Source organism: Bacillus pumilus (genome assembly GCF_009937765.1).
GTDB lineage: Bacteria > Bacillota > Bacilli > Bacillales > Bacillaceae > Bacillus > Bacillus pumilus_O.
The window spans coordinates 57,672-173,014 of sequence record NZ_CP047089.1; the positions used below are offsets into that span (position 1 = coordinate 57,672).

Sequence of the window (115,343 nt, forward strand, 5' to 3'; positions counted from 1 at the left end):
AGATATGAAAGAGTTTGATGAGGAAGCTTTAAATTTTGATACTGGAGAAACGATTGATTATTGGATTGAGCAGTACTGGAAAAGTATGGTCCCGCTCAAAGATTATTTGAAAAAAAGACCTTATCCAAAGCCAGAGGTATTAATATTTGAACCTGTACCGAAGGAAATCATTAGTTTTTGTGAAGAGTGATAAGCACTTTCTAATTTAAGTGTAGTTCTAGAGATCTTCTAACATAAAATAATTTTAGAACCTTGGTAGAGGTTAGTCTCCACCAAGGTTTTTTAATAACCTCATTTAAAGGCATTACGGTGAGCCTTATCATAAGTAGATGAGGTTTTCCAATTGAGTGTTTATTTAATAAAAGTATAAGTACCTCTGGGGATGCTGTAGGGAGGATTACTTTTGACTTAAGTAAGTTAATTAATTAAGGTTTCGGTTGCTTTCCGCAGAGCAACAGTCCGCCTTCTCGGAGAAACAAGGTGCATGTATGATTCTCCTACTCTCGGTTGTTCTTTAGGATTCTCAAGGCATCACCCCTCATTCTGCGACAGAGCAGTGTTACTATAAACCAGCACTTACGGTAAAGAACCAAAAAATTTTAAATGGAAAGTAATGTATAATAAACTATAATTAAAGATTATAATATTGTTATATCTAAACTTCGGAGGACAAGAAATGAGGCTTATACCATCTGATCCAGATATTCGAACGATAGTAAATAGAATTAAAGATAGAGATATTAATTTGCAACCAAACTTTCAAAGAGGGGAAGTTTGGGGAGAATTAAAGAAGATAAAATTAATTGACAGTATTTTAAGGGATTGGCATGTTCCACCAATACATGTTGTTGAAATAAAAGAAAGTGGTGAACAGGATGTATTGGATGGTCAACAACGTTTAGTTGCCATAAGAGACTTTGTGAATGGAAAGTTTTCAATAGATGGGAAAATTGAACCTATCAATAATGAAATACTGAAACTTGATGGTCTTACTTATGAAGAATTACCAGATGTTTGGAAAAGAAAGTTTGATAAATTTACAATTAGAGTTTACAGCATAACTGATTATTTACCAAGTGAACCTGGAGAGCTTTTCTATAGACTTAATCAACCTACTAATTTAACCTCAGCAGAACAACGAAATGCTTTTTATGGACCTGCAAGGGAGCAAGTCAAATTAATAGTTGAGCAATTTAATGAGTTGGGGTTAACTAAAAAGGAAATAGGATTTTCTAATTCAAGAATGGCATATGATGACGTTATAGCAAGATTATGTATTTATTTAGAATTTGGAAATTTGAGGGGAAAGGTAACTGCAAATATACTAGCTGATAAATTTAGAGATGAAAAAGGATTTTCAGAATCAGCTATAGATCGTGCTAAAAGCTCGGTTATTATTTTTTCTAAGGCAGTGAATTTTTTTAATAAAAATATAAAATTTAATAAAGCAACTTTATTAAGTTGGCTATTATTTTTAACCAAATTTAACGATGTTGAAAATGTACAAATAAAAACTATCGGTAATTTTATATATGATTTTGAAGCTTCTAGGAGTACCTATAAGGATGGAAATACTAATTTTAATCTATCTCCAAATACTTCTATCAGATTATTAAGCATTTTTTCGGATAGATCAAGTTCTAGGGTTGCAGATGTTTCATCTGTACTTATTCGGGATTTAATAATTTTCATACATTTTTATTCTTATAGTAAAAATACGAACTATGAACTTTATAATATAGAAAATCCGGAAATGCTAAAAGATCTTTTAATTTACTTAAATACAGGTAACAATCAAGAAATTGAGGAAGACCTTTATCAGTTCATTGATATTTCTAAGTGGGGAACAGTAATATGAGAACAGCTAGAGCAAGTGATCATTGGAGAAATTTATATGAAAAGCCTTTTAAGTTTAAAATTTCAAAAGTGACATATGATAGATTAAAAGGTCTTGGTAGTGGCGGTATTGAGTTTATGGGAGGCATTACTGCTATATGTGGTGGGAATGGGGTTGGTAAGAGCACCTTACTCAATGCTATTTCTAGTGTCTTGACTTCCGAAAGGTTGTTAAACCAAAAATCAATTAACCTTAAATTGGAAGGGTCAGAACTTCTTGGAGAGTTTATAGATTCAGGTCAGCCTATTACAAGAAAGGTAAATATTAGCTCAAATACAATTGAGGCAGATCCAGAAATTATTGATGTGGAATCTGTTTGGATTGATAGTGCCATTCATGCTCCAAAATTAATTGATATATTTTCAGATATGCCAAATTTAAATGAATTACTAGAGCCTGAAGATCCTAAAATACTTAATGAAAGTGAAAACTCTCTTATTTCTTATATTGTAGGTAAGGAATATTTAAAATGTGAAATTTATGAATTGGATTTAGAGCATTATGGAATTGTTCCTTATTTTAAAGTTTTATGTAATGGAGTGGAATATGGATCTGAGGCAATGGGTTTTGGAGAAATTTCCGTGCATTACCTATTATGGAACTTACAGAGGATATCCAAAAACTCAGTTGTACTTATGGAAGAGCCTGAAACATATTTAGCCCCACGTTCTCAAGAGGCTTTGTTGGATGTAATAGCAAAGATTGCAGTGGAAAAAAAGCTTTGGGTTATCCTAACCACTCATTCTCCCAACATTATTAAAAATATCCCATTTGAACACATAAGAATTCTAAATAGGATTGATGAAACGGTTGAAATTTCTATCCCAACTACTAGTTTAGAGCCATTGTATTCTCTTGGGCTAAACCCTCAAAAATTAGGAGTGATACTCGTAGAAGATAGATGTGCGAGGGAATTTACAAAATGTTGGTTAGGGAGATTCGATCCTAATATAGTCCAACAATATGATGTTGTTGATATAGGTTCAAAAGAGAAGATATTACAAGAAGTTAGAATTTTTCCGAAAATCGGTTCTTGGTTTAAATTATTTGGAATCTTTGATGGTAATGAGCGTGGACGGATTGAAGCAGGCGAATATAAATGGAATTTTTCTTACCTCCCAGGGGAGGTAGCACCGGAATTACTGTTAAAAAGAATCGCAAAGACAATGAGAAATGAACTTGCCCAAATATCTGGTAGAGATTTAACTAGAATAAATGCCGCACTTCATAGCTTAGATGGCAGGGATCATCATGATTGGATTGAAGAATTTCCTCGCCAAATTGGAGTAGGATATGAACAATTAATTGCATTTTTATTTGAAATTAGCATGGCAAAGGAAGATTACCTTGGTATACATCAAGATGCCTATTATGAGTTTTTAACTGAATTTGAACGTATGATCGAAAGGTAGTTAATTAATTTAAATGTCTATTCTCTTGATATTAGAAAAGACCTTATTTATGAAAAACAGTGAACTTTACCATAAGTAAATGAGGTTTTTACCTGAGGAAATAGTAAGCACCTTCTTCAATAAGGAAGGTGCTATTTTTGTTTTTTAGTGAGTTTCAGTTTTTGTATAGAGGTTTGTTTTTTATTTTACGTCCTTTCTCCTCGATTTTTTTGTTTCACAAGTAGCAAGGGCGGATTTTCACACTCGCTCAGCGTTAAACAGAGAACTGGATAAAGGCACTGCAATCGGAAGTGAGAATGAAAAAACTATTAGTATAGTAAAGAATATAAGATTGGAAGAGAAGAGGCATACTAAGATGAAAAAATAAAAGAGATTTTGGCATATAATGCAGAAAAAAGTAACAGATACAAAAAGCTCTTAAATTATTAATTTAAGAGCTTTTTGATTTTTCATCATCTATCTTTCTAACAAACATCTTAACGTTCATTTCTTAAATAATCCTATTAATGTAATATGCGAAGTTAAAACAATCCAGATTATTCCGATATATGGATTATAAGGATAATAGAGGGGTGTTAGTATAAATGGCAATTACATTACCAGAAAGTATTAAAAGTACTGCTACTGCAGGAGAGCGAATTTTATTTCGAACATTAAAGGAATATCTACCCGAAGAGTATATTGTACATTTTGAGCCTAATATCGATGGATTTAGACCAGACTTTGTGATAATTGGTCCTGATTTAGGAGTTTTAGTTTTGGAAGTAAAAGATTACACCAAAAATACAATAAGAGAGCTAAACGATAATACCTGGGGCATTTTAAATTCTTCTGGTGATTTACATAGAGTGAAGAGTCCCCTAGTTCAATCAAGAGAGTATGCTTTTAAAATAAAAGATATGCTTGAGAAAGACATTGATTTAATCAATACAGAAGGGAAATATCAGTTTAAATTAAAGTTTCCTTATGGTTATGGTGTCGTCTTCACTCGGCTTCATGAAGAACAACTTTTAAAAAATAAAGTATATGAGGTTATTGATCCACATTTTATTTTATCGCGTGATCAGATTGATCCAGATAATGACCATTTTGATCCTGAGATCTTAATAGAAAAATTGTTTGATATGTTTCATGTGCCTTTCAAGTTAAATACTCCACTATCATCTGACGAATTAGAAAGGATTCGTTATCATCTATACAAAGAAATACGCGTTGGAGCAGATGTTGAACCAGTCCCTTACCAAGACAAACTGTTATTATCTTTTCGGAACATCAAAACGATGGATCTACATCAAGAAAACTTGGCTAAACAGATTGGTGATAAACATCGGCTAATTAGAGGAGTAGCAGGAAGCGGTAAAACCTTAATCTTAGCGACTCGAGCAAAAATGTTAGCAGAACAACATCCGAATTGGAAGATATTAATACTCTGTTACAATGTAGCTTTGAAACAAAATATTAAACAAATGATTCATTCTAAATTTACAGAACCAGATGATTTTCTGACATCCGATCATAGAAAAACACCAAATTTAAATAATATACAAATTTTAAATTTTCATCACTGGATTAAAAAAGAGCATGGTATTTCAGAACTTGAGATAGATGACTACATTGAAAAAATAGAAAATGATGCTTTAACTCCTGTAAAGTATGATGCCATTTTAATTGATGAAGGACAGGACTTTGAAGGGAGCTGGCTGCATCTCATCAGCTTATGCTTAGATCCAGAGACGCATTCTTTACTTTTAGTAGAAGATAGAGCGCAAGATATCTATCGGAAAAGTAGAAGCTATGTGAAAGATACGGGGCTTGATTTTAGAGGTAGATCTAGAATCTTAAACATAAATTATCGTAATACGTCACAAATTGTGGATTTTGGATGGAAATTTTACGATAGCCATAGAGCTTTAGATCTTAAATTAAAACAAGAACAGACAGAGACAATCGAAATCATCCCTCCAAAAAAGACGAAACGTAAAGGGCCAGAGGTAGAGCTTTTAAGATGTAATACCTTTAAAGAAGAAATAGAGGAGATTACTAAACAAATAGTGGATCAACATAATGAAAAGAACATACCTTACTCTGAAATGGCCATTTTATATCGTATAAAGGGATATAATAACCATTATATATCAGCGATTCAATCTGAATTTCAAACAAAGAATATTCCTTACAATTGGATAACTGAAAATGGTGCAACCAAACATAAGTTCAATCCAGAGGAAGAGACAGTCAAAATTTGTTCTCTCGATAGTAGTAAAGGTCTTGACTTCCACTCAGTTTTTATTGTGAAAGCTGATCTAATGCCATTAAAGTATGAAGAGGATCAAGAAAAAGAAGTGTCTTTAATGTATATAGGAATGACTCGTGCTAAAGAGTACTTATCAATATCCTATTCAGGCGTCTCTTCGTTTACTCAGTATTTTGAGGATGCAAAGCAAAAAGAGCCGACATTTAATCAATAATTTTAAATAGTAAAAGGTATGGGAATTCATTCATTTCCCATACCTTTTTTCATGTAAGAAGAAAAGAAGACTCTTTTTAATAAATATCGTATTATATATAATGAAAACTTAGTTAAAAAAACGATTACAGCAGGTATTGGGAACGATCACATATTCAATCTACAATTACTTAAAGGAGACTTCCATGAGTTTTAAAGCTGACTTTAAACGTGAAATGAGTAACGTAATAAAAGACGTAGAAAAAGAAATAAATAAAACATGGAAAATTGAATATAAAGGACATTCTATAGAAATTACAAACCAAATAAAAGAAGAGCAACTAATCATTGATGGTGTGACAGTTGATAAAAAGCAACGAAAAACTGTATTGTCTCATATAATTCCATATTCAAAATTGTCAGGGATATTGGAACTTCAAGATGGTACTAAACACAAGGTGTCCGTTAAACTTGGCGGTTATGTACGATTTCGTTGTATGGTGAAGGTAGATCATGAAACGGTTTTAGATGATTCAATGAAGATAGAATTTCTACCATGGGATCATAAAGAGAAAATCGTTCCCTTTATTCAACAACAAATTCAAACACATCTTAAAATAGTAGATGATCGTTTACCCGATGAAGATTATTTATTTGGCGAAAATGAACCACGATTGGTTCCCGGTCTATCTGATTATTATGTAGATGAAAGACCTGCCCCTTTTTATGTGAAGAAACTATTGAAGCTTTTTGAAAAACAACTGAATCATCCTACAAATGAAACAAGAAAGAAAACATATGAAAAAATTATTTCTAACAATATGGCGAGCTGTAGTAGTGAATTAGTTGAACGATTTCAGCAAACACAATGGGATGAGTCTCTTGTACAGCAAGAAGCGTTATGGCTTCTTGAGCATGCAGCGCATCGGGAGGTTGTCAAATTTGCAGTCATGATACTGGGATGTACGAACTGCGAAAAATACAAAGAGCTCTTATTCACATTAGGAATGCATGAAGAATTTACTTCTTATGTCGTATTTGCATTGAAGAATGGCACAAGTCAAGGAAACGAACATGTTTGGCGTCTTGCAAAGTCCGTTGATGGATGGGGGAAGATTTCGGCTGTTGAGCAATTGGAAGCATCGACGCCAGAAATAAAACGATGGCTACTAACAAAGGGCTGCAAAAATACAATCATGAATGAATACTTAGGCTATACTTGTGCTCTTCATGGTGATCTGGAATCAGCTTTATCAGAAGATGAAATTTCCAAAGAATTATATGATGGAGCGAGCCTCATCATTCAAGCATTATTAGAAGATGAGGTTTCTATCTACGGTATCGAAGAGTATCCAAATGCAAGCTCAGTTCTCTGCCGTTTTATTCATCATGCTCGTAAGCACTGCCAAACAATTGAGGACTTTTATCCAATTTTGAAAATAAATGAGTTTTTAAATGATGAACAAGAGGTTTGGGAAGAACGATTGAATGATTCAGGGACACAGGGCGATTATAAGGCTGTCCAGGAAGTGGTTCAACCGTTTATCAATGACAGTAGATGGCCAAAGCTTGCAATCGATTCGTTACAACAGGGTTTTAGCTCCCAAGCACTTAAAATTGCTCTCTTTTATCGTTTAGATGTGATTGAACATCTATTTGCTTTACTTGAGAAAGATCCGGCAAATAGTGAAATATACTTTGCTGTGATGGACACAAATCATCACCAGCATATTAGAGAGCTTTGTACATTTGCAGAAACACATTTATCGTTATCAAACCCCTCAGATGATGAATTGGCTTGTCTACAATATATTGTGCAAGATTTATATGAACACGACGGTGTAGGATTGCCATTGATTCAAGCTGCACTTAGATCAGATGATGGGAATTTACAGTATCATGCTTTAAGTGTATTAAGAGAATGGTCTCCTTCGTATGCGCAGCAAGGGGTCACAAGGGAATTGATTGAACATATTTCTGTGAAGACGAAGGATAAAGAAGATCGAAAGTTAGCCAAATACTTATTAAAGAAATAGGATTCGGTTTACCTTCGCACTACGAGAATAAAATCTAAATATTAGAAAGCAGGCACACCATGCACACAATCAAAAAAATAGGCAAAACCTTCTCCTACATCACACCAATATCACTCACCGACCGGCCCATCCTAGGCATGGTCGTAGGCAATAACAAAACATTAATGATCGATGCTGGAAACTCAGAAGATCATGCGAACTATTTCATCCAAAAGACCTTAAAACAAGAGAACGCCAAGCCTGATCTCGTTGTCCTCACTCACTGGCATTGGGATCATATTTTTGGTTTGCCGGCGCTGCCTGATACGGTTTCGATTGCTTCTGCAAAAACCAGAAAGGAAATGGAGGAGCTTGTTCCGTTTTCTTGGTCAGATGAGGCGATTGATGAGCGGGTGAGGGAAGGAACGGAGATTGAGTTTTGCGCGAAGGCGATAAAAGAAGAATATCATAATCATCGAGACATTCAGGTGGTTTTACCGGATGTCACGTTTGACCGTCGGATGGAGATTGATCTTGGCGGGGTTACTTGTGTCGTGCAACATGTTGGGGGCGATCATGCTGCTGATTCAGTGATTGTGTATGTGAAAGAAGAGAAAATCCTTTTTCTTGGTGATTGCATTTATCCAAAAATGTATGCCGAAAAAGTACATTATACGGTGAAAGAAATCTTGCGTCTTTTAGATGAGTTAGATGCTTTTGATGCCGATACGTATATTCCTTCACACCAAAGACCGTGGTCAAAAGAGGAGTTTCGTCAGGAAACAGATAAGCTTCGGATGATGGCGAAATACACAGATCTTTGTGGTGGAGATCAACAGAGAATCACGATAGAATATCAAAATTACGTGAACAGAGAATTGAAAGAAGATGAACTAGAAACCATTGCTTACTTTGTAAATGGTTATTAAATAATTGTGGTGACTAAACAGAAAAAGTCTCGTTTGAGGGAAATCACTCAAATGAGACTTTTTTATTTCTAAGGCAAACCTATAACGTCTTCTGCATCACGAACTGTGACAGACATATTTTTAGCATTAATAATAATGACACAATCCCAAGTCGGCTTAATTTGCAGTCCATCATTCTCATCAATACGGATAATTCCTTTAAATTCAACAGTCTGTTCTAGAAAAACCATTTTCTTTTCAGTATCATCTTTGACTGCTGTGACATGTTCAGGATAGTGAACTGTCCAATCATAAAAAGTAATTTTCTTCATAGTTCCTCCTGCTTTTTTCATTCGTACACTTCTCCGAATACTTCTTCTGTTTGCCGGATTGTTAGAGATTTGTTGGTTGGATCAATTGAAATGACACAATCCCAAGTCGGTTTGATTTGTAGCTCGTTGTTGTCATCCATCCAAATGATGCTATTTAGTTCAATGGATGGCTCTAAAATGACCATCTTCTTTTCATGATGATCTGTTATTGCCGTTAAGTCTGCTTGTAATTGAATGGTCCAATCAAAAAAAGTGATCATTTTCATTTGTATCTCCTCTCATCATCGCTTATATTTCCATTATAACTTGAGTGTCTTCTGATACAATTTTTTATCAAATCTTCTAATACTAGAGAGGTAACTTACAGATGGACAAAATACCTGAACCATACGCCACCTTCAAAACCAAAATATCCAACTATCCAATCGAACAAAATCATTGGCAAGCCTTCAAAGATGGAACAACGATTAAACAATTAAAAGCGGGTACATGCATGATCAAGGCTGGCGATCCAGTGAAGCATGAAAAAGAATCTCTGAAAATGGATCAGTAATCGAAAACCACCTGCTATCAGGTGGTTTTTTGTACATTATATTTTTTGGTATAATCAGGGGTAAAGGAAGAACGGATAAATTTTGAACTGAATCGGAGGTATTTATGAAGCAGCTTTATATGAAGCAAAAGGTATTTAGTCTGAGCGGCAGGTTTACGGTAAAGGATCAGCAGGAGAACGATGTGTATGTGGTCGAAGGCAGCTTTATGAAGATGCCGAAGACGTTTACCATTTTGAATACAGAACGACATGAAATCGCTGTGATTACGAAGAAAATGTTTACCTTTTTACCGAAGTTTTTAGTAGAAGTTGGTGGTCAAGAGGTATTGACGATCAAAAAAGAGTTTACGTTCTTTAAAGCAAAATATTCAATTGATGCCGCGGGTGTAGAAGTACAAGGTAACTGGTGGGACATGAATTTCCAAGTGCTGCAAAACGGCGAAGTGATCGGTCAGGTGAAGAAGGAATGGTTTACTTGGGGTGACAGCTATAAGGTTGATATTTTGAAAGATGAGATGGAGCCTGTGATGATTGCGCTCGTTGTTGCGATTGATTGTGTGAAAGCTGATGAAGCAGCGTCTAGGTCTTCGTCGTCAGCAACGACGAATTAATAAGTGAGGTGAGCACACTGATCACATTCCAATACAAAGTATTTCTAACAGTCGTCGAGTGCGGCAGTTTTACAAAAGCCGGGGAAAAGCTTGGTTTGACGCAGTCTGGAGTTAGTCACAATATTGCGAAGCTTGAGTCAGAGTTAGGGGTTGTGCTGCTTGGGCGGAATCGAAACGGGTTGTCGTTAACGGATGCAGGTGAGCGGGTGATGCCGCATATTCGGCAAATCATTCATCATGCGTCATTGCTTGAGCAGGAGGCGGCGCTAATTCAAGGGATGGAAGTGGGGAGTATCAAGATCGGAACGTTCTCTAGTTTTTCTTCAAAAATGCTTCCGCAGCTGATCCACCTTTTTACCAAAAAGTATCCCAATATCCAAGTAGAATTATATGAAGGTGGTTATGAGGAGATTGAGGAATGGATTGCATCTGGCACGATTGATGTTGGTTTTTTAACGCAGCCATCGAGAGAATTCGAAACCATTCCACTTTTCCAAGATGAATTGGTGGTGCTTATGCAAGAGGACCATCGCTTCAATACGAAGAAAGTGATAGAAGTTGACTCGTTACATGATGAATCATTCATTATGCCCAAGGCGGGTTGTGATCTGCTTATTAAGAAATTATTAAAAGAAAGAGGCGTGAAGCCTCATGTTTTATTTGAAATTGGAGACAACAATACGCTCATTTCGATGGTTCAAGAAGGGCTCGGAGTGACCATCATTCCGACATTAATTTTGCCGCCGCAGATGTCTCATACGAAAGTGATTCCACTTGAGACAAGCGTATATCGTGAAATCAACTTGGCGTTCAAGTCATTTAAAGTAGCATCGCCATCGGCCAAAAGATGGATCGAAGTCGTCAAAGATCATTTTAAGTAAATTCAGCTTGAACGAGATGTCTCCCATTCAAGCTGATGATTTATTATATGGTCAACACGCCGCGAATAGTGATAACCGCTGCGCCTGCCACTTTGATCACAGGTTTTGATTCGTTCGGAATAACCGTAATGCGAAGGATGCCGGGTCTGCCGATGGCATCCCCTTGAGCAATGTTCAGACGAGTGGTTTCTTGTTGAGAAATGATACCCTCTATATAAAGATAACCAGCCAATGCCCCGTTTGCTGCCCCCGTCACCGGATCTTCGGGTATCCCAATCCCAGGTGCAAAATCCCTCGTGTAAAGATCAACTTCTTTTGCGGTATGAAATGTATAAAGGTGAGTCGTTGTGATATTCTGCTCTTTATTCATTTTCCCTAAAGCCGCTAAGTTCGGTGCCGCTTGGTCAATGTCCTGTTGGTGCTTCATCGGAACAAGAAGATGCCAGTTTCCGGTGTTTGCTAATTTGATAGGGTAAGATGGATCAATGCGATCACTGCTGACACCAATCATGTCACTAAGCTCTTCTAAATCGATCATAAAATCTCGCGTTTTCGGCGTCACTTGCGTCATTTCCACATCGATGACTTTGCCATTTTCTTCGTGCCATACAACAGGAACATGGCCAATCTTCGTTTCTAACACGACCCCTGTTTTCTCTTTTGCCAGCCCAAGCTCCGTCGCTAAAAGCCAAGTCAATCCAACAGTCGCATGCCCGCAGAAATTGACCTCCTCTGTCGGTGTGAAGTATTTGACCCGATAATCAGCTTCTTTATCATGTGCAGGCAGCAAGAAGACAGATTCAGGTAAGTTCAACTCTTTGGCGATATTCTGCATCTCATCCTCCGTTAAAAGATCACCATCCAACACGACCCCAGCAACATTCCCTCCAAATTTCTCAGTTGTAAACGCATCGACATGATACACCCTAATGTCTCTCATATAATGAATCCTCCTATAGAATCTTGTTACGTTTATCATAAGTTTGATCATTCCATTCGTAAAATGAATCTTTTTGATACTTTAAATCGGAAGTGTTCATGTAAGGGAGCGAAATTCACAGTATCTATTAAAATAGTAATTAGATAAGCCTTTAGTCACATTATTAACTCTTGTGCCTACATTGGATGAAATGTATAATATTTGTATATTAAAACATTAATAGGAAAAGAGAGGATATCTTTATGAAAATAGTCCTGAAAATAGTAGTTTCTATTCTTTGTATGATGATGTTAACTTTCAATATACAAGAAAATGTGAGTGCCGCAGAGGGTGGAACGAAAACAACAGTTGATCGTTATCAATATGGTGATAATTATCTGACAGGTAAAACAGCGCCAAACGCAATCGTTGCATTCGTAGATTGGGGTGTTCCGAGTAACTGGAAATCTAAATATATGCACTATGCAAAAGCAGATAGTAACGGAAACTTTAAGTTGTTTTCTTGGAACATTAGTTCAGGCCAAACGGTGGGGTTAGATACGTACGACCAAAATGGGACAAAGCTTTCTTCAAACAAAGTGTATGTATTCAAGGAATCGTTTACCTCATTAGATCCGATATATGATACTTCTCAGGAGCTAACTGGGAAAACTGTGAAGAACACAAAAGTAGAGGTCATGAAAGATGGCAAAGTGATTGCATCAGGCACATTCAATGATGCCATTCAATTAAAGCTGCCTGCCCTAAATGCAGGCACATTCCTAACAGTGAAAATGACGACTGGCAGCAATATCGACGTTTACAAAAAAATTGTGAATCCTAAGAAAATCTCACTTATTCCTACGACGAAATGGTCGAAATCAGTGAAAGGCCAAACGGGAATTCCTTATGCAAAGATCGTCTTTAAAAATCAAAAATCAGGTGACATCATTCAATCGATGACTGCAGATGGTGATGGCAATTTTGAATTGAGTGTGGACAATAACACAATAAAAGCATTGGATCAAAGTGAATTTCAAGTGATGGAACCCTCTTATGATAATGCTTTGTATGAGACCACTTTCCGACTTAGATCAACCGCTCCGACGATTGATCCATTTACTCAGCTTTCTACTTCAGTAGCTGGGACCGCAACTCCTAAAAGTATGATCAATATTTTAGATGGAGAGGGGAGAGTCATTGGGGAAGGTCAGACAGACGCTAATGGCGTCTATGATGTTCCTGTTTCAAAGTTAATCGGTGGTGACTTAATTACAGTCAAGTCGTTCATGGCAGATAACCCGAATGAAACGAATCAATCTCAGGAAGATGTACAGAAAGTTTTTGTGGAGGAAATCGATGACTCAAGTGATACCATTAACGGCATCAGTACGTTTGGTGATCAAGCTGTTGTAGAGGTACAAACTGATTCAGCGAATAACACAATAAGAGCAATGTCGAATCTCAGTTCAAGTATAACGAAAAAGAAATATGGACCGTTTGCCATTACTCCGGGGAAAAACTTCAAATTAAAAACAGGGAAATTAATGAAAGGGTCTAAAGTAACCATCACGTTGCAAAGTGGAAAGAGAAAGGTTGCCCTGCCAGCTGTTACCGTTAAAAAAGTTGTCACATCCCCACTTCTATCATCTCAAGTGAAGGTGACAAACAACAAAGGCAAAAACGATACAGTGACGATAAAAGGAATCAAAAAACAATCCGTCATTAAAATCTTTAAACAAGCTTCTGGTGGAAAAGCAATTGCTCAACAGACTGTATCTAGCTCGAACGTGACGATTTCCTTGAAGCAATTAGGCCAAACAAATGGAACACTTTATATCAGTATCAAAGAGCCTAGTTTAAAAGAGAGCAATCGAGTATCGATTCGTTATCAGGGTGAAAAATCAGATGTTTTGAAAGCCAACCAAGTCAAAATCAATAATCTTAAAAATAAAAAAGACGTCATTACAGTGAGTAAGATCAAGAAAAAAGATGTCATCAAAGTTTATTCAACAAATGGAAAACTACTTGCCACATCAAAACCAGCGAACAGTTCATCTATCAAGCTGTACGTTAAACAAGTAGGGGCTAAGAGCGGTAAAGTGTATGTGACTCGGAGCGGAGATAAGATGCTGGAAAGCGGAAAGCAAGCCATTTCTTTTAAGGGTGAACCATCTGCTGCGCTAAAAAGCAATCAAATCAAAATCGTGAACAACAAGAAGAAAAAAGACGTTGTCACGATCAGTCAATTAGCGAAACAAGATGTGGTCAAAATCTATCATTCATCAGGGAAGCTGATTGGAAAATCAACGGTTTCTAAAGGCAAGGCTGTGAAAGTCACTTTTAAACAACTTGGTGCCAAGGGTGGAAAGCTTTACTTCACCGTCACTGGGAAAGGCATGTCAGAAAGTAATAAGACAGTAAAGAAGTTTCAGGCTGAAAAGTAGTGTGCTCAATCGCCATTCATTTAGGGTGGCGATTTTTAAATAGCTAAATGATACAAATTTCATTGATAGGAGCGTGTTTTTTTTGAAAAAAATAAAGATTATCATTTCAATGGCTGTCATCTTTTTGTGCAGTATATGGTCTACTACTGTTCAGGCTCAATCAGGATATTTCAATACGTATACAACGTATTCTGCAATGTCTGGTTCTGGGTTTTACACTTCTATGCAAGGGATGGCTGTAGATCGTAATAATAATACGATTTATTCTGCAAAAATAAATACGTCAAATCATATGACGCAATTGTATTCGACAAAAATGAACGGCTCGTCCAGCAAAAGAATAGTTAAGCTTCTTAAAAACTCTGACACCAACAGTACTATCAATGATTTAGGACATGCGAATGACCTAGCTGTGAAAGCTCAAAAAGGTGATGAACAAGTTAGCTTGTATGTAGCGCCTATGACCGATGGTGTAAAGTATGTAAAAAAAATAGTGAAGTTAAGTGTGAACACGAAGAAAAATACGTACAAAGTGGCTAAATCTTATGTCCTACAGTACCAAGGGGCGGATCTATCAATTAGTGGCATCACATATTCTGTTGGAACTGATAAGTTTATTGTAAGGTCTGGCAATCGCTTTTTTATTGGGAATTTTAATGACAAAAAAGGGCAGTTTGAATATGAGGCAACGTTTACATTAAATTATACAAAAGCTGTCGTAAACCAATCAGTGGTCGATGTGTCCAAATACATTCTTCAAGGAATCTCATTCTACCAAGGAACATTATATGTGCCTTTATCTAAACCGGATACTAACGGAGGAGCTTCTAATGTGAGTGTTATTCTCACATATCCGCTAAATATTAATCAAATGATCAAAGAGCAAAAGGAGACACCTACAAAGGATTTTTCAAAAGAATTGTTTACGAGAAAAGATCTTTCATTCCGAATTACGAGCAGTGCATTTACTCTTTTTGAAATAGAAGCTGTCGATTTTGATGACGGAACATTATATTTTAATACGAATCGTGGTAAAAAAGGAACACAAGAAGATATGATAGCCACGTTTAATGACTATAACTATTACAAATAAATTGACTACTTTAAAAGACCCCTCAGCCATGAGGGGTCTTTTCCATCCATCACCCATAATAATTATTCGCCTGAATAAAAAATTGGGATTGCATGTAGTTATATGTGATTTTCGAGAAGTCGAAAGGCTGGCCGTTTGTGAGATGAAAGACGGTTTCGACGCGGAGAGCGGGATCGTCTTGTTTAAGGCCGAGGTGTTTTGCTTCGGTTTCATTCAGTTTTCCTACTTGCAAGTACATATCGGAAAAGCCGACTTTGAGCCCAAGGCCTTCACTTATAAATTTAAAAACAGAATCGGCGGCAATTTCTGTGTTGAGATAGGGAATGATGGTTTTTCGGTAATAGGATTCTTCTAGACATAAGGTTTGTCCATTGATATAACGGATGCGTTTGAGGTAAAAAACATCCTCTTCTTCTTCAATATTCAAATTAAGCGCTGCTTCTTCGGGCGGTTTGATGGTGTCCAGCATTAAAACCTCTGATGTCAGTTGAAACTCCTCTAAATCTTTTTTAAACCCTTGGTTGGATAAAAGGCTGATGTAGCCCTTGCGTCTGTGTCTTCGAACAAAGATGCCGCTGCCCCTCACTTGATAGATAATTCCTTTTCTTTCGAGTAAGTCTAATGATTTGATAATGGTGCTTTTGCTCACAGCAAATTGGCTCATGAGGGTTTCGAGTACAGGAAGCTTGTCTCCTTGCTGTAGCTCATGGGTGACAATATATTTTTCAATATCGCTCGCAATTTGTTGATACTTTAACATAGCTATTCCTCTTTGTTTTCACGATTTATTGTCTTTGATTATAGCACATACCGATTTTTCTTTGATATGCTAAATGAAATTATATATGCATTGATAAATTGTGCCGGTATAATTATAATGTACATATACTAGTAGTGATACAGCCAATGGACGTCATGATAACAATTGTGAAATAGGAGGAATAGATAATGACATTACCAAAAGATTTCCTATGGGGCGGCGCATTAGCTGCACATCAATTTGAAGGTGGATGGAATGAAGCAGGAAAAGGTCCAAGTGTTGTGGATGTAATGACAGCCGGAGCCCATGGAGTGCCGAGACAAATTACGGAGACGATAGAAGAAAGCAAATTTTATCCGAACCATGAAGCAATCGATTTCTACCATCGTTACAAGGAAGATATCGCGATGTTTGCCGAAATGGGCTTAAAATGCCTTCGTACATCCATTGGCTGGAGCCGGATTTTCCCAAAGGGAGATGAAGCGGAACCGAATGAAGCTGGTTTACAATTCTATGATGATGTATTCGATGAACTGCTCAAGCATGGCATCGAGCCTGTAATTACACTGTCTCACTTTGAGATGCCGCTTCATTTGGCAAGAGAATACGGCGGATTCAGAAGTCGAAAAGTGGCGGAATACTTCGCGAAATTCGCTGAAGTGTGCTTCAATCGTTACAAGGACAAGGTCACGTACTGGATGACATTTAATGAAATCAATAACAAAATGGATGTCAACAACCCGCTGTTCCTATGGACAAACTCAGGAGTATCTATCAAAGAAGGCGAAAATGCCAAAGAAATTATGTATCAAGCAGGACATCATGAATTACTAGCAAGTGCATGGGCAGTAGCAAAAGGCAAAGAAATCAATCCTGCTTTTCAAATTGGTGCAATGGTATCTCACGTACCAATCTATCCGTATTCCTCAAATCCAGAGGACGTCATGCTTGCTGAAGAATATATGAGACAACGCTATTTCTTCCCAGACGTACAAGTTCGGGGCTACTATCCAAGCTATGCACTCAAAGAATTCGAACGCGAAGGCTATCAAATTCCGTTTGAAGAAGGCGATGAAGAAAGCTTAAGAAAAGGGAAAGTAGATTATCTTGGCTTTAGCTACTACATGTCGACGACGGTTAAAAGTGATGCAGTGTCTGATAACGACGGAGACATTGTCAACGGAGCCCTTCCGCATGGAGTAGACAATCCTTATATCAAATCAAGTGACTGGGGCTGGTCCATTGACCCGACAGGCTTAAGATATACGCTGAATCGTTTTTACGATCGCTATCAAATCCCGCTCTTTATTGTTGAAAATGGATTTGGTGCCATTGATCAAGTGGAGGATGACGGTTCCATTCATGACCCAGAACGAATTCAATATCTCGCTTCTCATATCGAAGCACTGAAAAAAGCCATCGAATACGACGGTGTTGACCTGATTGGCTACACACCTTGGGGTATCATTGACATCGTGTCTTTCACAACAGGTGAAATGAAAAAACGCTACGGCATGATCTACGTTGACCGCGACAACGAAGGCAACGGCTCAATGGAGAGACTCAAAAAAGATTCGTTTACTTGGTATCAAAACGTCATTGCCACGAATGGTGAAGAAGTGTAATAAAGGAAAAAATAGAAACCCGAATGAGCGTGGTATATGCTTGTTCGGGTTTTCATCGTTTATGTTTTGATAGACTCTGAATACAAAGAAAAAAGAGAGTAATGGCGACAAAATAGTTTATTGGATTGTGAAAGATCTCCATGTTCAAGGATATTTGAAGAAGAATCCAAAGGACGAATATGACCATAACAACAGGAATGATTTTTTTATACATATTGATTCTCCTTTTGAGAGTGGTTTGTTTTTAGTTAGCATTGTCTCATATTGTTGTAGAGATTGAAAAGAGATAAAGAAATGAATAGGTTTCATTACATGATTTGGTATAATTGATCTATAAAAACGTTAAATGGTAGATAAAGAATAGGAGTTGTTGTAATGAATCACACTCTGCAAATGGGAGCCAATACCGTACTAAACTCTCCAAAGGGGCAGGTATCCATCAGCTATGAAGGATCATCTGACATTGATATTTCTTTAACAGCATTTCTTTTAACAGATTCGGATCAGGTTGAAGGAGATCATGGCATTATTTTTTACAATCAACCAGAGAGTGCTTCGGGTGCAGCGGCACTTTTACCAGCAGATGTATCAGGTCAGTTGAAAAGGCATCAATTGAATTTTGATATGAGCAAAGTGCCAGCTGGAATCACAAAGATGGCTATTACATTAACAGAAGATCAAGGAACGGGCTTTTCTCAAGTGAAGCATTTGCAAGCAGAAATTCGAACAGGCGATGAGGTGTTTTATCTAACACCAGTAAACTTTACGAATGAAAAGGGCATTGTCGTAGTAGAGCTGTATATAAGAAATGGTGATACGAAGGCACGATCAATCTGGCGGGGATTCGATTCTGGGCTGGAAGGGCTATGCAAGCTTTATGGTGTGGAGGTTGAACCAGATGAACAAGAGATGTCTACACCACTAATGGCTCCTGAAAAACAACCAATTGATGATCCTGCTCAAACGAAGGCAACAGCTATAGAGAAAGTCGCTGCACCTATCAGTTTAGAAAAAGTTCAAGGTAAAATTAGTCTAGACAAAGGTCATAAACCGATCATCATTGAGAAAACGCCTGAGATCACAGCGACAGTATCTTGGGAGTCTGGCACCGATTATGATATTTATGCATTGGTCTACACAAAGTCAGGAAAGCAAGTAGATGTGGCTATGTTTGGTGCGAAAGGAATTCCTGCTCTCAAAAGTTACGGAAACGGAGCTGTTGAGCATATGGGAGATGTCGGTAGAGACCATGAATCAATGAAAACAGAAGTGATTAAACTTCGGTTAAATGATGATATCCTTGCTGTCGTTCCAGTCGTTTATTCTGCTCAATCAAACGGGACAGGTTCTTTTTATAGATATAGAGTATCTATGAGTATCGATAATCATCAAGGAACGTCTGTGACGATTCATTCCAAACATGCCAATGACAATGATCGTATTTATTCTTGTGTGCCAGGTATGCTTCAAAATACAAATGATGGTGTAATCATCCGCCCACTTGAGCTATACAGCAAACCAAACTCTGAGCGCAGACCGAAATTAAAATTGAAGTCTTCTAATGAAATTGAGGTATTGATGGATAAAGGACCTGTCAATGATTACAAATAAAACGGATGTATGGCTAGCTCCAAAAAGGTGACTTCTATGAATAATAAGCCTAAAAGAATTGAAACTCTAAAAAGAAAAAGCACAAGAAAGCACTTAATGAATGAAGCTATATGACACTTCCAGAAAACGCATTTTTATTGGATTATGCATAGAACGAACGGAATATTATCATGAGCTAAGTATTTGGTGTGGTGTAAGAAATAACAAATTTGGTGCACAGCTTGCATAAACCATAGCTTTTTTATTTAACTTTTGCTTAAATAGTCCCAAAGTTATATTTTTTGGTTCGATTAAACAATTAATTGAGTACAAATATCTAATTTTTTTGTTAAAAATTTCTTCTGCCAACCGATATAGATATTATCATCCAAAAATGTTCGTTTCAGGAAATTGAATTTGTGATGAAACACTATATCGTTATGAGGGAAGGAAGTTTAAAATGAAGTTTTTAAAGAAAAGTTGGAAGTATATTGTAGTAGCCATTGTTGCTATGTTTATCGGATCGGCAATGTCTGGTTCCTCACCATCAAAAGCAAGTGAAAAACTAAAGAAAGAAAACGAAACTCTGCAGAAAAAAGTAGATGAGTTAGCTCCATATGCAAAGTTAGCCGAAGCTGATGCAAAAGAAAAAATGGAGAAAATAGAAAAGAAAAAAGAAGAAGAAGCAAAAGCTAAAAAAGAAGAAGAGAAAAAGAAAGAAGAATTAGCAAAGAAAAAAGCTGAGGAACAAGAGAAAAAGGGTTACGATACTGGTATCACTTACGATCAATTGGCTAGAACACCTGAAAAATATAAAGGAAAAAAAGTGAAATTTAAAGGTGAAGTTGTCCAAGTCATGGAAGGTGACGGTACGACGGAAATAAGAGTAGCTGTAGATGAATATTACAATGATATTGTTTATGGCGCTTATCAAGCTGATCTCGTTAAATCGCGAGTCTTAGAAGGAGACGTAATTACTTTTATGGGTACTTCTGAGGGTGTCATTACATATGAATCCACGACAGATGGTAATATTACAATTCCAAGCGTAAATATTGAGAAAATCGAGAATTAAGGTTTTCTATCGAACACTTAAAAAGTTTTTACTTGGATTAAGAGTCAACCGTCAAAGTTGGTAGACGATCAAAAAGGAGTGGACACCTGCCACTCCTTTTTTTGTATCAATTCCTCTCAAATTTAAGCAATTCACTATCATTACCTTTCACATTCATATAAAATAAGATCAGTGAAAAATTGAAGAAATGCTTGATACATGAAGGGCATGTAAGCGGTGAGCTGCATGACATGATGAGATGTATGAACGTGAAGGCTGTAAAGCTGTTCTTCCTCACATATGAGATCTTATAAATGGTCACTTCATTGCGATGGTGTTGAGGGGTGTGTCAGGATGAGGAATCCGTATGTGAGAACGGCTTCTAGTCTATATATTAATTACTTTTTATTAGGGATGGTCAATATCATTTTGGCTTCCAATATGCCATTTTTAATCAAACAGTTAGATACAAATAGTGCAGGAATTAGTTATATGATTTCGGCGCTTGGCATTGGTAGGGTACTCACGTATGGTTTATCGGGTGTTCTATCAGATCGTTTTGGGCGAAAGCCTGTCATTTTGGTTTCGGGTGTGCTGATGGCTGTGTTCCTCATCGGAATTCCGTTGTCTCCAAATTATCAAATCGCGTTTGCATTTGCCATTTTGGCAGGGGTCGCGAATTCGGCAATGGACGCAGGAACGTATCCTGCATTAATGGAGGCTTTTCCGCAAAACTCGGGATCTGCGAATGTGATGGTGAAGGCCTTTATATCCATTGGGGCAACCATTTTGCCACTCGCGATTTTCTTTTTGGCAGAGCATGATTTGTTTTATGGAATGGCATTTTTTGTTCCTGCTCTGATCTATCTTGTGAATGTCTTGATGTTGTGGACCTTGCCATTTCCAAATCATCGCAAGGTGGAACAAGTCCAGGTAACGGAGCAGGACGGACTTCCGCGCTTCTCGACAGAGCCTACATTTTGGAGAGAAGGGATCGCACTCATTGTGATCAGCTTTACGTCAAATGGGCTATATGCGTTGCCACAAATTTGGCTTCCTACGTACGGTGAGGCCATATTGGGAATGACATCGGGCAGTGCTGTGAAACTGCTCAGTTACTATAGCATGGGCGGGCTGCTATCTGTCGTGATGCTTGCATTTCTGTTGCGCCGTTTTGTCCGTCCGGTCACTGTGCTGCTGATCTATCCAATCATTACACTAGTTTCTATTTGTGTACTCTTGGTCGTGAAATCACCGGTCATCGGAACCGTCAATGCTTTTGTATTGGGATTTTCAACAGCAGGAGTCTTTCAACTAACATTAACTGTGATGGCTGAATTCTTCTGGAAAAACAAAGGGACGATGACAGGAATTATTTCCACAGCGGGCGGCGTGTCGGCTATCGTCATCCCAGTCGTAACAGGCCTAATTCAGAGTCACTCGTCCATTTTACAAATCTTTATGTTCGATGCAGTGGTGGCTGTTGCGGCCATTATCGGCGCTTTGTATATCCTGTATCGATACCGCCAAATCATGGTCCATGATTAAAAAAAGACGACCTCCGTTCAAGGAAGTCGTCTCAGTGTGAAGACAAACCCTCGCATTCGTGGCAGGGCTGTGCTCGCCCTTCCTAGACTGCAAAGATTTTCTATCACGCTGAAAAGAAGACAAAGGGCTAAAATGAAGATCATTTTAGCCCTTTGTCAATAATGTAAGACGACCTCCGCATAGGAAGTCGTCTTTTTTTTGTTTTAGAAACGGTCATTTTCAAAAAGAATTTGTTTTACTTGATCAACTGGCATATCTTCACCAGTAAAGAGTTTGTAAGCAAGTGCACCTTGCCATAGCATCATTCCAAGACCGTTAATGGTTTTGGCGCCAGCTTCCTGTGCTTGCGCAAGAAGTTTTGTTTTTTGCGGGTTGTATACGACATCTGTCACGATCAAATCTTCACGAAGTACATCAAGTGTATCATCGATAATGCTGAGTTGATCTAGTGGTTTCATGCCAAGGCTTGTCCCATTTGCTAGGATTGCACTTTCTGCTACTTCACGGCGGAATGCGTCTTTGTCTTCAAGTGGGAAAATATTAGCTTTGACACCGAAGGATTTCATTTCGTTGTTGATGTAATTTACATTTTCTTCGGCTTGAACAAAGTATTGATCATTACGAGCAAAAATACTAATTTCACGAATACCAGATTGTGCAAGCTGAATGGCGATCGGAGTCGCCGCACCGCCAGAGCCAACGAGAGTGACTTTTTTACCGGCTAATTCAACGCCATGTTCAATCAAGTTTCTCACATATCCAAGACCGTCTGTGTTGTAACCGATGAGCTTGCCATCCTTGTTGACAACGGTGTTACTTGCACGTGTGTATTTTGCAGAATCGTCTAGTTCGTCTAAGTAATTTAGTACTTTCATTTTGTTCGGCATTGAGACGTTAAATCCAGCTGCACCCATTGCTTTCATACCATATACGGCTGCTTCTAGTTCATCATTCCCTACTTCAAATGCAAGATAAGCATAGTTGATACCTGTTAGTGTATAGCCAAGGTTATGCATCCTTGGTGAAAGACTATGCCCGATTGGTGTAGCAAGAAGACCGACTAATTTTGTTTTTCCATCAATATTTCGTTCATGTATGTTTGTCATGATTGACATCTCCTTTAATTATCTAAATAATTTTTTCATGCGTCCAAGAACAAAGACCGCTAGTAATACGCTCATAACCGCAATGATCATATCGAAAAATAACGTCATTTTAATATCGTACGTGCTGACCAATCCACTTGTAATGAGCGGCACGAGGATAAACGCGGAGCTTGCCGCAATGTTGACGTAGGATGAAGCCGTTGCTTTGTTTGTCGGAAATAGTTTCATCATAATACTCATCGCTAGCTGGAAGATTCCCGCTGTAAATAGCCCTAAGAAAAAGGTGCTGACAATGACAATGCTGTATGTTTCGATTTGGAAAAGTGAAAGCATTGCAAGGAACGCCCCAATTGGATAAATGATCGCTACCATAATTGGTGAAATGAATTTATCTAAAACGATCGACAGCAAGAGAACAGATACCAATGCACCGATACTAAAATAAGATAGAAGCTGTGTGGCTTGTTCTGTGCCAAGTCCGATTAATTTTAATCCGAGCTGCGGAAGCCATGTCTGCCATACGACAAACAATGCAGTCGACGTGAATCCCATGAGTACAACAGCTAAGCCTTCGCCAAGCATTTTTGGTTCTTCCTTCAGCTGCTCCTGTACTGGAAGAGCGTCTTGTGAAGAAACTTGCTTATGGTTCGGGAAGGGCATAAAGATTAAGTAAATCCCAACAAGTAAATAAAGAAGCCCTAGTCCAAAGAACGCCCAGCCCCAGAAGATGTCATGTGCCACTAGGAACGCCAAGATAAATGGAAGAACTGTCGCCCCAATGGATACAGACGCTTTCACTAAAACAGACGCAGAACTTGCTTTTTTCGGAAATGACTCAGTCAAAGCAGGATAGGTTCCTGAATCAAGCAGTGAATTTGCAATACCTGCTGAAATCGCAAGGATAAATGCCAGTGTATAACTCGTTGTCGTTGGAATACCGATTAAGAATAATAAGTAAAGAAAATTCCCTGTAATAATGACAGGCTTACGTCCCCAGCTGTCGGCTAACCGGCCTGAGAAAAAGAGTGCAATGAGTTTACCAATTCCGATCGCCGATACAAGCAAGCTAATTTTCGGAATATCTACATGGTAGCGTCCAGATAAGCTGTCCATGTTGGAAGCTATAATAATATTGATCATGCCAAGCATGAAGTAGTTTAAATACATACCAATTGATGATTTAATATAAGGATTTTTCATGTTCCCACTCCTATATTTGAAACCCCTTTAAGGTCAAATTCTTTGTCTACCCTTTGTTATTTCCTTACATGTACATAAGTCCATCACAACACCCCTTGTGTGATTGATGAGAGTAAATTAATGAATATTCATCTCTTCTTTCATTAAGTACATCGTTCTACCAAAGTGTAAAAAATAATAACAGTCTTGATTAGAAAGTGAAACTTCATGATTTGATCAGAATCATAAAATATCGTTCTCAACTGTTTTTTGATAGAAATAACGATATGATGAATTAGGTATAACGATATACTAAAAGAAGCAACGAGATAAATATACTCCTGTGTTTTAAATGTGTCAAGTTTATGACTTTGTGATTTAAAAAAAGAAAAATGAAACAAAGAAATCGTTGACTTGATCAATAAAAAAAGAGAATTGCTGTACGCAATTCTCTTTTTCATGATGAGGGAGCGGTTTCTCTAATATGAAGTTGAGGCTTTAAGATCAATCTCTGCAGCTCTTCATCCTGTTCGTTCATTTTATGATATAAAAGGTTTGCTGCTTTTACCCCGATGGATCGGGGGAAGGAGGAAACAGTGGTGAGCGGCGGATGGTACATTTCCGCTTCAGGAACATTATCGAATCCAACCACATCGATATCTTCACCAGGCTTAATGTCCCGTGCTGATAGTTCTTGAATGACTCCAAATGCGACTAGATCACTAAAACAAAAAATAGCAGTAGGAGGCTCAGGCTGATCCATCACTTGGGCAAGTGCTTCTTTCCCGCCTTCACGAGTAGGTTCTATGTCTATAATAAGAGAATCATCAATCGTCAGATTTTCTTCGTCATGGGCTTTTTTGAAACCTTTCATCCGCTCAATCCAAGTTGATGAGGTCTTGATGCCGCCTAAGAAGGCGATACGCCGATGCCCCTTTTGAAGAAGATGACGAATCGCCATCCAAGCACCTTGTTCATAATCAACACCGACATAGTCACATTGCACATCTGATAATTCTCGATTTGCCAGTACTTTTGGGGTGCGAATTTGATTTAATTGTTTGACCGTGCGTGCAGAGCTTTTTGAAGCTGGGTTTAAAATAATTCCACCCACTCGGTGCTCTACCATTGTGGAAATGAGCCGCTCCTGCTTATCTACACTGTCAAAGGTCGTACCAAGTAGAACAGTATAGCCAAGTGATTCAAGCGTGGTTTGCACGCCAATTAAAAACTCAGACATAAAGGTATTAGAAATATCCGTGACAATCACACCCACGATATTTGAGCTTTTTGATCGCATGTTGGCAGCAACGCGATCGTAAACGTATCCTAAGTCCTCCATGGATTGCAGTACTTTTTTTCGAGTGGCTTCAGAGATTCTAGGATTATTTCGAACAACAAGTGATGCCGTTGAAGTCGAAACACCGGCATGCTTGGCAACTTCCTGTAATGTGACACGCTGTTTGTTCATTTTTTTCATTTGTTTTCACCAACTTCCATGGATTTCTTCACTTTGTTCATGATCAAGAGGGATTTCTCTATCAAACGGACCGAACATCTTTTGATTTATTATACATGAATTAAAGGGGATTGATGAAGTGAAGTTATATGGCTGCCACCTTCACTCATAAAAGATTTCCATTGACAGCTTTCTTTTAGAGGCGTAAAATATGAAATTATTCAGAAATAGCAACATTTTAATAAAATAACGAAGGCTATGATTGCTGTGGGTCACACTATAGCAGGAGCAGCTTCTGGAGAGACCGCATATGTGTGCGGCGCCGAAGGGTTCACAATCTCAGGCAAAAGGACAGAAGAGTACGAAATATTGTATTTGTAATGCATGGATGATGCCGTGTATTGCTTTTCTCTATTTTGCTATTCTTTTATGACCGTGAGATTGGAGCGCATCCAATCTCTTTTTTTATGGACTTTTTGAGAGTTCATTATTTCAGTATAAGATCGTGTCGTAGGAGGGCGTTAGCATTGGAACAACAAGAATTAAAACGAGATTTATCAAACCGCCATGTTCAGTTGATTGCAATTGGCGGAACCATTGGAACTGGGCTGTTTTTAGGCTCTGGAAAGGCCATTCAATTGGCAGGTCCATCGATCATTTTTGCTTATTTCATTGTCGGAATGGCGATCTTTTTCGTCATGAGGGCACTTGGTGAACTACTCTTATCGAAGACAGGCTATCAGTCATTAACCGATATTGCAGAAGACTACCTTGGTCCGTGGGCTTCTTTCGTGACAGGGTGGACGTACTGGTTTTGCTGGATTATGACCGCGATGGCGGATGTGATTGCGGTCGGAGTGTATGTGCAGTATTGGTTTGACATTCCGCAATGGATTCCTGCTATCATTTGTTTGTTAATTTTACTAGGGTTTAATTTATTAACGGTGAAGCTTTTCGGAGAAATGGAATTTTGGTTTGCACTCATTAAAGTGATTACGATTCTCTTGCTGATCGGCGTTGGAATTGTTCTTTTAATCATTGGGTTTCAAACAGATGCAGGGCCGGTGACGGTAACGAACCTTTGGTCACACGGCGGACTATTCCCGCATGGTGTCACAGGTTTCTTACTGTCATTCCAAATGGTTATCTTTGCGTATGTGGGAGTGGAGTTGGTCGGTGTGTCCGCAGCAGAAACAGCCAATCCTCAAAAAAACATCCCGTCTGCGATTAATAAAATTCCATTAAGAATTCTATTTTTCTATGTGGGCGCCATTTTTGTCTTATTATGTATCAATCCATGGACTGAGCTTAGTGCATCAGAAAGTCCTTTTGTGAAAACCTTTGGGCTGATTGGAATTCCAGTAGCAGCGGGACTCATTAACTTTGTTGTCTTGACGTCTGCGGCTTCTGCTTGTAATAGCGGCATGTTCTCGACGAGCCGGATTTTGTATAATCTCAGTCATCAAAAACAGGGCCCATCTTCCTTTGGCCGCCTGAACAAACACGCTGTACCAAGTAATGCACTATTCGTTTCAACAATTGTGGTATCGGTCGGTGCTCTTTTAAGCAAACTGATTCCGGAACAAGCCTTTGGTATTGTCACAACCATCAGTGCCATTTGTTTCATTTGGGTATGGAGTATTATTTTAATTTGCCATTTGAAATATAAGAAGACAAAGCCTGAACTGCATGCAGCATCTACTTTTAAAGCACCGTTCACCCCTTTTGTGAACATTTGTGTTCTTGTCCTTTTTGCTGCCATTTTAGTGATCATGCTGTTTGCGGATGCAACACGTCCGGCGCTCTTGTTAACACCAGTTTGGTTTGGTTTCTTATTATTGATTTATGCAAGAAAGAAACGCCGTGCGTCATAATAGATAGAAAAAAGCACAGCCTTTGCAGTAGGCTGTGCTTTTGTTCATTCAACGATTTCTAATCCTGAACATATAATTGGCATTCAAAAGGATTAAAACAACTCCAATTACGATGATTGAGAAGAGCTGAGAGTGATTGGCCCCAAGGGAATACACAATCAAAATAAACATGGCATTGGTCAATAAGATGTTCATCATTTGATACGTGTGAAACAGTCCGCCAAGCATCACATGCTTTTCACCTTCGTCAGAAATAGCAAGCAGTTTTTTATTATAATCTTTGTCAGTCGGGCTTGGGAGATTGCGATTAGGGTAGACAAGTTTTAGAACGGATAACGCTACATAAGAACTGATAATGGTAATGATAAATAAAGCAACATTGACGAGAATCAGCCAAATAGGAAGTTCGGTAACGATAGCCATACCGATGGCAATAATGGATAAAATGGTACTCACTGTATTGGCTAAAGTCGAATCAGTAAAGGTACGATACTGTTTTGCTTCGAGTTCATCCTCTTCATCTCCAGAGACCGAAAATGATACTCTTTTCTTCATACGTGAAATCCCTGAAAAACAATAAACAATCAATACAATCGTCAAGCCGCTGATGACAAGAGTCGCTTCAAATGCGACATCAAGAAGGGTCATCTCAAATTCAGCTGCCAGCAGACAGTAAGCGCCGAGAAAGCCAAGGAGAGCACCTAATAGCATTTTGTATACAGTTTTCATGATAGTTCATCCTCCTCGAATAGAAAAATACGTTCAATGGGTTCCTGAAAAATTCGTGAAAGCTTAACAGCGAGCAAGAGAGACGGCATTAATTCATCTCGTTCCATTAAGCTGATGGTCTGACGAGAAACCTTTGCACGACTGGCAAGTTCAGTTTGGTTCAAACCATCACGCGCACGAAGCTCTTTTAATCGATTTTTCATTCTGTCACCTCAATTTTGATCTGAATCTTTCTTTGATTGTAAAGCATCTTATTCAATTTGACAAGTAAAGTTGTCAAATTGATAAAAATAATTGTCAGAAGAATCATCTTTCTTCAAAAGATGAACCATGATACGCTAAAAGAAAGAGAAACAGAAAATAGGTGATGCCCGTGTTCATTGACCAATTAAAAAATGACTTACATCAATCTCAACCTTTATTTATTGGAGAAGAAACAGCGTTCAAAGCTGCAGTCCTTGTCCCTTTGGTGCAAGTAAACGGAGAATGGCATATTTTATTTGAGGTGCGATCGCTCATCATGAGAAAACAGCCGGGTGATATTAGCTTCCCTGGTGGCAAGCTCGACGGCAGCGAAACAGCACAGGAGGCTGCATTGCGAGAAACACATGAAGAGCTTGGCATTCCGCCAGAATCGGTGGAGATTCTTGGACAGCTCAGCCCTTACATTGCATCTCCGTCCTTCGTGGTCTATCCATATGTCGGGATCATTGATGAACAAAAATTAAAACACTCCTTCAATCAAGAAGAAGTAGAAGAGACCTTTACCGTGCCTTTATCATGGTTAAGTCAATATGAGCCATACTTACATCATGTATCCGTTCAGCCAACACCAGCTGAGGATTTCCCTTATGAAAAAATCATGAATGGTGAGAAGTACCGCTGGGGGAGTCGTTCGATAGAGGAATGGTTTTATGATTATGAAGACTACACCATTTGGGGATTAACAGCCCGCATATTAAAACATTTTGTGACCGTCGCAAAAAGAAATTCCTAGAGATTCGCTCTCTAGGAATTTGTTGTTTTCAGCCGTTCTTTTGCTGTTTGTTTTCCTTTACCAATTGGGATAGGCGCTCTCGCTTGGCTCAGTCCATAAGAAGGCATGTTCACATAGACGGATTCATATGAGCCGGCTTGAATTTGATAAGTTTCATGATAAATACCCACTGCGTCATTGTTCTGAGCCCTCTGATGGAAGTTCTTCCAAGCTGCCAAATGTTTTTCCATCTTTGCATAAGCCAGAAGGTCATCTGTTGATCTCCAATATTGGATCATCGCTGTCGTGCGTAAGCCAAAGTAATTCTCTGTCCCGAGGAAACCAAGCTCTTCTTGATGGGTATACAGCTCTTTGATCATACCAGGCATTGACATGAACACAGGCATCCATTGATGAACCGCCCAGCGTTTATTGATCCGCATGCCAATAATAAACACAACAATCGAGTCAGAATTCTCCGTTGTAAACCTGCCAGCACGTATGTCTTTTTTCATACATTTACCCTTCCTTCTTCATCAAATGGGATGTCTCCACACACCAATCAATTCCTGCTTGAGCCACTCTTTTTCCGTAATCTAATGTAAACAGCCAATACTTCGCATCTGCTTCATCGGGATAAAGTTCTTGAATGTTTTGTTCAATCGAAACATAGGTCTCATAACGGATACGAAGCTGTCTTTCATAATCCTGTAGAAGCACCAGTTTTTTCTCAATCGAAAGATATTGACCGAAGAATAACTTTAATAACACTTCATTTCGTTCTGATGGTAAATGATCAAGAGGCTTTGCCAGCCATTGCCTTAACGTCTCCAGTCCTTTTTCAGTCAGATGATATTCCCGCTTGTCAGAGCGACCTGACGAAGAAGCAGGTGAAACCTCAGCAAGCCCTTCCTCGACTATTAACTTTAAAGCTGGATAAATTTGTCCATAACTAATTTTCCAAAAATGATGCAAGCTCGTATCAATTAATTGCTTCACTTCGTAACCAGACTTACAATCTGTCGTTAAAATCCCCAAAATCGCATACGTCGTATCATTGTATTTTTTCATATCAGCACACCTATCTAAAAGATATATCATTTAGATATATAATAAACGATGTATAGCTGCAGACACAAGATGTATAAGAGAAAAAAATGCTAGAAAGGAGGTGAAAAGATCACTGATTTGTTAATCCATGAAATGAATCATTCATATTGATTGAACGATGATAGTTTGGAGGGGGATATATGAGTAAATCGAAAATTTGGCTCATGGCTATTCTGGCGGTACTTATGATTGGTGGAGGCGGCTTTATAGCATATCAAGCAATCGCAAAAAAGAGTGGTTTGAATCACCCCTACGCCTTTGCATATAAGACAAATGATCGTGTGAACTGGTTCAAGGTAACAGAGAGAAACGGAAAAGTAACAGGTCATCTGAATGAAACCATTTTAGAGGAAAATCCGAAAAGTCATTATGATCCCAATATATTTATCAACAAATATCAATTAACCGGAAAATCAATTGAAAACGGTTACGAATTTCATGTAAAGCAAGGGAAAGAAATGGTCACATATGAAGTTCACCTTGCCGAAAAGGATCTTTCTGTAAAAAAACAAGGTGAAAAGCAAAGCATCACATACAAAGCAGTTGATCAAAAAAAACTACGTGCTGTTCAACAGGACATTCATGATCGATATGAGAAACTGATGGATGACACGGAAAATAGATTTCATGATTATGTAAGAAACTTCATTAAGAAAGTAACAGGCGCTTATGGTTATCTGTATACGGCGGAGGATGGTTCATACCAACTATTTCTAAAGGTAAAACGAATGTATATGCAGTCTGAATGGGCAGGTTCTTTTCTGATGAGAAAGGTTCCAGGAGATGGTGGTGAACCTTATAAAGAAACGAAACATACAGCCGGTGGAGTTTCAGATGGGATGATGTTTGATTTGAGTACTTATCCTGCAATTGAAAAGGGTTTTACTTTAGGGGAAACTGACCGAGATGCAACATCAATTAAATTTCCTTTTAAAATGGCAGGCGGGACAATAGAATTTAAAGCGATCACGAAAGAGGAATATCAAGAACAAACGGAAGCATTCAAAAAAAAAGGCGAAAGAATTGCAAAAGTAGATCGTGTTGGAACAGATGAATGTTGTGAATGGCATTTCAGGGCGATAAGAATTTAGTTGAATATATAAATAGGGACAATGAAGATTTTTTAAATCATATATTAGTGGAGGTACGTATGAGTAAATTGAAAATGTGGATCGTGTCTATCCTGACAGTGTTAGTCATTGGTGGAGGCGGCTGGACAGCATATCAAGCAATCGCACAAAAAAATTCATTAAACCATTCCTATGCATTTGCGTATAAAACGAAGGATAGAATGAGCTGGTTTAAGGTATCTGAGAGCAAAGGGAAAGTAACAGGGCATTTGAATGAAAAGTATGTAGAAGAAGTGAGATGGGATCCGCATATCTATAAAAAACAATTTGTCGTAGCCGGCAGCTCAAAAGAAAATGGATATGAATTCAAAGTCACACAAGGTAAAGAAACGATCGTATACGAAGTTCATTTTTCAGGAAAAGACCTTTCAGTGAAAAAACAAGGCGAAAAGAAAAACACGATTTATCAGGCGATCAATCAAAAAAAGCTAGATAAATATCAGAAAGATATTCAAAAACGGTATGATTATCTATTCGATACCGCGGAAGATAGGTTTTATGATAGTATGAGAAACTTCAAGGAGAAAGTGGCAAAGGTATATGGCTTTCTCTATACGGCAAAGGACAAACAATTATTTTTACAGGTGAAAACCATGCATATTGAGATTGGATGGACCGGCTCCCTTCTAACCACAACGGTTCCCGGAGAAGATTGTAAGCCTTATAAAGAAATGAGATTAGAAGTCTCGGGTGAAACGGATGGAAGAAGTTTTGTAATGGGCCATGAGCCATCAATTGAAGATGGGATCATTAAAGGTTCCACTGATCGAGATGTAAAATCAATCAAACTTCCATTTAAAATGACAGGCGGTTCCGTAGAGTTAAAAGCGGTCACGAAGAAGGAATATCAAAAACAAGCGAAAGCATTTAAAAAGCAGGCGGAAGAACAGAAAAAATAATAAATGGTGAAAACCAGATGAGTAAACTTATCTGGTTTTTTATCATGGAGATTGTTCTTATCGATGATAAAAGGATATCGATGTATAAAAAGGCGAGAAAGGTTGTTTTTATTAAATTAAAGAAAATTAATTTAGGTAGATAGACCTTAATGAATTTCAGAAAAATAAATGTTGACGCTTTCATATAATCGATATATACTAAAAACAAATCCAATATAAATAAATTAGACATGTGACTGGTCATGCAGGCAGGATCTAAAAACGATGAATTTCTTTAATTTGTCGTTTTAGATCCTTTTTTTATTGCCGAAATATAGGTCTCATGTATGAGAAAAGGAGGAGAAAAAATGGATTACACACAAGTCGCCAAAGACGTTTTACAGCATGTAGGTGGTAAAGAAAACATTGCGCACCTTGAGCACTGCTCAACAAGACTTCGCTTCACACTAATTGATCAGAAAAAAGCAGATGTACCAGCATTAGAAAAAACACCAGGTGTCATAGCTGTCAGAATGTCAGGACAATGCCAAGTGGTCATTGGGAATGACGTGATTGAAGTGTATCAAGAGGTAACAAGAATAATGGGCAGCAGCTCATCGGGGCAAGTCGTGCCATCCAATCAGCCAAAAGAAAAAAGAAAAGTAGGCACAGTTCTATTAGATTTCATTGTCGGTGTCTTCCAGCCGCTTGTTCCAGCTATCGCAGGCGGAGGGATTTTAAAATCATTTCTTCTCCTTTTCTCTCTATTAGGCTGGATGGATGCAAAAGGTCAAACCTATCAAATATTGAACATGGTAGGGGACGCGCCGCTTTACTTCCTGCCATTACTAGTCGCTGTAACAACGGCAAATAAACTAAAAGTAAACCCACTGGTCGCATTATCAGCAGTCGGTGCGCTTCTTCTTCCGAACATGACGGCTATGCTTACTGAAGGTGCGCAATTGCTGTCGTTCGACGTGAAAAATATAGCTTATGCGTATCAAGTATTCCCAGCAATTCTTTCTGTATTGCTTTACGCTCAAATGGAAAAATTCTTCACACGATTTTCACCAAAACCAATTCGGATTTTCTTTGTCCCAATGATGTCATTAGTCATTACTGTACCAGTTACGTTACTGTTATTAGGACCACTTGGTTTTACAGCAGGACAAGGGTTTTCATCCATCATTCTTGCAATGTTTAATACAGTAGGCTGGGTAGCTGTCGCGATTTTAGCAGCAGTCCTTCCATTCATGGTCGCATCAGGAATGCACAAAGCAATGGTCCCTTATGCAGTCACTACGATGGGTACCCTTGGGAAAGAAGCACTTTATCTGCCAGCATCACTTGCGCATAATATTGCGGAAAGTGGAGCGTGTTTCGCTGTAGCTCTACGCACGAAAGACAAGGTACTCAGATCAACAGCCATTTCGGCAGGGATTTCAGCATTTTTTGGTATCACAGAGCCTGCTTTGTATGGTGTCACACTTCAAAATAAGCGAGTCCTTGGAAGTGTCATGATTGGTTCGTTTGTTGGTGGGACCTTCATTGGATTAATTGGGATACAAGCCTTTGTACTTGTTGGTCCTGGATTAGCAAGTATGTCGATGTTTATATCAGATGAGCTCCCACGAAATCTAATGTTTGCTGTCATTGGAGCAGTCATTTCCTTTATTGTCGCTTTTATCGCTGCTTTTGTATTAGGTAAGGATAAAACGGTAGAAGAAAAGACAAATGATCAAGCTGCATTTGCTGAACAAATTGGAGCAGGTGAGACATTCAAAAGTCCTGTGATTGGTCAAATGATCTCTCTATCTGAAGTAAAAGATGATATTTTTTCTTCAAAGGTCATGGGAGACGGAATTGCCATTGTCCCTTCAGAAGGAGCGCTTTACGCACCAGTAGATGGTGAGGTGACCATGCTGTTCGAAACAAATCATGCACTTGGTATGAAAACGGACCAAGGCGTTGAAGTATTATTCCATATCGGCATTGATACCGTGCAATTGGAAGGACAGTATTTTCAGCCAAAAGTTCAGGCAGGAGAACGTGTTCAAGCAGGAGATTTACTGATTGAATTTGATGTAGAAAAAATCATAGCAGCAGGTTATGATCCAGTTACACTTGCTGTCATCACAAATACAGATCAATATGAAATAAAGGTACACCCATTACAAGAGGTCAATCGTCAAGATACATTGATGGTTGTTACACAATTAGGAGGCTAAATATATGACAACAATTAAAGGTTTTCCAAAAGGGTTTTTATGGGGCGGCGCCATTGCCGCCAACCAGGCAGAAGGCGCCTGGAATATAGATGGAAAGGGACCATCAGTTGCAGATATTGCAATGTATCGTTCCAACTTAAGTGTAGAAGATTATGAAGGACATCTTGCTGTAACTTCTGAAAATATAGAACGTGCAATAAATGACCCAGATGATAAAAAGTACCCTAAACGCAGAGGTGTTGATTTCTATCACCACTACAAAGAGGATTTGGCTCTATTTGCTGAAATGGGCTTTAAAACACTTCGCATTTCTATTGCGTGGAGTCGTATCTTCCCTACTGGAGAAGAAGCTGAACCAAATGAAAAAGGTTTGCAATTCTATGATCGTGTATTTGCCGAAATGAAAAAACTCAATATAGAACCGATTGTGACACTATCTCATTATGAAATGCCTTTAGCCCTTAGTGTGAAATATAACGGCTGGGTGGAAAGAAAAGTGGTGGATCTCTTCGTAAAATTCGCCAATGTTTGTTTCGAACGCTATCAACATGATGTGAAATATTGGCTCACCTTTAATGAAATTGATAGTATTCACCGCCACTCATTCATTACAGCAGGAATTATTCCTGATCGTTGCCCAGAAGGTAAAGTAGAAGAGACCGTGTATCAAGCACTCCATCATCAATTTGTTGCGTCTGCTCTTGTAACAGCTGATTGCCATCGTATTATCCCAGGTAGCCAGGTTGGGTGTATGCTGACAAAATTGACAACGTATCCGCATACGTGTCATCCGAATGATGTGGAACAAGCTTTAAAACAAAACTTAGAAAACTATTTCTATGCAGATGTTCAGGTGTTTGGCGAATATCCACCAATGATTACACGGATGCTTGAGAGAAAAAATATTCATATTCAAATGGAAGCAGATGATCTCAACATTCTAAAAGAAAATACAGTCGATTTCATCTCATTTAGCTACTATATGTCTTTAACTGAATCAGCTCAAGAAGGGTTAGAGCAGACAGAAGGGAATACGATTCGTGGAGTCAAAAACCCTTATCTGCCTTCAACTGACTGGGGCTGGCAAATTGATCCGGTTGGTCTGAAAATTTCTTTAATCGAACTGTACGATCGCTATCAAAAACCTCTTATCATTGTCGAAAATGGAATGGGAGCTAAGGATGTAGTTGAAAGTGATGGCTCTATCCATGACGACTATCGGATTAACTATTTTAAAGAGCATTTTCGTCAGATGAGAGAAGCGATTGAAGAAGGCGTCGATCTTTTTGGATATACGAGCTGGGGCTCAATTGATATTATTAGTGCAGGTACATCACAAATGTCAAAACGCTATGGCTTTATTCACGTAGATCAAGATGATGATGGGAACGGCACATTAAAACGATCTCGAAAAGACTCATTTTATTGGTACCAAAAAGTCATTGAGACAAATGGTGAATCGCTTGATTGAACACCACAATCATGAAAACAGGTGATGACGATGTTTAAAATCAAAAAAGTTTTAAACTCGAGTGTGGTCCTGGCTGAAGATCAGAACCAACAGGAGATGGTTTTGTTTGGCCGTGGGATTGGCTATGGACAGAAACCGGGTCAAATGATAGAAGAGAAAAAAGCGGACCAAGTCTTTATGTCAGTCGATAACATGAGAGCAAAGGAATTTCTTCAATTGTTAGATTCAATGCCTCAAGAGTTTATCGATTTAACTCAGCGCATCGTCCAATATGCAGAAAAACGGTTAAATTCAAGTCTAAATTCAGGTGTTTATTTTACCTTAATGGATCATTTGAATTTTGCTGTTGAACGACATAAAAAGAATATTAATATTACGAATCGTGTGTACTGGGAAATCAAAAATTACTATACTGAAGAATTTGAAGTAGGGAAGTACGCTCTTGAATTAGTTAATGATACATTGAGCATACAATTACCAAAAGAAGAAGCAGCAAATATCGCCTTTCACTTAATCAATGCATTAGGTGAAGAATCCGATTCAAAAGATAGCATGAAATATGCCAAAATGATCGGAAGCATTGTCAATCTTGTGCGCTATACATTGAATATGAAAATGGATCAGGAGAACATTCATTACAGTCGATTCATTACACATGTGAAGTTCTTTGTAGAGAGATTTTATGCAAATAAATTACTCTCGGATCAAGAAAATGAGTTGTTTGAACAAATTGCACACTTGTATCCTCAAGCGATGGATGTTGCTTTTAAAATCAAAGATTATATTAAACAGGTGCATAGTATCGTGATTCCGAATGATGAGCTTACGTATCTTGCGGTACATATACACCGCCTCATGTCTTATCAGCAATTGAAATAATGGTGGAACCACTTGCCTTTTGACCAGGCAAGTGGTTCTTTGCTGTGATCAGTTTTATATTAAGTTCCGATAGGTCGTTCTGTTGTGCCAGGATTCGTGTCATTTAACGAATTGAAAGACACTGTTTGTCCGAAAACGACAATGGTTAAAGCGATGAACAATAAACTCATTTTTTTCATTAGAATTCCTCCATTCAAATATAGGATGGTTCATGTGATAGGCTTCCTTCAAAAAGAGATAGGCTTGATGAATGGCACCTAAATCTTCAAAGTGTTTTGCAGCCAGTGCACTTAATTCACATGCACCTTCAGCATCCTTTAATTCTTTTAGAATGCTGATTTCCTCGAAACAGGCTTGAGCTTTTTGAGACATATCCTCAGTAAAATATAGATGGTAAAGCAAATTCATTTTTGCTGTATAGATGGGGCATTTCTCTGATTCGTGTTTTTGGTTGACTAATTCGAAGTAATAGAGAGCTTGTGTTCTTTCATCAATAGATAAAAGTTCTTTGACTAACATAAACATGGTGTGATGGAAATAGCATGATGAGAGGTAGTTTTCATCACTTAGAGCCTGTTCTAGGGCATCGATACATTTTTTCGATTCTCCAGCTTCAGCATACAGAATACTGATATTATGAAAAAGCTGTGAAGTTAGAAAACGATCATTTAGACTGTCAGCGATGTGTAATGCTTTTTTATAGTAGTTTTCTGCTCTTGTGAAGTCGCCAATATCCATATAATTAGCAGCGGAGATGACAAAGGCTGACGCTAGTCTTCTTTCATATCCCTCATGACTTTTGAAAATATCTACAGCATTCTGAATATAGTGAAGAGAAATTAGGCTTTGACGAAGTAGCATATATAAGTTTGCGATTTTCGTATGGAATTCAGCTACTTCTATTTCATCCGGAATGTTTTGTAGTTTTTTCTCAGCAATTTTAAACAGTCCAATGGCTGATGCATAGTCTCTGTTATATGAAGCGTAAAGGGCTTTGTATAGGTAAAAATAGTATTCAATTAAGTCGTTTGTTTTAGATGGGCAATCTAGCTCTGTCTGTTCTTTCAGTGTTTTACCTCTTCGTTCATATATCATGAGTTTATACTTGCCTTCTAGCAATGAATAATAAGTCAATACCTCCTGATTTTCTTCCATTTCTTGAAGCAATTGCTTTAATTCTGTGTACATTGCGTTAGCACTTTGTACATCATGTTTGCGAATCGCAATTCGCCAATCATTTAAACGGTTCCCCACCTGTTCAGCAGAAATGATAGCCATGAAATTTCACCTCTTTAAGATCCTTTCACCTGTTTCACTAAAAAACGATATCACAATTTTTGGAAGAATATAATCGTTTCTGTGAGGTGATTGCCAAGAGGTAATAAAAAGGACCAATGGTCATGTGATGAACGAAATTGTAATGGTGATTGAATGTTTTTACAAATGATTAAAATCTTTTTTTAATTGTCTAAAAGAGGAGTTTATACAATAGGTTTTATGATTATGATCGAAAATATTATTGGTATATTGAAAATAAAGGGATTTTAGGTGATCGGTGGGTAAGTTGGGAGGTCGATCTATCAAAGAAAATCAGTTATGATGATGCTAGATCAAATTTGGAATAGAAACTGATAGAAGCAGACAAAAGTAGCTATTAATCACAAAAATTCGTCTGCTTGAAAGGATGTTGATATGAAAAAAAGATTTAAAATCCTAAACTGGCAAATCACATTGGTCATTGCGACGCTGTTACTCGTTTTAGTGACTCTGTATGTGTCAAAGAGATACTTTTATAGCAAAGAAATAGAATTACTGACAGAATCTTGTCAACAAGTAGGCGGTAAAATCATACTAGAAACTAATAGTTTATCTATGGATTATTCATTTGAGTGCCAGGAAAAGTAAAACAGGCGAAAAATGCCTGTTTTACTACAACTTAAAACCCCAAACCTTGGAGCCATTGATTTAATCGGGTCTCCCGTTTCTCGGCACTTGCCGCATCAAATTTCCCTAAATGTAAGCTGGCTGTTATTTCTCCGTCATTCATAAACATGATTCTTTCAGAACGAAGAGCAACCTTTGGGTCATGTGTGACAAGCAGTAATGTCGCCCCTTCAGAATGGATTTTCGAAAAGATATTCATCACTTCCTTCGTTGCATGGGAGTTAAGAGCACCTGTTGGTTCATCAGCGAAAAGAATGTCTGGTTCATTCATCAGCGCTCGACAGATAGAGGCTCTTTGAAGCTGACCTCCTGAAACTTCTGACAAATATCTATCTGCTAAATGATCAATATCAAGTTTCTCCATTAGATATCTAGCTCGTTCATTTACTTCTTTTCTTGGCTTTTTCTTTGTTAAGTAAGCTGCAGTAATGATGTTATCAAATAGATTAAGGTTTTTTAGTAAGTGGCTGTGTTGAAAGACAAATCCCATTTCTGTTAAACGAAGAGCAGATAACTGTTTATCTGTCATTTCTGATAGTAAATGGCCCTTATATTTGATCTCTCCTGTTGAGGCTGTTTCTATCCCGCTAAGCTGATAAAGCAAGGAGGTTTTCCCGCATCCGGAAGGTCCCATAATCGTCACAAATTCCCCAGGATTTATCGATAAATGAATATCTTTAAGGATGATTTGTTTCTGTCCTTTTAAAGAATCAATTTGCAAAGACAATCGCTTTGTTTCAATCAAATGTTCCATGTGAAACATCTCCTTATGAAAGTGTATGACGTGAAGTTTGACTAGTAAAAAATGTCTTCAATAACGAAGCGCTTAAAGCTAAGCTGACAATCAACAGTGTGATGGGGTATACAACTGAGACCCATTGTGGTGCCAGCCATTGAAGGCTTGATGCCCCTAAGGATGCTCCACCTATACTCATTAAAGCTGGTCCAATCGTGTGGACAGCGATAGTGCCAATCAATGCGCCCAAAAAGATAACGGAAATAAAACTTGTCATATATTGTCCTGTTACATCTTTTTTAGAAAATCCAATCGTTCTTAACAAATGGTTTCGACTGGAATCTTTTGCTTTTAACATGTGTAGGAACATGATTAACATCAAACTTGCGGTGCCAAAAGCAGCTAATGTAGATAAAAATGCAATGACTTTTACTAAAGATGCTGTACTGCCGATTGTTTGATGAACGTATTCTTTCATATCTGTCACTTTTGCAGGGGATATCTCTTTTTCAAGTACTATTTTTTTCTCTTCAATTTCTACTTCTTGGTTTAGTTGGATTTGAATGGTTTTCCAAAGGGCTGATTGCGGAAATGGCTGTGATATTGCTTTTGCTGTTTTCCCGCCGTTCGTGACATCCTGATAAATGCCAGTCACAGTCTTTTCAATTTCATGCCCGTTTGATACAAGAGTAATTTTTTCTCCTACCTTTTTCTGAAGTGAATCTGAACTGAGCACTGATAAGGCAATGTCTTTCTTCTTTAAAGGCTGTCGCCCTTGTAAATAGGTAAGAGGAAATGCTGAGAGATTGCCTGTTTCTAAATAGAGTGTTTCTAATGAATTCTCCTTTGATTTTGCCTGAAGAGAAGTTGTTTCATATATGGCTGATGCATGAATATCTCGATCTTCAAGAATCATTGATTCTATTTCATTTGTTTTTTCCTCTAAATGACTTCCTTGTCGTATATCGATTCGGAGGTCACTTTGACCAGAGCCAAGATATGTGATGAAATCCGGCGATTGTAAGGTATACCATAGCTGAATAGGTAGCAGCATCAAAAATGTACAAAGGGCGATAATACAAGTAATCGTTGTATACAACTTCTTTCGTGATAACAGATCTTTTAAACCAAGCCACATATTGACTGGTATGAACCTATTTTTCTTGAGATGCAAGGGTATTTGTTTTTTATCATTCATTGAAATAACGTTGCCTTGAAGTGCTTGAGCGGCTGATACTCGACCAAACTTTCTTAGGACAGTATAGCTGCCAGAAATGATGATCGTTGCTATCACAATAGAAACACAAAGCGGAATGAACCAAGTAGTAAAAGAAGGCTGAATTCCCATGTAACGCTGAATATTGGCTGTAAATATATCACCAAATAAAAGCGTTAATCCATACCCTGCTATACACCCTACACAAGCAAGCAAGGCATACTTTCCAACGTATAATTGCTTGATTCTTCTTAAAGGAATCCCAAGCACCTTCAATATTCCAATTTCACGTTCGTCTTCTTCTATAGAAGCCGTCATAGCAAGGTGGAGAGAGAGAAGAGCTATTCCGATGAGCAGCATGCAAACAAGTAGGAGAATGGCGATCACCATTCCATCTGTTAATGCGTTTAGCATACGCAGCAAAGGTAAAGTAACAGCTGGACCTTGTTGTGGAAGCTGGGATGACTGGTAGATTGCTTGAAAAGCATCTGCCTGGGCGGCATCATGCAATAAAAATTCAATCAAATATTCCTTTTTATGAAACACTTGATTCATTGCGTCCCAATCTTTGTGATGAAGAAGGAATCTTTTCGAACTAACAAGACTGGGGTTCATTTGTGCATCACGCAAGAATGCTTTGATGCGGAAAGAGAATTGATTAGCCCCTTTCCCGATCAGTAACGTTTCTCCTATTTTCAGATGATACCTTTGCTGAAAGTAAATAGGCACTGCGACTTCACCTTTACTGATAGTGAGCTTTTCATTTTGTTCATTTAAAAGAAAATCAAAATAACGATTCTGTTTCACAAATAAATGATCCATCACACCTGCTTTGGCGGGTTCGTTTCCGAACTTGATATTTGCATGTTCAATTGGAATCATTGGGACGATTTGATGTGCCTTAACCATATTCTGCTTGCTTGAAAAAGTCTCAATATCTTTTTCCTTTAGGCTGCCTTCATGCATTTGGACAAAGTCTGGTGCCTTGGCTGAATGGAGCAGATTAGAAATGGAACCATTCAGCTGTACTATCATTTGAGCGGCACTTGTCGCTAGAAATGATGTCATCATAATGCATATTGTTAAACCGATGGAAATGAGACGGTGGCGGGTTAAGTCCTTCTTTATAAACGTCAGTCTCATGAGGCTGATTCCCCTTCATGTTGCAACATATTTTTTGTTAAATAGGCAAGGACAAACATGAAAGTACTGACTATTAGAACTGTCACATACATGTTTGCTGAAAACGTATTGAACAAGAACCCATACATCATTTGACCAAGTGGGGCAGCACATTGAGAAACCATTGTCAGATTGGCCATCACTTTTCCTAATTGATTATTTGGCGTTTTCTTTTGAACGTGTGAAATCACAACGATTGAGATCATTGTAAGCAGCATAGCAATCGGAAGACATCCTGCTAGAAAGAGAAAATAAGCTGGATAAGTGCCAAATTGAAGAGCTGTGTTTGATGTTGAGAATGCGACAGGTAGCAAGATGATCGCGATGACGATCAGCCAGCGATATAAAGTAGGGATACGCCAATGCTTTGCTACAAGTCCAACTAGCAGAGCCCCTGCGATGACCGCAAACTCAATTAAGCCCATGCCTACTCCATACATGATGTCACTGCTTTTCATTGTGACCCTTAAAATGATCGGACCACCTACGATAAAAAATGGTGTGAGGATGAAATTTAACATTGCAGCAAGCAACATGGCTCTTTTTAAAAATGACTGACTGCCAATATAGGAAAATCCTTGTTTCATATCTTTTACGAGCACTTTGCCCATAGGTTCCGTTAAGGGGCTAGGTGAGAAGGATATGTTTAACCGTAAAAGCATGCATGCTGATAGAAAGAACACGATGGCACTGGCACCTATGATGGATTGACTTCCAACCAGTCCGTACAGTACCCCACCGATAATAGGAGCGAGGACACCTGAAAGTGCCTGCACGCCATTGACGATCCCGTTTGCTTGTTCTAATTGTTCCTGTTTTACTAACTGTGGAATGCTGGACATCACAGCGGGAGCATAGAACGTACTCATCATACCAAGAAGCACCATGACCGCTCCGATCATAATGAGTGAATCATTGCCTGAGAATAACCAAAAATAAAAAGCCACAATCATGATGCCAGTGAGAACATCAAATAAAATCATCAAGTTCCTTCTGTTAAACCGGTCAGCGATTGCGCCTGCTAAGGGAGAAAGAAGGAGTGGTATATTGGATAAAGCGAATAGTAAGGCATATAAGTCAACACGCTGAGTCATATCTAGCACGTGTAAAGATAGAACAAACCGAATTAAAGAAGACCCAAAAACGGAAATAATCTGTCCGAGCACGAGGTAAATAAAGTGGGATGAGCCTCTTTTAGATAATAAAGACATGGGTATCACTCTCCTTTTAGACCGACCGTCAGTCTATAATGTATGCAGGATTGGTATTGAAGTGACCAATCACTGATTATGTTCATCAAGTTCTCCAGTTAAACGCTTCAGAAGAAAGGAGAAACTCCCTTTTTCTGCATGTAATGAGGATTCGAGGATATCGATAAAAGCTAGTGCGCGCTGCATACTCTCTTCGGCTGTCCATTGAAAAAGGCCCTCATCAAATATGACTTGTGCAGAAGCAAGAAGGAATTCCACCGTTTCTTGAGGGTACTTTGTATTAAATGTTCCATCTTCCACACCTTGCTGAATGACATCAGCTAAAACGGGTGAGAGTTCTTTAATCGCTTTGATTAAGCTTTTTTGGTGCATCTCTGCATTAGAAGGCTGGTGAAATTGTTCAATCATGCCCTGTTTATTGCTTCCTTGCTTTGGCGATTGAGCCATGATGATGCGAAATAGTTTGTCGACCACTGGAAGGTCTGGATCAGCTGCAATACGTTTTGCCACGATGATATCTGCTTTGATGATCCTGTCAATAATGGCATCCATCACTTCTTCTTTGGATGAAAAGTAATAATAAAAAGTGCCTTTTGCAATGCCAACAGCTTTCAGAATATCGATAATCGTTGTTTGCTGATAGCCTTTGGTAGAAAAAAGCTCTTCGGCTGCGTTTAAGATGTCATTTTTACGTTCTTCAGGATGTTTAACGGTTCTCATAAAGCCATCCTTTCTTTTGACTAGACTGTCGGTCGGTCCTTTGATTTGATTAAACACTTTTCAAAGTACCTTTGTCAATGACTTATTTTTAAACACTTTGCATTTATTGTGCAATGACACTATGATACATTGAAATGAAAACACCTTCAGGAGAGATGCCTCATGCAATTTTTAACCACTGAATTGGCACAAGAAATGGTTGAACGTACGATGCGTATTTTAGATAAAAATATCAATGTAATGAATGCGGATGGTGTCATCATTGGTTCTGGTGAACGAAACAGGATTGGTCAGAAACATGATGGTGCACGACTTGTGCTAACAAGCGGGAACAGTATGGAAATTGACTACAAGACGTCCTTGCAATTAGAAGGAGTTAGACCAGGAATCAATTTGCCCATTTGCTTTCGTGAACAAGTAGTTGGTGTGATTGGCATTACAGGTGAGCCGGAGAATATTCGGCATCATGCTGAGCTGGTAAAAATGGCAGCTGAGCTAGTGTTAGAGCAGTCTTTTCTGCTTGAACGAGTGCAGTGGCGGCAGCGAATAGAGAGTGAAATTGTCAATCAGTTAATTTCTGATTCGGACGTTGGTGATTATCAGCTAAAGAACCGAGCTGCATGGCTAGGAATGGATTTAGAAAAGCGTCGAATGGCCATCATTTTTCAGCCAGTTCCCTCCTCAGAAGACGCTGTGCATAAAATGATGCATGCGATTCAATACGATAAGAATGCAGATGATTTGCTTGGCATGACTTTTCGTCATGAATTGGTTCTTTTAAGGGAGCCGATCTCTGATCATCGTTTAAAGCATGTGGTTGTGCAGTTGCAAAGAACAATGGAAAATGCAGTAGGGGGCCAGGTGCTTGTGGGGATAGGGACTGTCGCCGCTGACATAAGCCGGCTGTCATTGTCCTTTGAGCACGCAAGAGATTCCTTGCGATTGGGGAAGGCTCTTGATCCGGAGGAAAGTATTTATTTTTTTGAATCTTATCAGTTGGAAAGACTATTCATCACTGCAGGAGTTGTTGAAGAAAACGGTAGTTGGACTGACTTTTACAAGCCATTAACGCAAGAAGTGGAGCTTGCCCACACATTAAGCATTTACATTGAAGAGGGCGGTGATTTACAAAGAATTGTTGATCGATTATATATTCACCGGAATACATTGAGATATCGTTTAGATAAGATACAAGCTTTGACCGGAAAAGATCCCCGTCATGTAAAACAGTTGATGGAGCTTTATATGGCGCAGTTGATGAATCAATTATCTTGATTGTGCATTTGCACAATGAGATGAAGTGATAAATGAAAAAAGTTCATCTAGATTCACAACCCGATTCCATATAGTAAACGCTTACAATGAAAGAAAGACATTTTGGGGGGATCGAGGATGAATGGAGATGTGACTGTAAGTACACTGGGAGCCATTATGGCACTGGTTATTGCGATTGTTCTTATTTTAAGAAAAGTATCACCTGCGTATGGCATGCTGGCAGGTGCATTTATAGGCGGTTTAATTGGCGGCGTAGATATTGCTCAGACCGTGAATGTCATGATGGAAGGTGCTAAGGGCATGATTCCGGCTGTCCTTAGAATTATGGCGGCAGGGGTGCTGGCTGGCGTTTTAATTGAGTCGGGTGCAGCTTTATCTATCGCTGAGGCGATCGTGAAAAAGCTTGGAGAGGCGAGGGCGTTATTAGCACTGGCGCTGGCAACCATGATTTTAACGACAGTGGGCGTTTTTGTAGATGTAGCCGTTATCACGGTAGCACCTATTGCACTTGCGATTGCCAAACGGGCAAAGCTCTCAAAAACGGGAATTCTACTTGCTATGATTGGAGGCGGGAAAGCAGGGAATATCATGTCCCCCAATCCGAACGCCATTGCCGCTTCTGATGCGTTTGGTGTACCGCTTACTTCATTGATGGCAGCAGGTATCATTCCGGCTATATTCGGCTTAGCTGTCACATACGTTTTGTCCAAAAAGCTTGCTAAGAAAGGATCGCCTGTACTTGAAGAAGAAGTTAATCAAAGCCAGTTTCAAGTACCTGCCTTTTTACCAGCGGTGGTCGGTCCACTTGTCACCATTTTATTGTTGGCTTTAAGACCGCTTTTTCAAATGAATATAGACCCAATGATCGCCTTACCGATCGGAGGCATTGTAGGCGCTCTTTTCATGAAAAAAGGGAAATTTATTAATGATTATGCGATGTCCGGGTTGAACAAAATGTCGGGTGTAGCGATTATGTTATTAGGGACAGGCACATTAGCAGGCATTGTATCGAATTCTTCCTTAAAAGATGTGTTTATTCAAGCACTTGATGCATCGGGATTACCTCCGTATTTGCTTGCACCAGCTTCAGGGATCTTTATGTCAGCCGCCACTGCTTCGACAACAGCAGGAACAGCAGTAGCGAGTGGCGTATTCAGCGGTACATTACTTGGTCTCGGCGTATCGGCTCTTTCAGGGGCAGCGATGATTCATGCTGGTTCAACTGTGCTTGATCATATGCCGCACGGAAGCTTTTTCCACGCAACAGCAGGAAGTGTTCAAATGGATATCAAAGAGCGCCTGAAGCTCATGCCATTTGAATCGTTAATTGGTTTGACATTAACCGTCGTATCAACCATTATATTCGGCGTTTTCAAGTTGTTTGGCTGATGACATTTGATAAGAAACGAGGGGCATTAGGATGAAAATTGTGATTGCACCAGATTCATTTAAAGAAAGTTTATCTGCATATGAGACAGCATGTGCCATTGAGCGAGGATTTCAAGCGATGTTGCCAGACGCTGAATATATCAAACTTCCCATGGCAGATGGAGGAGAGGGAACTGTTCAATCGCTAGTTGATGCGACGGGTGGGCACATAATCAATCATGTGGTCACAGGCCCGCTTGGTGACCCCGTCGATGCCTTTTTTGGCATGTTAGGAGACGATGAGACGGCTGTTATAGAGATGGCCGCAGCCTCTGGGTTACACCTTGTTCCACAAGAAAAACGCAATCCATTACTCACGACATCGAAGGGAACTGGGGAATTAATGCTTGCGGCGCTAGATCAAGGAGCAAAGCATGTCATCATTGGGCTTGGCGGAAGTGCAACAAATGATGGAGGCGTTGGGATGATGCAAGGATTAGGTGCAGCTTTTCTCGATCAAGCAGGACAGGAGTTGTCGCCAGGTGGTGGAGCCCTTCATCAATTAGCTTCTATTGATCTAACTGGACTTGACCCTAGACTGCAGTCCGTTCGGCTGGAGGCAGCCTGTGACGTGGATAATCCTTTAACAGGTAAGAGAGGAGCGTCTGCTGTATTTGGTCCTCAAAAAGGTGCTGATGAAGAAATGGTTCAAGTGCTAGACATGAATTTAACTCATTTTGCCCAAATAGCAGAAAAGCAGTTTAATGTATCTTTTGAATATGCAGAAGGGGCAGGAGCGGCAGGAGGACTTGGTGCGAGTTTATTAGGCTTTTTACACGCTGATTTGCAGCGAGGAATTGATATTGTGCTCAAGGCAGTTCAGTTTGATGATGTCATCAAGGGGGCAGACCTAGTGATTACTGGGGAAGGCCGAATTGACCAGCAAACCATTTATGGAAAAACCCCAATTGGTGTAGCCAAAGCAGCAAAGCAGTATCACCTGCCTGTGATCGGCATCGCGGGCTCTCTCTCAAAAGATAGTGCAGTCGTACATGAGCATGGCATTGATGCCCTTTTTAGTATCGTTCCAGGTGTAACTTCTCTTTTTGAGGCGATGAGAGATGGGGCTATTCATGTAGAGAGAACCGCTCGAAATATTGCGGCTACTATATCAATTGGAAGAAATAAGTAAGCGGTGAAAAATGTTTCCTTTTCTATCACATTCTTTCTATCGAAATGTGGTAAAATTGTATGAAATGAAATAGAAAGTTGGAGGAAACACAAATGTCTAATCTACCAAATTGTCCTTCATGCAGCTCAACGTATACTTATGAGGATGGCAGTCTGCTAGTTTGTCCTGAATGTGCGCATGAATGGTCACTTGAACAAGAACAAGCGGCAGAGGAGCAGCTTGTGGTCAAAGATGCGAATGGAAATCTGTTAAGTGATGGGGATACAGTCTCTGTCATTAAAGATTTAAAAGTAAAAGGTTCTTCTTCCGTTTTAAAAATAGGGACGAAGGTCAAAGGCATTCGGTTAGTTGAAGGCGATCATAACATTGATTGTAAAATTCCTAGCTTTGGTGCAATGAAGTTAAAATCAGAGTTTGTGAAAAAGGTATAATAACGAAAGGGGGCTGCAGTAAGAGGCCTCTTTTTCATTTCTTTATTTATAGGTGAAAGGAATAATCTTAAACAGAATTCCATACATATATACCTGTTGAAAAAGGTTCATTTTTTAAAAAATCAAGCCTCTTTTCACATAAAAAATGGCTGTTTTCTTAACCCTACCTTAAAAAAGGCAGATGATTCGCTAAATTTTGGTTCATCCCCTTCACAACTTTTGGGCATTGCTGTACCATATGGAAGTGTTCTTCTATTTTTAACGAATCATGGTGTTATCAGGAAATAGATGATAGATGATACTTAGACAAAGAAGGAGAGGTAACGTGACGAACGTTTTAGAACTGCATAATGTATCTAGGCATATTCACGGGAAAAAGATCGTTCAAGACTTGAGCTTTTCTGTCCAAGCGGGCGAAGTCTTTGGCTTCTTAGGACCAAACGGCGCAGGGAAAACGACAACCATTCGTATGATGGTCGGTCTTTCTCCAATTACATCTGGTGACATTCTGATTAATGGGCATAGTATTCAATCCTCATATCAGCATGCCATCCAAGACGTTGGTGCCATTATTGAAAACCCAGAAATGTATAATCATTTAACAGCTAGACAAAATCTTGTTCACTTTGCCAGAATGAATGGGAAAGTGGATGAAGGGCGAATTGATGAGCTGCTAAAACTAGTCAGCTTACAGCACGTGAAACATAAGCGTGTCCGAACGTTTTCATTAGGAATGAAGCAGCGTTTAGGTATTGCGCAAGCACTGATACATAGACCGAAACTGCTGATATTAGATGAGCCGACCAATGGACTTGATCCAGAGGGAATTCGCATGATACGAGATTACTTGAGAAGGCTTGCAAAGGAAGAAGGGCTAGCTGTTATTGTTTCAAGTCATCTCATGTCAGAAATGGAATTGATGTGTGACCGTTTTGCGATTATCCAAAAAGGCAAGCTGATTGCGATTGAGGATCAGCGTGCAGAGGCGAACCAGGACGAATTAGTCAATTATCGAATGAAGGTCGCTTCTGATGAACTGGAAGAAACGAAAAAACTCATTGGTATATTTGAGGAAGGCACGACTGTAAGAGAAGAGGAGCAGTATTTATTCTTCTCCTTGGCAGAAGAGAAAATGCCGGAATTGATTCGTCATTTGAGCGGCGCGTCCATTCATTTGTACGAAATCAAAATAGAAAAACAAACCTTAGAAGATAAGTTCTTAAGCTTAACAGGTAAAAAGGAGGCAGACGTATGATTCGCCTCATTCAAAACGAGTGGATGAAGATCAGTTATCGTATTGGAACTTGGATTATGGTTGGACTTCTTGTGTTAGGTATGATTGCTACACTGATCTTTGTAGTGAAAACAAATGACAAAGATCAAGCTTCAGGTGATTGGAAAACCCAACTAGAAATGATGAATAAGGAAAACAAGAAAGAACTCAAAGAGACAGAGAATGGTTTCTTTAAAAGAGAGCTTGAAAAAGAGATCGCTATTAATGATTATCGAATCAAGCATAACTTGCCGCCAGCTGATCAGTTTAGCCACAGTGTATGGGATTATGTGAAAACAAACGCTAATTTACTCCAGCTTGTAGGTGTGTTTGTGATCATTATTGCTTCCACTATTGTGTCGGCTGAATACAAGCATGGTACAATCAAATTATTATTGATTCGTCCACCATCAAGGCTAAAGATCCTAATATCTAAATATATTACAGTACAGCTGTATGCTCTTTTACTTGTTGTAGTTCTATTTATCTTGTCCATCATATTGGGTGCTATTTTCTTTGGACTTAGCACTGATTATGTGAATTTGGTGTATCACAATGGTGAAGTGATTGAACGTTCGCAGTTTGCAAATATGGTCTATTATTATCTTGCTCATTGCGCAATGTTTGTCGTTTTGGGAACCCTTTCGTTCGCCATTTCTACAGTATTTAGAAGTGAAGCTATCTCCATTGCCATTAGTGTGTTAGCTTATATTGTGGGTGGATCAGTTACAGGTATTTTAATGCTCTTCTTTGATTGGTCAAAATATTTGTTATTTGCAAACGATCCATCGCAATACTTTATGGAACAGGTTACTCTTATCGAAGGTATGTCTCTAGGATTCTCACTAATCGTCCTAGTCATCTATTGGGCTATTTTCTTAGCCATTGCCTTAATTGTCTTCCAGAAACGAGAAGTGAAAACAGGCAGTTAAATTTTAAAATTTTTAGGAGGTTTACACATGATTAGACGTAAAGGTGAAAAGATTATGGGGATTATCAGTATTGTCCTCAATGTCATTGGTGTTGGATTTGGAGCATTAATTCTCTCCTTAGGTCCATCATTTTATGATCAAATCAATGAAGTGTTACAAGAGGAAGGAGAAACATTGCCAATTGAAACGCTTGAGGCTTCGGTTAATTCATTTGGTACTCAGTACATGGTTGTTTCCATCATTGCGGCTGTACTATCAATTGTTGGTGTGATTCTCTTGAAAACAGACCGCCGTGCCGTGATTTCAGGTGTTCTTTTCTTGGTGTCTGCTGTGACTCTTTTGATTGGAACAGTTGGCCTTGCATTCGTTCCAATGGTTCTATTGTTTATCATTGGTTTGATGTCTCTTATTAGAAAGCCGAATACAGACATTCACACAAATGAATATCCTTCATAAATAAAAAAGACATGCGCCGCTGTGCGCATGTCTTTTTATATTTAAATAATGCCTATCAGTTTGGCAATGATCAGTAGAACAATACTGAATCCCCACATCCAGAAGAAAGAGTAGCGAATATGTTTCCCCATATCGACTCCTGCAAGACCTATTGCAAGCCAAACGGCTGGAGCGAGAGGGCTGACAAAGGTTCCTATGATGTTGCCGATCATCATGGCATACGCTGCGGAAGTGCCCGTCACGCCAACCTCAGATGTGATGGATTCGACAATTGGCAGAAGTGCATAATAATAAGCGTCTGTACTTGTCAGCATATCCAGTGGTACCCCAAACATCCCGACAATGATATGTAAAAATGGAAGCAGGAAAGCAGGTAGAATCTGAATGCTGTCCACAGCAATAGCTTTTAGCATTCCCGTTCCTTCGAGAATCCCTAGAAAAGAACCTGCGGAGAAAATAACAGCGGCCATCATGAGTGCACTAGGTGCATGTGCCTTGATTCTCTCCATTTGTACATCCACTTTCGGATAGTTAATTAATAGTGCGAGAGAAAGACCAATCATAAACATATAACTAGCCGGAATCACGTTAAGCACAAGAAGGACAACAACAGCTATAAACAGAATGAAATTCACCCAAATCAAGTGATAGCGTTTTAAAGCGGCATCACCTGTCTCGCTAATGGATTGGATAGCCCGGTCCCAATCTGCGCCTTCTAATTGAACAGCAGCAATTTCATTTGCAGCGATTTTGACCCGAATGCGTTTTTCTTCTCTTTTTCCTAAAATAAATGCCATTCCTAATACGAGAACGACCCCAATGAGCTGAATGGGAATGAGCGGCACCCAAAGTTCAGATGGGTCCATCTTAAGGACACTCGCTGCCCGTCCTGTGGGGCCAGCCCATGGCACCATATTCGTTAAGCCAGCACTTGTCCCGATCAATAACAGCAATAAGTACGGACTCATATGTAATTTTTTATAAAGTGGAAGTAGTGCAGGTACAGTTAATAAAAATGTAGTCGCTCCTGCTCCGTCTAAATGAGCGATGACTCCTATTAGAGCTGTCCCCATCGCAACTGTGACAACATTTCCCTTAGTCAGTTTAATCAGCGTTTTTATTACAGGTTCAAAGAACCCTGTATCTTGTAAAATGCCAAAAAATAAAATGGCGAAGATGAACATGGTCGCCACTGGCAGTACTTTGATAATCCCTTCTTCAAAGAATGATTGAATGTCATGAATCCCAAATCCTGCGATGAATGCCCCGATTAAAGGCACCATGACCATGGCAACAATTGGACTTGCTTTCCCCCAAATCAGCAATACAACAATCGTTAAAATAATCAACAATCCAACAAACGTTAACATAAGTCCCTCCCCCTACAATAAACCGTTTACATTTTCTTGCTCTTTTTATCACAATGCAGTCCCATATCTGCATTGAAAAAAAGGGTATCAAAAATATGAGTATTAGGCAACCGCTTTCATACCTATAAAATGGTGAAAAAGGATGATGAAACCAGTATTGGCGCAGGATGAAACATGTCAAAAAATTTAGATAAAATATAAATATTCTAATTTAAATATAAAATACATAATTATATATGGGTATTTAGACTTGATAAAATGAAAGAAGCGTCTCCAATGTGCAGACGCCTCGTTCATTCTATTTTTTCATAATCATGTACTCGTAAGGATCAAGCTGGAGCTCTTGAGGCACATATTGCCCTGTCAGCATATTTTGATAGCTCTCTTCTGAATCTAGTGAAAGGAGCTGCTGTTTTTCCGTAAAATTCATCATAAACACATAGTCCTGTGACCCATCTGTTCGTTTTTGGACACTGACTCCCTCTGGAATCTCCGCTGATAGGACGGGCTGTATATCCATTCCTACGATGAGATCCTCGTAAAACTCATCATAAAAAATTTGCTCATTTTCGGAAGCCATATAGTATGCCTTTCCATCTCCAAAAGAATGAACAGTCAGAGCTGGCTGTCCTTCGTAGCATCCATTCTCAAAATGCCCTAACACAGAGGCCGTTTCAGGATGTATGGATTCGCAATATTGCCCGACATGGTAGGTGCGTCCATTTCCTGTGGTCATTAATACATGTTCATCTGGCATCAATGTGTTGATTTCTTCCGCCCAAATGCCAAGTACATGGCGGAGAGGACCCGGGAAACCGCCGAGGAAACAGAGGTCATTTTCGTCGACCATACCGCTCCAATAGGTTGCGATAAAAATACCGCCCGTTTTAACAAAGGCTTCGATTTTTTCTGCAACGCCTGGTTTGATCATGTAAAGCATTGGACCAATGAGCACACGATAGGACGAGAAATCCTTTTCCATGCCGACAATGTCAACAGGGATGCCTTTTTTCCAAAAGCTTCGATAGTGAGTTTGACAAGCCTCTACGTAGCGTTTGTTTGTATTATTTAAGCCTTGTGCATCATCAATGGCCCAGTGGTTTTCCCAATCGTATATGATGGCGACTTCTGGTTGAACGGAAGTCCCTGCGATGGGCTGCAAATGCTCCAGTTGTTTCCCTAGATCAGCGACCTCTTGAAACACGCGCGTATGTTCATGTCCAGAATGATCAACTACCGCACCATGGAATTTCTCAGATGCACCACGCCCTTGGCGCCACTGGAAGTAAAGCACGGAGTCTGATCCGTGAGCAATCGCCTGTATAGCAGAAAGATGTGCCATGCCTTTGTGTTTGACCTTATTCACTTCATGCCAGTTCACAAGGCTCGGTGTACTCTCCATCACGAGAAATGGCTGACCGTCCTTTAATGAACGATATAAGTCGTGAACGAAGGCAACGTTTGACGCCAATTCAGCCGTTGTTTCCCTGCCGCTATGCCATGCTGGGTAGCTATCCCATGAAATCACGTCGACTTCTTTGGCAAATTGATGATAATCCAGTCCAAGAAATGGTCGCATATGCGGGTAGTCGCCCATAAAGTTGGTGGTCACTGGGATGTGAGGCGTCAATTCCCGCAGCGGTTCAATTTCATTTTGATAAAAATTGATCGTTTGCGCTGTGACAAAGCGTTTCCAGTCTAGATTCATCCCGTGTATCATGTGCTCTCCGTGCGGTGCAGGTGACTCAATTTGTGACCAATCACTATACGTGTGGCTCCAAAACCCCGTCCACCATGCCTGGTTTAAAGCTTCAAGGTCATGATTGTACTTGTCTTTCAAATACCCTCGAAATGCTTCTTGGCAGAGGTCGCAATGACATTCGCCGCCGTATTCATTCGAAATGTGCCACATGATCAGTGCTGGGTGATCCTTGTAGCGTTCAGCGAGCAAACGATTGAGTGTATTCGTTTTTTCTCGATAAACCGGTGAGGTAAAGCAATGATTATGGCGAAGTCCATGTAAATTACGCTGACGGTTCGCTTCGACGCGCAATACCTCAGGATATGTTTGTGACAGCCAAGCAGGTCTCGCCCCGCTTGGCGTTGCAAGAATGGCATGTGTCCCCTGTGCTGCCAAGCGGTCCATGATGTCATCCAGCCATGCAAAATCATACTGACCTTCTTCTGGCTCTAGCTTACTCCATCCGAAAATGTTGATGGAGAATGTTTGACAGTGTGCAAGCTTCATTAATCGAAAATCTTCGTCAATGATCTCCGGCATATGAAGCCATTGATCTGGATTATAATCGCCACCATGCAAAAAGCCTTTCACATTTGGGTGAACGAGTGGGTAACGCTTTCCCATTTTGTCACGTCCTATCCTTATAATTACGGTGTCATTTGTTTAAATACATCTAGTGAAGGCAGTGCTTTTCCGTTGAAATCAAACATCGCTTGATTTTCCCAAGCATTTCCGACTGTACCGGTCGTTTGAATATAAGCTAGCCCATATTGACTTGACCACGGGGCGCCTTTCGCTGGAATCCAAAGCGGTTCCCAATAAAAGAATCCTTTCCCGCGATTGTTTTTCACTTGTGAAATTTTTTCTGATAGATCTCGTATAAAAGATGCCTGGCCTTGAGGTGAAGCTGGGTAGCCAGCAGTATTGACTGAATCTTGATTAAATGAGTTTTCTAGGTTGTCACCATTTGCTGTTGTAAAACCGTAGGCGGTTTCTACCACGATGACGTCTTTTTGATAGCGGGCGCCCATGTCATTCATATTGTTAGTAAGACCGCTAAATCCCCCGTCCCAATACGGGTAGTAAGATAAACCGATCGTATCGAATGAGACACCTCTTTTGGTGATTTCATCAAACCACCAGCGGGAGGCTCCGTTGTCCCCACCATGAGCAAGGTGAAGCATGATGTTGATATTTGAATCGACAGAACGGACAGCATTTGTACCAGCCTTTAGCAAAGCGGCGAGCCGGTCAAATTCACCGCCGCCTTCACCCCAGCTTTTGCCGTTCGGCCACAACATGCCTGAGTTCAATTCATTCCCGACCTGTACCATGTTCGGCAGCGCATTTTGGGCTTTCATCGTTTTGAGTACATCCCCTGTGTAAGTGCCAACCGCTTTTACTAAATCGTTTTGTGAAAGAGATGCCCAAGCTTTTGGTTTGAACTGTTTACCAGGATCGGTCCAGAAATCACTGTAATGAAAATCAAGCAACACTTTCATATTTTGTGCTTTTGCGCGTTTTGATAAAGCGATGGCTGTATTAAGATCATTTGTCCCGCCATTATAGGCACGACCTTGGTTGTCGTATGGATGGTTCCACAGTCTAATGCGCACATAGTTGACGCCTTTTTCCTTTAATAGCTTGAGCGGGTCAACCTGTTTTCCGTTCTGGTCGAAGTATCTGCCGCCGCTTCTCTCCACTTCCGCAAGCATGGAGATATCTGCTCCTTTAGTGAAATCACCTTGCAGTCCATTGATTGGCTGAACTGAAATGGCATCCGCTTTTGCTTCAGGTAAAATTCCTAACCCCATTAAAAAGAAAACGACAACCGTCACAAGCATCCATTTCTTCATCAAATCTCCCCTTATCCTTTTGTCCCACCTTGTGTGAGGCCGGACACAAATTGTTTTTGTAACACAAGAAACAATAAAGCGACTGGAATCGCAATGAGTAAAGCCCCGGCTGCAAAGGTCGTGTAGCTGGCCCCCATTTTGTCTGACACTAGATTGTACAGACCGATCGGGAGCGTATACATTTCGGGTGAGCGAACAATGACACTGGAGATAATGAAATCACCCAGTGGTCCTGTAAATGAGTTGATGGCGACAACCGCCAAAATGGGCTTAGCAAGCGGCATAATAATTTGGATGAAAATTCGAAAGTGCCCTGCGCCATCCATTCTGGCTGATTCATCGAGATCCTTCGGAATGGCATCAAGATAGCCTTTCATTAAATACGTATTCATCGGAATTTGTCCGCCTGCATAAATCAAAATCAGTGCAAGATGGCTGTTAATCAGTCCAAGCATTTGAGCCAAAACGAAAATCGCAATCAGCGCTGAAAATTGAGGAATCATTTGCAGCAGCAAAAAGAGCATCAGCCCATTTTTCCGTCCTTTGAAACGGAATCTAGAAAAGGCATAGCCTGTAAAACTAACAAGAATCAGCGTTAACAACATTGTGGCAATACTGATCTTCATGGAGTTCCAATACCATTTTGCATAAAGTGCACCTTGACCGAAGAAGAGCTCGGTAAAGTGACTGAACGTTGGATTCTTCGGAAACATACTTGTGCTCATCAGGCTGTTTCCAGGATTAAAGGAAGCACCGATTGTCCAAAGCAGTGGATATAGAATACAAATGGAGGCAATGAAAAGGATAAAATAAGTAATGCTCAGGCGAATGAGCTTGTTTTGTTTTGATCCCATATCACATCATGTCCTCCTCTTTGAATGAATTCGTTCTCTTAAACTGCCAGAGTGCAATGGCAATGACAAAGATTGAAAGTAAAATCGTGACAGCCGCAGCGAGTGCATATTGAGAGGACTGCATCGTGAGTTTATAAATCCAAGACACCAAGATGTCCGTTCCCCCAGCGGTTGATCCTGCAACAGGCGGTCCCCCGCCATTAAATAAATAGATGATATTAAAGTTGTTAAAGTTAAACGTATATTGTGTGATGAGGATGGGAGCAATGGAATAGAGAACAAGCGGTAATGTGATGGACCGGAATTTCTGAAAAAAATTGGCTCCATCAATGGTCGCTGCCTCATATAAGTCCTCGGGAATCGCCTGCAACACGCCTGTTGTCATAATGAAAACGAAAGGAAATCCAAGCCAAGTCTGCATCGCAATGAGGGCAATTTTGCTCCAAAATGGATCTGTCAGCCATGGTTTTGGATCAATCCCTATCGATGCAAAAAGTGTATTGTTAATGGCCCCAAATGTATCATTGAACAATCCAGCAAACACCAAAATCGTCACAAAACCTGGAACAGCCCATGGAAGAATCAAAATGGTTCTAAAAAACCGTTTTCCCTTTAAATCCTTCTGATTGAGCAGAACCGCTAAAAAGATGCCGAGGGCACATTGAAGGGTCGACGCAGCCAAGGTCCATACGACGGTCCAGCCAAGTACATCAATGAAGGTGTCTCTCCAAATATCAATGGAAAAGATATTTTGAAAGTTCTTAATCCCTACCCAGTCAATCAGATTGGCAGGAGGCGAGTGGTATAAATCATAGTTTGTAAAGGCAAGCGCAAAGCTGAACATAATAGGAAAGACAACAGAAAATAGAAGTAAAAAGAAAGCAGGAGTGCTCATTAAGTAAGGGAAGCCTTGATCGATGAGCTGATGATATTGAGCACGGATGGAATGAAGTGGTACCCCTTGATCCCGTTTCTTTCCATTCATAAAAGCATCACGCATCATGAGGACGTAAAAGCCGATACCAAAACCAGCTGTTAACAGCGCAATGATCCCCTTCGCTAAAAGAAAAACAGAGTTGTCACGAGGCAGCATCGTCCCCAGTGTGAACAGTCCCCAGAAGCCAATATTGAATAAATCATAAAATACAATCAAAAAAGAGACGCCGAACAGGAAAAAGAGTGCCCCTTTGCCGTACTGTTTGTTGTATATCTGCCCCATTCCGGGTATAAAGGAGAACATTAGCGCCCGTCTCCGGTGTGTCTTTGATTCCACTATGTGTGTGCGGTCTAGTTCAAGGTTACCCGTCACGTCTAACACCTACTTCATATGAAATTAGATCAACTACGGGCAGTTTGATAGACTACCCGCATTTGATGGTTATTTGGAGTGATTTGCTTTAATTTGAGAGTCGATTTGATTGACCGCATCATCAAATGCCTTTTTCACATCTGTACGACCAGTTGCAATGAGTCCTAAAGCACTATCAATCGGTTTCCACACTTCTGCCATTTCAGGATTGTTCGGTGTCAGTGTGGCATATTTCGTTTGTTTTGAAATTGCATCTGCGTTGGCATTTTCTGTGATGACTGGATCTTTCATCAGCTTTTTCACTGGTGGAATTTCCTCTGTCACTTCAAAGCGCTTCTTCGCATTTTTTTCGTTCGTGATAAATTCAACAAATTTCTCAGCAAGTTCTTTATTTTTAGAATAAGAGGAGACGTTGTAGCTCTTGACACCTAAGAATGAACTCATATGTTTTCCATTAGGGAGTGTTGGCAGTTCGGTCACACCGTAATCAATCCCAGCTTCCTTATATGGACCGAATGACCATGGACCAGAAATGACAGCAGCGGCCTTTTTCTCTGTGAATAAGGAGTTGAGGACATTGATTCCTTGTTCCCCAATGATGCCTTTCGGGAAAAGTCCTTCGCTAAAGAATTTTTGAACATATTCTCCACCTTGGATAGCACCATCGTTGTTCAAACCAATATCATTCACATCATAAGAGCCGTCGCTTTTCTGCTTGAAAATATAGCCCCCAGATCCGCCTAAAACACTTTGTGCGTAGTAAATCTCATCCCATTTTGCAACAAAGCCGTACTTTCCGTCTTTTGTCAGCTTTTTCGAAAGATCATACCAGCCATCAAGTGTCGTTGGTGCCTTTTTGACAATATCTTTATTATAAAAAAGCACCGTCGTTTCAACGGATTTAGGAAGACCATACAGCTTGCCGTCTACCGTTTGTGATTGAATCGATTCGTCTGTGAAGGAGTCGATCACTTTTTGATCTGGCTTCATTTCCTGTAATAGCCCCTCAGTGACAGCTGATCCAATTTGATCGTGAGGCATCGTGATGACGTCTGGACCTGTCCCAGCTGCTCCATCTAGACGCAGAGCTTCAATTTGATCGGCATAAGCTTTTTCGACCACTTTGATTTTCACATTATGTTGTTTTTCGAACTCTTTTACAGCGTCTTGAATCCCATCAGATTTTTTGACGTCTTCCCACACTAGCAAGGTCTTTGTACCTGTAGATGCTGGCTGTGATCCGCTTGAATTGTCATCTCCTGGTCCGCAAGCCGAAAGCAGAAGTACAGCAGTCCCAACGACTGCTGATAATGTCGCCCATTTTCCCTTTTTCATGAATAATCCCCTCTCGTTCTTTTTTCACAGATGATAAGAAAACGCTTTCTTAATGTGAGAATATCAACTTAAGTAAAAAAAGTAAACATATTTTATTAAATTTATTAAGTAAAATTTTTTACTCATATAAAGAAAAGAAGCCCTCGACATTGGACGGGGCTTCCAGTTGTTTATATCGTACTTTTTCGAAAGACTGGTTCTGAGGCAATCAGTACAGTTTTCGGTAATGTTCTGCCGTCTACAAGTCTTTCTAACAGTAAATCGATTGCTGTTTCACAAAGCAAAGACGTGTGGATATGATACGTGGTGAGCGGTGGTGACACATATTGAGACACATGAATATCGTTGATACTAAAGACGCTCACGCGGTTCGGAAGAGAAAATCCCCGTTCGTTTAATGCTTGTAAACAGCCGATGGCAAGAGGGTCACTAGCGACACAGAATGCGGATGGCAAGTCATTGCCAAGCTCATCAATCGCCTTCATCATCAGCGCATAACCTTCATCCACTGAGAAATGGTGACCTACATAGACCAATCGCTCATCAAGAACATTGTGAGCCTTCATATAATCACGGAAGGTTGTTTCGCGAATATCAGGAATATGCATATTCGTATTCAGGTCTAAATCTGTGCCGCCAACGAATCCAATGGATGTGTGTTCTTTTTCAATAAAAGAATCGATGATCTTTTCAACAATTCTTTTCAGGTTGGGCTTTACTGAATCAAAACGATCTTCATCTGGTGACGTATCAATAAAAACGATATGTTGGGTGATCGCATATAATTGATCAAGCTCTGACTTTTTAAATCGGCCGATGGCGATGATTCCTTCTGTAGAAGGATCAATGGAGTGAAGCCCATCAGATGGATTGTAAGCGGTGACATTTAAACTCCGAGTATTCGTAAGTTCCTCGATGCCTAGACGAATGGATTTAAAATAAATATCTTCAAGCTCTTCCTTTTCGGTCATCCAATAGAGAAAGGCGATTTTTTTTAATGAATGTTTGAATGTTTTCTTTTGATAGGACAAAGCTTCAGCGGCGGCGTATACTTTCTCACGTGTTTGATCCGTGACAGATAGGTTAGGATCTTGGTTCAGTACGCGAGATACAGTTGCAATGGATAATCCAGCTTTTTCAGCAATGTCCTTTATTTTAGCTGCCAAATCAGCACCTCCTATAGAAAATATCTCCTTCTAGTATAGAGTCTTTAAAAAAATTAGTAAATATTTTTATTAAATTGTTTTCAGTTAAGCGCTTCTTTACGCACTGGGAAGGAATTAGTAAGATATATATATGAAAGGTTTTGGATTAAGATTTCTGATAGGAGAGGGACCGATGTATTACGATGCACTGAAGACATTTGTGACAGTTGTGGAAGAGAAAAACTTTACAAAGGCAGCCCAAAAGCTGCGAATTTCTCAGCCAAGTGTCAGTCTTCATATTAAGAACTTGGAGCAGGAATTCCAGACCGTTCTGCTGAATCGTTCGCCAAAGCAATTAACTGTTACACCAACTGGGGATATGCTGTACCATCGATCAAAACAAATCATTCGTTTATATGAACAGGCGAAGCAGGATATTTATGAGCATCATCATCTAGCAAGAGGGAAGCTGACAATCGGGGCGAGTTTTACGATTGGAGAGTACGTGCTGCCGCAAATATTGGCAGAGTTTCATCAGCTCTATCCGCATGTGGACATTGAGGTGGTCATTGATAACACAGAGGCGATCGCCAGTCACGTCCGCTTATTCCATGTCGACATCGGTTTAATCGAAGGACAAACGAATGACAAAGAATTGACAGTAGAAACTTTTCTAGAAGACGAGCTTTATATCGTTGCACCATTAGATCATCCCTTTGCTAAGAAAAAGGATGTCACGATTGATCAATTGCAAAACGAAACATGGATCACGAGAGAAGAAGGATCAGGCACCGGAGAATACTTACAGCACGTTCTGAAATCAAATGGACTGAAAGCACGGACGTTTGTGACGTTTAGCAGCAATCAAGCGATTAAAGAAGCTGTGATTCATGGAATGGGGCTTTCTGTTTTATCGAAATATGTGCTCCAGCGAGGCAGCATTGGCGGTGAACTGGCGGTCATTTCTGTGAGAGGAATGGATTTCAAACGAAAATTCTCTTATGTCGAGTCGCCCATGACAGGGGGAAATAAAAATAAAGAATTGCTTGTAGAATTGTTAAGGAAAGAGAGAAAAGACGCTTCTCCTCAGTAGGAGAAACGTCTTTTTTTATAATCCTTTGATGTTGATTTCATCAACTGGAAGGAAGATTTCACCTGTATCTGTGTATTTCATGGTAACCTGGTCGCCTTCTTTTAAATAAATGACGAGAGGTTCTTTTTCGGATGACATGGTGTAGCTTTTTCCATCGTCTAGTAGGAAGGTGACGGTTGTATAATCGCCGGTCTTTTCTTTATACACTCGTTTGACTTTCCCTGTCGTTTCTTTCTTTTCCTGCTTAGAGGAACTGTTAACGGTACCGCCGCCTTTTTGCAGAGCTGTCTTATAGGCTCTCAATGCTTCGTTTGGTGTAGAAGCGTACGCAGCGATTTCAGGATTGGCTGCAGACACGATAAAGTAGTTTTGCAGGAAGCCATTTGAATCGAGAACCGGCGTGAGCCAGCTGGCTTCTCCATAGAAATTATACAGAATCGGCATGCGGCCTTTCCATTTCTTTTCGATGAAACGTTTCTCAATAATTTGCAGAGCGCCTTGAGAATCCATGTAGGACGCTTCAAGATTTCCGGTATAATAAGTCGCTTTTCCTGTTCGGGCATTTGTCAGGGCATATCCAAGCATCGAATCAACGCCCTCTTTCGGACTTGTGAAATCTGTGAAGTAGTACATATCTCCTTTTGAATCAAATACTGGACTCACATTGGCTTCTGTTCCTTCATCTGAAGGCAGCTTCACATCTGACTTTCCAAACATACTGTTCCAGAACCCGTGAATATAGTTTCCGAAATAGCTATTTTGCAGACTAACGGCCTCTGGTGAAACAGCGCCATCAATAAAAGCAGGTACTTGATCTAGCGAATATTTCTTCGTTGCACCTGTTTTGGCATCAACAACGACTACACCGGAAGCTTTAAAGCCGTTTCGAGCAGAGATGAAATCGCCATACGTGCGAATGTAATAAGGCTTTCCATCATCATTGATCTCTAGCTGTGTGTCGCCGTAGAAAATCAAATCAGGGTATTGAAGGCGAATATGCCGCTCAATTTCTTTGTTGAAATAAGAGGAAGGTGTGTACACCATCTCTGTTTTCACAAACTTTGGATTGGCAGATGAGTCAGTCGCACTTAATGTAAAGTAACCAGGCGTACTCCCTGAACGAATCCATTTAAAGAAATCCGAGAATTCCACTGGGGCGATGTATACATACTCACCGTTGACCTTCTGGATTTGCAGGCTGCCAAGCTCATAGTAGCTTGTATTCGGAACCTGTCCGAACGATTTCTTCATTTTGTTTCGCGCAAATTGAGGCGGGACACTCGCAGGTGTTTCCGTCTCATCAAACGCTTTGATTTCGACCTTTTGATCCATTTTGGAGACATCAAATTTCTCATTCGCATTAAATAGAAAAGCTGTCGCCATATAAATGCCGAGCAGTAATAGAATAAGAAACAGCACGCCTTTAATCTTACGCTCCAATCCAACTGATAAAAAGGCGCCTGCTGCTGTCACAACAAGTCCAATCAACCAGAGGGATGAAGGATTGCGATCCAAATTGGTGATGTAATAGAATACAAAAATTCCGACCATAAACAGTAAAGCAATGCCTGCAATCCACATCAGTGGAACCTGCTGTTCTGCCCCTTTTTTTCTAACGATCAACTTGAGCGGCGTGAGCAAGAGGGTCAAGATAAGACCGATCACAACCGAAAATAACAAAATATATCCCACAAACAGATCTCCTTTCAAATCAATCACTCTTTTAGTATATACGAGTGAGACGGGGAAAAGATTCATCGAACAGAAGGTTCAGCTAAATGCCAATCGAGTCGATGGCGGATTGAACATCTTCTTTCAGTTCGTAAAACTTAAGTCTTTGTTCGATTTTCTCTGTTAAGGCGTCAATGGCTTGTCCTGACATATGTGAATGAATACGCTTGTGATGTTTATACACTTTGTTCTGAAGTTCATCAATGAGATCTAAAATTTTTCCCGCTTCTTGTCGGTCTTCTGCAAATTCAAGTTGAAGCTGATGCCGGATGGCTCTAATTAGCGCTGTTTTCTGCTCTTCTTTGATCTTTGCTTTCAAAGCAGCCAGCTCTGCAGGTGTCATGTCCTCAGTGTGAAAGTTTGCTTGAGAAAAAACGGAGCTTGATGTATGCGTATCTGTCATTCGTTGCAAAAAACGGTCTGCATCTGTTGGTTGTTTCTTTGAAAATTCCATTCCTCGTTCTCCTTATGAAATGCCCATATTCTTTGCTAAGGCTGTATCTGCATCATGGTATTCTTTTCCTAGATGGCTCATATCATCTGATATTGAGTCCAGCCACCTTTTTATATTCATCGCACTATCAATCGCTGTATCATACTCTTTGACGGAATAGAACTCATTCTCAAGTCCCTCCGTTTTTAAATGACGAATCACGGCACCCACATCAGAAGCCGTCAGCTGATCATAGGAACCAAAGCCAACGATCTGTTTGTATCTCGAGCGTACCCGTTCCACAGACTGGTCCACTTTGTCATCGAGCTTCTCGATTTTGCGAATAATTTTCTGCATATGGTGCTCGGCATATGTCGAGAATTTACGACCTGTGTTCATGAGAACATGGGACTTGATTAAAATTGCCACCACACTTTGCGAATGAACATTCGACTGACTTAATTGATGTAGCATGGCGGCAGTGAGAGAAGGATTTTTTCTCAACATATCATCAATGGTTTCAACGGAGCCATCTGATGAAAAGGCATACCGATCTAAGCCATGGCTGCCAGCAATGGCTTCAAGAAACAAATTTGCATCCAATGAAGGATTTACGCTCATTGCCCGATTGAGGAGATTTTTCATAAATTGGACGGCTTTGGAGGGGTCCTCGGAGTAATCGACGCCTTCAGGTAAAGCGGCATCATACATCACTTTCACACGACCGATTTCTGTCGTATGTCGATTTAAAAGAGAAAGCCCGTCATTGAGATTGATATATTCTGTTAATCTACTACGGTAATCACCTTTTAATGCTTTGGCTTGGAGGCCGTCCGATAGATTGGGGTAAATATTCGGATTCTCAAAGGTGACCCCGCCTTTAATAAAATCATTTTTAACAAGAACGTAGGACGCATTCGATCCGCCAAGTGAATGCCCTGTCACATACATCTTGGCATTTGGCATTTTCTTATGTATTTCTTTCGCATACCGATCCGCTTGAACCATTTGATTCTCTGCACCATGTTCAAAGGGAATATTCTTAATCAAATACTTTGTATCTGATATCAGCCAATCTTGCACAACCTCATTTGTATAGGTCGTTGTCCCTGTCGCCACCTTCGTCGTAATTTCCTTTGACGTCTGTGACTGACGAAAAGGAGGCAGCTTCGTCAAAATGGTAGAAAGAAGATCATCTGACTCTTTTTTTCCATGTTTTTTAATGGTATCTTTATATTGGCCAGCGCCAATCGGTTCTGACCCGCGGTAGGCGATGACTGCGTTTTTGATTTTGGTGAGGTCTTTGCCTTTACCGGATCTAATAAAGTCATCTTTTGATACAAGAGTTAGTGAGTTAAGCCCTTTTTCTGTTTCTTTATAGTCAACCACATACATTTTCCTGCCATGGCTTATAACTATGTCACTAGACTTCTTGTAATTATCTATTTTATAAGATGCATTGGAAATAAAATTATAGTCTTTGTCGTTAAGCTGAAAGCGGGATATGTTTTTAGACAAAATTGTCACTCCTGTAATATTTATCTTAAATATTATAAGTTAAAATATAATAAATATCTATAAGAAGAGCGAATCTATCAATTAAAATATTTAAAGGTGGATATTTTTTAATGAAAAACACATTGAAAATTGTATTTATTTTGTTTACTATCGTTATCATTTTGGTAGTGGCACTTATACTACAACAAGTTAAGGAAAAAAAATCAAGTGATTCAGGAGGTAAGAGTACCGTGCAAGAGAAAAGCGATCAAGAAAAGGCCGAAGAATTCGCAGAAAAGATGAAACCAAAAATTGAAGAACGTTTACATGAAGAAGATATTCACAATTTTATCAAAACCATCACATTTAAAAAAAATGTATCTATAAGCCCTATGGGTTATGTCACAGTTGATGGATATATAAATAATGAGCCTGATAAATATCATTTTTCTGCATCATTAATATACAAATCTAATGAAATAGGTTCGATGAGTCATTCCCCTGATTTATCAGATCGCTTTATAGACTGGGATGAATATAAAGATGAACCTAAAGTTAAAGAGGATTATCTTAAAAGCTTCACCGAAAAAGAACGCGAACAATATCTGAAAGACATTGGAGAAAAAGAGTAATAAGATCAACCTGGTAATGTTCCCTAAATAGTTGAAACAAGCATATGCTATCATTCCCCTAACAACACTTTCAAATAAGGGAGAGATTTCAAACATGGCAAATAAAAAGAAATTGATCTTGGATGTAGACACTGGAATTGATGATGCGATTGGTATTTTGCTTGCAGTGAAAAGTCAGCAGTTTGATATGTTGGGGATGACAACGGTGTGTGGGAATGTGTCTGTCGATGCGGCTACATTGAATACGTGTAAAGTGCTTGAGCTGGTTGAGGCAGATGATATTCCTGTCATCAAAGGTTCAGCAACGCCTCTTTTAAGAGCGCCTCATTATGAACATCGGGTACACGGAGAGGATGGGATTGGCGGTGCTTTAAAGGATGTCGAGCCTAAGAAGACCGCAGATGCTGGTTTTGCGCCTGATTTTATCATTGACCAAGTGATGCAGTATTCGAAGCAGGTTACGCTTGTGTTGACAGGACCTTTAACGAATTTAGCCCTTGCAGTGAAAAAGTGTCCTGAGCTGATTCATCATGTGAAAGAAGTCATTTTTATGGGCGGTGTCGTGCAGGGTCAGGGGAATGTCACGCCGGTAGCGGAATTTAATACATATGCAGACCCAGAAGCGGCAAAGCTAGTGCTGGATGCAGGGTTCCCTACATTAACTCAAGTGGGATTAGATGTCACGAGAAAGGTCTTGCTTACGGATGAAAGAATCGATGCGATTCAGAATGAAACGTTAGCCCATTACATTAGAGAGAGCACAAGCATTTACCGGCAGCGCTATTTTGAGCGGAATGGTTTGTGGGCGTGTGCCATGCATGATCCGCTTGCTGTCAGTCTCGCCATTGACAAGCAACTCGTGAGCACACAGGCTTTTCATGTGGACGTCGAGACGAAGAGTGAGTTTTGTGATGGACAGATGATCTGTGATTTTCAGCATCAATGGAAGAAAGAGCGCAATGTTCAAGTATGTACGGATGTAGATGCTGACGCTTTCTTTGATTTATTGATCAATACAATGAATGCTTAAAAAAGAAGTCTGTGCAAACAGGCTTCTTTTTTATAAGATGGGAACATGAGGAAATGTATGCGTTCACATGAATAGGGAGGAGTGAAGTCAATTGGCTTCTGTTAGTTTAAGTAGTATTGAAAAAATACGAGCAGCAAGCAGAGGATTGCCGCCAAAGCTCAAAGCAATTGCAGAGCATATTACGAGTGAGCCCCGCGACATCATCCATTTGTCTATTGTCGAGCTTGCGAAAAAAACTGCAAGCTCAGAGGCAACGATTTTTCGTCTTTGTAAAAGGCTTGGATTTGAGGGCTTTCAAGATTTGAAGATTGCTATTGCCCAGGAAATAGACCAAACAAAGCCTAATTATGTAGATGAAGAAATGAGTCTTGATGATGATATGGCTGTTTTTATGCAAAAGGTTTTTCAGACGAATATATCTGCATTAAAGGATAGCTTTCAATTGTTGAATCCAGAGGATGTAGAAAAGGCCATACAAATCATTCATGAAGCAAAACGCTTAGAGTTTTATGGGAGTGGTGGGTCTGGCCTCATTGCGACTGACGCTTTTCATAAATTTATGAGGACTGGCATCAACTGTATTGTTCACACAGATTCCCACTTTCAAGCAATGTCTGCTGGTCTTCTTGATCAGCATAGTACAGTGATCGGTATTTCTCATTCTGGACGTAATAAAGATTTGCTCGATGCGATGAAAACTGCAAAGAGCAAAGGAGCTAAAACCATTGGTATTACAAGCTATCAACGCTCTCCATTGAGCCAGCTTGCAGATGTCACGTTGTATACAGCAACGCAAGAAACGGCTTTTCGAACAGAAGCGATGTCCGCAAGACTTGCTCAGCTGACGGTCATTGACGTTCTATATTTTGCACTTGCTCACTTAAGGCAACAGGAGACCATAACAAATTTAAAGCAAATGCGTGAAACCATTTCACAAAAAAGGGTGTGATGGTTCCAAAAATAAATTTTTCTGATAATGAAAAATGCTGTTGTGGTAACGATTGTGAGCTTTTTACTGAAAATAATTTTCTTTTCAGTCGTTGAATGTCGAAAAAATTATTTTTATAATGGGATTTAACAGGCAATTTAAAACTACATATGTGACTTCAAATCAATGATTGGGCGTGATACAGATGAAGGGGAACCAGGCGGTAATTGGTTTGGATATTGGAACAACAAGTACAAAGGCGGTTCTGTTTGGACCTCAGGGGAAAGTATTAGCGAAGCATTCAGTTCCTTATGAGCTCATTCAGCCCCAGCCAGCATGGGTTGAGCAGGACCCTGAGAAGATATTAGAAGCCGTCATTGCAAGTGTAAGAGGTGCATTGACGAAAGCAGCATTTGATAAAGAAAATCTGATAGGCATCGGAATAAGTACAGCGATGCATTCCTTAATTGTGATGGATCAGGATGGAAAGACGTTAACGAACAGTATCATTTGGGCTGATAACAGAAGTGCAGAACAAGCGAAACGAATCAAATCAGATATGGATGGCTTCCACATTTATAAAAGGACAGGTACACCGATCCATCCAATGTCACCGCTTTCAAAAATACGGTGGATGAAAGAAATGGCACCGGATGTCTTCAAGAAGGCAGCAAAATTTATTTCGATCAAAGAATATATTCTTTATCATTTCTTCGGTCAGTATGTCGTCGATTATTCAATCGCTTCAGCAACGGGACTGTTCCAATTGGAAACGCTTCAATGGGATGAGAAGGCGCTTCGTATTGCTGGAATTGAAGCGAGTCAACTATCTGAGCTTGTTCCAACGACGTATCAACTGAGAGGACTTCAGCCAGAGATTGCACTGCGCATGGGCATTAGAGAAGATACACCATTTGTCATTGGTGCGAATGATGGTGTTCTAGCGAATTTAGGTGTGGGTGCGATTGGTCAAGGAGAGGTGGCTGTTACGATCGGGACAAGCGGTGCGGTCCGTACAGTTGTAGACAAACCAATTACAGATGAGCAATCAAGAACGTTCTGCTATGCCCTGACAGATAAGCATTGGGTTGTAGGAGGACCGACCAATAATGGCGGGATCATGCTGAGGTGGTTGAAGGATGAATTCGGGTCGTCAGAGGTGGAGGTAGCAAAGCGTCTAGGGGTGGACCCTTATGATCTGATGATGGATATCGCGGAAAAGGTCCCAGCTGGTTCTGAGGGTTTGCTGTTTCTACCATTTTTATCAGGTGAGCGTGCACCTTATTGGAATCCAAATGCGAGAGGCACCTTTTTTGGAATCGGCCTTCAGCATAAGCGGGAGCATTTTATTAGAGCGGTGTTAGAAGGCGTCATTATGAGCGTTTTCTCGATCGGTGTTGCCTTAAGAGATTTAACCGGTTCAGCAAAGGATGTCAGAGCTTCGGGCGGATTTGCACGATCTCCGCTATGGCGGCAAATTTTAGCGGATACGATGGGTAGAGAAGTGCTAGTTCCAGAAAGTTACGAAGCGTCAGCACTTGGGGCGGCTGTCCTTGCACTTTATAGTTTAGGTCATATGGAAGAGATAGAAGAGGTTCAAGAGTGGATTCGAATCTCTGCTCGTCATGAACCTAATATGAAGAACAATGAAACTTACATAGAGCTGTTTTATTTATATGAGCGCCTCTACGACAAACTGAAGGATGAATTTGATGTCATTAGCGCGCTGCAATTAAAACAAAATCGTTAAACATCAGGGGAAAGGTGGGAGAACATGCTTTTATTCATCGTGATTGCGGCGATTGTCCTTTTACTCATTCTCATTACAGTCGCTAAGTTGAATCCATTTGTGAGCTTAATTATTACTTCGATGCTAGTGGGTTTTGCGACGGGGATGGATTTGCAGGAAATCATTCAATCAATTAAAACGGGATTAGGCAATACGTTATCATTGCTGGCTATTGTTCTAGCGCTTGGTACCATGCTTGGAAAAATGATGGCTGAATCAGGGGGAGCAGAGCGAATAGCTCAAACTTTAATCGGCCGGTTTGGAACGAAGAATGTGCATTGGGCAATGATGTTTGTTGCTTTTATCGTGGGGATACCTGTCTTTTTCCAGGTCGGTTTCGTTCTTCTCATTCCTTTACTTTTTACAATTGCCATTGAAACAGGCATTTCGCTTGTGACCATTGGGATCTCGTTAATCGCTGGCCTGTCTGTCGTGCATGGGTTAGTCCCGCCTCATCCAGCGGCAATGGCAGCCGTTGGCATCTATCATGCCAACGTGGGGAAAACCATTTTCTTCTCTATTATTGTGGGATTGCCGACAGCGATTATTGCTGGACCGCTGTATGGTAAATGGATTGGAAAACGGATATATAAACCCGTTCCGGAGATGCTGAGAAAGCAATTCACTGAACGAAACGAGGATCGAAAACTCCCAGGCTTTGCGAATACGATGTTTACCATATTGGTGCCGGTGATTTTGATGCTTCTTGCCACATTGGCGGACATTATCTTACCAGAGGGCAATATGTGGTTCCAAGTATTCAAGTACATCGGAGATCCAATAACAGCACTGCTGATTGCAACAGTTTATTCTTTCTTCAGTCTTGGCTTTGTGCAAGGGATGAGCCGTGACAGGGTGCTTTCCTTTAGTAATGAGTGCTTAGGTCCAATCGCCTCCATCTTGCTTGTCATTGGAGCAGGCGGCGCTTTCAACAATGTGCTCATTGATTCAGGTGTCGGTGATTATATTGCAGACTTAGCCAAACACTCGCCGATTTCACCGATTTTGCTTAGTTGGCTGATTGCTGCGGTGATTCGGGTGGCAACAGGATCTGCGACGGTATCCATGATGACGGCCGCAGGGATTGTAGCGCCAATTGCAGCAACGATGCCGGATGTGAGCAGGGAACTGCTTGTGTTAGCAACAGGAGCGGGTTCGTTAATTCTATCTCATGTCAATGACTCTGGTTTTTGGCTGATCAAGGAGTATTTTGGTATGACCATAAAAGAGACGTTTTTGACATGGACGGCTATGGAGACGATCATTTCCGTTAGTGCTATTGCATTTATTATGATCATTAATATGTTTATATAGCGAACAAGCAGTCTGATTCTTTTGAGTCGGGCTGTTTTTTTGTGTAGTGATACCACTTTCTTCAGATTGGGGTAAAATAATGATATTGAAATGTGGGAGGCGGACACGATCGAACCATTAAAACATGTGTACAATGAATTATTTATCAAAGATTTAGCAGAGAAATTCGCACAGACTTCGTCTGAATTTGATGCTGAGCCGTTCAAGCGACTCGTATTTCAAGAGGATTGGGAGCAGCTTGAGTTAAAAGGGCGGATGAGACGAGTCACTGAATCGATGCATGCCTGTCTGCCGGCAGATTATGAGAAGGCAATGGAGATACTGCGTCAGGCAGCCCCGTATTTTTCAGGGCTTAGTGCGCTCGTCTTTCCAGACTACGTCGAGACGTACGGCCTTGCACATTGGGACCTCTCGATCAAAGCGCTCGAATTTTTCACACCCTTTTCCACTTCTGAATTTGCTGTTCGGCCATTTCTGATTCAAGATCAAGGCAAAATGCTGGCGCAAATGCTCGTATGGTCTCAGGATCAAAATGAGCATATACGGAGGCTGGCTAGTGAAGGTTGTAGACCACGTCTGCCATGGGGCTTATCTGTCCCTTCACTTAAAAAGAACCCTTCGGTCACGCTGCCCATTTTGGAAAACTTGAAGGCAGACCCGTCGCGTTATGTGCAGAAAAGTGTAGCGAATCATTTAAATGATATTTCTGCAATTCAGCCAGATCTAATGAAGCAGACGGTTCAAAACTGGTATGGAACCAACGAACATACCAACTGGATTGTCAAACATGCATCCCGTACTTTACTCAAAAAAGGAGATCCAGCTATTATGGCGTTGTTTGGCTATGGGGACCATCCATCCGTTCACGTAACGGATTTGAAGATCGTACAAAATCCTATTCAGATCGGCGAGAAAATGACTTTTCATTTTACCCTACAAGCCGATAAGCCGTTAAAGCTGCGTGTAGAGTATGCCATTGACTATGTCAAAGCTCGGGGGACCCGCAATCAAAAAGTATTTAAAATCACAGAGTTTGAAACAGACACAACGTTACATAGAGAATTCGTCAGATCACAATCTTTTCAAAATATGACGACGAGAAAACATTATGAAGGAACCCATACACTAACAATCATCATCAACGGTATTCCAAAAGCATCGATTGATTTTGAAGTAACAGAAGACAGCAACTCATGAAAAAAAACCCGCCTCAATGGCGGGTTTTAGCGTTTAAGCCTTCTTTTTCATTAAGAATGAAGCAATGATGGCTGCGATTAAGAAACCGATGCTGATAATCGAGCTAGGCAAGTTTTCTTGTCTGAATAAAAACATCACAAAACTCACACTTAATACAAGACCTGCAAACAACGTTAAGTACGGAAATAGCCACACTTTGAAATACGGCTCCTGTGGATATTTCGGACGAAGTTTCAGATGTGCCATGCAAATGCTAATCCAAATGAGTGAAACAGCAAAACCAGGAATAGCTAGCATATAACTGAAAATTTGCTCTGGATATAAGTAAGCAAAGAATGTTCCGATGAGAAGAAACAGAACGGTTACCCATAAACTCAAAATAGGCACGCCTCTTTTGTTAACCTGTGCCAGCTTTTTCGGACCGCCATCTGATTTAGAGAGAGAATGCATCATTCTCGTTGTCCCGTAAATGCCAGAATTCGCCGCCGATAGAACGGCTGTAATCAATACAAAATTAATGAAGTGAGAGGCGCCTTGCATACCGGCTGCTGAAAAGACTTGAACAAATGGGCTGTTATTTGGATCAATTTGATTCCAAGGAATGAGTCCACAGATGATCAAAATCGGCAAAGTGTAAAATAAGATAATACGCCACATCATACTTTTAACAACACCAGGCAAAACCTTTTCGGCATCCTTTGTTTCTGTAATGGTCAGCCCGATCAATTCAGAGCCTCCATAAGAGAAAATAACGACTAATAAAGAGGCGAAGATCGCACCCCATCCGTTCGGCACGAAGTTTTGATAGTTGGTGAGTGCAGATGTGCTTTGTTCGTTCGGAATGATCCCAAATAATAGAGCTGCACCAAGAATAATAAACACAATAATAACGAAAATCTTCATTCCAGCGAACCAAAATTCAATTTCACCAAAGTATTTTACATTATTTAAGTTAATTCCGATGACTAATAGTGAGCAGAGTAAACATAGTGACCATAGCGGTACGTTCGGTAACCAGTATTGAAGCAGGCTACCTGCCGCAATAATCTCGATGACACACACAGTGAGCCACATGAAACAGTAAACCCAGCCGACAACAAATGAAAAACGTTGACCAAGCGCAATCTGTATCAGGTCGCGAAGGTTATTTCCTGGATAGACAATCGCCATTTCAGCTAAGGCTGCCATTACGATGAGCAATAATAATCCGGCAAATACATAGGAAAAGATGACCCCAGGACCTGCTAAACCGATTGTATCGGCACTTCCTTTAAAGATTCCTGTACCAATGACCCCGCCCAATGCAATCATGCGAATGTGACGCGGTGATAAAAGCTTTTTTAATTCTTGTTGTTCCTGATTCGCGCTCATGACGTTCTCCTTTTTAAAAAAATGCTTATGTTCCATTTTCTTTTTTCGGGACGTCACTGTCAATATAAAAAAAGAGATTTTTCAGACAAAAGAGGCGGTTGATTCTATCAAATGAACCGTTTTCTTCCATAAATCCTTTCCGTGACCTTTCCCCAAAATCTGAAACTTCGTGAAAAAATGAACATTTGCCTTCATTCTGACATAAACAATTTTCAGTTTTTGTCGATATATCTTCTGTATTACTAAAGTCCTAATAAAGAATTGTTTATAACTGTAAAATATTTCAAAAAGCATGAAAAAATGAAAGGAGTTATGAAAGATGTTTATGAGAAAAGGAAATGATTCATCGTCGGGAACCCTTTTAAATGAGAGTAGTCGATTAGTAGAACGAATTGAGAAGGGAGACCTTTCAACAAGAATAGATACTGCTGCATTTTCTTCAAGTCAAACGATTGAAGCAGTAGCCCAAATAAATGAAGCTTTGGAAAAGATGCAGGAAGCAAATGAAGATATTCAAATGCGGATGAATTTGGTGACAAAAGCTATTCAAGTTGGTTTATGGGATATGGTCGTGATCGCTGGAGATCCGGTCAATCCAAAAAATGAATTCACATGGACGGATGATTTCCGTAAGATGCTAGGCTTTCAAAACGAGCACGATTTTCCAAATGTTTTAGACAGCTGGGCATCTCGAATTCATCCGGATGAACAAGAATATACCTTAAATGCATTTTCTACGCATTTATTGGATCATTCGGGACGTACACCATATGATATCGAATATCGCTTGAAGTTGAAAAACGGAGATTATCGCTGGTTCAAAGCAACTGGCACAACCATTCGTGATCGAAATGGTGTCCCTCTTCGTGTGGCGGGGGCTCTTTTTGATATTCATGATCAGAAATTGAAAGAAGAAGAACTACAAGCATTCGTGACGAGATATGACTTGATCAACCGTGCGCTTGTGGAAGCTCCTTGGGACATGGTCGTAGAGGCCGGCGATCCAGTCAATCCGAATAACGAGTTCTGGTGGTCTCCGCAGTTCAGAAAAACGCTTGGTTTTACGGACGAAAAGGATTTCCCAAACGTATTAAGCAGCTGGAGCGACCGCCTGCATCCTGAGGATCAAGAAAAGGCTCTTCAAGCTTTTGCAGATCATTTGAATGATCACTCTGGACGCACGCCATTTGATATTGATTACAGATTGCAGAGCAAAAATGGCGAGTATCGCTGGTATCATGCTGGTGGTGAAACCATTCGTGATGAAAAAGGTGTTCCTCTTCGTGTCGCTGGAACCATTCGTGACATCACGTTAGAAAAAAACAAAGAGAAAACAGCGAATGAAATGGCGTCACAAGTAGAACAGCTTTCAAGTTCAATCAGTGAGATGGTATCAGGAATCAGCTCTGTAACAAATCAAGCGCAAGAGCTTGCTGTTGCACAAGAGCAGTCAACATCTGCTGCCAATCTAGCAAAAAATAGTGCAGATGAGACGAAAAATATTTCTGACTTGATCAAAGAAGTAGCGAACCAAACGAACCTGCTTGGTCTAAATGCTGCGATTGAGGCAGCAAGAGCTGGTGAACAAGGAAGAGGATTCTCAGTCGTTGCAGATGAAGTACGTAAACTGGCGCTTCATAGTGCCAATGCAACGGAGAATATCGAATCTAGTTTAACGGATATGAAAACACAAATTGATGAAATTCTTGATAATATCTCGAATATGACAGCTCTTACACAAACACAGGCTGCTTTAACAGAGCAAGTGAATGCTGCAGTCGATGAAGTAAACCACATGTCTCAGCGCCTTGTTGCCTATTCGAAGAGTATTTAATCATTAAAAACCGCCCTCACATCAGAAGGCGGTTTTTTCCATTAAAATTGATCTGCTGGAAAAACAATACCTGCATCTTTTCTTGCAGCATCAAGGACTTTCATGACGGAGAGACTTTCATCAAGCCATGCATAGCACTGTTCATGATTTTTTGTTTCAATGATGTGCTGAAAAGCCTCTGCTTCATAAAATAGGCGGTTTGAATTTGTTTGTGCATTGAGTGAGGTCACCTGATCATTCACATGGAGAAGTACTTCCTCGCAGCCATTCGCACCGTTTTTCACATGAATGAAGCCTTTTTCTCCTTGAATCAATGCAAAATTCATGCTGCTTGTATCCTTACTGCCGACACTTGTTGCAATGAAATCATTGTAGGTGAAAGTCAAAACACCAGATGTATCTATGCCATTTGGGTGACGGTTTGCTTGGTAGCGAACCTGCTCCGGTGATCCGAAGAGATTCATGATGAAATGGACATTATAGATATTAATATCCATCAATGCTCCTCCTGAGAATTCAGGGTTAAAGACATTTGGCGTTTCGCCGGCTAGCAGCTGATTATATTTGCTTGAATATTGACTATAGTTGCATTGAACCAGTTTGATTTTACCTAACTGATGAAGGTGTTTTTTGATGAAATGATAGTTTGGCATATGAACGGTCGTAATGGCTTCAAATAGAAGAAGCTGCTTTTCCTTTGCGAGAGCGATTAAGGCTTCCAGCTCTTTGACATTTGAGGTGAAAGGCTTTTCGCAAATCACATGTTTTCCTTTTCTTAATGCAGCCGTAGCATGCTCACTATGTAATCGATTCGGTGATGCAATATAAACGGCTTCAATGTTTGGATCTTCTAGCATAGCCGTTAAATCTGTATAAGTCGTTTTTACACCAAATTTGTCTGCGACCTTCTTTGCCGTTGCTTCCTTTCTTGAATAGACGGCATGACAAGAAGCGCCGTCAAGCTGTTCAATCGCTTGCAAGAAGCTTTCCACAATCACACCTGTTCCAATGGTTGCAATGTTCATTCTACAAAACCCCTTCCACTCGTTTGATATCAAGTAAAGCTGTCTCTAGTATAACTGATGTTTGAATCGCACGCGCACTTGGCACCTGGGCGGAGAGGGGTGCCAGTGGCAAACACTGGCACATCTTTGGCAGCCCTTACAATTAGCTGATGTTCGCTAATGTTTGTTTTGTTAACAATTGAATGGCAGCTTTCCTCTTCTTTAACTCATGAATGGAGTGTTGAATATCCTCCACTTTTTGTTCGAGCAGCTGTTCAGCTTCTGTCTTTGATTGTTTTTCAAATAGCGATTTGATAATTTCGCGAATTTCTTTGAGTGAGAAATCTAGTTTTCTTGCTTCTGTGATAAAGGATAGCATGAGTACATATTTTTTATCATATAAACGATAGCCGTTATGTGCTCTCTTTGGTTCGGGGAGCACACCCTCATTTTCATAAAAACGAATGGTTTCAATATGCACACCAGACATTTTTGACAATTTACCTCTAGTAAACGTAATCATTCCCTGCACCTCCTTTCTTTGCTATCCATCATACAATTAGAATTGCTAGTTTCAAAATATTCATTGGTGAACATTTGTTTTCATTTCCCCGTTGGAATAGGGCAGAAACTCTATTTACAGCAGGATGAATAGAATACGATATAATAGAGAAGGCATTTGACAATTTTGTTACAGGTGAGAACAAGTAGACAGCGTGATGAAAAAACGATAGGCTAAAATAGGTAAATAGTAATGATATAACCTGTCATCATCTAGATGATGGCTCAAAATAGTGCAGCACATGTTTTGCTGAGAAAAGGGGACCAGTGAATGTATAAATTAGTTGCAATTGATATGGATGGTACGTTATTAAATGATCAACATATGGTGCCGGATGAGGTGTTTGAAGCCATTCAACAGGCGAAAGCAGAGGGAGTTAAAATCGTATTATGTACAGGACGGCCGATTGGCGGAGTGCATCGCTATTTAGATGATCTTCAGCTCAATCAAGAGGGAGATTATGTGATTGCCTACAATGGGGCGCTTGTCCAAAACAGTCACACAAATGAAGTGGTGTCAGAACTGACGTTATCCTATGAGGATTTAACTTCTTTATATAAGCTGAGCCGTGAGCTCGATACACCGATGCATTATTTCGATTCAGCTCATTTGTACACACCGAACCGAGATATTAGTGAGTACACAGTACTTGAATCCTATTTAACAAAGCTGCCGCTTAAATATTTACCTGTTGAAGAGGCAGATCCTTCAATGAGATTACCGAAGATGATGTATATTGATCAGCCAGAACGGTTAGAAAAGACGATACAAGCCATTCCATCTGAAGTGAAAGAAAAGTACATGATGGTGAAAAGTACAGATTTCTTCCTTGAAATCCTGCATCCTGAAGTCAGCAAAGGGAATGCCGTGAAGCTTCTAGCGAAAGAGCTGGGAATTGCTCGTGAAGAGGTCATGGCCATTGGTGACAATGGAAACGACGTATCGATGCTGGAATTTGCGGGATGCGGCGTTGCCATGGGAAATGCCATTGATGATGTCAAAGCAGTAGCAGATGTTGTGACAAAATCCAATAATGAAGCCGGAGTTGCCCATATCCTGCATGAATTAGTTTTAGGAAAATAAACAAAAAGAGCGGTCTACCACTAAGGTAGCCGCTTCAGCGTGTAGACAAACCCTCGCATTCGTTGTCAGTCCTGCGCGCTGGTGCTCACGAATGTTATATTCGCTCCGCGCCAGTGCTCGTCCTTCCTAGACTGCAAAGGTTTTCTATCACGCTGAAAAGAAGACAAAGGGCTAAAATAAAAATCATTTTAGCCCTTTGTCAACAATCTGAAGCGGTCTACCACTAAGGTAGCCGCTTTTTTATATGTGAGAGAAAAAGTAAACAAGCATCCGTCTGCTGCTCAAATTTGTCTTTTGCAGCATCGCCTTCACATGATCATGGACGGTATGGGTTGAAATAAATAAAGTACTGGCAATTTCCTTTGTAGACTGTCCTTTTAATAAGCAGTCGAGGACGTTCATCTCTCTTTCTGTCAGCTTGTACGTTTTTGCCGCATAAGGAAGAATATCATGGGTTTGAGCTCTCTTGATGTGAATCATGACAGCCTCTTCCTGACCTGCTGCCTGCGCTAATCGAAATGCTTGAAGAGAGAGGAACAACCCCGTGGGCAATCTCGTCATGCTTGCCGCGGTTTGCTCAATATCGCCGTATAAAAGTTTTGCCCCTAATGCCCTAAACGGGCGCGGCATGATCGTTTTGTCATGGATTTGTTCAAAGGCTTGAAACGTCTGAAGCCAATGAAGACCTGTCTCATTTCCATAAAGAAGGTTGTAATCGTGCGAGAGAATGAGGAAGCCTTGTTGCTCCGCCGCCGCGTCTTCTTCCGTATCTCTTTTCTTGAAAAGTTCATCTCTTAGCTTGGCTGCAAGTCTTGGCGTTTGTTCGATGACCGCTTGGATCTCTTTTTCTTGAAAAGGTTGCTTGTCCTTTAGACGATAGAGGCTGGCAATGCCCCAGCATTCCCCTTGGATCACAAGAGCTGCCCGCAATTCATCAGACCATCCATTAGGTAACAAAATGTCTTGGTAGCGCTCACTACTAAGGTATTCTCCGCTTTGGACAAGGCTCGCAGCATGAACGGGGCCTTTGGCTAGCGTTTCATGCTGATGTACGTCCCTTTTTAAAAACTCATTTTGAAACAGCTGGTTATGAATGTCTTCAATCGGTTCATCTGTGAAGGAACCTGTCGAGAGGAGAGTGGCTGGATCAATGGTCGTGATACAGGCTGCATCAAAATCAAGGACGGCAGCAAGTTCGTCCCGAATGTGTTGTCTCAGCTGCTGAAAATGAGTGGCTGGATTGGTCACAGGATCTCCTCCTCAAAAATCCCCACTTTTAGGGATCGTGTTTTCTGTTGTCTCTTTTTACAATAAAGATGTCATATCGTTAGTGTACAGGAAACGATGTAAAGCGGAAAGGAATTGGAGGAGAAGGACATGAAAGAAAACCAGCATTGGCACGATCCCGTGGCTGAGTCATATGCAGCGACGATTGCCTATAAAGTACCCGGTTATCAGCTATTGCATGAGTTGACAATAGACGTATTAGAAACTGAATTAAAGGGAGCGGCTTCCCGCATCTTGACTGTTGGAGCGGGTGGGGGCGAAGAGATCATCAACATGTTACAAAGAAAAGGAGATTGGCACATCACTGGGGTCGATCCGTCACCTTCTATGCTGGACATGGCGAAACAGCGGGTGGCACAGCTAGAAAAGGAGGCGCGTGTCACATGGCATGAGGCTTCATTAGATACGGTTTCAGCTGAACCTGTTTACGATGCAGCGGTGAGCTTGCTTGTTATTCATTTTATAGAAAAGCGTCAGCTCTTTTTAGAGGAGGTTGCCCGTAGGCTTCAACCAGATGCGCCGTTTATGTTGGCATTTATACAGGGCGAGATGAAGTCCCATGCATTTCAACAGGAGCTTCACATGCTTTCTCTGTTCATGCAGCGACAAGGCTTAGAAAAAGATGTGTTTACGTCCTTTAAAAACAGGCTGGGACACACGACACACCCTGTTCCCGAGGAAGAAATAAAAGAGCATTTAATCAAAGCAGGATTTAAAGACATCAGACCTTACTTTCAGGCAGGAATGATCAAAGGTCTTGTTTGCAAGCGAGGTCGTAGAGAGGCGGATGAGAAATGAGAACACAGGTGATGGTGATAGGCGGCTATGGACATGTTGGACAACAAATATGTCTTCAGCTAAGCGAAGTGTACCCCGGACAAATTGTTGCGGCAGGCAGAAGCTATGAGAAGGCAGTGAAGTTTTCACGCCAGACAAAAGGGAAGGTTCTTCCCTATCAATTAGATGTTAGTGAGCCGTTATTTTCGGACTGGATGGATCAAACAAGGCTGGTAATTATGTGCCTTGATCAAGAAGACCCGTCATTTGCTGAAACAGTTCTCCGGTCAGGTATTGATTATATAGATATCTCTGCAAAAGGAGCGTACATGGAACAGGTGGCAAAGCTGGATCAGCAGCACATCGGTGCAACGGCTTTACTCAGTGTCGGTCTTGCGCCTGGCCTTACGAATTTATTGGCAGCGAAAGCATCATCTATGCTCTCAACAGTGGATCAAATAGATATAGGGATTATGCTTGGATTGGGTGATCAGCATGGGAAAGCCGCCATTGAATGGACGCTTGACAATGTCCATACTAACTATATGCTTACTGAGCATCATCAACGTAAAAGAGTCAAAAGCTTTACTGGAGGCAAGCGTATAGATTTTGGGGTGAAACTTGGAAAGAGGCAAGCCTATCAGTTCCCTTTCTCTGATCAGCAGACATTGCCTACGACGCTCAGCGTGCCTTCTGTGACGACAAGGCTTTGTTTTGATTCTCGCGTGGCAACTCGGGCATTTGCCTTCACAAGGAGCCTTGGAATGACGTCCCTTCTCACTGTTCCTAAAATCAAGGAAAGAGCCATTTCCATGATTCAATCGGCTCAAATGGGAACAGATCAATATGCAGTGAAAGTGGAGGCGACAGGGATGGAGAGGAACAAGGTTCATCAAGCAGCACTTGGAATAAAAGGGCATGATGAGTCTCAAGCCACAGCTCAAGTCGCCTCTGCTGCAACACTGCATTTATTGAGCAGGAGGTTTGAGACAGGTGTGTTTCATATCGAACAATTATTTTCATTAGCGTATGAAAATGGTAATTTTGCGTTAGTGGATCAAAAAACGAAGGAAAAGCGTGGGTTAGCGCTGAAAGCCAGCCTTTTAACGGCATAAAAGAAGACTAGCAGGTTGCTAGTCTGGGTAACGAAATGAAAACATCTTCACTCTAAGATATGCGTCAGTTTAAAAGAATAGATCAGTCATGTGGCAGCTTTATTCATGTTCCCCTTTAAAAATAAGTTGTCCTCAATGTAAATGGCCGAGAGTGAAAAAGATTCGAATCGAGGATTGTAGGCTGAAAGACTGAACTGATATAATGGTTACATTTTGTAAATAAATCTCAAGTGGGTGTTTACAAGTGTTAGATACAGAACAAGATGTAATGAAGAATTATATAGATTCACCCCAAAAATTGAAAAAATTATTTAAACGAGTATTGTTCGTTGTCAGTCTATCGCAAATATTTGGAGGGGCTGGTATAGCCGCAGGAATTACGGTAGGTGCACTTTTAGCTCAACAAATGCTTGGAACTGAAGCCTATGCAGGAGTCCCAATCGCTTTATTTACTTTGGGGTCAGCTGGGTCAGCCTTCATTGTAGGAAAGCTTTCGCAACGTTATGGACGGCGCATCGGTTTATCGGCAGGTTTTGTTGCTGGAGGGCTAGGAGCAATTGGTGTAGTGATTGCAGCTATGATGAATAGTGTCATTTTACTATTTGCATCGCTCTTCATTTACGGCGCAGGAACAGCTACAAATTTACAAGCTCGTTATGCTGGGACTGACTTAGCGAATTCTAAACAACGTGCAACTGCAATTAGTATGACAATGGTCATGACAACATTTGGAGCAGTAGCAGGTCCGAATTTAGTTGAAATGATGGGGGAATTAGCAGTATCAATTGGTGTTCCAGCACTTGCGGGTCCCTTTATTTTATCAGCAGCAGCATTTATTGTAGCAGGTCTTGTCCTTTTTATTCTGCTGCGTCCTGATCCGTTAGTCATTGCTCAAAAAATAGCAATTTACAAAGCAGAGCATGGGCATGGAAATCAACGAGATTCTGCTGATCAAAAAATAGATAGAAAAGGGCTTACAGTAGGTGCCGCGGTTATGATCTTAACTCAAATCGTCATGGTTGCACTCATGACTATGACACCGGTGCATATGCAGCATCATGGTCATGGATTAGCCGAAGTGGGCATTGTGATTGGTTTTCATATAGGTGCGATGTATCTTCCTTCACCTATCACGGGTGTACTTGTAGATAAACTAGGACGAACAGCTATGAGCATAGCGTCGGGCATCACATTGTTACTTGCTGGTTTATTAGCAGCATTCGCACCAAGTGATTCAATGATTCTATTAATCATTGCTCTTTCTTTACTTGGATTGGGATGGAACTTTGGTTTAATTAGTGGTACTGCTCAAATAGTTGATTCTACAGAACCATCAACCCGGGCAAAAACCCAAGGAACACTCGATGTTTTTGTTGCGTTAGCAGGTGCTTCTGGCGGCGCTCTTTCAGGAATGATCGTTGCGAATACGAGTTATGCTGCATTATCTTTAAGCGGAGGAATTTTATCGTTAATTCTCATACCCGTCATAGTTTGGTCTTTTAAAAGTAAAACATAATGCAGCTCCGAGCTGCAGATGCTCCTGCAATCCATCACAAAAAAAGACATGCCCCTAATCATGGGAAAGCATGTCTTTTTTAATTTTCTATTATTAGTAGAGCAATTGCACAAATTGCTTCACAGGATGCTAGTCTTCTTATGATGAAGATGACACATCTCCTTTTTTCTTGATACTCGCTGTAATGAGCTGTGTCAATGTGTCAGAGCCTTTAGTTGAAAGGTGAACACCATCAGGCTGAAAATAAGATGGCTGTCCGGTAGCGGCTGAATGCCAATCGACTAGGGTCACATTGGCATGTTGATCGGCCACTCGCTGAATGACTGCATTCACATCATTTTCCCAAGACCTTGGGACTCTTGTGTTCACAAGGAAAATATGCGCCTTTGAAAATTGCTGAATGAATGCTGTCAATGTGCCCTCAGTAAAATAGCCATTCGTGCCAAGCTCAATGATAACAGCGGCATTAGATTGATTAAATGAAGCATACTGAGGAGCGATGCTGACGGCTTCGTTCATTTGTCTGCCAACCTTTGCATCGATAGTGACTTGTGCATATGCCTTTTCAAGATTCGTTGCTATGTCTAGCATGACGGAATCACCAATAGCAAGAATTTGGTGAAACTGCTTCTGATCTGCTGTTTTCTTCTCGTGTTTTTCTTTCTTTTTCTTCGTTTTTGATTCCGTAGAGTCGCCTGCTTTTTTCGGTGCCGTCTTAATTTGTGTCACTTCCTTGGCATGTGGAGACGTATGAGATGAGCTGGACATGCCAATGGTAAATAAAATGATAAGAGCCGCAGTGATTCCAAGGAACACTTTATGAGACGTAGACCATTGTTTGTATCCCTTTTTCCAAATAGACCAAGAGGCAAAATATTGTTTGAAGCCAAGCCGGCGAATCGGCTGCTCGATGAAGCGGTAAGAAGCCTCTGCAATGAGTAAAATGGCAATGATCTGCAATGCGACACGTCCCATAGAAGGCTGTCCAATTTCAATGACAGGGGTGGTCAGCACGATGATGGGATAATGCCACAGGTAAATACCATAAGAACGCTTTCCAAGCCAGACGAGTGGCTGATAGGAGAGCCATTTTCCTAGTAGGCTTGCAGGGTGGCAGATGCACGCAATTAAAATGGCTGCATTCAGACAGAATAAAAGCATGCCGCCTTGATAGAGAAAGCCGTCAAATTCGTCCACTGCATAAACACATAGAAGAAAAACTGCAAACGATCCAAAACCAGCGATATGTAAAATACGCCTGCCAACAGGAAGTAGCTTTTTGCTGGACAGTCTTTGCATGGGCCATACAAATGCTAGGCTGCACCCAATCAGAAGCGCAAATGCACGAGTATCTGTTCCATAATAAACCCTACTTGGGTCCATATCTGGTGAATAAAGAATCGCCATCCATAAGGCGGAGACAAGCGCAAGGCCAAAGGTGATCATTGGCAGGTGGGATCTATTTTTTACCCATTTTAGCCCTGCAATCAATAGTACTGGCCAAATGATATAAAATTGCTCTTCGATCGCCAAAGACCATAAATTTTTCAGTGGAGATACAGCATTGAAGCTATCAAAATAAGACAGCTGATGGAAAATGTACCACCAGTTACTGACATAAAAAAAGGACGATAAGGCATCGCCACGAATGGACAAAAGTGCATTCGAACCCGCAATCGCACACCAGCTGACGGTTAAGAAAATCATCACGTATGCAGCTGGAAGGAGCCTTCTGATCCGGCCCATCCAAAATGGCAAAAGCTCTTGATAGCCCAAATCCTGTTTATGTAACAAGATCGTCGTAATCAAGTAACCAGAGATCACAAAAAACAAATCAACGCCAAGAAACCCGCCGCTCGCAGGTCCAATATGTAAGTGATAAGCAATGACCGCCAATACAGCAATGGCTCTTAGCCCATCTAATCCTAATATATAACGTAAACGATTCTCCTTGCTGTTCATGAAAATGAATCCCCCATTAATGACAAGCATCTTTACTTAAATTAAGAAAACTAATAGATAGTATATATAATAGACGTGTATCCATAGCATTTAGTTTGAGTTTTTTAATAAAATTTTAAGATAAACGGAAAAATATATCACTTTATTATATTATTACATCAATATAAAATGGAAGTTATTGAATTCATCAATTGAGAGACACTGGGGCACATAAGTTACGTAAAACTTAGTAGGCGTTCGGATATAGGAGGGTTTTGATGTTTGTTTTAAATCGTCAACCAAAAAAGAAGGAATACAATGCGCTCATCGATTTATGTTGTGAAGTATGTGATGAATTCCAATTAGTTTTTAGAAAAGATTTAGCTGATTTTGATGATTATCGTGAAATTCTAAATAAACTTTCACCATCTCTTAAAGAAATGAAGGAAGAGTCTGAGTGGGCTACTACGATTCTAGGAGATGGTCAAACAGCTTATGTTTATTATTATTATGCCAATGAACACACAAAAAATTTGTTAAAAGAACTTTCGAACTCTCTATACGGGTGGGTTCACCCTAATTTACTGGAGGATTTATCATTCTTCAAAAATGGAAAAGAGTGGATGGTTTCAAGCTCACATGAAGAGGAGAGCTATATTTTTCCTGAAAACGAAGAAGAAATTGAGAGTTTAAAACAAATCAAAGGTCTTAAATGGACTATACAAGAAGATGATGAATAAGTTATTTTAAAGGCTTTCCCCTAGAAGGGAGAAGTCTTTTTTATTATAAATAACTCTTTTATACTCAAAACCAAAATCCCTGTCATAATAAAAGAAGATGGAAAGGGGATGTGTGAAATGAGAAGACTTGAAAATAATCATTTATTGATTCAGATCAATGAGAGAGGTGCCGAGGTCAGAGAGGTGCTTCATAAGGAAAGTGGACGTCAATATATGTGGTCTGGCGATCCTGCATACTGGGGCAGGGTGTCGCCTGTCTTATTCCCGATTGTTGGGCGATTAAAGAATGACCAATATAAGATAGATGGTCAAACCTATGAGCTCACGCAGCATGGATTCTTGCGTGATGTTGATTTTGATGTACATGAAGAAACGAAACATACAGTGACTTTTCAATATGAATCAAAAGGTCGTCATATCGAGCAGTATCCTTATGAATTTACCGCCCGTATTCGATACGAGCTGTCGGAAAATGGTCTGATGATTTCCTGGGAAATTGATTATGCTGGAGATGACACGATGTATTTCTCTATTGGAGGTCACCCCGCATTTCGAGTCCCGCTTGTTGAAGGAGAACGTACAGCGGATTATACCCTGACATTGACGCCTTCTACTGAGCATCTTCCTGTCCAATATGAACTGAAAAATTCACTTATCAGGGAGAAAGAAAAAGGGATTCAGTTTGAACCGATTCAGCTTCGACCAGAGCTTTTTCAGCATGATGCGATGATCTTTCGTCATATCAATCGAGTGTCATTGACGTCTCAGGCAGGTCACGGGGTTGAGGTTGATCTCACTGGTTTTCCGTTCGTTGGCATTTGGTCACCTTATGATCAAGAAAAAGGCACAATGGCTCCTTTTGTTTGTATTGAGCCTTGGTACGGTATTGCCGATGTTGAAGGGACGAATGGACAATACAAGGAAAAGTTCGGTATTCAAACTTTAGGGAAGAATGAGACGTTCCAAGCCGCCTATACGATTTTCTTCAAATGAACATTTGTGCATGATGAGTTGAACAATTTGTTATGATAGAAGAAAAAAGGAGGCGTACGAATGGATCGGGAGAAACAACAACTGAGTATTGAAGCGGCAAGGCTATATTATTTATCGGATTACAGCCAGCAGGAAATTGCCAAACAGCTCGACCTGTCGAGACCAACTGTATCTCGGCTGCTTCAATATGCGAAGGAGAAGGGGTACGTCCAGATAACGGTAATGGACCCGTTTGAAGACTTAAATGAGCTTTCTTCGTTGCTCAAGGAAAAATATGACCTGCTCGAAGCTCATGTGGTGTTTTCGCCCAAAGATGATTATCCTACGATCACCGAATACTTGAGCCAATTTGGTGCTGAGTACTTGCAAAACACAGTAAAAGACGGTGATATCGTTGGTGTGAGCTGGGGAACCACTATGTATCAAATTGCTCAAAAGATGCAACCTAAACAGGTCAAAGGTGTAGAGGTTGTCCAGCTGAAGGGCGGGATTAGCCACTCCCATGTGAATACATATTCTGCGGAAACCATCCAGCTGTTTGCAGAGGCCTTTCAAACAGCACCGCGCTATTTGCCGCTTCCTGTTGTATTTGATAGTGCTGCCGTCAAAGAGATGGTTGAACAGGACAGACATATTCAGCGCATCATTGAAATGGGCAAACAGGCGAATATTGCTGTGTTCACTGTTGGAACGGTAAGAGATGAAGCCCTTTTGTTTAGACTTGGTTACTTCCGCGAAGAAGAAAAAGCACTGCTCAAAGCATCCAGCGTCGGAGACATCTGCTCGCGCTTTTATGATCAAGAAGGAAAAATTTGCAGTGCAGCGATTAACAACCGTACAATTGGCGTGGAGCTTGATGATTTAAGGACAAAAGAACGTTCTATTCTTGTTGCTGGCGGACATCGCAAGGTAGCTTCTATCCACGGGGCACTAAGAGGAAAATATGCGAACGTCTTGATTATTGATCAGCATACAGCAAAGGCTCTTTTAAATGTCACAAAATAGTTGAACAAAATTTCATAACTATGTTTACAATTGTTCATCGGTCATATATGATGAAAGTATCATAATTAAAAGGAAGTGTAAGCATGACGATAGCAAAGCTCATTGATCATACAGCACTAAAACCAGATACATCGAAAGCTGCAATTATGCAGTTACTTGAAGAAGCAAAGACTCATCAGTTTGCATCCGTATGTGTGAATCCAACATGGGTATCTCTTGCGGCAAAAGAACTAGCAGGAACAGGCGTTGACGTTTGTACAGTCATCGGTTTCCCGCTAGGTGCAAACACAACAGCAGTGAAAGCATTCGAAACAAAGGATGCCATCGAGAATGGTGCAACTGAAGTGGACATGGTTATCAATATTGCGGCATTGAAAGACGGCGAATATGATGCAGTTGAGCAAGATATTCGTGCAGTTGTAGACGCGGCAAAAGGGAAAGCACTTGTGAAGGTTATTATTGAAGCGTGCTTACTCACAGATGAAGAGAAAGTCAAAGCTTGTGAGCTTTCAGTGAAAGCTGGCGCTGATTTTGTGAAAACATCGACTGGATTTAGTACAGGCGGTGCTACTGCTGAGGACATCGCATTAATGCGTAAAACAGTAGGGCCTGACATCGGTGTGAAAGCATCCGGCGGTGTGAGAACAAAAGAAGATGTTGAGGCAATGCTAGCTGCAGGCGCTACCCGAATTGGTGCGAGTGCAGGCGTTTCTATTATCAAAGGGGATCAATCAGCTCCTTCGAAAGACTATTAATTCATACGATCCTATGGTAGGATAACATTCGTGACTCATAAATGATGAAAAAGTCATATGCGGAAGGATCTCACTTCTGGGAATTTCTTCCGCACTTTGTTTGCAAAATAGGGTTTGTTCCATACAAGCGCATTAATGTAAACGAATTCATTCGAGGAGGAAAAACATGAAATACGTGATTGGTATCATCGGTTTGCTGGTGATTCTCGCCATTGCATGGCTAGCTAGTAACGGCAAAAAACGGGTAAAATTCCGTCCAGTAATTGTCATGATTGTACTGCAATTTATTTTAGGTTATATTCTGCTCAATACAGGTGTTGGAAACTTCCTAGTCGGAGGCTTTGCAAAAGGATTCCAAATGCTACTAGGCTATGCCGGTGAAGGAATCAACTTCGTATTTGGCGGATTAATGAATGATAAGGCATCAACTTTCTTCATCAACGTCTTACTGCCGATCGTCTTTATTTCGGCATTGATTGGTATCTTGCAGCATTGGCGTATCCTTCCGCTTATCGTACGCGGAATCGGTTATCTGCTCAGCAAAGTAAACGGTATGGGGAAACTAGAATCTTACAACGCAGTAGCGTCTGCGATTTTAGGCCAATCAGAAGTCTTTATTTCCATTAAGAAACAGCTCGGATTATTACCTCAGCAGCGTCTTTATACATTATGTGCATCTGCCATGTCGACCGTATCGATGTCGATTGTCGGTGCGTACATGCAAATGATTAAACCAGAGTACGTGGTCACAGCACTTGTGCTGAACCTATTTGGTGGATTTATTATCGCGTCTATTATCAATCCATATGAAGTAGCTAAGGACGAAGACATGCTTGAAGTCGTTGAAGAAGAAAAGCAATCCTTCTTTGAAATGCTTGGCGAATATATTATGGACGGTTTCAAAGTAGCGATTGTTGTCGCTGCGATGTTGATTGGATTCGTTGCATTAATTGCGATGATTAATGGAATCTTTACAGCTGTTATCGGTGTGTCTTTCCAAGATGTACTTGGTTATGTATTTGCTCCATTTGCTTTCATTGTTGGTGTACCTTGGAGCGAAGCAGTACAAGCAGGAAGCATTATGGCAACGAAAATGGTTTCCAACGAATTTGTGGCAATGCAAATCCTGTCTGGCGATGCTTTCCATTTCACTGCTCGTACAGAAGCGATTATCTCTGTATTCCTTGTATCATTTGCGAACTTCTCTTCTATCGGTATCATTGCTGGAGCAGTCAAAGGCTTAAACGAAAAACAAGGAAACGTGGTCGCACGCTTTGGATTAAAGCTTCTATTTGGTGCAACACTTGTCAGCTTCTTAACAGCAGGCGTTGTCGGTTTGATTTACTAATTTAAAAAAAGGAATGGTGAAAACAATGAGAATGGTAGATATCATTGCGAAAAAACGTGACGGAAAAGAATTATCTTCAGAGGAAATTTCTTTCTTTGTCAAAGGATATACGGACGGAACAATTCCTGACTACCAAGCAAGTGCCTTGGCTATGGCGATTTTCTTCCAAGATATGACGGATCAAGAACGTGCAGACCTAACGCTCGCTATGGCGAACTCAGGAGACACGATTGACCTGTCTGCCATTGAAGGCATTAAAGTAGACAAGCATTCAACAGGCGGTGTAGGTGATACAACAACGCTTGTACTTGCACCTCTTGTGGCTGCACTTGATGTACCTGTAGCGAAAATGTCTGGCCGCGGTCTTGGACATACAGGTGGTACAGTGGATAAGCTTGAAGCGGTAAAAGGCTTCCACGTAGAAATTACAAAAGATGAATTCATCGAGCTCGTGAACCGTCATAAAGTAGCGGTCATTGGTCAATCAGGCAACCTCACACCAGCGGATAAAAAGCTTTATGCCCTTCGTGATGTGACAGGAACCGTTAACTCAATTCCGCTCATTGCAAGCTCGATTATGAGTAAGAAAATTGCTGCTGGCGCAGATGCAATCGTATTAGATGTGAAAACAGGTGCAGGTGCTTTCATGAAAACACCTGAAGACTCTGAGAAACTTGCAAAAGCCATGGTCCGTATTGGAAACAACGTTGGCAGACAAACGATGGCTGTCATCTCTGATATGTCTCAGCCGTTAGGATTAGCGATTGGAAATTCCCTTGAAGTGAAAGAAGCCATTGACACACTTAAAGGCGAAGGCCCTGAAGACTTAAACGAGCTTGTGCTCACATTAGGAAGTCAAATGGTCGTTCTTGCGAAAAAAGCAGAAACGCTTGATGAAGCAAGAGAAAAGCTAATTGAAGTCATGAAAAACGGCAAAGCCCTTGAGAAATTCAAGGAATTCTTAGAAAACCAAGGCGGAGACGGCTCGATTGTAGATCAACCAGAAAAACTGCCGCAAGCCCCTTACCAAATCGAAGTTCCTGCAAAAGAAGCAGGTGTGGTTGCTGAGATCGTCGCAGACGAAATCGGTGTTGCAGCCATGATTCTTGGAGCAGGACGTGCAACAAAAGAGGACGATATCGACCTATCAGTTGGTATCATGCTGAACAAAAAAGTTGGCGATCGTGTTGAAAAAGGAGATTCACTCGTAACACTTCATGCAAATCGAGAAGATGTTGCGAATGTCATGGAGAAAATTTATGACAACATTCGCATCGCAGATCATGCGGATGCACCAACTCTCATTCACACGGTGATCACAGAATAAAGAAAAAAGGACAAAAGTGCTTCGTCGCTTTTGTTCTTTTTTATATAAGGGTTAGGTGGAGATTCCCACCTATATGGTGTGTTAAAAAGGCGGGCGTTCAGCTCGTCTTTTTCTATTGATATAAAAAATTTCACTTTATGAAACAAACCTCTTGCAATCTTGAAATAATGGGTGTATATTAGTTGACGAGTCAATGATTGATATATCAACTAATTGATCTGAATAGAAAAGAGGGGATGGCATTGACTGCATTTTGCTCTGAAGAAGCAGAGGTATTATACCGTTTGCAGTGCGTGAACCGTATGATGGGCGTGAAGTTCGAAGCATGCACGGGCATCAGCCAATCAAGATTAGAGTTGCTCTCACTGTTATTTCAAGCAGACGAAATCAGCCAGTCAGATTTGCAGAAAAAAGTAAATATTGATAGTGCGGCTGTGACGCGTCACTTAAAACAGTTAGAAACAAAAGGAATGGTCACGCGCAGAAGAAAGCCAGAAGATAATCGAGTCACACTTGTTCGTCTGACAGAAGAAGGCAGAACAAGAATCGAAGCTTCTAAAAAAGAAAAAGAACGATTTATTTCAGAAATGCTAGAGAACGTAAGTGACGAAGAACGAAAGCTTCTCACTGATGTGCTCAGCCGAATACAACAAAACATCGAAAAGATTCAAACAACTTAAAGGAGTGTTTCAACATGGCTACAACATTAAAAACAAACGATTTTATGGAAATTATGAAAGGACGCCGTTCTATTCGTAACTATGACCCAGCTGTGAAAATCAGCAAAGAAGAAATGGCAGAGATTCTAGAAGAAGCAACAACTGCACCATCATCAGTGAATGCACAGCCTTGGCGCTTCATGGTCATTGACAGCCCAGAAGGAAAAGAAAAGCTTGCACCACTTGCAAAATTCAACCAAACTCAAGTGTCAACATCAGCAGCTGTCATTGCCGTATTTGCAGATATGAAAAGCAATGAATACTTAGATGAAATTTATTCAAAAGCAGTAGAACATGGCTACATGCCGCAAGAAGTGAAAGAAAGACAAATTGCTGCACTTACTGCACACTTTGAGGTACTTCCAGAGCAAGTCAACCGCGAAACAATCTTAATTGACGGTGGAATTGTGTCTATGCAGCTTATGCTTGCAGCACGTGCACATGGCTATGATACAAATCCAATTGGCGGATTTGATAAAGAAGTCATCGCTGAAACATTTGGCTGGGATAAAGAACGCTATGTACCAGTGATGCTTTTATCAATTGGGAAAGCTGCTGACGAAGGTTATGCATCTTACCGCTTACCGATTGAACGCATTACAGAGTGGAAATAATATCTATTAAAAAGGAGACGATTAGATGATTATTATTCATGCAGGGATGACCATTCATCCAGAAAAAGAAACCGTATTTCTAGAAGAAATCAATGCATTAATGACAGCTTCACAAGCGGAAGAAGGCAATGTATCCTACAAGTTGTTCAAGGATACAGATAAGGAAAATACCTTCTTAATGGTAGAAGTGTGGAAAGATGACGCTGCGGTTCAGAGCCATAATGCGAGTGCACATTTCCAAGCTTTCGTCGCGAAGGCAAAAGAATTCTTAGCCGCTCCACTTGACGTTGTTGCCTTTCAAGGTCAGCAACTTTCATAGTAAAACAACAAACACCCTAGGCGTTTATCGTCTAGGGTTCTTTTATTTTCGACACCTTGTTCACTCATTTCATTCCCGTATTGTGCATTTTCCACAAAGTTTCTGAAAATAAAATGTTTTTCGACTTAAGTATATTGGAATATGCTAGAATTAGATATTATTTATTACCAAATTAGGGAGGAACCAAAATGAAAAAAGGGAAATGGACGAGTATTGCACTAACGGCTGTCCTCAGTTTAGGCACATTGGCAGCTTTCAGCACCCCTCTATCTGCCCACACCACAGAGAAATCAACATCCTCAGATGGCGGTCATTATTCAGGTGTTCCATTTGACGCAAGTGTCGTGAATGAAGACCGTCTCATCAAAGCCTTGAAAAAACAAGGAAAGATCAAAAAGAACGCCAATGAAGCAGAAACCCAAAAAGCACTAAAGAACTATCTAAAGAATAAAGAAGAATCCGCTATGAAACAAAGTGCAAGCACCTTAACAGAAGAGCCTGAATTTCTGAAAGAATACAAACAAAAGGTACATAACAAATTAGCCAAAAAGAAAAAGTTAAAGAAGCATAATGGAAAAGAAAGCAATCATGTAAAACCGGTCAAAAAAGAAAAGTATAAAGGCGAAGTTCGCAATGATAAGGTATTGGTTTTATTAGTAGATTTTAAAGATTATAAGCATAATAGTATTAAAAAAGAAGAGACTGATATGTACTATGACAAGTACGATCAACAGCACTATCAAGACATGCTTTTTGGGAAAAATGGCTACATCGGTCCAGATGGGAAACGAAAAGTATCCATGAAGCAATATTATGAGAAGCAGTCTGGCGGTAGTTATACGATCAGTGGAACGGTTGCTGGCTGGTATACAGCGAAGCATGAAGCAGCCTATTATGGCGGGAACGTACCTGATGAATCAGGCAGTGACGGTAGACCGCGTGAATTGGTGAAAGAAGCACTAGAAGCTGCAGCAAAGGACCCTAATATTGATCTTAGTGAATATGATCAATGGGATCGATATGATATGGATGGAGACGGCGTTTATAACGAACCAGACGGCATCATTGACCATTTGATGGTCGTTCATGCTGGTGTAGGTGAAGAAGCTGGCGGCGGACAGCTTGGCTCTGATGCGATTTGGTCGCACCGCTGGTCACTTGGTGATGTATTTGAAATTCCAAACACAGAATCTGAAGTTGGACAAGGCGGAAAGTTAGGTGCGTTAGATTACACCATTGAGCCTGAAGATGGTGCGGCAGGCGTATTCACACATGAATTCGGACATGACCTTGGTCTTCCTGATGAGTACGATACACAGTACACAGGCGGAGGCGAGCCCGTTTCCTACTGGTCGATCATGTCAAGCGGAAGCTGGGCAGGTAAAGTCCCTGGAACGGAACCAACAGGCTTTAGTCCATATGCGAAAGAAATGCTTCAAAACTTGCATGGCGGTAACTGGCTTACTGGACAAACCATCGATGGTAAAACATTAAAGAAAAGCAAAACAGTGCTGATTGATGAAGCAGCAACAAAAGGAACGAACCATGATGCGGTTCGGGTAGATTTACCAGATAAAGAGATTGAGGTCACAAAACCTGCTCAAGGACAACATGCGTACTTTAGCGGAACGGGTGACAATTTAAATGCGACCATGACGACAACAGGTATCGATTTGTCGAAAGGGAGCAAAGCAGAGCTGACATTTAAAGCATGGTACGATATCGAAGAAGATTATGACTATGCATATGTAGAAGTTCGTGAAACAGGAACCGATCAGTGGAAGACGATTGCTGGTAACATCACAAACGATCGAAATGAAGCTGGAGCGAACGAAGGCAATGGAATTGACGGAAAATCAGATGGATGGGTAGATGCAACCTTTGATCTTTCTGCTTATGCAGGGAAGAAAATCGACCTGCAATTCCGTTATACAACCGATGCAGGTTATTCACTGCCAGGCTTATTTGTAGATGATTTAAACATCACTGCAGATGGAACGAAAGTATGGTCAGATGATGCCGAGGGCACGTCTACTTTCACTTTTAACGGATTCTCGAAATCAAATGGAAAACAATATGCAGCACAATACTATTTACTAGAGTGGCGCTCTTATGCTGACGTCGATAAAGGCTTAAAGCATATCAAACGCGGGGCAAGTCTAATGAGCTATAATAACGGTTTGGTCGTGTGGTATGTCGATCAATCCTACAGTGATAACTGGGTAGGAAAACACCCAGGGAACGGTTTCCTTGGTGTAGTAGATGCAGATCAGCAAATATTGAAGTGGAGTGACGGCTCTATTGCTGCTACAGGTTTCCAAGTACATGATGCTGCATTTTCTTTGAACCCAAGTACGAAGCTCAATATTGATTATACAGCGACAACTGGCTTAACTTTGGTAGATCGCTATATTCGCCCGACTCGTACATTTAGTGATAAAAAGAATTATGTGAATCCAAAAAATCCAGATGCAGGACGTGATGTGCCAACATACGGTCTATCCTTTAAAGTTGTTGGACAAAGTAAGGATCGTTCTGTTGGAAAGGTATTAATTTCTAAAAGTAACTAAACAGAAAGCCGGATTCTACCATTGAATCCGGCTTTTTGATATGGACATAAACTGATTTTGATGAAAAGAATGGCTTTTCGATCGAATGTCTGTTCTTTTTTATTTTGATATCCGAATGAAATCATTATATAATAGGGACTGGAAGGTTTTTCTTTCATACATGGTTCTTTTTAGCTGTTAAAACAAAGGAAAGGATGAGCGTTACCAATGAGTTGTGTCACTGCTAAGCAATTAAAGGTGATAAGAATAAGAGGGACGATGCAGACTTTTTGCAGCCATTTGGAGTATGATGGTCATGGTAAGCTTCATATCAATACCATCATGGCTTTTATTAAAAAGGAATTTGGTGTGAGGAAAATGAAAGACATTCCACAAAGCCGCTTTACTGAAGCACTTGAATTAATACAAGACTTTGATTTATACACGGATAAAATAGAAATTCGTGATCGTCTATCAGAAAGGAATTAACTAAATTGAATATTTTAGCAATAATACTAGTAGGGATTGTCGCATTAGAACACCTTGTCATTATGTTATTAGAAATGTTTTTTATGGAATCAAAGATGGCAAAAAGATCCTTTAAGCTGCCAGAACACTTGCAAAAAGATCCAAATGTAAAAGTGATGTTTGCCAATCAGGGGCTTTATAACGGGTTTTTGGCTGCTGGACTCATTTGGGGGCTCATTCTCGGATCGAATACTGTTGGATATATGATTCAGCTATTTTTCATTCTTTGCGTGATCATCGCTGCGGTATTCGGCGGTGTGACATCTAATAAATCAATCATCGTCAAGCAAGGCGTACCAGCGCTGCTTGCATTAATTGCGCTTATCCTGGCAATGTAACCATGAATAAAGCCGCCCCTAGTAAAGGGCGGCTTTTAACTTTTTCGAAGACCCATTAAACGAATAATGGAGGTCAGACATAGCGCAACGGCTACAGCCAAAATAATTTTTCCGTACATGACCCCTGTTAAATTCATCAAAAAGACGGCTAATATGATACAGAGCGTGATGATGATCATCACAATCGAATAGGTTTTCATCTACTTTCCACTCCTTTAAAAGTCCCCTCACATCCGTGAGACCTATCCATCTTACCTCATATGATATCACTCAATGACAATTTTACATGAAATTCCCTATCAATAGAATGTGACATATAGATTAGATTTGATGTCATGCCATATTTTTTAGAGAATCGGGTATACCATAAAGAGCTGTACTAAAGTTCAATTGCTTGATATTTAATTGTGCGAAATGTAAAATAACCACATGATAAATCGAAAGGATGATCAAGATGAGTAAGAAAGTGTTATTAGTATCCACAAGCAGTTCAGAAATGAACGGACATCCAACAGGCTTATGGCTAGAAGAATTGGCAGAGCCATTTCATATTTTTAAAGAAAATGAATTAGACGTTCAAATTGTCTCGATTCAAGGTGGAACTGTTCCTATTGATAAAAATTCCATTCCAGAAGGTGTTCCAGCGCAATATCAAGATGTATATGAATTACTTCAAGACACAAAGGCGCTTACAGATGTGAACCCAGCTGATTATGATGGCATTTTCTTTGCAGGAGGACACGGCCCAATGATCGACTTTGCATCTAATCAATTGGTAGCCGATGCAATCTTAACAATTTCAAACAAAAATGGTGCAGTCGGTGCTGTTTGTCACGGCGTTTCAGCATTCGTTGATGTGAAGGATCAAGATGGCAAATCATTCATCGAAGGCAAAAAAATCACAGGCTTTACAAACGAAGAAGAGGAAGCTGTGCAGCTGACATCAAAGGTGCCATTTTTATTGGAAACAAAACTTCGTGAGCAAGGGGCAGCGTTTGAAAAAGGAGATGCCTTTGCACCATACGCAGTAGTTGACGGAAAAATCATTACTGGACAAAATCCAGGTTCCAGTGCAGAAACAGCACGCCTGTTTGTTAAAACCATTTCATAAAGTCATCAAAAAACCAGTCGTAGAACATACGGCTGGTTTTTTTGTCATAAAGATTTCCTAAAAAAGACCATAACAACGAACGAAAAAATGGTAAAATATTCACAGGGTATAAAGCCCAAATTAGGAAAAAGGGGATGTTCCTGTGAGAGCTTTTTATGGAAAAATGACTGCCGCTTTATTATCCATTCTACTCGTCACAACAGGTTTATTTTCACCAGCATTAAAAGCAGAAGAAGCACCGAAAACAGATGGTAAATTATCACCACTGACGGAAAAAGCCATTCAGCAAGTGCAAGACTCGTTTTTGAAGCAGGATGAAGGAACCGCTATCAAACAGAAACAGTTAAAAAAATCTTTTAAAGTAGATAAGAAAAATGGAATCAGTATCAAACGAAAAACCGCTAAAGATGGCAAGATGCGTACATCTTCCGTTCGCTCCATTGATGGATTAGCCATCAACCAATCAGTTGTCTTATCAGAGGACGACCCAGTCGATTTATGGTTGTTAAGTACGACTTCACCTCAGGCACTCATCAGCCGAATTACCTCTTCAAATCCCGATTATTTCGTACAATTATTTGTTGTTGATTATGAAACTGGACAAGCTTATCCGACGGACTTGATTCAGCCAGCAGGCAGTCTCCTTGGTTTGACCAATTTACCAGCAGGTGACTACGCATTCGGTATCACAAGCAGTGGAGATTTCGGAGACTCTTACACACTACAAGTGAATGCAAAAAACCCACCCAATTTCACAGGGGCTGTTTCCCTCTCTTCCACCTTGCAATACTTTGTAGCTGAGTATGCCAATGGGGATGTTTTCGCTAATGGTACAAAAGTGTATAACAAACAATCGAAGACCGCCGATTATAAATGGGAGCGTGTATTTTATTTCTCATATGATGGAAAATATGATCAGAGAACCCATTCTGTTGAAAGTGTAAAAGTGAAAAGTATCTCGGCACCAGTATCGTACTCTGCTCCTTATGCGAGTTCATCTGAGGCCATTCTCGTCTACTTAGATGTAGAGACATTATTTATGTATCATGAATCATCGTTTGCTAGCGGACAATTCTACCATAGTAGCTTTGTTGATACACTTGGAAAGACAACGCCAAGACGTTTAGATATAGATGACATGACAAATTACGGCGATCATATTTTAGCTGTTGATTTGAAAACAGGAAAACCAATTGATTTCTTCAGTGTCCTTAATTTTTACTATGCTGCGGGGATCGAGAAGCTGCCTACGATCAGAACGTTGAATTAAGAAAGGCGGTTGACAGCAAATCTCCACATGTGTAGAGTAAAGATAATTAAATGACAAAAGTCCACTAGGGGAGTCATGTATGACTGAGACAAGAGGAAATCTTGGACCCTTTGAACCTGATCTAGTTTGTACTAGCGGAGGGAAGTGGAGCTGGACCTCGTCTTATTCATGATTGAATCGATAAGAAGGCCGCTCCATTTGGGGTGGCTTTTTCATTTATTCTACTGAAGAAGAGGAGGCTTTTTTTATGACATTTACAGCGCAATTAAGAGAAGAAACAGAACCATTATTTGAAGTCATTTATCAGCATCCGTTTGTCAGGGGACTGGCAGAAGGAAAGCTGGAAAAGAAGCAGATCATTCATTACGTCAAACAAGATGCAGAATATTTACAGGCTTTTATTAAAATTTATGCAGCGGCTCTTAGCAGATGTACAGACAAAGAAGATATTGCTTTTTTCCATCAGCAGATTGAATTTGTACTAGATAGTGAGACACACCCTCACCAAAACCTTTGCCGAGTGGCAGGTGTATCATATGATGGGCTCCAAGGTGCCCCGCTTGCTCCGAGTGCTCATCACTATATTCATCACATGCTACAAGTCGCCAAGGAAGGCACGCTTGGAGAAATGATCGCTGTTCTGCTTCCATGCCCTTGGACATATTGGGAAATTGGGAAACGAATGCTCACAGATGTGCAGCCCGACCCGTCACATCCGTTTTATGAGTGGATCACATTTTATGGAGGGTTAACCGACTCTATTACGGTGGAGCTTTGCAAGCGGCTCGATCAGCTGGCGGAAGCAGCAAGTGAGAAGGAAAAGGAAAAAATGAAACAGCACTTTATCTTAAGCTGTCAACTAGAGTACAAGTTTTGGGACATGGCGTTTACGGTGGAAGAGTGGCCAGTTCCATTGGAGGTGCATTCATCATGACATGGAAGATGAAAGAAGTTGTCCTTGCTGTCATTTTATCCGTTGCATGCGGTGTCATCTATTTAGGGTGGTCCACACTTTACTTGCCCATTACAGCACTTGTTGGCCCCGCAGGAGGGAACATCATGTTTGGCATTTGGGTGATTGCTAGTCCAATCGTCGCGTATATCATCCAAAAGCCGGGAGCTGCCCTGATCGCAGAAACAGCCGCTGCCGCTGTGGAATTACTAACAGGCAGCCACTTTGGTCTTTCAGCCTTGCTGATTGGTGTATGCCAAGGACTTGGGGCAGAAATCGCCTTTGCTCTTTTTGGATATAAACGATATCGTATGTGGACACTGATGCTGTCAGGTGCCTTTGCGGCTGTTGGAGCAATGGCTTACAGCCTCGTTGCAAATGGCTTTGGTTATTACACACCTCAAGTTCTACTCATCACACTCATAACTCAAATCATTAGTGGAATGATACTGGGCGGATGTTTAGCGAAAGTTGTGGTAGACACATTATGTAAAACCGGTGTACTGAATCAATATGCCATCATGAAAGAAAAAAGAAACAAAGGTGAACAGCATGAATTCATTTCTCGCGTGCAATAATCTCACTGTCCGTTTTTATGAACAGCCTCAGCCCGTTTTGCATCAAGTTTCTCTGTCCATTCAAAAAGGAGAAAAGGTGCTTATTTTAGGACCAAGCGGAAGCGGTAAATCAACGCTCATCTCGGTTCTGGCTGGCATCATTCCAGAACATTTAGAAGCGGATATGCAGGGCGAAGTGATATTGCAAAGACATACAGGCGTCATGTTTCAGGACCCTGATTCCCAGTTTTGTATGCATCGTGTCAATGAAGAAATTGCCTTTAGCTTAGAGAACCGCTCCGTCCCTCGCGACGAGATGGATGATATCATTCAACAGCTCATGCAAAAAGTCCAACTCGAAGTCGATCCGAATACAGACATTCACACATTATCTGGCGGTATGAAGCAGCGATTGGCGCTTGCTTGTTTACTCGCGTTAGAGCCAGATGTGCTGTTCTTTGATGAACCGACCGCACAGCTTGATCCAGCAGGCAGAATGGAGATCTTTCAGCTTCTACAGCAGCTTGCAGCTGATCAGCGACAAACCATGATTTTTGTAGAGCATGTGCTAGATGGTGTCATCGAATGGATGGACCGGGTGATTTTATTAGACGATCAAGGCAGCATCTTAGCAGATGGATCTCCAAAAGATGTGCTCGCGACATATGAAAAAGAAATGAAAGAGGCAGGAATTTGGCGGCCAAAATTATTTCCCGAGAAATGGTCCACGATCCTCCAAGATCCATTTCATCCAATGAGTCATACGCTTATGCAAACCTTTGAAGCAAGAAAAGAGCAGCATAAACAAGTGCCGGCGACTGAGCGGGAGACCATCATGCGTTCAGAAGATCTTCAATTAAGCTACGGGAAAAAAAGAATTATGAGTGATCTCCAGCTTGATATTAAAACAGGGGATTGGGTGGCGATCATTGGGAAAAATGGAAGTGGGAAAAGCACATGTCTTAAACATTTGGTTCGTTTAGAGTCAACGAAAAAAGGCCACATTTTCTTAAAAGACACACTCCTTAAAAAGTGGTCAGATCGAGAACTATATGAAAAAGCAGGCTTTGTGTTTCAAAATCCGGAGCTTCAATTCATACAAGATACAGTGTTCGATGAAATTGCATTTGGTGGAAGGCAGCGGAATTGGCCAGAGAACGTTGTACAAGAAAAAACCATTCAGCTATTGAAAGAGTTCGGTTTAGAAAAGCATGCAAAAGCTCATCCTTTCACTTTAAGCTTAGGTCAAAAAAGAAGATTGAGTGTGGCTACAATGCTCCTTTTTGATCAGGATGTCCTATTGTTAGACGAACCGACTTTCGGACAGGATGAAAGAACAGCGAAGGAATTAATCAGGCGCTTAAAAGAACGTCAACGCCAAGGCACCACTATTTTAATGGTCACACATGATATGGACCTTGTCGATGAGTGTGCCAATCAAGTGCTTCTTTTTCATCAAGGAAAGCATGTGTATGATGGTACGCCTTATGATCTGTTTTCAAATCAGGAACTTGTCGATGCTTATCAGCTGAGAGCCCCGTTGCATTATCAATATATGACTGAAAGAAAGGACGTGCTGACGATTGCAAAGTAATCATTCCTTTCTTTCCACTGTGAATCCGACTATCAAATTACTCGCCCATCTGCTTGCGATGTGTTGTCTCATGGCGATATCTGATCCTAAAACAACCTTCATCATCTGGCTGTTTGCACTTGGTATTGGACTTGTCTTAGGCGGATGGAATTTGAAGTATCTTTTCACAAGACTTGTCCCTTATCTGCTCTTTTTCATTCTCGTGTTTTGGATGATGGCGGCCTTTGGCAAGGGGGATCATACTGTTTGGAAATGGGCATGGTTTCATATGACAGAGGAGAGTTTAAGAAATGGACTCACCATCGCTCTCAGAATGCTTGGCTTTGTGACATTTGGTCTTTTGTTTACGTCCACAACAGATTTGACAGCATTTATGATGAGCCTCATTCATCAATGCAAAATGTCGCCAAAATGGGCGTATGGGATGCTTGCAGGCTTCCGGTTTATTCCGTTATTTCAAAGTGAATTAAAGCAAATGAAGGCAGCACATAAAATTAGAGGCTATAAGCAAAAAAACAGTTGGAAAGCCTTTATACGTTATGCTCTTCCTCTTTTTACACAGGGCGTACGAAAATCAGAACGTTTGGCCATTGCGATGGAAGCAAGAGGCTTCACGGGTGAGAGGGACCGGACGTATTATCATGTCATCAGCACTTCATGGATCGACTATATGTATCTTTTGCTCATCGTTATCAGTGTCTTGACATGCATGTCCTTTTTTTAAAAACCTCCCCACATTCTCTTGATAGAATGTGGGTTTTTTATATGCCTTAGGTCATTTGATTGATATTAGTACACATTACAGGCTGTAATAGATCTTATAACGAACCGATAAAGAAGATGTACTGAGAAAAAGAGAGGATGAACGTGAGCGAATGTCACAGAGAATTGATAACATAATAGACGCTTTACCAATCATTGGACTAGCTATGAGAGAGCAACTAACCTTTTCTATTTTAGGGAAAGAGAAGGTTCTTTATTATCAGCAACACGGGAACATTGACCTAGGGTTTAAAGCTGGAGATATCGTAGCTCCAGGGTTCGAAAACTTCTCTATGTTGAAAAATGGGAGAGAGCCATCGTTTATCCAAATTCCGAAAGAAGTATACGGGATTCCAATGGATATTGTAGCCGTTCCAATTAAAGATGAAACGGGTCAAGTAGTCGCTGCTTTCTGCGTGGCCTATGACCAGACCAATCAACAACGATTAGATGACATCATGACAGAGAGCAACCAAGCTTCCGAAAAACTCGTCGCAATGGTACAGCAAGTGGCTGCACATTCAGAGGAACTACAAGCGACAAGTGAACAAATTCTACAAAACACGAAAACCACTGTAGAAAATTCCTCTAAAATCAATCAAGTGTCCAATCTTATCAAAGGTATTTCTGATCAAACGAACTTACTTGGACTCAACGCATCAATTGAGGCTGCAAGAGTAGGTGAAGCAGGAGCAGGATTCGGAGTGGTTGCAACGGAAGTGAGAAAGCTGTCAACTCATGCGAAACAAGCGACGACTGATATTGAAACAGCGCTAAAAGATGTGCAGGGATCGATTAAAGGAATGGAAGAAGAAATAGCACAAATTGTCGCTTCTTCTGAGCATCAAGCAGAGCTTGTAGGCACATTTACAAAAATTATTGAAGGGCTCCATGAAACAAATGAAACGATGAAATCACTCGCAGAAGACTTAGTGAATTATCAAGTGAAATAAAAAATAGATCGACCAAAACCTCCAAATCAATCGGAGGTTTTTTTCATTTGAAGGTGAGAAAGTTGTTAGGATATTGACCGATTTATCGCTGACAGGTAGAGTACACTTCTGTATGATAGAAAAACAGATACTAGTCTGGTCAGTAGACCTAATCATAAGGAGGAAGACCATCGTGACACAATCAGCGAAGCTGCAAGAAATCATAGCACCTTACCGTAAAATGTTAGATCAAACAGAACAGCCCATGATTCAACTACAGATGAAACAAGGAAAAACAGGACCTTACGATAGCAAAATTGCAGGTGATCCTTACTTCCCTAAAAACGATGAATATCCAGTTGATGGTGAAGGTCACCCTATGAAGCTTTTGGCACAAATTAATTTTGGTCAGCTGCCGAAGCTGAAGGATTATCCAGAAACAGGACTTTTGCAAATTTTTATTTCTGTGCATGATGATCTTTATGGGATGAATATTGACCATAAAACAGAGCAAAAAGATTTTCGGATCAAGTTTATTGAGGAACCTTTCTTGGCAGAAGAAGAGTTGTTGACTGATTTTTCTTTTGTGAAAATTCCTGATGATTTTTATTTTCCTGTGACGAAGGAAGGCGCCATTACAGGTGAACGGTCCAGTGAAACGATTAGTGTTGGAGATTTCCGCTTTGAGAAAATCACAGGTAAGCACAGCTGGGACCTATTTGAAGGTGTAGAAGGTATTGATGGAGATGAAGCGGATGCCTTGCTAGATGAATTTTATGAAACAGAGAGTGGCTTTGGTCACAAATTGGGCGGGTATCCAGGGTTTACACAAGAAGATCCGCGTACCTATGTAGATCAAGAACATACCGTTCTGTTATTACAAATTGACTCAGATGATGAAGTAGATCTAATGTGGGGAGATTGCGGAATCGCCAACTTTTTCATCAAACCAGAAGACCTCAAACGAAAAAATTTCGAGAATGTCGTCTATAATTGGGATTGCTCCTGATTTTGTAAAAAACACTCTTTAAACACTCTTTATAGAGTGTTTTTGTGTATGTTTTTAGACTTTTTTGCCCCTATTTCGTCATTTTTGAGAGGTAATTTGTCATTCTTTCTAGTTGACCGTATCAAAAAAAAATGTAAAATCATCTTAAAGTCCTCTTTTTTGAAAATAATAATAACATGACATATTAGTCTACAAAGAGATGCTCGAAAAAGCGGAATGTACTGGGGGGTATCAATTGATCATTTCGAAAGTAATCAATAATAATGTGGTCAGTGCGTATGATGACGAGCAGCATGAGCTAGTCATTATGGGCAGAGGAATCGCTTTTCAAAAGAAAAGTGGAGATCCGATTGACGAAGAACGTATTGAAAAAGTATTTTCCATTCAAAATAAAGATATATCAGAAAAATTCAAAACCCTGCTTTATGATATTCCAATCGAGTATATGCAAGTGTGTGAGGCGATTATTGATCATGCGAGAACAACCCTTAATAAAAATTTGAATGACAGTATCTATGTGACACTGACAGATCATATCACCTTTGCTATTGAACGTCATCAAAAAGGTATGGACATCAAAAATGCTCTGCTCTGGGAAATTAAGCGGTTGTACAAAGATGAGTTTATGTGTGGTGTAGAAGCGCTTCGGATTATTCAGGACAAGCTCAATATTCATCTTCCTGAGGATGAAGCCGGTTTTATTGCGATGCACATTGTCAATGCAGAACTCAATGAAGAAATGCCGAACGTGATTCAAATTACCAAACTCATTCAAGATATTTTAAATATCGTTAAGTATCACTTTCAAATTGATTTAGACGAGGAATCATTAAACTATTTCCGATTTGTCACGCATTTAAAGTTTTTTGGACAGCGTCTGTTTAACGAAACACAAATGGAAAATCAAAATGAATTTCTGTATGAAGTCGTAAAAGAGAAAAACACTGCAGCTTTCCAATGTGCTGAGAAAATTAACGATTATGTTCAAAAAGAATACAACCGAAGCCTCATAGAAGATGAGATGCTGTATTTAACTTTGCATATCGACAGAGTGATAAAAAGAAAATAAATTTAAAAAGAAAGCGTTGACATCATAAAATTAACATGATACTTATATAACTATAAACAACATAACCCACAATCTTTTAGGATTGTTACTGGTCAAGCAGGCAAAACCTAAATCATTGTCCCTATCTTTGATAAGGCGTGATTTAGGTTTTTTTGTATCCAAAGACTTATAAAAATTAAATAACGATCAATCGCTATGAAGGATTGTTACTGGTTAAGCAGGCAAAACCTAAATATCGATTAATGTCTGAATCGCTATTTTTCGGACATTAATGGATGTTTAGGTTTTTTCTATATCATGATTTAATCAACGATTGGAGGGTAATACAATGAACCACAAACAAACAGCAAAAGAAGTTCTAGAGCTTGTCGGCGGTGAAAAGAATGTTAAGCAGGTCACGCATTGTATGACAAGACTTCGCTTCAACTTATACGATGAAAGCAAAGCGGATAAAGAGAAGCTGCAATCAACAGATGGTGTCATGGGTGTGAATCAAAGCGGAGGTCAATATCATGTCATTATTGGCAATGATGTTTCAAATGTCTATCAAGCGATGATTGCTGACTCAGGCCTATCAACAGATGTAAAGTCAGGCGGTACAGAAGAAGCAACAAAACAAAATGTGATATCTAAGCTTTTCGATTTTATCTCTGGTGTCTTCACACCGATTCTTCCAGCCATTGCGGGAGCCGGGATGATCAAAGGGATCTTGGCACTCATGCTTACGTTCCAGTGGATTTCAGATAAAAGCAGCACATATGCCATTTTAACAGCTATCGGAGACGGAGCCTTTTACTTCTTACCGATTCTGCTTGCTGTAAGCGTAGCCAAAAAAATTGGCACAAATCAGTATATCGCTGCTGCCATTGCAGCAGCCGCACTGCACCCGCAGTTAACGGCTTTACTAGGCGCAGGAAATACAGAATTTCTAGGCTTACCAGTGGTTGCCGTTGTGTACTCTTCATCGGTCATTCCGATTCTACTTACCATCTGGCTCGGCTCATATGTTGAAAAATTCGCAGAAAAGTATAGTCCGAAATCATTAAAGATCATCCTTGTTCCAACGGTTACACTTCTTGTCGTAGTACCAATTATGCTGATCGCGGTAGGACCGCTTGGTGGAATTATCGGAAATGGTCTTTCAGGTGGAATTGATTTATTGTTCAAACATGCAGGCATTTTGGCCGGACTCTTGATCGGCGGCTTCATGTCACCATTGATCATTACGGGTATGCACTATGCACTGCTTCCAATCATGATCAACAACATTACGTTAAACGGTTTTGACTTCATTCTTCCAATGATGTTTGTAGCGAATATGGCACAAGCAGGCGCAGCATTCGGTGTGTTCTTAAGATCAAAAAACAAAACATTCAAATCATTGGCGATGTCTACAAGTATTACTGCATTAATGGGTATTACTGAACCTGCTATGTATGGTGTGAACATGCGATTGAAAAAACCGTTCCTTGCAGCCCTCATTGGTGCAGCAGTAGGCGGCGTGTTCATGTCGATCTTTAAAGTAAAATCATATGTGATATCTGGATCAGCAGGTCTCCCAGGTCTCCCAACATTCATTGGCCCAACATTTGTCTACTCTATCATTGGCTTAGTAATCGCCTTTGTCGTAGCAACGATCATGACACTTGTTCTAGGATTCAAAGATGTACCAGTGAAAGATGATACAAAAGCAGACAAACCAGAAGAAAAGAAAGACACAGTAATACTTCAAAATGAAGTAGTACAAAGTCCACTTGAAGGTCAATTAAAGCCGCTAAATCAAGTAAATGATGCAACATTCTCTAATGAAATCATGGGGAAAGGTACAGCCATTGTCCCAGCAATTGGACGTGTAGTAGCACCATTCAATGGCAAGGTTGAAACCATTTTTCAAACGAAACATGCCATTGGCTTAAAGAGTGACCAAGGCACTGAGCTTCTCATTCATGTTGGAATAGATACGGTGAAGCTCGGCGGAAAACATTTCACAAGTCATGTAGAGTCAGGTGATTTTGTACAAGCAGGAGATGTACTCGTTGAATTTGATATCGAGGGCATTCAACAAGAAGGCTATGATGTCACCACACCAATTATTGTGACCAACACAAACGATTTTGCACAAGTTGATGCGAAAACAGAAGGCACGATTTCAGTACAAGAGACACTGCTCACAGTCAGTGTAGAAGAAAATGAGGAGGGCATTCAACATGAACAAGTTAGAAAAAACATTTCCTAAAGGTTTCTTATGGGGCGGCGCTGTTGCGGGCAACCAAATTGAAGGTGCTTATAATAAAGATGGAAAAGGCTTATCGACAGCAGATGTATCACCGCACGGGATTATGCATCCATTCGATGAATCAATGAAAGACTTAAACTTATATCATGATGCAATTGACTTCTATCATCGCTATAAAGAAGATATTGCACTCTTTGCAGAAATGGGATTCAAATGCTTCAGACTCTCTATTTCTTGGCCACGTATTTTCCCAAATGGCGACGATGCAGAACCAAATGAAGCTGGCCTTGCTTTTTATGACAAAGTATTCGATGAACTGCTTAAGCATGGAATTGAACCAGTTGTCACAATTTCTCATTATGAAATGCCGCTTGCACTTGTGAAAAACTACGGCGGTTGGAGAAACCGTAAGCTTGTCGATCTTTATGAAACATACGCGAAAACGTTGTTTACTCGCTATAAAGACAAAGTGAAATATTGGATGACCTTTAATGAAATCAATGTCGTGTTACATGCGCCTTTCACTGGCGGCGGACTTGTATTTGAAGAGGGTGATGACGAGAAAAGCATTCAATATCAAGCAGCGCATCACCAATTTGTTGCAAGTGCTTTAGCTGTCAAAGCAGGCCACGAAATCATTCCTGATGCGAAAATCGGCTGTATGATTGCAGCGATGACAACTTATCCGTACAGCTCAAGACCAGAAGATATGTTTGCTGCAATGGATCAGGATCGTAAAACATTGTTCTTCTCAGATGTACAGGCAAGAGGCTACTACCCAGGTTACATGAAACGATACTTCCAAGAAAATGGAATTCATATTGAGATCCAAGATGGTGATGAAGACATCCTAAGAAACCATACAGTAGACTATATTGGCTTCAGCTATTACATGAGCTTTGTGACAAGTACAGATCCAGAGGTTCTTGGAAAAGTGACTGGTGGTAACCTATTTGAAGGCGTGAAAAACCCTTATCTAGAAGCAAGTGATTGGGGATGGCAAATTGATCCAAAAGGACTTCGTACAACACTAAACCAACTATATGACCGCTACCAAAAACCATTGTTTATCGTAGAAAATGGACTGGGAGCTGTCGATCAAGTAGAAGAAGACGGATCCATTCAAGACGATTACCGAATTGATTACCTCAGAAGCCATTTGCTAGAGGCGAGAGAAGCCATTGCAGACGGAGTAGACTTGATGGGTTATACAAGCTGGGGCCCAATTGACCTTGTTAGCGCATCAACAGCTGAAATGAAAAAGCGCTACGGCTTCATTTATGTCGATCGTGATAACGAAGGAAAAGGTACATTAGATAGAAAGAAAAAGAAAAGCTTCGATTGGTATAAACAAGTGATTGCGACAAATGGTGATCATTTAGATGCATAAGAATAAAGATCTAACAAAACCACTCCTAGAATTGAGTGGTTTTGTTTTTTTAATTTATTTAAGCGAGTTAGCTCATCTGATAATTTATTAACAACCCTGATGAAGTATGATATTGTAGGTGAGTATAATGAATAATTTAGTAAATTTGGTTTATAAAGTAATGATGATATTATCAAGATACATATGATTCTACTGCGATATAACTTAATGTGAAAAATGATCAAACTAAATTAACAATGTGGCTTAGGTTATTGCACAACTAAAGGAAATTATGATTTTGAATTAGGTGTTTAAGGAAATCATACACTTAATTTATTAGAGGGGATTGAGGTGGCAAGTGAACTTAGATAATAAGGGAGATATGTCGATTTTGAAGATCGACAACCTTGGCTTTCAGTATGGGAATACAACCATATTAAAGGATTTGTCTTTACATATTCAAGGCTCTGGTCTTTATGCCCTTCATGGAGAAAGTGGTAGTGGAAAGACGACATTTATTAATATTATTGCATTGATTCAAAAACCGAGTGCTGGGAAGATGGCGTTGTTCAATCAGCCCATTGATTTTACAAATCAAGAACAGATTGATAATTACCGTAAAAAAATTGCCTATTTCTTTCAGGATTTGAACTTGATTGGGTCTTTAACTGTCAGAGAAAATCTACACGTAATCTCATTAATTAATGAACAAGAAATCTCAAATGAAAGATTAGAAGAACAGGCTACGAAGCTCAAAATGAGCGAGAAACTTGATGTCACAGTGAGTAACCTCTCAGGGGGAGAAAGACAGCGAGCGGCTTTTTTGAAAATCATGCTGTTTGAGTATTCATTAATTCTATTAGATGAACCAACAAATAACCTTGATAAAGATAACATTTAGATGATGCTTGGTATGTTATCTGAGTTGAAGAAAACGAAGACCATATTAGTCGTTACACACTCTGATACCGTTGTGCAACATGCTGATGTCGTCCTTCGTTTTGAAGATTTGAATAAAAAGGACCAATCCATATGAAAACATTATACGTCTTTGAGTATTTGAAAAAGAAACATCGATCGACCCTAAGGAAATTAGCTGTTTTGAATTTCGTTTTGCTGATGTTAATCTTTTTTTCTATATTTACTATCCTGATTTCTGCTGATAATATTTATAAAAATGTATTGACTAACGAGCGCCTATCAATGGTTTTAATAAATGGATATTCAAAAAATGGTGAGTATCAGTACGATACAGATAAAATTAAGCGTTTGCCGAATGTCAAAAACATTGTCTACGAATATGATGTCTCGTTATCTATTGAAGCAGATGGTGAAACGGATATATTGTCAGCTTTATCATTCAATCCGACGACAAAAGAGGCTGTGAGTTTTGAGGGAGATCTGAAAGAAAATACAATCCTGCTTCCAGAAAGGTTTAAAGGGAAAAAAATAAAAGCTTATGATGGTGAAGTGGAACCATTAAAAGCGAATATTGAGTACTACAAAGGAGAAGGTAACTATTTTTTAAAAGACTATAGTTACTTATCGCCAGATCTTTATAAAAAATTGAGTAAACAAATTAAAATTGGTGAGAACTACGATGGGGTTAGAACACTCATTGTTAATTTGAATAAGACCGAGGATATTTATAAGTTTGTGAACCAGTTTGATCGAATGTTTGATGAAGAAGATGTTTTTGTATACTATCAAGCACAAGGGCTAGAGAAACTAGTTGCTAATTCAAAATTGTCATTTTTGCTGCTTGTCGTATTTCAGATTATTTTATTTGTAGTGGTTGCTTTTATTTATCGAGGTCAGATGCATACACTGATTAGCATTTTGAACCGAGATTTGTTGTCCTTGTATTTAAATGGGATGTCACCAAAGGATATGATCAAACAGTTCTACCGTAGTATAGATAAGATGAACTTAAAAGTGTATATTGTTGCACTTCTATTCATTGCCGTTTTGGGTGCTTTCCTACTTGGACAGTTACCAGGAGAAATCATCTTATGGATTGGCGGTACAGCAGTTGGGCTTCTCCTTGTCTTGGTTCTACTGAACAAATGGTTTGTGCGACACATTATCACAAAGCGTATGAAGAAAGAACTGTCACAAGAAAATATCGTATCAAGATTACGTAATTAAAAAAGAACTGCTTATTGGCAGTTCTTTCAGCGTGTAGACAAACCCTCGCATTCGTTGTCAGTCCTGCGCGCTGGTGCTCACGAATGTCAAATTCGCTCTGCGCCAGTGCTCGTCCTTCCTAGGGCTGCAAAGGTTTTCTATCACGCTGAAAAGAAGACAAAGGGCTAAAATAAAGTTCATTTTAGCCCTTTGTCAACAATCTGAAAGAACTGCTTATTGGCAGTTCTTTTTTTATCCTAAGCTTAAAGAGTTTAGAACTAGATGTTTTATTTCCACACTTGATCCGCAATCTCAATCACATGACGAAGCTTTTCCCATTGTTGCTCTTCTGTTAACAGATTGCCTTCCTCCGTTGAGGCGAAACCGCACTGTGGACTCAAGCAAATCTGGTTAATGTCGACGTATTGAGCTGCTTCCTCGATTCTTTTTTGAATCTGTTCAGCCGGCTCAAGCTCACCGTATTTTGAAGTGACAAGGCCTAGTACGATTTGGAGGTTTGGGTTCTTCACATAGCGAAGGGGTTCAAAACCGCCAGAACGATCGTCGTCGAATTCTAAAAAGAGACCATCTACATCTAAGCCGGCAAAAATCGTTTCTGCCGCTGCTTCATAACCGCCTTCAGCTGCCCATGTCGATTTAAAGTTCCCACGGCAAATGTGCATAGTGATCACCAAGTCCTCTGGACGATCGGCAACTGCTTCATTGATTGTTTTCGCAAATGACTCACGCAGTTCATCTTCTTCTCGGCCAAAGGCTTTGATTTGTTCATGCCCTTTTTCAGAAAAGAACACGGCCCATGCTGTATCATCCAGCTGTAGATAACGGCAGCCTGCATCATAAAAGGCACGGATGGCTTTCTTATATGCCTGTGCCACATCATGGTGGAATGCCTCTAGGCTGTCGTATACTCCTTCTTCAAGCTTTCCACGGAAAAAGAGCATATTTGGACTTGGAATCGTCATTTTAGCGGTATGATCACCAGCGATGCTGTGAAGGAATCGATAATCTTCCAGCATTGGATGATCTGTAAAATCGATCTTGCCCGTTACTTTGATTCCTCGCGCCTTTGTCGTCGTATTGTGGAATTGAATACCTTGATCTGCTTCAAATCCTTCAACTCCATCGAGTCCCTCAAGAAAGTCAAAATGCCACCAAGCACGTCTGAACTCTCCATCTGTGACAACCTCTAATCCAATTTCCTTTTGTTTCTCCACAATACGAGTGATTTCTTCGTTTTCAATTTGTCGGAGTTGCTCTGCTGTCAGTGTACCGTCTGCCTTTTGCTTGCGTGCTTCCTTGATACGTTCTGAACGAAGTAAACTGCCTACTTGATCTGCGCGGAATGGCGGTTTCGTTGTTTTCTTTCCAATGGTTTGTACTTGTGTCATATTGAATCCCTTCTTTCTACAGGTTAAAAATCAAATAAAAAAGCTCTTCCTTGGATAAGGAAGAGCATCATATACTGAGAGAACTCTGCCTTATCTTCAAACAAGCATCTGCTTGCTTAAGGAATTAGCACCATTCTGTTCCGAGGAACAGCGGTTGCCGGGTTTCACAGGGCCAGTCCCTCCACCACTCTTAATAAGGTTACCTTTGATTCAATTTTCTTAATAAACATAATTATTCAACTTTTACGAGAGAAAGTCAATGGTTTTTACAGTTAATTTTCTATATAAACAAATCAGCGACGAGAACCCCCGCTAGTCCGACAAGTGAAAGAACGGTCACCATCAATGTCCACGTTTTAAAGGTTTGGGCCATGGACAGGTTAAAGTATTCTTTATAAATCCAGAAACCCGCATCATTCACGTGAGAGAACGTAATGCTGCCGGCACCTGTTGCGATCACCATTAACTCTGGGCTCACACCTGTGAGTCCAATCAAAGGAGCAGAAATGCCAGCCGCTGTGAGTCCGGCGACAGTGGCTGACCCTAAAGATACACGAAGGACCGCAGCAATCAACCAGGTGAGAAGCAGTGGCGAAAGTGTGCTTCCTTGCATGATTCCTGCAATGTATTGATCAACACCGCTATCAATGAGCACCTGTTTAAAGGCGCCGCCACCTGCAATAATTAATAAAATCATCGCAATAGAACCGATAGAATCTGTGATTGATTTCATCACATCCTGCATGCCCTTTCCTCTGCCAAGTCCAAACGTGTAGATAGCAAGAAGAACGGAGATTAACAGTGCAATCGCCGGCTCGCCTAAAAACTCAGCGGTTGGCAGTAATGGGGAAGACGGAAAGAAAATTTCTAAAACTGCTCTGAAAGTCATGAGCAATACAGGCAAAACAGCGGTGAAAATGCTGATGCCGAAGCTTGGCATTTCTTCTTCTGTAAATTCCTTTGGATTAAATAAGTTCATTGGAATATGTGCGTGTAGCTGATCTTTTTTAAATAATTTCGTAAAGAGAAGTCCACCTACTAAAACAGCAGGAATCGCTAAAATAATCCCAACTAATAAGGTTTGTCCCATGTTTGCTTGAAAAACATTTGCAATGGCAGTCGGCCCTGGGTGAGGAGGGAGGAAGCCATGTGTGGTGATGAGTGCAGCGACGAGCGGCATACCCACATAAAGCACAGGAAGTCTTGCAGCTTGAGCGATCGTAAAGACTAGTGGAATTAAGATAATGAATCCGGTTTCATAAAATAAAGCAATTCCGATCACAAACCCAGTCAGCATCGTTGCCCATTGAATCTTTCCAATACCGAATCGATCAATGAGTGTCATCGCAATGCGCTGAGCTCCGCCCGAATCAGCCATCAATTTACCAAGCATCGCACCAAAACCGAGAACGAGTGCGAGATGCCCGAGCGTACTGCCGAGTCCTTTTTCGACGGAAGCAATCGCTTCAAGTGGTGACATTCCTTCTAAGACAGCGACAATTAAAGAAACAATAATCAAAGATATGAAAGCGTTTAACTTAAAGACAACCATAAGTAAAAGCAATAATAAAACGCCAAGTCCGATAAACACTAACGACATGGTCTTTCCTCCTTTGTGGTGCATAAAGGAGTGTATAAACACCCCTATGCTTTATCCTTCAAGTATGTCTACAGCTTCTTTTAACGTATTCCTTGAACCAACATTTCCCGGGAAAATCACATAAGACATGAAAGGGAATTTACTATCTTCACCTGTTTGCCAAACGGGAATGCCTGGTTTGATCTGCCCTGCTACGGTTGCGCGTTTCACGTGAAGTCCTCTAGTTCCAATATCACTGGAGGTAATGCCACCTTTGGCAATGAGATACTTAGGGCGAATTGTAAGACGCTGGACAATGCTTGTCACAGCATCACTAATTTTTACAGAGAGCTTTAATTCTTCCTCCTGACGATCATTCCCAAGGTCAAGCCGTTCTCTTCTTGTATAAACTGCAACAGATTGACCAGATGCTAATAATGCTTCAGTTTGCTGAATCACACGGTCAATTTCTTGTTGAAATGCTTCAGGCTTCAGCACGAGGTGTGTATTGAATTCGATAAAAGCTACCTCTTTATTTTGTTGAAGCGCTTTTAATTGATCTGTTGTCTTCTTCACATGAGAACCAATCATAATGAGACCACCGTGTGGGCTTTGTTCTTGTATCAAGTCATGTCTTGTTAATAAGGCACGATCCCCTATACCGCCAAGAACTTTTGTAAGTGCCGCTGCACTTCTGAACATAAGTTGCTTTCCTGCTTGAATGGCTTCTATGAGAGCAGTGACAAAGACTTTGACATCATCATAGTCCACAGCGTTTACAACCACTTTTTTAAAATCAGTCACACTCAAGAGCTGATTTTTTATTTGATTCATTCGTAAAGCCCGTAGATCATCTAACGAAATGTAAGTGGTGTTCTCTTTCGTGAAAGATCCGTCTGACTTTTCTTCAATCCATTCTCCGAGATGAGATGACTGAAAGCCGAATGTGCGATCTTGTGCAAATTCTGTGTTACCAGCAGGAATTAATTCTTGTCCTTCTTGGACGTAATGAATATTGTTGATCGTCAAGCGTCCACCTTCTTGGAAAAAAGGAAGAAGGATTTCTCCATCGAATTGGCGGGAGCTTTGCTGTTCAATCGTGGTTCTGAGTACTTCTGTTTCCAGCGGGAAGTGTCCACGAAGAGTGGAATCTCCTCGGCTGACAATGATGAAATCCTGATCAAGCCGTTCCGCTACCTTTACAATTGTTGAAGCGATTGTTTCGTGTACAGCGATCGTTTCCTTCTCAGTCATACTGCGAGAATTGGTCAAAATAAAAAACATGCGGCTGTCTTCAAGAAAACCAGCTTCGATGCTTTCTTCTGACCAATCGGTGAAAACA

The 115,343-nt window shown here is 40.3% G+C and carries 102 protein-coding genes and 3 riboswitches (2 of these 105 cut by a window edge); of the genes, 66 read left to right on the plus strand and 36 right to left on the minus strand.

Translation table 11 applies throughout. The annotated features are described in order from the left end of the window. The 6 genes from GPS65_RS00280 to GPS65_RS00305 form a co-directional block, all read left to right on the plus strand. Positions 1 to 190: the 3' end of a DNA polymerase III gene (locus GPS65_RS00280; protein WP_144459639.1), read on the plus strand. Its footprint begins 317 nt before the window's first position; 190 of the gene's 507 nt are visible here — the last part of the coding sequence; its start codon lies beyond the left edge, outside the window; it ends in the stop codon at positions 188 to 190. A 486-nt stretch (positions 191 to 676) separates the two neighbouring features. After that, positions 677 to 1,858: a DUF262 domain-containing protein gene (locus GPS65_RS00285; RefSeq protein WP_119125638.1), complete on the plus strand. Its 1,182-nt coding sequence runs from the start codon at positions 677 to 679 to the stop codon at positions 1,856 to 1,858. Beyond that, a complete protein-coding gene (locus GPS65_RS00290) occupies positions 1,855 to 3,309 on the plus strand; it encodes an ATP-dependent nuclease (protein ID WP_119125637.1) in 1,455 nt (484 codons plus the stop codon). The genes GPS65_RS00285 and GPS65_RS00290 overlap by 4 nt, the downstream gene beginning before the upstream one ends. 584 nt (positions 3,310 to 3,893) lie before the next feature. Further along, positions 3,894 to 5,777, plus strand: a complete 1,884-nt coding sequence (locus GPS65_RS00295; protein ID WP_119125636.1) for a 3'-5' exonuclease — start codon at positions 3,894 to 3,896, stop codon at positions 5,775 to 5,777. Positions 5,778 to 5,961: 184 nt separating this feature from the next. Next, positions 5,962 to 7,791 (plus strand): hypothetical protein, encoded by a 1,830-nt coding sequence (locus GPS65_RS00300; RefSeq protein WP_119125635.1) that lies wholly within the window; start codon positions 5,962 to 5,964, stop codon positions 7,789 to 7,791. Positions 7,792 to 7,850: 59 nt separating this feature from the next. Further along, positions 7,851 to 8,699: an MBL fold metallo-hydrolase gene (locus GPS65_RS00305; protein WP_119125634.1), complete on the plus strand. Its 849-nt coding sequence runs from the start codon at positions 7,851 to 7,853 to the stop codon at positions 8,697 to 8,699. Between the two features lie 68 nt (positions 8,700 to 8,767). On the opposite strand, the gene GPS65_RS00310 is transcribed toward GPS65_RS00305, so the two are convergent. Next, positions 8,768 to 9,031, minus strand: coding sequence for a hypothetical protein (locus GPS65_RS00310; RefSeq protein WP_238389120.1), 264 nt, complete (start codon positions 9,029 to 9,031; stop codon positions 8,768 to 8,770). Further along, positions 9,028 to 9,276: a hypothetical protein gene (locus GPS65_RS00315; RefSeq protein WP_119125633.1), complete on the minus strand. Its 249-nt coding sequence runs from the start codon at positions 9,274 to 9,276 to the stop codon at positions 9,028 to 9,030. The genes GPS65_RS00310 and GPS65_RS00315 overlap by 4 nt, the downstream gene beginning before the upstream one ends. Before the next feature lie 101 nt (positions 9,277 to 9,377). Here GPS65_RS00315 and GPS65_RS00320 point away from each other — a divergent pair, with 101 nt between their 5' ends. From GPS65_RS00320 to GPS65_RS00330, 3 genes are all read left to right on the plus strand, one after another. Further along, on the plus strand, positions 9,378 to 9,563 hold the full coding sequence (locus GPS65_RS00320) for a hypothetical protein (protein WP_238389121.1): 186 nt from the start codon (positions 9,378 to 9,380) through the stop codon (positions 9,561 to 9,563). Positions 9,564 to 9,667: 104 nt separating this feature from the next. Next, on the plus strand, positions 9,668 to 10,174 hold the full coding sequence (locus tag GPS65_RS00325; protein ID WP_119125632.1) for an LURP-one-related/scramblase family protein: 507 nt from the start codon (positions 9,668 to 9,670) through the stop codon (positions 10,172 to 10,174). Between the two features lie 8 nt (positions 10,175 to 10,182). Next, the gene (locus GPS65_RS00330) at positions 10,183 to 11,055 is read left to right on the plus strand and encodes a LysR family transcriptional regulator (protein WP_238389122.1); all 873 of its coding nucleotides are present in this window, start codon (positions 10,183 to 10,185) and stop codon (positions 11,053 to 11,055) included. Between the two features lie 43 nt (positions 11,056 to 11,098). Here GPS65_RS00330 and GPS65_RS00335 read toward each other — a convergent pair whose 3' ends face one another. Next, entirely contained in the window at positions 11,099 to 11,995 is an 897-nt protein-coding gene (locus GPS65_RS00335; protein WP_119125631.1) for a PhzF family phenazine biosynthesis protein, read from the minus strand. Positions 11,996 to 12,237: 242 nt separating this feature from the next. On the opposite strand from GPS65_RS00335, the gene GPS65_RS00340 reads away from it, so the two are divergent. Continuing rightward, positions 12,238 to 14,421, plus strand: a complete 2,184-nt coding sequence (locus tag GPS65_RS00340; protein ID WP_119125630.1) for an Ig-like domain-containing protein — start codon at positions 12,238 to 12,240, stop codon at positions 14,419 to 14,421. An 82-nt stretch (positions 14,422 to 14,503) separates the two neighbouring features. Further along, entirely contained in the window at positions 14,504 to 15,514 is a 1,011-nt protein-coding gene (locus tag GPS65_RS00345) for a hypothetical protein (RefSeq protein WP_186312727.1), read from the plus strand. Positions 15,515 to 15,563: 49 nt separating this feature from the next. Here the strand turns inward: GPS65_RS00345 and GPS65_RS00350 are convergent, their stop codons facing one another. Continuing rightward, a complete protein-coding gene (locus GPS65_RS00350; RefSeq protein ID WP_012011855.1) occupies positions 15,564 to 16,274 on the minus strand; it encodes a GntR family transcriptional regulator in 711 nt (236 codons plus the stop codon). A gap of 185 nt (positions 16,275 to 16,459) precedes the next feature. Here GPS65_RS00350 and bglA point away from each other — a divergent pair, with 185 nt between their 5' ends. Beyond that, positions 16,460 to 17,899, plus strand: coding sequence for a 6-phospho-beta-glucosidase BglA (gene bglA / locus GPS65_RS00355; RefSeq protein ID WP_119125629.1), 1,440 nt, complete (start codon positions 16,460 to 16,462; stop codon positions 17,897 to 17,899). A 52-nt stretch (positions 17,900 to 17,951) separates the two neighbouring features. Here bglA and GPS65_RS19390 read toward each other — a convergent pair whose 3' ends face one another. Further along, a complete protein-coding gene (locus tag GPS65_RS19390; protein ID WP_238389124.1) occupies positions 17,952 to 18,113 on the minus strand; it encodes a hypothetical protein in 162 nt (53 codons plus the stop codon). 161 nt (positions 18,114 to 18,274) lie between these two features. On the opposite strand from GPS65_RS19390, the gene GPS65_RS00360 reads away from it, so the two are divergent. The 3 genes from GPS65_RS00360 (at position 18,275) to GPS65_RS00370 (ending at position 22,091) form a co-directional block, all read left to right on the plus strand. Next, entirely contained in the window at positions 18,275 to 19,510 is a 1,236-nt protein-coding gene (locus GPS65_RS00360; RefSeq protein WP_119125628.1) for a TerD family protein, read from the plus strand. Between the two features lie 439 nt (positions 19,511 to 19,949). Continuing rightward, complete coding sequence (locus GPS65_RS00365; RefSeq protein WP_119125627.1) at positions 19,950 to 20,564, plus strand: hypothetical protein; 615 nt, start codon at positions 19,950 to 19,952, stop codon at positions 20,562 to 20,564. 333 nt (positions 20,565 to 20,897) lie between these two features. Continuing rightward, a complete protein-coding gene (locus GPS65_RS00370; RefSeq protein ID WP_119125626.1) occupies positions 20,898 to 22,091 on the plus strand; it encodes an MFS transporter in 1,194 nt (397 codons plus the stop codon). A 203-nt stretch (positions 22,092 to 22,294) separates the two neighbouring features. Here GPS65_RS00370 and GPS65_RS00375 read toward each other — a convergent pair whose 3' ends face one another. The 3 genes from GPS65_RS00375 to GPS65_RS00385 form a co-directional block, all read right to left on the minus strand. Beyond that, a complete protein-coding gene (locus tag GPS65_RS00375; protein ID WP_012011848.1) occupies positions 22,295 to 23,197 on the minus strand; it encodes a shikimate 5-dehydrogenase in 903 nt (300 codons plus the stop codon). Between the two features lie 18 nt (positions 23,198 to 23,215). Beyond that, the gene (locus tag GPS65_RS00380) at positions 23,216 to 24,397 is read right to left on the minus strand and encodes an MFS transporter (RefSeq protein ID WP_119125625.1); all 1,182 of its coding nucleotides are present in this window, start codon (positions 24,395 to 24,397) and stop codon (positions 23,216 to 23,218) included. A gap of 436 nt (positions 24,398 to 24,833) precedes the next feature. After that, positions 24,834 to 25,856, minus strand: a complete 1,023-nt coding sequence (locus GPS65_RS00385) for a LacI family DNA-binding transcriptional regulator (protein ID WP_088001884.1) — start codon at positions 25,854 to 25,856, stop codon at positions 24,834 to 24,836. A gap of 264 nt (positions 25,857 to 26,120) precedes the next feature. Then, a riboswitch (glycine riboswitch) is annotated at positions 26,121 to 26,200 on the plus strand. 162 nt (positions 26,201 to 26,362) lie between these two features. Between GPS65_RS00385 and GPS65_RS00390 the strand changes: the two genes are divergently transcribed. Beyond that, positions 26,363 to 27,709, plus strand: a complete 1,347-nt coding sequence (locus GPS65_RS00390) for an amino acid permease (protein ID WP_012011844.1) — start codon at positions 26,363 to 26,365, stop codon at positions 27,707 to 27,709. A gap of 48 nt (positions 27,710 to 27,757) precedes the next feature. On the opposite strand, the gene GPS65_RS00395 is transcribed toward GPS65_RS00390, so the two are convergent. Further along, entirely contained in the window at positions 27,758 to 28,438 is a 681-nt protein-coding gene (locus GPS65_RS00395; protein ID WP_144474052.1) for a DUF3169 family protein, read from the minus strand. Then, a complete protein-coding gene (locus tag GPS65_RS00400; protein ID WP_088001880.1) occupies positions 28,435 to 28,641 on the minus strand; it encodes a helix-turn-helix transcriptional regulator in 207 nt (68 codons plus the stop codon). Before GPS65_RS00400 ends, GPS65_RS00395 begins: the two co-directional genes overlap by 4 nt. Before the next feature lie 170 nt (positions 28,642 to 28,811). On the opposite strand from GPS65_RS00400, the gene GPS65_RS00405 reads away from it, so the two are divergent. Then, positions 28,812 to 29,435, plus strand: coding sequence for an NUDIX hydrolase (locus GPS65_RS00405; protein ID WP_119125623.1), 624 nt, complete (start codon positions 28,812 to 28,814; stop codon positions 29,433 to 29,435). Positions 29,436 to 29,446: 11 nt separating this feature from the next. On the opposite strand, the gene GPS65_RS00410 is transcribed toward GPS65_RS00405, so the two are convergent. Both GPS65_RS00410 and GPS65_RS00415 read right to left on the minus strand, forming a co-directional pair. Beyond that, entirely contained in the window at positions 29,447 to 29,929 is a 483-nt protein-coding gene (locus GPS65_RS00410; protein ID WP_119125622.1) for a DUF4188 domain-containing protein, read from the minus strand. A gap of 4 nt (positions 29,930 to 29,933) precedes the next feature. After that, entirely contained in the window at positions 29,934 to 30,485 is a 552-nt protein-coding gene (locus tag GPS65_RS00415; RefSeq protein ID WP_119125621.1) for a PadR family transcriptional regulator, read from the minus strand. Between the two features lie 179 nt (positions 30,486 to 30,664). Here GPS65_RS00415 and GPS65_RS00420 point away from each other — a divergent pair, with 179 nt between their 5' ends. The 5 genes from GPS65_RS00420 to GPS65_RS00440 all read left to right on the plus strand — a co-directional run bounded on the left by GPS65_RS00420 (position 30,665) and on the right by GPS65_RS00440 (position 37,110). Then, the gene (locus GPS65_RS00420) at positions 30,665 to 31,615 is read left to right on the plus strand and encodes a hypothetical protein (protein WP_144474054.1); all 951 of its coding nucleotides are present in this window, start codon (positions 30,665 to 30,667) and stop codon (positions 31,613 to 31,615) included. 59 nt (positions 31,616 to 31,674) lie between these two features. Next, positions 31,675 to 32,553, plus strand: coding sequence for a hypothetical protein (locus tag GPS65_RS00425; RefSeq protein WP_119125620.1), 879 nt, complete (start codon positions 31,675 to 31,677; stop codon positions 32,551 to 32,553). A gap of 347 nt (positions 32,554 to 32,900) precedes the next feature. Continuing rightward, entirely contained in the window at positions 32,901 to 34,760 is a 1,860-nt protein-coding gene (locus GPS65_RS00430; RefSeq protein ID WP_012011837.1) for a beta-glucoside-specific PTS transporter subunit IIABC, read from the plus strand. Between the two features lie 4 nt (positions 34,761 to 34,764). Continuing rightward, positions 34,765 to 36,231 (plus strand): glycoside hydrolase family 1 protein, encoded by a 1,467-nt coding sequence (locus GPS65_RS00435; protein WP_012011836.1) that lies wholly within the window; start codon positions 34,765 to 34,767, stop codon positions 36,229 to 36,231. Between the two features lie 30 nt (positions 36,232 to 36,261). Then, entirely contained in the window at positions 36,262 to 37,110 is an 849-nt protein-coding gene (locus tag GPS65_RS00440) for a PRD domain-containing protein (RefSeq protein ID WP_012011835.1), read from the plus strand. Positions 37,111 to 37,209: 99 nt separating this feature from the next. Here GPS65_RS00440 and GPS65_RS00445 read toward each other — a convergent pair whose 3' ends face one another. From GPS65_RS00445 to GPS65_RS00465, 5 genes are all read right to left on the minus strand, one after another. Further along, positions 37,210 to 38,388, minus strand: a complete 1,179-nt coding sequence (locus tag GPS65_RS00445; RefSeq protein WP_119125619.1) for a response regulator aspartate phosphatase — start codon at positions 38,386 to 38,388, stop codon at positions 37,210 to 37,212. A 658-nt stretch (positions 38,389 to 39,046) separates the two neighbouring features. Then, positions 39,047 to 39,808 (minus strand): ABC transporter ATP-binding protein, encoded by a 762-nt coding sequence (locus GPS65_RS00450; RefSeq protein WP_088001868.1) that lies wholly within the window; start codon positions 39,806 to 39,808, stop codon positions 39,047 to 39,049. A gap of 13 nt (positions 39,809 to 39,821) precedes the next feature. Next, positions 39,822 to 42,149 carry an ABC transporter permease gene (locus GPS65_RS00455; protein ID WP_119125618.1) on the minus strand — a complete coding sequence of 776 codons (2,328 nt, stop codon included), beginning with the start codon at positions 42,147 to 42,149 and terminating at the stop codon, positions 39,822 to 39,824. Continuing rightward, positions 42,146 to 43,399, minus strand: coding sequence for an MFS transporter (locus GPS65_RS00460; protein ID WP_119125617.1), 1,254 nt, complete (start codon positions 43,397 to 43,399; stop codon positions 42,146 to 42,148). The genes GPS65_RS00455 and GPS65_RS00460 overlap by 4 nt, the downstream gene beginning before the upstream one ends. Before the next feature lie 69 nt (positions 43,400 to 43,468). Continuing rightward, positions 43,469 to 44,119, minus strand: coding sequence for a TetR/AcrR family transcriptional regulator (locus GPS65_RS00465; RefSeq protein ID WP_119125616.1), 651 nt, complete (start codon positions 44,117 to 44,119; stop codon positions 43,469 to 43,471). Between the two features lie 162 nt (positions 44,120 to 44,281). Here GPS65_RS00465 and GPS65_RS00470 point away from each other — a divergent pair, with 162 nt between their 5' ends. From GPS65_RS00470 to GPS65_RS00500, 7 genes are all read left to right on the plus strand, one after another. Then, positions 44,282 to 45,394, plus strand: coding sequence for a CdaR family transcriptional regulator (locus tag GPS65_RS00470; RefSeq protein WP_119125615.1), 1,113 nt, complete (start codon positions 44,282 to 44,284; stop codon positions 45,392 to 45,394). A 117-nt stretch (positions 45,395 to 45,511) separates the two neighbouring features. Next, the gene (locus GPS65_RS00475) at positions 45,512 to 46,783 is read left to right on the plus strand and encodes a GntP family permease (protein WP_119125614.1); all 1,272 of its coding nucleotides are present in this window, start codon (positions 45,512 to 45,514) and stop codon (positions 46,781 to 46,783) included. Between the two features lie 31 nt (positions 46,784 to 46,814). Then, positions 46,815 to 47,954, plus strand: coding sequence for a glycerate kinase family protein (locus GPS65_RS00480; RefSeq protein WP_119125613.1), 1,140 nt, complete (start codon positions 46,815 to 46,817; stop codon positions 47,952 to 47,954). 92 nt (positions 47,955 to 48,046) lie between these two features. Next, positions 48,047 to 48,385: a zinc ribbon domain-containing protein YjdM gene (locus GPS65_RS00485; protein ID WP_012011822.1), complete on the plus strand. Its 339-nt coding sequence runs from the start codon at positions 48,047 to 48,049 to the stop codon at positions 48,383 to 48,385. A gap of 325 nt (positions 48,386 to 48,710) precedes the next feature. After that, positions 48,711 to 49,640, plus strand: coding sequence for an ABC transporter ATP-binding protein (locus GPS65_RS00490; protein ID WP_119125612.1), 930 nt, complete (start codon positions 48,711 to 48,713; stop codon positions 49,638 to 49,640). Then, complete coding sequence (locus tag GPS65_RS00495; RefSeq protein WP_119125611.1) at positions 49,637 to 50,590, plus strand: ABC transporter permease; 954 nt, start codon at positions 49,637 to 49,639, stop codon at positions 50,588 to 50,590. The genes GPS65_RS00490 and GPS65_RS00495 overlap by 4 nt, the downstream gene beginning before the upstream one ends. A 27-nt stretch (positions 50,591 to 50,617) precedes the next feature. Next, on the plus strand, positions 50,618 to 51,046 hold the full coding sequence (locus GPS65_RS00500) for a DUF4064 domain-containing protein (protein WP_012011812.1): 429 nt from the start codon (positions 50,618 to 50,620) through the stop codon (positions 51,044 to 51,046). Positions 51,047 to 51,087: 41 nt separating this feature from the next. Here GPS65_RS00500 and GPS65_RS00505 read toward each other — a convergent pair whose 3' ends face one another. The 7 genes from GPS65_RS00505 to GPS65_RS00535 all read right to left on the minus strand — a co-directional run bounded on the left by GPS65_RS00505 (position 51,088) and on the right by GPS65_RS00535 (position 60,677). Further along, entirely contained in the window at positions 51,088 to 52,416 is a 1,329-nt protein-coding gene (locus GPS65_RS00505; RefSeq protein WP_119125610.1) for a CitMHS family transporter, read from the minus strand. A gap of 298 nt (positions 52,417 to 52,714) precedes the next feature. Then, positions 52,715 to 54,781, minus strand: coding sequence for a beta-galactosidase (locus tag GPS65_RS00510; protein ID WP_119125609.1), 2,067 nt, complete (start codon positions 54,779 to 54,781; stop codon positions 52,715 to 52,717). A 23-nt stretch (positions 54,782 to 54,804) separates the two neighbouring features. Next, a complete protein-coding gene (locus GPS65_RS00515) occupies positions 54,805 to 56,013 on the minus strand; it encodes a glycoside hydrolase family 53 protein (protein ID WP_119125608.1) in 1,209 nt (402 codons plus the stop codon). Between the two features lie 11 nt (positions 56,014 to 56,024). Further along, entirely contained in the window at positions 56,025 to 56,867 is an 843-nt protein-coding gene (locus GPS65_RS00520) for a sugar ABC transporter permease (RefSeq protein WP_012011808.1), read from the minus strand. A 1-nt stretch (position 56,868) separates the two neighbouring features. Continuing rightward, on the minus strand, positions 56,869 to 58,107 hold the full coding sequence (locus tag GPS65_RS00525; RefSeq protein WP_003214698.1) for a carbohydrate ABC transporter permease: 1,239 nt from the start codon (positions 58,105 to 58,107) through the stop codon (positions 56,869 to 56,871). A 138-nt stretch (positions 58,108 to 58,245) separates the two neighbouring features. After that, positions 58,246 to 59,511, minus strand: coding sequence for a galactooligosaccharide ABC transporter substrate-binding protein GanS (locus GPS65_RS00530; protein WP_119125607.1), 1,266 nt, complete (start codon positions 59,509 to 59,511; stop codon positions 58,246 to 58,248). Between the two features lie 170 nt (positions 59,512 to 59,681). Beyond that, positions 59,682 to 60,677 carry a LacI family DNA-binding transcriptional regulator gene (locus GPS65_RS00535; RefSeq protein ID WP_119125606.1) on the minus strand — a complete coding sequence of 332 codons (996 nt, stop codon included), beginning with the start codon at positions 60,675 to 60,677 and terminating at the stop codon, positions 59,682 to 59,684. 172 nt (positions 60,678 to 60,849) lie between these two features. Here GPS65_RS00535 and GPS65_RS00540 point away from each other — a divergent pair, with 172 nt between their 5' ends. Continuing rightward, positions 60,850 to 61,749, plus strand: a complete 900-nt coding sequence (locus GPS65_RS00540; RefSeq protein WP_003214942.1) for a LysR family transcriptional regulator — start codon at positions 60,850 to 60,852, stop codon at positions 61,747 to 61,749. 15 nt (positions 61,750 to 61,764) lie between these two features. On the opposite strand, the gene GPS65_RS00545 is transcribed toward GPS65_RS00540, so the two are convergent. The 3 genes from GPS65_RS00545 to GPS65_RS00555 form a co-directional block, all read right to left on the minus strand. After that, positions 61,765 to 63,441 (minus strand): hypothetical protein, encoded by a 1,677-nt coding sequence (locus tag GPS65_RS00545; protein WP_119125605.1) that lies wholly within the window; start codon positions 63,439 to 63,441, stop codon positions 61,765 to 61,767. A gap of 82 nt (positions 63,442 to 63,523) precedes the next feature. Beyond that, the gene (locus GPS65_RS00550; protein ID WP_119125604.1) at positions 63,524 to 63,934 is read right to left on the minus strand and encodes a hypothetical protein; all 411 of its coding nucleotides are present in this window, start codon (positions 63,932 to 63,934) and stop codon (positions 63,524 to 63,526) included. Positions 63,935 to 63,946: 12 nt separating this feature from the next. After that, positions 63,947 to 65,440 carry a lipase family protein gene (locus tag GPS65_RS00555; RefSeq protein ID WP_144474062.1) on the minus strand — a complete coding sequence of 498 codons (1,494 nt, stop codon included), beginning with the start codon at positions 65,438 to 65,440 and terminating at the stop codon, positions 63,947 to 63,949. A gap of 101 nt (positions 65,441 to 65,541) precedes the next feature. Between GPS65_RS00555 and GPS65_RS00560 the strand changes: the two genes are divergently transcribed. From GPS65_RS00560 to GPS65_RS00585, 6 genes are all read left to right on the plus strand, one after another. Beyond that, complete coding sequence (locus tag GPS65_RS00560; RefSeq protein ID WP_119125602.1) at positions 65,542 to 66,042, plus strand: DUF1433 domain-containing protein; 501 nt, start codon at positions 65,542 to 65,544, stop codon at positions 66,040 to 66,042. Between the two features lie 94 nt (positions 66,043 to 66,136). After that, on the plus strand, positions 66,137 to 67,072 hold the full coding sequence (locus GPS65_RS00565) for a nucleoside hydrolase (RefSeq protein WP_012011798.1): 936 nt from the start codon (positions 66,137 to 66,139) through the stop codon (positions 67,070 to 67,072). Between the two features lie 91 nt (positions 67,073 to 67,163). After that, positions 67,164 to 68,021 carry a MurR/RpiR family transcriptional regulator gene (locus tag GPS65_RS00570; protein WP_012011797.1) on the plus strand — a complete coding sequence of 286 codons (858 nt, stop codon included), beginning with the start codon at positions 67,164 to 67,166 and terminating at the stop codon, positions 68,019 to 68,021. A gap of 184 nt (positions 68,022 to 68,205) precedes the next feature. Then, positions 68,206 to 69,750 (plus strand): gluconokinase, encoded by a 1,545-nt coding sequence (gene gntK / locus GPS65_RS00575; protein ID WP_012011796.1) that lies wholly within the window; start codon positions 68,206 to 68,208, stop codon positions 69,748 to 69,750. A gap of 24 nt (positions 69,751 to 69,774) precedes the next feature. Further along, positions 69,775 to 71,103 carry a GntP family permease gene (locus GPS65_RS00580; RefSeq protein WP_012011795.1) on the plus strand — a complete coding sequence of 443 codons (1,329 nt, stop codon included), beginning with the start codon at positions 69,775 to 69,777 and terminating at the stop codon, positions 71,101 to 71,103. A gap of 90 nt (positions 71,104 to 71,193) precedes the next feature. After that, the gene (locus GPS65_RS00585) at positions 71,194 to 72,300 is read left to right on the plus strand and encodes a DNA alkylation repair protein (protein ID WP_012011794.1); all 1,107 of its coding nucleotides are present in this window, start codon (positions 71,194 to 71,196) and stop codon (positions 72,298 to 72,300) included. 33 nt (positions 72,301 to 72,333) lie between these two features. Here GPS65_RS00585 and GPS65_RS00590 read toward each other — a convergent pair whose 3' ends face one another. Next, positions 72,334 to 73,671, minus strand: coding sequence for an amino acid permease (locus GPS65_RS00590; RefSeq protein ID WP_012011793.1), 1,338 nt, complete (start codon positions 73,669 to 73,671; stop codon positions 72,334 to 72,336). A 319-nt stretch (positions 73,672 to 73,990) separates the two neighbouring features. On the opposite strand from GPS65_RS00590, the gene GPS65_RS00595 reads away from it, so the two are divergent. Continuing rightward, a complete protein-coding gene (locus GPS65_RS00595; RefSeq protein ID WP_119125601.1) occupies positions 73,991 to 75,505 on the plus strand; it encodes a methyl-accepting chemotaxis protein in 1,515 nt (504 codons plus the stop codon). 41 nt (positions 75,506 to 75,546) lie between these two features. Here GPS65_RS00595 and GPS65_RS00600 read toward each other — a convergent pair whose 3' ends face one another. Further along, complete coding sequence (locus GPS65_RS00600; RefSeq protein ID WP_119125600.1) at positions 75,547 to 76,530, minus strand: Gfo/Idh/MocA family protein; 984 nt, start codon at positions 76,528 to 76,530, stop codon at positions 75,547 to 75,549. A 142-nt stretch (positions 76,531 to 76,672) separates the two neighbouring features. After that, a complete protein-coding gene (locus GPS65_RS00605) occupies positions 76,673 to 77,032 on the minus strand; it encodes a MerR family transcriptional regulator (RefSeq protein WP_012011790.1) in 360 nt (119 codons plus the stop codon). 309 nt (positions 77,033 to 77,341) lie between these two features. Between GPS65_RS00605 and yidA the strand changes: the two genes are divergently transcribed. Then, positions 77,342 to 78,154, plus strand: coding sequence for a sugar-phosphatase (gene yidA / locus GPS65_RS00610; RefSeq protein ID WP_012011789.1), 813 nt, complete (start codon positions 77,342 to 77,344; stop codon positions 78,152 to 78,154). Positions 78,155 to 78,394: 240 nt separating this feature from the next. Here the strand turns inward: yidA and GPS65_RS00615 are convergent, their stop codons facing one another. Continuing rightward, positions 78,395 to 79,402, minus strand: coding sequence for a helix-turn-helix transcriptional regulator (locus GPS65_RS00615; protein ID WP_144474064.1), 1,008 nt, complete (start codon positions 79,400 to 79,402; stop codon positions 78,395 to 78,397). Positions 79,403 to 79,531: 129 nt separating this feature from the next. Between GPS65_RS00615 and GPS65_RS00620 the strand changes: the two genes are divergently transcribed. The 3 genes from GPS65_RS00620 (at position 79,532) to GPS65_RS00630 (ending at position 82,849) form a co-directional block, all read left to right on the plus strand. Further along, positions 79,532 to 80,239, plus strand: a complete 708-nt coding sequence (locus GPS65_RS00620) for a class I SAM-dependent methyltransferase (protein WP_144474066.1) — start codon at positions 79,532 to 79,534, stop codon at positions 80,237 to 80,239. Beyond that, a complete protein-coding gene (locus tag GPS65_RS00625; RefSeq protein ID WP_144474068.1) occupies positions 80,236 to 81,333 on the plus strand; it encodes a saccharopine dehydrogenase family protein in 1,098 nt (365 codons plus the stop codon). Before GPS65_RS00620 ends, GPS65_RS00625 begins: the two co-directional genes overlap by 4 nt. 268 nt (positions 81,334 to 81,601) lie before the next feature. Further along, on the plus strand, positions 81,602 to 82,849 hold the full coding sequence (locus GPS65_RS00630; protein ID WP_263632747.1) for an MFS transporter: 1,248 nt from the start codon (positions 81,602 to 81,604) through the stop codon (positions 82,847 to 82,849). 138 nt (positions 82,850 to 82,987) lie between these two features. Here GPS65_RS00630 and GPS65_RS00635 read toward each other — a convergent pair whose 3' ends face one another. After that, a complete protein-coding gene (locus GPS65_RS00635) occupies positions 82,988 to 84,811 on the minus strand; it encodes an acyltransferase family protein (protein ID WP_119125595.1) in 1,824 nt (607 codons plus the stop codon). 257 nt (positions 84,812 to 85,068) lie between these two features. Between GPS65_RS00635 and GPS65_RS00640 the strand changes: the two genes are divergently transcribed. The 12 genes from GPS65_RS00640 (at position 85,069) to GPS65_RS00695 (ending at position 96,025) form a co-directional block, all read left to right on the plus strand. After that, entirely contained in the window at positions 85,069 to 85,530 is a 462-nt protein-coding gene (locus GPS65_RS00640) for a stage III sporulation protein AH (RefSeq protein ID WP_144458149.1), read from the plus strand. 117 nt (positions 85,531 to 85,647) lie between these two features. After that, positions 85,648 to 86,523, plus strand: a complete 876-nt coding sequence (locus tag GPS65_RS00645) for an aldose 1-epimerase family protein (protein ID WP_144458147.1) — start codon at positions 85,648 to 85,650, stop codon at positions 86,521 to 86,523. Positions 86,524 to 86,583: 60 nt separating this feature from the next. Further along, complete coding sequence (locus GPS65_RS00650) at positions 86,584 to 87,528, plus strand: DNA-binding transcriptional repressor DeoR (protein WP_144474072.1); 945 nt, start codon at positions 86,584 to 86,586, stop codon at positions 87,526 to 87,528. Positions 87,529 to 87,611: 83 nt separating this feature from the next. Then, positions 87,612 to 88,283 carry a deoxyribose-phosphate aldolase gene (gene deoC, locus GPS65_RS00655; RefSeq protein WP_119125591.1) on the plus strand — a complete coding sequence of 224 codons (672 nt, stop codon included), beginning with the start codon at positions 87,612 to 87,614 and terminating at the stop codon, positions 88,281 to 88,283. A gap of 166 nt (positions 88,284 to 88,449) precedes the next feature. After that, positions 88,450 to 89,631, plus strand: coding sequence for a NupC/NupG family nucleoside CNT transporter (locus GPS65_RS00660; RefSeq protein WP_058013304.1), 1,182 nt, complete (start codon positions 88,450 to 88,452; stop codon positions 89,629 to 89,631). A 25-nt stretch (positions 89,632 to 89,656) separates the two neighbouring features. Continuing rightward, positions 89,657 to 90,958: a pyrimidine-nucleoside phosphorylase gene (locus GPS65_RS00665; RefSeq protein ID WP_012011779.1), complete on the plus strand. Its 1,302-nt coding sequence runs from the start codon at positions 89,657 to 89,659 to the stop codon at positions 90,956 to 90,958. Positions 90,959 to 91,194: 236 nt separating this feature from the next. Further along, positions 91,195 to 91,638, plus strand: a complete 444-nt coding sequence (locus tag GPS65_RS00670; protein WP_088002687.1) for a MarR family winged helix-turn-helix transcriptional regulator — start codon at positions 91,195 to 91,197, stop codon at positions 91,636 to 91,638. Between the two features lie 14 nt (positions 91,639 to 91,652). Beyond that, positions 91,653 to 92,291, plus strand: coding sequence for a nitroreductase family protein (locus tag GPS65_RS00675; protein WP_012011776.1), 639 nt, complete (start codon positions 91,653 to 91,655; stop codon positions 92,289 to 92,291). 25 nt (positions 92,292 to 92,316) lie between these two features. Further along, complete coding sequence (locus GPS65_RS00680) at positions 92,317 to 92,610, plus strand: putative quinol monooxygenase (protein WP_012011775.1); 294 nt, start codon at positions 92,317 to 92,319, stop codon at positions 92,608 to 92,610. Positions 92,611 to 92,798: 188 nt separating this feature from the next. Beyond that, positions 92,799 to 95,180, plus strand: coding sequence for an immune inhibitor A domain-containing protein (locus GPS65_RS00685; RefSeq protein WP_161985296.1), 2,382 nt, complete (start codon positions 92,799 to 92,801; stop codon positions 95,178 to 95,180). 207 nt (positions 95,181 to 95,387) lie between these two features. Then, positions 95,388 to 95,648: an ORF6C domain-containing protein gene (locus GPS65_RS00690; RefSeq protein WP_161985297.1), complete on the plus strand. Its 261-nt coding sequence runs from the start codon at positions 95,388 to 95,390 to the stop codon at positions 95,646 to 95,648. 5 nt (positions 95,649 to 95,653) lie between these two features. Then, on the plus strand, positions 95,654 to 96,025 hold the full coding sequence (locus GPS65_RS00695; RefSeq protein WP_012011772.1) for a DUF1304 domain-containing protein: 372 nt from the start codon (positions 95,654 to 95,656) through the stop codon (positions 96,023 to 96,025). Positions 96,026 to 96,060: 35 nt separating this feature from the next. Here the strand turns inward: GPS65_RS00695 and GPS65_RS19225 are convergent, their stop codons facing one another. Further along, positions 96,061 to 96,225 carry a hypothetical protein gene (locus tag GPS65_RS19225; protein ID WP_162900865.1) on the minus strand — a complete coding sequence of 55 codons (165 nt, stop codon included), beginning with the start codon at positions 96,223 to 96,225 and terminating at the stop codon, positions 96,061 to 96,063. Between the two features lie 254 nt (positions 96,226 to 96,479). Here GPS65_RS19225 and GPS65_RS00700 point away from each other — a divergent pair, with 254 nt between their 5' ends. The 13 genes from GPS65_RS00700 to GPS65_RS00760 all read left to right on the plus strand — a co-directional run bounded on the left by GPS65_RS00700 (position 96,480) and on the right by GPS65_RS00760 (position 111,034). Beyond that, positions 96,480 to 97,136, plus strand: a complete 657-nt coding sequence (locus GPS65_RS00700) for a type 1 glutamine amidotransferase domain-containing protein (protein WP_144481806.1) — start codon at positions 96,480 to 96,482, stop codon at positions 97,134 to 97,136. Between the two features lie 142 nt (positions 97,137 to 97,278). Continuing rightward, a complete protein-coding gene (locus GPS65_RS00705; RefSeq protein ID WP_144481805.1) occupies positions 97,279 to 98,406 on the plus strand; it encodes a hypothetical protein in 1,128 nt (375 codons plus the stop codon). 56 nt (positions 98,407 to 98,462) lie between these two features. Further along, positions 98,463 to 98,566: riboswitch (TPP riboswitch) on the plus strand. 87 nt (positions 98,567 to 98,653) lie between these two features. Continuing rightward, entirely contained in the window at positions 98,654 to 99,340 is a 687-nt protein-coding gene (tenA, locus tag GPS65_RS00710; RefSeq protein ID WP_144481804.1) for a thiaminase II, read from the plus strand. Continuing rightward, positions 99,337 to 99,936, plus strand: coding sequence for an ECF transporter S component (locus GPS65_RS00715; RefSeq protein WP_012011768.1), 600 nt, complete (start codon positions 99,337 to 99,339; stop codon positions 99,934 to 99,936). Before tenA ends, GPS65_RS00715 begins: the two co-directional genes overlap by 4 nt. Then, on the plus strand, positions 99,911 to 101,509 hold the full coding sequence (locus tag GPS65_RS00720; protein ID WP_144481803.1) for an ABC transporter ATP-binding protein: 1,599 nt from the start codon (positions 99,911 to 99,913) through the stop codon (positions 101,507 to 101,509). Before GPS65_RS00715 ends, GPS65_RS00720 begins: the two co-directional genes overlap by 26 nt. Next, positions 101,499 to 102,233, plus strand: a complete 735-nt coding sequence (locus tag GPS65_RS00725) for an energy-coupling factor transporter transmembrane component T family protein (protein ID WP_144473473.1) — start codon at positions 101,499 to 101,501, stop codon at positions 102,231 to 102,233. The genes GPS65_RS00720 and GPS65_RS00725 overlap by 11 nt, the downstream gene beginning before the upstream one ends. A 535-nt stretch (positions 102,234 to 102,768) precedes the next feature. Then, positions 102,769 to 103,224 carry a methyl-accepting chemotaxis protein gene (locus GPS65_RS19750; protein ID WP_258395123.1) on the plus strand — a complete coding sequence of 152 codons (456 nt, stop codon included), beginning with the start codon at positions 102,769 to 102,771 and terminating at the stop codon, positions 103,222 to 103,224. A gap of 172 nt (positions 103,225 to 103,396) precedes the next feature. Further along, entirely contained in the window at positions 103,397 to 104,212 is an 816-nt protein-coding gene (locus GPS65_RS00735; protein WP_144468088.1) for a YwqG family protein, read from the plus strand. 235 nt (positions 104,213 to 104,447) lie between these two features. Beyond that, positions 104,448 to 105,281, plus strand: coding sequence for a BglG family transcription antiterminator LicT (gene licT, locus GPS65_RS00740; RefSeq protein WP_088002659.1), 834 nt, complete (start codon positions 104,448 to 104,450; stop codon positions 105,279 to 105,281). 328 nt (positions 105,282 to 105,609) lie between these two features. Next, entirely contained in the window at positions 105,610 to 107,517 is a 1,908-nt protein-coding gene (locus tag GPS65_RS00745) for a beta-glucoside-specific PTS transporter subunit IIABC (protein ID WP_012011761.1), read from the plus strand. Continuing rightward, on the plus strand, positions 107,489 to 108,907 hold the full coding sequence (locus GPS65_RS00750; RefSeq protein ID WP_144481801.1) for an aryl-phospho-beta-d-glucosidase: 1,419 nt from the start codon (positions 107,489 to 107,491) through the stop codon (positions 108,905 to 108,907). The genes GPS65_RS00745 and GPS65_RS00750 overlap by 29 nt, the downstream gene beginning before the upstream one ends. A gap of 337 nt (positions 108,908 to 109,244) precedes the next feature. Beyond that, entirely contained in the window at positions 109,245 to 109,787 is a 543-nt protein-coding gene (locus GPS65_RS00755; protein ID WP_238389125.1) for an ATP-binding cassette domain-containing protein, read from the plus strand. Between the two features lie 131 nt (positions 109,788 to 109,918). Continuing rightward, positions 109,919 to 111,034 (plus strand): hypothetical protein, encoded by a 1,116-nt coding sequence (locus GPS65_RS00760; RefSeq protein ID WP_012011758.1) that lies wholly within the window; start codon positions 109,919 to 109,921, stop codon positions 111,032 to 111,034. A 266-nt stretch (positions 111,035 to 111,300) separates the two neighbouring features. On the opposite strand, the gene GPS65_RS00765 is transcribed toward GPS65_RS00760, so the two are convergent. From GPS65_RS00765 to GPS65_RS00775, 3 genes are all read right to left on the minus strand, one after another. Then, a complete protein-coding gene (locus GPS65_RS00765; RefSeq protein ID WP_012011757.1) occupies positions 111,301 to 112,422 on the minus strand; it encodes a 5-methyltetrahydropteroyltriglutamate--homocysteine S-methyltransferase in 1,122 nt (373 codons plus the stop codon). 87 nt (positions 112,423 to 112,509) lie between these two features. Beyond that, positions 112,510 to 112,622, minus strand: a riboswitch (SAM riboswitch). Positions 112,623 to 112,702: 80 nt separating this feature from the next. Continuing rightward, positions 112,703 to 114,022: a gluconate:H+ symporter gene (locus GPS65_RS00770; RefSeq protein ID WP_012011756.1), complete on the minus strand. Its 1,320-nt coding sequence runs from the start codon at positions 114,020 to 114,022 to the stop codon at positions 112,703 to 112,705. A gap of 51 nt (positions 114,023 to 114,073) precedes the next feature. Beyond that, positions 114,074 to 115,343, minus strand: partial view of a four-carbon acid sugar kinase family protein gene (locus GPS65_RS00775; RefSeq protein WP_144481800.1) — the 3' portion only. It continues 152 nt past the right edge of the window; 1,270 of the gene's 1,422 nt are visible here — the last part of the coding sequence; its start codon lies off the right edge, out of view; it ends in the stop codon at positions 114,074 to 114,076.

Coding starts and splice junctions, on each gene's coding strand:
- GPS65_RS00635 (WP_119125595.1), bottom strand. CDS start 84,811: ATGAACAGCAAGGAGAATCGTTTACGTTATATATTAGGATTAGATGGG.
- GPS65_RS00425 (WP_119125620.1), top strand. CDS start 31,675: ATGAGTAAATTGAAAATGTGGATCGTGTCTATCCTGACAGTGTTAGTC.
- GPS65_RS00590 (WP_012011793.1), bottom strand. CDS start 73,671: ATGAGCGCGAATCAGGAACAACAAGAATTAAAAAAGCTTTTATCACCG.
- GPS65_RS00285 (WP_119125638.1), top strand. CDS start 677: ATGAGGCTTATACCATCTGATCCAGATATTCGAACGATAGTAAATAGA.
- GPS65_RS00700 (WP_144481806.1), top strand. CDS start 96,480: ATGAGTAAGAAAGTGTTATTAGTATCCACAAGCAGTTCAGAAATGAAC.
- GPS65_RS00295 (WP_119125636.1), top strand. CDS start 3,894: ATGGCAATTACATTACCAGAAAGTATTAAAAGTACTGCTACTGCAGGA.
- GPS65_RS00480 (WP_119125613.1), top strand. CDS start 46,815: ATGAAAATTGTGATTGCACCAGATTCATTTAAAGAAAGTTTATCTGCA.
- GPS65_RS00365 (WP_119125627.1), top strand. CDS start 19,950: ATGAAGTTTTTAAAGAAAAGTTGGAAGTATATTGTAGTAGCCATTGTT.
- GPS65_RS00320 (WP_238389121.1), top strand. CDS start 9,378: ATGGACAAAATACCTGAACCATACGCCACCTTCAAAACCAAAATATCC.
- GPS65_RS00760 (WP_012011758.1), top strand. CDS start 109,919: ATGAAAACATTATACGTCTTTGAGTATTTGAAAAAGAAACATCGATCG.
- GPS65_RS00510 (WP_119125609.1), bottom strand. CDS start 54,781: ATGGGAAAGCGTTACCCACTCGTTCACCCAAATGTGAAAGGCTTTTTG.
- GPS65_RS00605 (WP_012011790.1), bottom strand. CDS start 77,032: ATGATTACGTTTACTAGAGGTAAATTGTCAAAAATGTCTGGTGTGCAT.
- yidA (WP_012011789.1), top strand. CDS start 77,342: ATGTATAAATTAGTTGCAATTGATATGGATGGTACGTTATTAAATGAT.
- GPS65_RS00395 (WP_144474052.1), bottom strand. CDS start 28,438: ATGAAAACTGTATACAAAATGCTATTAGGTGCTCTCCTTGGCTTTCTC.
- GPS65_RS00620 (WP_144474066.1), top strand. CDS start 79,532: ATGAAAGAAAACCAGCATTGGCACGATCCCGTGGCTGAGTCATATGCA.
- GPS65_RS00625 (WP_144474068.1), top strand. CDS start 80,236: ATGAGAACACAGGTGATGGTGATAGGCGGCTATGGACATGTTGGACAA.
- GPS65_RS00385 (WP_088001884.1), bottom strand. CDS start 25,856: ATGAAAAAAATGAACAAACAGCGTGTCACATTACAGGAAGTTGCCAAG.
- GPS65_RS00415 (WP_119125621.1), bottom strand. CDS start 30,485: ATGAAAAAATACAATGATACGACGTATGCGATTTTGGGGATTTTAACG.
- GPS65_RS00765 (WP_012011757.1), bottom strand. CDS start 112,422: ATGACACAAGTACAAACCATTGGAAAGAAAACAACGAAACCGCCATTC.
- GPS65_RS00595 (WP_119125601.1), top strand. CDS start 73,991: ATGTTTATGAGAAAAGGAAATGATTCATCGTCGGGAACCCTTTTAAAT.
- GPS65_RS00375 (WP_012011848.1), bottom strand. CDS start 23,197: ATGACAAACATACATGAACGAAATATTGATGGAAAAACAAAATTAGTC.
- GPS65_RS00670 (WP_088002687.1), top strand. CDS start 91,195: ATGGCATTGACTGCATTTTGCTCTGAAGAAGCAGAGGTATTATACCGT.
- tenA (WP_144481804.1), top strand. CDS start 98,654: ATGACATTTACAGCGCAATTAAGAGAAGAAACAGAACCATTATTTGAA.
- GPS65_RS00495 (WP_119125611.1), top strand. CDS start 49,637: ATGATTCGCCTCATTCAAAACGAGTGGATGAAGATCAGTTATCGTATT.
- GPS65_RS00370 (WP_119125626.1), top strand. CDS start 20,898: ATGAGGAATCCGTATGTGAGAACGGCTTCTAGTCTATATATTAATTAC.
- GPS65_RS00750 (WP_144481801.1), top strand. CDS start 107,489: ATGAACAAGTTAGAAAAAACATTTCCTAAAGGTTTCTTATGGGGCGGC.
- GPS65_RS00470 (WP_119125615.1), top strand. CDS start 44,282: ATGCAATTTTTAACCACTGAATTGGCACAAGAAATGGTTGAACGTACG.
- GPS65_RS19390 (WP_238389124.1), bottom strand. CDS start 18,113: ATGTATAAAAAAATCATTCCTGTTGTTATGGTCATATTCGTCCTTTGG.
- GPS65_RS00630 (WP_263632747.1), top strand. CDS start 81,602: ATGAAGAATTATATAGATTCACCCCAAAAATTGAAAAAATTATTTAAA.
- GPS65_RS00565 (WP_012011798.1), top strand. CDS start 66,137: ATGGCAAATAAAAAGAAATTGATCTTGGATGTAGACACTGGAATTGAT.
- GPS65_RS00340 (WP_119125630.1), top strand. CDS start 12,238: ATGAAAATAGTCCTGAAAATAGTAGTTTCTATTCTTTGTATGATGATG.
- GPS65_RS00645 (WP_144458147.1), top strand. CDS start 85,648: ATGAGAAGACTTGAAAATAATCATTTATTGATTCAGATCAATGAGAGA.
- GPS65_RS00530 (WP_119125607.1), bottom strand. CDS start 59,511: ATGAAAAAGGGAAAATGGGCGACATTATCAGCAGTCGTTGGGACTGCT.
- GPS65_RS00770 (WP_012011756.1), bottom strand. CDS start 114,022: ATGTCGTTAGTGTTTATCGGACTTGGCGTTTTATTATTGCTTTTACTT.
- GPS65_RS00600 (WP_119125600.1), bottom strand. CDS start 76,530: ATGAACATTGCAACCATTGGAACAGGTGTGATTGTGGAAAGCTTCTTG.
- GPS65_RS00675 (WP_012011776.1), top strand. CDS start 91,653: ATGGCTACAACATTAAAAACAAACGATTTTATGGAAATTATGAAAGGA.
- GPS65_RS00380 (WP_119125625.1), bottom strand. CDS start 24,397: ATGAAAAATCCTTATATTAAATCATCAATTGGTATGTATTTAAACTAC.
- GPS65_RS00310 (WP_238389120.1), bottom strand. CDS start 9,031: ATGAAAAAAGCAGGAGGAACTATGAAGAAAATTACTTTTTATGATTGG.
- GPS65_RS00665 (WP_012011779.1), top strand. CDS start 89,657: ATGAGAATGGTAGATATCATTGCGAAAAAACGTGACGGAAAAGAATTA.
- GPS65_RS00335 (WP_119125631.1), bottom strand. CDS start 11,995: ATGAGAGACATTAGGGTGTATCATGTCGATGCGTTTACAACTGAGAAA.
- GPS65_RS00360 (WP_119125628.1), top strand. CDS start 18,275: ATGAATCACACTCTGCAAATGGGAGCCAATACCGTACTAAACTCTCCA.
- GPS65_RS00455 (WP_119125618.1), bottom strand. CDS start 42,149: ATGAGACTGACGTTTATAAAGAAGGACTTAACCCGCCACCGTCTCATT.
- GPS65_RS00745 (WP_012011761.1), top strand. CDS start 105,610: ATGAACCACAAACAAACAGCAAAAGAAGTTCTAGAGCTTGTCGGCGGT.
- GPS65_RS00450 (WP_088001868.1), bottom strand. CDS start 39,808: ATGGAACATTTGATTGAAACAAAGCGATTGTCTTTGCAAATTGATTCT.
- GPS65_RS00505 (WP_119125610.1), bottom strand. CDS start 52,416: ATGTTAACGTTTGTTGGATTGTTGATTATTTTAACGATTGTTGTATTG.
- GPS65_RS00400 (WP_088001880.1), bottom strand. CDS start 28,641: ATGAAAAATCGATTAAAAGAGCTTCGTGCGCGTGATGGTTTGAACCAA.
- GPS65_RS00720 (WP_144481803.1), top strand. CDS start 99,911: ATGAATTCATTTCTCGCGTGCAATAATCTCACTGTCCGTTTTTATGAA.
- GPS65_RS00435 (WP_012011836.1), top strand. CDS start 34,765: ATGACAACAATTAAAGGTTTTCCAAAAGGGTTTTTATGGGGCGGCGCC.
- GPS65_RS00475 (WP_119125614.1), top strand. CDS start 45,512: ATGAATGGAGATGTGACTGTAAGTACACTGGGAGCCATTATGGCACTG.
- GPS65_RS00515 (WP_119125608.1), bottom strand. CDS start 56,013: ATGAAGAAATGGATGCTTGTGACGGTTGTCGTTTTCTTTTTAATGGGG.
- GPS65_RS00680 (WP_012011775.1), top strand. CDS start 92,317: ATGATTATTATTCATGCAGGGATGACCATTCATCCAGAAAAAGAAACC.
- GPS65_RS00325 (WP_119125632.1), top strand. CDS start 9,668: ATGAAGCAGCTTTATATGAAGCAAAAGGTATTTAGTCTGAGCGGCAGG.
- GPS65_RS00410 (WP_119125622.1), bottom strand. CDS start 29,929: ATGAAAAAAGACATACGTGCTGGCAGGTTTACAACGGAGAATTCTGAC.
- GPS65_RS00660 (WP_058013304.1), top strand. CDS start 88,450: ATGAAATACGTGATTGGTATCATCGGTTTGCTGGTGATTCTCGCCATT.
- GPS65_RS00585 (WP_012011794.1), top strand. CDS start 71,194: ATGTGGGAGGCGGACACGATCGAACCATTAAAACATGTGTACAATGAA.
- GPS65_RS00300 (WP_119125635.1), top strand. CDS start 5,962: ATGAGTTTTAAAGCTGACTTTAAACGTGAAATGAGTAACGTAATAAAA.
- GPS65_RS00560 (WP_119125602.1), top strand. CDS start 65,542: ATGAAAAACACATTGAAAATTGTATTTATTTTGTTTACTATCGTTATC.
- GPS65_RS00715 (WP_012011768.1), top strand. CDS start 99,337: ATGACATGGAAGATGAAAGAAGTTGTCCTTGCTGTCATTTTATCCGTT.
- GPS65_RS00650 (WP_144474072.1), top strand. CDS start 86,584: ATGGATCGGGAGAAACAACAACTGAGTATTGAAGCGGCAAGGCTATAT.
- GPS65_RS00500 (WP_012011812.1), top strand. CDS start 50,618: ATGATTAGACGTAAAGGTGAAAAGATTATGGGGATTATCAGTATTGTC.
- GPS65_RS00350 (WP_012011855.1), bottom strand. CDS start 16,274: ATGTTAAAGTATCAACAAATTGCGAGCGATATTGAAAAATATATTGTC.
- GPS65_RS00420 (WP_144474054.1), top strand. CDS start 30,665: ATGAGTAAATCGAAAATTTGGCTCATGGCTATTCTGGCGGTACTTATG.
- GPS65_RS00465 (WP_119125616.1), bottom strand. CDS start 44,119: ATGAGAACCGTTAAACATCCTGAAGAACGTAAAAATGACATCTTAAAC.
- GPS65_RS00550 (WP_119125604.1), bottom strand. CDS start 63,934: ATGGAATTTTCAAAGAAACAACCAACAGATGCAGACCGTTTTTTGCAA.
- GPS65_RS00640 (WP_144458149.1), top strand. CDS start 85,069: ATGTTTGTTTTAAATCGTCAACCAAAAAAGAAGGAATACAATGCGCTC.
- GPS65_RS00460 (WP_119125617.1), bottom strand. CDS start 43,399: ATGTCTTTATTATCTAAAAGAGGCTCATCCCACTTTATTTACCTCGTG.
- GPS65_RS19225 (WP_162900865.1), bottom strand. CDS start 96,225: ATGAAAACCTATTCGATTGTGATGATCATCATCACGCTCTGTATCATA.
- GPS65_RS00485 (WP_012011822.1), top strand. CDS start 48,047: ATGTCTAATCTACCAAATTGTCCTTCATGCAGCTCAACGTATACTTAT.
- GPS65_RS00290 (WP_119125637.1), top strand. CDS start 1,855: ATGAGAACAGCTAGAGCAAGTGATCATTGGAGAAATTTATATGAAAAG.
- GPS65_RS00540 (WP_003214942.1), top strand. CDS start 60,850: ATGTATTACGATGCACTGAAGACATTTGTGACAGTTGTGGAAGAGAAA.
- GPS65_RS00315 (WP_119125633.1), bottom strand. CDS start 9,276: ATGAAAATGATCACTTTTTTTGATTGGACCATTCAATTACAAGCAGAC.
- GPS65_RS19750 (WP_258395123.1), top strand. CDS start 102,769: ATGGTACAGCAAGTGGCTGCACATTCAGAGGAACTACAAGCGACAAGT.
- GPS65_RS00525 (WP_003214698.1), bottom strand. CDS start 58,107: ATGTTCTCCTTTATACCCGGAATGGGGCAGATATACAACAAACAGTAC.
- deoC (WP_119125591.1), top strand. CDS start 87,612: ATGACGATAGCAAAGCTCATTGATCATACAGCACTAAAACCAGATACA.
- GPS65_RS00445 (WP_119125619.1), bottom strand. CDS start 38,388: ATGGCTATCATTTCTGCTGAACAGGTGGGGAACCGTTTAAATGATTGG.
- GPS65_RS00430 (WP_012011837.1), top strand. CDS start 32,901: ATGGATTACACACAAGTCGCCAAAGACGTTTTACAGCATGTAGGTGGT.
- GPS65_RS00580 (WP_012011795.1), top strand. CDS start 69,775: ATGCTTTTATTCATCGTGATTGCGGCGATTGTCCTTTTACTCATTCTC.
- GPS65_RS00440 (WP_012011835.1), top strand. CDS start 36,262: ATGTTTAAAATCAAAAAAGTTTTAAACTCGAGTGTGGTCCTGGCTGAA.
- GPS65_RS00305 (WP_119125634.1), top strand. CDS start 7,851: ATGCACACAATCAAAAAAATAGGCAAAACCTTCTCCTACATCACACCA.
- gntK (WP_012011796.1), top strand. CDS start 68,206: ATGAAGGGGAACCAGGCGGTAATTGGTTTGGATATTGGAACAACAAGT.
- GPS65_RS00520 (WP_012011808.1), bottom strand. CDS start 56,867: ATGGGATCAAAACAAAACAAGCTCATTCGCCTGAGCATTACTTATTTT.
- GPS65_RS00690 (WP_161985297.1), top strand. CDS start 95,388: ATGAGTTGTGTCACTGCTAAGCAATTAAAGGTGATAAGAATAAGAGGG.
- GPS65_RS00685 (WP_161985296.1), top strand. CDS start 92,799: ATGAAAAAAGGGAAATGGACGAGTATTGCACTAACGGCTGTCCTCAGT.